Origin of the sequence: Nocardia aurantiaca, assembly GCF_009708175.1 — a bacterium.
Taxonomy (GTDB): Bacteria; Actinomycetota; Actinomycetes; order Mycobacteriales; family Mycobacteriaceae; genus Nocardia; species Nocardia aurantiaca.
The window spans coordinates 1-115,343 of sequence record NZ_WMBB01000008.1 but is presented as its reverse complement, the minus strand read 5'-3'; the positions used below and the strand labels follow the sequence as shown (position 1 = coordinate 115,343).

General features: G+C 68.2%; 104 protein-coding genes and 2 pseudogenes (1 of these 106 running past the window's edge). 64 read left to right on the top strand and 42 right to left on the bottom strand.

What is annotated here, in order from left to right; translation table 11 throughout:
• Window positions 1–40, top strand: the 3' end of a protein-coding gene (locus GLP40_RS18300) for a glycoside hydrolase family 25 protein (RefSeq protein ID WP_154789159.1). It extends 698 nt beyond the left edge of the window; only the last 40 of its 738 coding nucleotides appear in the window; its start codon lies beyond the left edge, outside the window; its stop codon occupies window positions 38–40.
• A gap of 236 nt (window positions 41–276) precedes the next feature.
• On the opposite strand, the gene GLP40_RS18295 is transcribed toward GLP40_RS18300, so the two are convergent.
• The gene (locus GLP40_RS18295; RefSeq protein ID WP_154789158.1) at window positions 277–1,053 is read right to left on the bottom strand and encodes an LLM class F420-dependent oxidoreductase; all 777 of its coding nucleotides are present in this window, start codon (window positions 1,051–1,053) and stop codon (window positions 277–279) included.
• Between the two features lie 456 nt (window positions 1,054–1,509).
• On the opposite strand from GLP40_RS18295, the gene GLP40_RS18290 reads away from it, so the two are divergent.
• Entirely contained in the window at window positions 1,510–2,580 is a 1,071-nt protein-coding gene (locus GLP40_RS18290) for an ABC transporter ATP-binding protein (RefSeq protein ID WP_328290335.1), read from the top strand.
• A gap of 45 nt (window positions 2,581–2,625) precedes the next feature.
• On the opposite strand, the gene GLP40_RS18285 is transcribed toward GLP40_RS18290, so the two are convergent.
• Window positions 2,626–3,138, bottom strand: coding sequence for a winged helix-turn-helix transcriptional regulator (locus GLP40_RS18285; protein ID WP_154789156.1), 513 nt, complete (start codon window positions 3,136–3,138; stop codon window positions 2,626–2,628).
• A 123-nt stretch (window positions 3,139–3,261) separates the two neighbouring features.
• On the opposite strand from GLP40_RS18285, the gene GLP40_RS18280 reads away from it, so the two are divergent.
• On the top strand, window positions 3,262–4,431 hold the full coding sequence (locus GLP40_RS18280) for a thiolase family protein (protein WP_154789155.1): 1,170 nt from the start codon (window positions 3,262–3,264) through the stop codon (window positions 4,429–4,431).
• Window positions 4,432–4,627: 196 nt separating this feature from the next.
• Here GLP40_RS18280 and GLP40_RS18275 read toward each other — a convergent pair whose 3' ends face one another.
• Entirely contained in the window at window positions 4,628–5,125 is a 498-nt protein-coding gene (locus GLP40_RS18275) for a hypothetical protein (protein ID WP_154789154.1), read from the bottom strand.
• Window positions 5,126–5,852: 727 nt separating this feature from the next.
• Between GLP40_RS18275 and GLP40_RS18270 the strand changes: the two genes are divergently transcribed.
• A complete protein-coding gene (locus GLP40_RS18270) occupies window positions 5,853–6,836 on the top strand; it encodes an o-succinylbenzoate synthase (RefSeq protein WP_154789153.1) in 984 nt (327 codons plus the stop codon).
• Here the strand turns inward: GLP40_RS18270 and GLP40_RS18265 are convergent, their stop codons facing one another.
• Together GLP40_RS18265 and GLP40_RS18260 are read right to left on the bottom strand one after the other, a co-directional pair.
• Window positions 6,837–7,349 carry a TIGR04338 family metallohydrolase gene (locus GLP40_RS18265; RefSeq protein WP_154789152.1) on the bottom strand — a complete coding sequence of 171 codons (513 nt, stop codon included), beginning with the start codon at window positions 7,347–7,349 and terminating at the stop codon, window positions 6,837–6,839.
• An 11-nt stretch (window positions 7,350–7,360) separates the two neighbouring features.
• Window positions 7,361–8,200 carry a DUF2786 domain-containing protein gene (locus tag GLP40_RS18260; protein ID WP_154789151.1) on the bottom strand — a complete coding sequence of 280 codons (840 nt, stop codon included), beginning with the start codon at window positions 8,198–8,200 and terminating at the stop codon, window positions 7,361–7,363.
• A gap of 243 nt (window positions 8,201–8,443) precedes the next feature.
• Here GLP40_RS18260 and GLP40_RS18255 point away from each other — a divergent pair, with 243 nt between their 5' ends.
• The 6 genes from GLP40_RS18255 (at window position 8,444) to GLP40_RS18230 (ending at window position 15,386) form a co-directional block, all read left to right on the top strand.
• Window positions 8,444–9,748, top strand: a complete 1,305-nt coding sequence (locus GLP40_RS18255) for an ABC transporter substrate-binding protein (protein ID WP_154789150.1) — start codon at window positions 8,444–8,446, stop codon at window positions 9,746–9,748.
• A 101-nt stretch (window positions 9,749–9,849) separates the two neighbouring features.
• Entirely contained in the window at window positions 9,850–10,836 is a 987-nt protein-coding gene (locus GLP40_RS18250) for a carbohydrate ABC transporter permease (RefSeq protein WP_328290334.1), read from the top strand.
• Entirely contained in the window at window positions 10,836–11,726 is an 891-nt protein-coding gene (locus GLP40_RS18245) for a carbohydrate ABC transporter permease (RefSeq protein ID WP_154789149.1), read from the top strand. The genes GLP40_RS18250 and GLP40_RS18245 overlap by 1 nt, the downstream gene beginning before the upstream one ends.
• Window positions 11,727–11,893: 167 nt before the next feature.
• Window positions 11,894–14,134, top strand: a complete 2,241-nt coding sequence (locus tag GLP40_RS18240) for a transglycosylase domain-containing protein (protein WP_154789148.1) — start codon at window positions 11,894–11,896, stop codon at window positions 14,132–14,134.
• A 363-nt stretch (window positions 14,135–14,497) separates the two neighbouring features.
• The gene (locus GLP40_RS18235) at window positions 14,498–14,953 is read left to right on the top strand and encodes a GyrI-like domain-containing protein (RefSeq protein WP_328290333.1); all 456 of its coding nucleotides are present in this window, start codon (window positions 14,498–14,500) and stop codon (window positions 14,951–14,953) included.
• Window positions 14,954–14,960: 7 nt separating this feature from the next.
• The gene (locus tag GLP40_RS18230) at window positions 14,961–15,386 is read left to right on the top strand and encodes a GyrI-like domain-containing protein (protein ID WP_328290332.1); all 426 of its coding nucleotides are present in this window, start codon (window positions 14,961–14,963) and stop codon (window positions 15,384–15,386) included.
• 174 nt (window positions 15,387–15,560) lie between these two features.
• On the opposite strand, the gene GLP40_RS18225 is transcribed toward GLP40_RS18230, so the two are convergent.
• Together GLP40_RS18225 and GLP40_RS18220 are read right to left on the bottom strand one after the other, a co-directional pair.
• Window positions 15,561–16,658: an inositol-3-phosphate synthase gene (locus GLP40_RS18225; RefSeq protein ID WP_154789146.1), complete on the bottom strand. Its 1,098-nt coding sequence runs from the start codon at window positions 16,656–16,658 to the stop codon at window positions 15,561–15,563.
• Window positions 16,651–17,208 (bottom strand): PadR family transcriptional regulator, encoded by a 558-nt coding sequence (locus GLP40_RS18220; RefSeq protein WP_328290331.1) that lies wholly within the window; start codon window positions 17,206–17,208, stop codon window positions 16,651–16,653. The genes GLP40_RS18225 and GLP40_RS18220 overlap by 8 nt, the downstream gene beginning before the upstream one ends.
• 281 nt (window positions 17,209–17,489) lie before the next feature.
• Here GLP40_RS18220 and GLP40_RS18215 point away from each other — a divergent pair, with 281 nt between their 5' ends.
• The 3 genes from GLP40_RS18215 (at window position 17,490) to GLP40_RS18205 (ending at window position 22,532) form a co-directional block, all read left to right on the top strand.
• The gene (locus GLP40_RS18215; RefSeq protein ID WP_328290330.1) at window positions 17,490–17,903 is read left to right on the top strand and encodes a DUF5318 domain-containing protein; all 414 of its coding nucleotides are present in this window, start codon (window positions 17,490–17,492) and stop codon (window positions 17,901–17,903) included.
• 756 nt (window positions 17,904–18,659) lie between these two features.
• Window positions 18,660–20,822 carry a transglycosylase domain-containing protein gene (locus GLP40_RS18210; protein ID WP_230329712.1) on the top strand — a complete coding sequence of 721 codons (2,163 nt, stop codon included), beginning with the start codon at window positions 18,660–18,662 and terminating at the stop codon, window positions 20,820–20,822.
• 150 nt (window positions 20,823–20,972) lie between these two features.
• Window positions 20,973–22,532, top strand: a complete 1,560-nt coding sequence (locus GLP40_RS18205; protein ID WP_154789354.1) for a glycosyltransferase family 87 protein — start codon at window positions 20,973–20,975, stop codon at window positions 22,530–22,532.
• A 77-nt stretch (window positions 22,533–22,609) separates the two neighbouring features.
• On the opposite strand, the gene GLP40_RS18200 is transcribed toward GLP40_RS18205, so the two are convergent.
• Window positions 22,610–24,190: a TerD family protein gene (locus tag GLP40_RS18200; protein WP_196054721.1), complete on the bottom strand. Its 1,581-nt coding sequence runs from the start codon at window positions 24,188–24,190 to the stop codon at window positions 22,610–22,612.
• A gap of 120 nt (window positions 24,191–24,310) precedes the next feature.
• Between GLP40_RS18200 and GLP40_RS33290 the strand changes: the two genes are divergently transcribed.
• From GLP40_RS33290 to GLP40_RS18180, 5 genes are all read left to right on the top strand, one after another.
• On the top strand, window positions 24,311–25,060 hold the full coding sequence (locus tag GLP40_RS33290) for a hypothetical protein (RefSeq protein WP_196054720.1): 750 nt from the start codon (window positions 24,311–24,313) through the stop codon (window positions 25,058–25,060).
• Between the two features lie 80 nt (window positions 25,061–25,140).
• Complete coding sequence (gene dhaK, locus GLP40_RS18195) at window positions 25,141–26,142, top strand: dihydroxyacetone kinase subunit DhaK (protein WP_328290329.1); 1,002 nt, start codon at window positions 25,141–25,143, stop codon at window positions 26,140–26,142.
• Entirely contained in the window at window positions 26,142–26,759 is a 618-nt protein-coding gene (gene dhaL, locus GLP40_RS18190) for a dihydroxyacetone kinase subunit DhaL (RefSeq protein WP_154789351.1), read from the top strand. Before dhaK ends, dhaL begins: the two co-directional genes overlap by 1 nt.
• Before the next feature lie 8 nt (window positions 26,760–26,767).
• Window positions 26,768–27,502: an HPr family phosphocarrier protein gene (locus tag GLP40_RS18185; RefSeq protein ID WP_328290328.1), complete on the top strand. Its 735-nt coding sequence runs from the start codon at window positions 26,768–26,770 to the stop codon at window positions 27,500–27,502.
• Window positions 27,483–28,241: an isocitrate lyase/PEP mutase family protein gene (locus tag GLP40_RS18180; RefSeq protein WP_328290384.1), complete on the top strand. Its 759-nt coding sequence runs from the start codon at window positions 27,483–27,485 to the stop codon at window positions 28,239–28,241. Before GLP40_RS18185 ends, GLP40_RS18180 begins: the two co-directional genes overlap by 20 nt.
• On the opposite strand, the gene GLP40_RS18175 is transcribed toward GLP40_RS18180, so the two are convergent.
• From GLP40_RS18175 to GLP40_RS18160, 4 genes are read right to left on the bottom strand one after another with little or no spacing between them, the layout of a single operon-like run.
• On the bottom strand, window positions 28,242–29,045 hold the full coding sequence (locus GLP40_RS18175; protein ID WP_154789350.1) for an HAD family hydrolase: 804 nt from the start codon (window positions 29,043–29,045) through the stop codon (window positions 28,242–28,244).
• 17 nt (window positions 29,046–29,062) lie between these two features.
• Window positions 29,063–31,987 (bottom strand): phosphoribosyltransferase domain-containing protein, encoded by a 2,925-nt coding sequence (locus GLP40_RS18170; RefSeq protein WP_328290327.1) that lies wholly within the window; start codon window positions 31,985–31,987, stop codon window positions 29,063–29,065.
• Window positions 31,984–33,195, bottom strand: coding sequence for an HpcH/HpaI aldolase/citrate lyase family protein (locus GLP40_RS18165; RefSeq protein ID WP_154789348.1), 1,212 nt, complete (start codon window positions 33,193–33,195; stop codon window positions 31,984–31,986). Before GLP40_RS18165 ends, GLP40_RS18170 begins: the two co-directional genes overlap by 4 nt.
• Before the next feature lie 40 nt (window positions 33,196–33,235).
• A complete protein-coding gene (locus tag GLP40_RS18160; protein WP_328290326.1) occupies window positions 33,236–34,438 on the bottom strand; it encodes a hypothetical protein in 1,203 nt (400 codons plus the stop codon).
• A 213-nt stretch (window positions 34,439–34,651) separates the two neighbouring features.
• Between GLP40_RS18160 and GLP40_RS18155 the strand changes: the two genes are divergently transcribed.
• Together GLP40_RS18155 and GLP40_RS18150 are read left to right on the top strand one after the other, a co-directional pair.
• Window positions 34,652–35,227, top strand: coding sequence for a TerD family protein (locus tag GLP40_RS18155; protein WP_154789142.1), 576 nt, complete (start codon window positions 34,652–34,654; stop codon window positions 35,225–35,227).
• A gap of 99 nt (window positions 35,228–35,326) precedes the next feature.
• On the top strand, window positions 35,327–36,448 hold the full coding sequence (locus GLP40_RS18150; RefSeq protein ID WP_328290325.1) for a DUF475 domain-containing protein: 1,122 nt from the start codon (window positions 35,327–35,329) through the stop codon (window positions 36,446–36,448).
• 90 nt (window positions 36,449–36,538) lie between these two features.
• Here the strand turns inward: GLP40_RS18150 and GLP40_RS18145 are convergent, their stop codons facing one another.
• On the bottom strand, window positions 36,539–37,501 hold the full coding sequence (locus GLP40_RS18145) for a DUF389 domain-containing protein (RefSeq protein WP_154789141.1): 963 nt from the start codon (window positions 37,499–37,501) through the stop codon (window positions 36,539–36,541).
• 36 nt (window positions 37,502–37,537) lie between these two features.
• Window positions 37,538–38,494, bottom strand: a complete 957-nt coding sequence (locus GLP40_RS18140; protein WP_154789140.1) for a DMT family transporter — start codon at window positions 38,492–38,494, stop codon at window positions 37,538–37,540.
• Between the two features lie 84 nt (window positions 38,495–38,578).
• Between GLP40_RS18140 and GLP40_RS18135 the strand changes: the two genes are divergently transcribed.
• Window positions 38,579–39,139 carry a CGNR zinc finger domain-containing protein gene (locus tag GLP40_RS18135; protein ID WP_154789139.1) on the top strand — a complete coding sequence of 187 codons (561 nt, stop codon included), beginning with the start codon at window positions 38,579–38,581 and terminating at the stop codon, window positions 39,137–39,139.
• On the opposite strand, the gene GLP40_RS18130 is transcribed toward GLP40_RS18135, so the two are convergent.
• The gene (locus GLP40_RS18130; RefSeq protein ID WP_154789138.1) at window positions 39,041–40,456 is read right to left on the bottom strand and encodes a glycosyltransferase family 87 protein; all 1,416 of its coding nucleotides are present in this window, start codon (window positions 40,454–40,456) and stop codon (window positions 39,041–39,043) included. The genes GLP40_RS18135 and GLP40_RS18130 overlap by 99 nt on opposite strands.
• A gap of 204 nt (window positions 40,457–40,660) precedes the next feature.
• Here GLP40_RS18130 and rpsF point away from each other — a divergent pair, with 204 nt between their 5' ends.
• From rpsF to dnaB, 5 genes are all read left to right on the top strand, one after another.
• On the top strand, window positions 40,661–40,951 hold the full coding sequence (gene rpsF, locus GLP40_RS18125) for a 30S ribosomal protein S6 (protein ID WP_083869414.1): 291 nt from the start codon (window positions 40,661–40,663) through the stop codon (window positions 40,949–40,951).
• A gap of 134 nt (window positions 40,952–41,085) precedes the next feature.
• Window positions 41,086–41,625: a single-stranded DNA-binding protein gene (locus GLP40_RS18120; protein WP_154789136.1), complete on the top strand. Its 540-nt coding sequence runs from the start codon at window positions 41,086–41,088 to the stop codon at window positions 41,623–41,625.
• Window positions 41,626–41,712: 87 nt separating this feature from the next.
• Window positions 41,713–41,982 carry a 30S ribosomal protein S18 gene (rpsR, locus tag GLP40_RS18115; RefSeq protein ID WP_154789135.1) on the top strand — a complete coding sequence of 90 codons (270 nt, stop codon included), beginning with the start codon at window positions 41,713–41,715 and terminating at the stop codon, window positions 41,980–41,982.
• A 17-nt stretch (window positions 41,983–41,999) separates the two neighbouring features.
• On the top strand, window positions 42,000–42,455 hold the full coding sequence (rplI, locus tag GLP40_RS18110) for a 50S ribosomal protein L9 (RefSeq protein WP_154789134.1): 456 nt from the start codon (window positions 42,000–42,002) through the stop codon (window positions 42,453–42,455).
• A gap of 616 nt (window positions 42,456–43,071) precedes the next feature.
• Window positions 43,072–44,904 carry a replicative DNA helicase gene (gene dnaB, locus GLP40_RS18105; protein ID WP_154789133.1) on the top strand — a complete coding sequence of 611 codons (1,833 nt, stop codon included), beginning with the start codon at window positions 43,072–43,074 and terminating at the stop codon, window positions 44,902–44,904.
• 571 nt (window positions 44,905–45,475) lie between these two features.
• On the opposite strand, the gene GLP40_RS18100 is transcribed toward dnaB, so the two are convergent.
• Window positions 45,476–46,261: an amidohydrolase family protein gene (locus GLP40_RS18100; RefSeq protein ID WP_154789132.1), complete on the bottom strand. Its 786-nt coding sequence runs from the start codon at window positions 46,259–46,261 to the stop codon at window positions 45,476–45,478.
• Between the two features lie 84 nt (window positions 46,262–46,345).
• Here GLP40_RS18100 and GLP40_RS18095 point away from each other — a divergent pair, with 84 nt between their 5' ends.
• From GLP40_RS18095 to GLP40_RS18080, 4 genes are all read left to right on the top strand, one after another.
• Window positions 46,346–46,756, top strand: a complete 411-nt coding sequence (locus tag GLP40_RS18095; protein WP_154789131.1) for a MerR family transcriptional regulator — start codon at window positions 46,346–46,348, stop codon at window positions 46,754–46,756.
• A 178-nt stretch (window positions 46,757–46,934) separates the two neighbouring features.
• The gene (locus tag GLP40_RS18090; RefSeq protein ID WP_230329709.1) at window positions 46,935–48,677 is read left to right on the top strand and encodes a CocE/NonD family hydrolase; all 1,743 of its coding nucleotides are present in this window, start codon (window positions 46,935–46,937) and stop codon (window positions 48,675–48,677) included.
• Window positions 48,678–48,813: 136 nt separating this feature from the next.
• On the top strand, window positions 48,814–50,745 hold the full coding sequence (locus GLP40_RS34870) for a DUF6301 family protein (RefSeq protein WP_328290324.1): 1,932 nt from the start codon (window positions 48,814–48,816) through the stop codon (window positions 50,743–50,745).
• Between the two features lie 9 nt (window positions 50,746–50,754).
• Window positions 50,755–51,393, top strand: coding sequence for a class I SAM-dependent DNA methyltransferase (locus GLP40_RS18080; RefSeq protein ID WP_154789128.1), 639 nt, complete (start codon window positions 50,755–50,757; stop codon window positions 51,391–51,393).
• Here GLP40_RS18080 and GLP40_RS18075 read toward each other — a convergent pair.
• Window positions 51,383–51,805: a winged helix-turn-helix transcriptional regulator gene (locus GLP40_RS18075; protein WP_154789127.1), complete on the bottom strand. Its 423-nt coding sequence runs from the start codon at window positions 51,803–51,805 to the stop codon at window positions 51,383–51,385. The two genes, GLP40_RS18080 and GLP40_RS18075, sit on opposite strands and share 11 nt — an antisense overlap.
• Window positions 51,806–51,872: 67 nt before the next feature.
• Here GLP40_RS18075 and GLP40_RS18070 point away from each other — a divergent pair, with 67 nt between their 5' ends.
• From GLP40_RS18070 to GLP40_RS18060, 3 genes are all read left to right on the top strand, one after another.
• Window positions 51,873–52,775 carry an NADP-dependent oxidoreductase gene (locus GLP40_RS18070; protein WP_154789126.1) on the top strand — a complete coding sequence of 301 codons (903 nt, stop codon included), beginning with the start codon at window positions 51,873–51,875 and terminating at the stop codon, window positions 52,773–52,775.
• An 89-nt stretch (window positions 52,776–52,864) separates the two neighbouring features.
• Window positions 52,865–54,400: an FAD-binding protein gene (locus GLP40_RS18065; protein ID WP_328290323.1), complete on the top strand. Its 1,536-nt coding sequence runs from the start codon at window positions 52,865–52,867 to the stop codon at window positions 54,398–54,400.
• Between the two features lie 36 nt (window positions 54,401–54,436).
• On the top strand, window positions 54,437–55,987 hold the full coding sequence (locus GLP40_RS18060) for a phytoene desaturase family protein (protein WP_154789124.1): 1,551 nt from the start codon (window positions 54,437–54,439) through the stop codon (window positions 55,985–55,987).
• Between the two features lie 21 nt (window positions 55,988–56,008).
• Here the strand turns inward: GLP40_RS18060 and GLP40_RS18055 are convergent, their stop codons facing one another.
• Entirely contained in the window at window positions 56,009–56,485 is a 477-nt protein-coding gene (locus tag GLP40_RS18055) for a winged helix-turn-helix transcriptional regulator (protein WP_328290322.1), read from the bottom strand.
• 27 nt (window positions 56,486–56,512) lie between these two features.
• Here GLP40_RS18055 and GLP40_RS18050 point away from each other — a divergent pair, with 27 nt between their 5' ends.
• Window positions 56,513–57,400 (top strand): NmrA family NAD(P)-binding protein, encoded by an 888-nt coding sequence (locus tag GLP40_RS18050; protein ID WP_154789123.1) that lies wholly within the window; start codon window positions 56,513–56,515, stop codon window positions 57,398–57,400.
• A gap of 212 nt (window positions 57,401–57,612) precedes the next feature.
• Here GLP40_RS18050 and GLP40_RS18045 read toward each other — a convergent pair whose 3' ends face one another.
• Both GLP40_RS18045 and GLP40_RS18040 read right to left on the bottom strand, forming a co-directional pair.
• Window positions 57,613–58,530 (bottom strand): LysR family transcriptional regulator, encoded by a 918-nt coding sequence (locus GLP40_RS18045; protein ID WP_154789122.1) that lies wholly within the window; start codon window positions 58,528–58,530, stop codon window positions 57,613–57,615.
• Window positions 58,531–58,769: 239 nt separating this feature from the next.
• Complete coding sequence (locus GLP40_RS18040; protein ID WP_328290321.1) at window positions 58,770–59,393, bottom strand: GDSL-type esterase/lipase family protein; 624 nt, start codon at window positions 59,391–59,393, stop codon at window positions 58,770–58,772.
• Between the two features lie 346 nt (window positions 59,394–59,739).
• Here GLP40_RS18040 and GLP40_RS18035 point away from each other — a divergent pair, with 346 nt between their 5' ends.
• Window positions 59,740–62,196 carry a lysylphosphatidylglycerol synthase transmembrane domain-containing protein gene (locus tag GLP40_RS18035; protein WP_154789120.1) on the top strand — a complete coding sequence of 819 codons (2,457 nt, stop codon included), beginning with the start codon at window positions 59,740–59,742 and terminating at the stop codon, window positions 62,194–62,196.
• Between the two features lie 72 nt (window positions 62,197–62,268).
• On the opposite strand, the gene fadD5 is transcribed toward GLP40_RS18035, so the two are convergent.
• The gene (gene fadD5, locus GLP40_RS18030; protein WP_154789119.1) at window positions 62,269–63,834 is read right to left on the bottom strand and encodes a fatty-acid--CoA ligase FadD5; all 1,566 of its coding nucleotides are present in this window, start codon (window positions 63,832–63,834) and stop codon (window positions 62,269–62,271) included.
• A 284-nt stretch (window positions 63,835–64,118) separates the two neighbouring features.
• Between fadD5 and GLP40_RS18025 the strand changes: the two genes are divergently transcribed.
• The 5 genes from GLP40_RS18025 (at window position 64,119) to GLP40_RS18005 (ending at window position 69,836) form a co-directional block, all read left to right on the top strand.
• Window positions 64,119–65,093, top strand: coding sequence for an NAD(P)H-dependent flavin oxidoreductase (locus GLP40_RS18025; RefSeq protein ID WP_196054719.1), 975 nt, complete (start codon window positions 64,119–64,121; stop codon window positions 65,091–65,093).
• Window positions 65,094–65,236: 143 nt separating this feature from the next.
• Window positions 65,237–65,404 carry a type II toxin-antitoxin system VapB family antitoxin gene (locus GLP40_RS18020; protein WP_154789118.1) on the top strand — a complete coding sequence of 56 codons (168 nt, stop codon included), beginning with the start codon at window positions 65,237–65,239 and terminating at the stop codon, window positions 65,402–65,404.
• Between the two features lie 218 nt (window positions 65,405–65,622).
• Complete coding sequence (locus GLP40_RS18015; protein WP_154789117.1) at window positions 65,623–68,283, top strand: acyltransferase domain-containing protein; 2,661 nt, start codon at window positions 65,623–65,625, stop codon at window positions 68,281–68,283.
• Window positions 68,284–68,297: 14 nt separating this feature from the next.
• Window positions 68,298–68,690, top strand: a complete 393-nt coding sequence (locus GLP40_RS18010) for a hypothetical protein (protein ID WP_154789116.1) — start codon at window positions 68,298–68,300, stop codon at window positions 68,688–68,690.
• Window positions 68,691–68,702: 12 nt separating this feature from the next.
• Window positions 68,703–69,836 carry a cation:proton antiporter gene (locus GLP40_RS18005; protein WP_328290320.1) on the top strand — a complete coding sequence of 378 codons (1,134 nt, stop codon included), beginning with the start codon at window positions 68,703–68,705 and terminating at the stop codon, window positions 69,834–69,836.
• A gap of 129 nt (window positions 69,837–69,965) precedes the next feature.
• On the opposite strand, the gene GLP40_RS18000 is transcribed toward GLP40_RS18005, so the two are convergent.
• The 3 genes from GLP40_RS18000 to GLP40_RS17990 all read right to left on the bottom strand — a co-directional run bounded on the left by GLP40_RS18000 (window position 69,966) and on the right by GLP40_RS17990 (window position 71,537).
• Window positions 69,966–70,373, bottom strand: coding sequence for an RNA-binding S4 domain-containing protein (locus GLP40_RS18000; protein WP_328290319.1), 408 nt, complete (start codon window positions 70,371–70,373; stop codon window positions 69,966–69,968).
• 17 nt (window positions 70,374–70,390) lie between these two features.
• Entirely contained in the window at window positions 70,391–71,002 is a 612-nt protein-coding gene (locus GLP40_RS17995; RefSeq protein ID WP_154789341.1) for a C40 family peptidase, read from the bottom strand.
• 283 nt (window positions 71,003–71,285) lie between these two features.
• Complete coding sequence (locus GLP40_RS17990; protein WP_154789115.1) at window positions 71,286–71,537, bottom strand: hypothetical protein; 252 nt, start codon at window positions 71,535–71,537, stop codon at window positions 71,286–71,288.
• Window positions 71,538–71,702: 165 nt separating this feature from the next.
• Between GLP40_RS17990 and GLP40_RS17985 the strand changes: the two genes are divergently transcribed.
• From GLP40_RS17985 to GLP40_RS17970, 4 genes are all read left to right on the top strand, one after another.
• Window positions 71,703–72,887 (top strand): AAA family ATPase, encoded by a 1,185-nt coding sequence (locus GLP40_RS17985; RefSeq protein WP_154789114.1) that lies wholly within the window; start codon window positions 71,703–71,705, stop codon window positions 72,885–72,887.
• Window positions 72,888–73,014: 127 nt separating this feature from the next.
• Window positions 73,015–74,970: an acyl-CoA dehydrogenase family protein gene (locus tag GLP40_RS17980; protein ID WP_154789340.1), complete on the top strand. Its 1,956-nt coding sequence runs from the start codon at window positions 73,015–73,017 to the stop codon at window positions 74,968–74,970.
• A 535-nt stretch (window positions 74,971–75,505) separates the two neighbouring features.
• Complete coding sequence (locus tag GLP40_RS17975) at window positions 75,506–76,480, top strand: alpha/beta fold hydrolase (RefSeq protein ID WP_154789113.1); 975 nt, start codon at window positions 75,506–75,508, stop codon at window positions 76,478–76,480.
• 183 nt (window positions 76,481–76,663) lie between these two features.
• A complete protein-coding gene (locus GLP40_RS17970; protein ID WP_154789112.1) occupies window positions 76,664–76,951 on the top strand; it encodes a hypothetical protein in 288 nt (95 codons plus the stop codon).
• Here the strand turns inward: GLP40_RS17970 and GLP40_RS17965 are convergent, their stop codons facing one another.
• Window positions 76,952–77,545 carry a TetR/AcrR family transcriptional regulator gene (locus GLP40_RS17965; RefSeq protein ID WP_328290318.1) on the bottom strand — a complete coding sequence of 198 codons (594 nt, stop codon included), beginning with the start codon at window positions 77,543–77,545 and terminating at the stop codon, window positions 76,952–76,954.
• Between the two features lie 101 nt (window positions 77,546–77,646).
• On the opposite strand from GLP40_RS17965, the gene GLP40_RS17960 reads away from it, so the two are divergent.
• From GLP40_RS17960 to GLP40_RS33285, 5 genes are all read left to right on the top strand, one after another.
• Window positions 77,647–77,874, top strand: a complete 228-nt coding sequence (locus GLP40_RS17960) for a hypothetical protein (protein WP_154789111.1) — start codon at window positions 77,647–77,649, stop codon at window positions 77,872–77,874.
• A 335-nt stretch (window positions 77,875–78,209) separates the two neighbouring features.
• Complete coding sequence (locus tag GLP40_RS17955; protein WP_328290317.1) at window positions 78,210–79,040, top strand: hypothetical protein; 831 nt, start codon at window positions 78,210–78,212, stop codon at window positions 79,038–79,040.
• A gap of 40 nt (window positions 79,041–79,080) precedes the next feature.
• Window positions 79,081–81,012 carry a fumarate reductase/succinate dehydrogenase flavoprotein subunit gene (locus GLP40_RS17950; RefSeq protein ID WP_154789110.1) on the top strand — a complete coding sequence of 644 codons (1,932 nt, stop codon included), beginning with the start codon at window positions 79,081–79,083 and terminating at the stop codon, window positions 81,010–81,012.
• A 2-nt stretch (window positions 81,013–81,014) separates the two neighbouring features.
• Entirely contained in the window at window positions 81,015–81,761 is a 747-nt protein-coding gene (locus GLP40_RS17945; RefSeq protein WP_154789109.1) for a succinate dehydrogenase/fumarate reductase iron-sulfur subunit, read from the top strand.
• A 188-nt stretch (window positions 81,762–81,949) separates the two neighbouring features.
• Window positions 81,950–82,105 (top strand): hypothetical protein, encoded by a 156-nt coding sequence (locus GLP40_RS33285; RefSeq protein WP_196054718.1) that lies wholly within the window; start codon window positions 81,950–81,952, stop codon window positions 82,103–82,105.
• A 47-nt stretch (window positions 82,106–82,152) separates the two neighbouring features.
• Here the strand turns inward: GLP40_RS33285 and GLP40_RS17940 are convergent, their stop codons facing one another.
• Window positions 82,153–82,356 (bottom strand): DUF397 domain-containing protein, encoded by a 204-nt coding sequence (locus tag GLP40_RS17940; RefSeq protein ID WP_154789108.1) that lies wholly within the window; start codon window positions 82,354–82,356, stop codon window positions 82,153–82,155.
• Window positions 82,357–82,394: 38 nt separating this feature from the next.
• Entirely contained in the window at window positions 82,395–83,333 is a 939-nt protein-coding gene (locus tag GLP40_RS17935; RefSeq protein WP_328290316.1) for a helix-turn-helix domain-containing protein, read from the bottom strand.
• 262 nt (window positions 83,334–83,595) lie between these two features.
• Between GLP40_RS17935 and GLP40_RS17930 the strand changes: the two genes are divergently transcribed.
• From GLP40_RS17930 to GLP40_RS17920, 3 genes are all read left to right on the top strand, one after another.
• Entirely contained in the window at window positions 83,596–83,799 is a 204-nt protein-coding gene (locus tag GLP40_RS17930) for a hypothetical protein (RefSeq protein ID WP_154789106.1), read from the top strand.
• A 366-nt stretch (window positions 83,800–84,165) separates the two neighbouring features.
• Window positions 84,166–84,633, top strand: coding sequence for a GNAT family N-acetyltransferase (locus tag GLP40_RS17925; RefSeq protein ID WP_196054717.1), 468 nt, complete (start codon window positions 84,166–84,168; stop codon window positions 84,631–84,633).
• Window positions 84,634–84,635: 2 nt separating this feature from the next.
• A complete protein-coding gene (locus tag GLP40_RS17920) occupies window positions 84,636–85,496 on the top strand; it encodes a hypothetical protein (RefSeq protein WP_154789104.1) in 861 nt (286 codons plus the stop codon).
• A gap of 48 nt (window positions 85,497–85,544) precedes the next feature.
• On the opposite strand, the gene GLP40_RS17915 is transcribed toward GLP40_RS17920, so the two are convergent.
• Genes GLP40_RS17915 through GLP40_RS17900 form a run of 4 tightly spaced genes read right to left on the bottom strand, consistent with a single transcriptional unit; the run spans window position 85,545 to window position 90,417 of the window.
• Entirely contained in the window at window positions 85,545–86,528 is a 984-nt protein-coding gene (locus tag GLP40_RS17915; RefSeq protein ID WP_154789103.1) for an SCO2521 family protein, read from the bottom strand.
• A gap of 33 nt (window positions 86,529–86,561) precedes the next feature.
• Window positions 86,562–87,611 carry an SCO2522 family protein gene (locus GLP40_RS17910; protein WP_154789102.1) on the bottom strand — a complete coding sequence of 350 codons (1,050 nt, stop codon included), beginning with the start codon at window positions 87,609–87,611 and terminating at the stop codon, window positions 86,562–86,564.
• Window positions 87,608–88,540, bottom strand: coding sequence for an SCO2523 family variant P-loop protein (locus GLP40_RS17905; protein WP_328290315.1), 933 nt, complete (start codon window positions 88,538–88,540; stop codon window positions 87,608–87,610). The genes GLP40_RS17910 and GLP40_RS17905 overlap by 4 nt, the downstream gene beginning before the upstream one ends.
• Window positions 88,537–90,417, bottom strand: coding sequence for an SCO2524 family protein (locus GLP40_RS17900; protein WP_154789101.1), 1,881 nt, complete (start codon window positions 90,415–90,417; stop codon window positions 88,537–88,539). Before GLP40_RS17900 ends, GLP40_RS17905 begins: the two co-directional genes overlap by 4 nt.
• Window positions 90,418–90,612: 195 nt before the next feature.
• Between GLP40_RS17900 and GLP40_RS17895 the strand changes: the two genes are divergently transcribed.
• The 3 genes from GLP40_RS17895 to GLP40_RS17885 are packed head-to-tail and all read left to right on the top strand — an operon-like array spanning window position 90,613 to window position 93,654.
• Window positions 90,613–91,518 carry a carbohydrate ABC transporter permease gene (locus GLP40_RS17895; protein WP_154789100.1) on the top strand — a complete coding sequence of 302 codons (906 nt, stop codon included), beginning with the start codon at window positions 90,613–90,615 and terminating at the stop codon, window positions 91,516–91,518.
• Window positions 91,508–92,338 carry a carbohydrate ABC transporter permease gene (locus GLP40_RS17890; protein WP_154789099.1) on the top strand — a complete coding sequence of 277 codons (831 nt, stop codon included), beginning with the start codon at window positions 91,508–91,510 and terminating at the stop codon, window positions 92,336–92,338. The genes GLP40_RS17895 and GLP40_RS17890 overlap by 11 nt, the downstream gene beginning before the upstream one ends.
• A 41-nt stretch (window positions 92,339–92,379) precedes the next feature.
• A complete protein-coding gene (locus GLP40_RS17885) occupies window positions 92,380–93,654 on the top strand; it encodes an extracellular solute-binding protein (RefSeq protein ID WP_328290383.1) in 1,275 nt (424 codons plus the stop codon).
• Window positions 93,655–93,685: 31 nt separating this feature from the next.
• Here the strand turns inward: GLP40_RS17885 and GLP40_RS17880 are convergent, their stop codons facing one another.
• Window positions 93,686–94,627 (bottom strand): DNA-3-methyladenine glycosylase family protein, encoded by a 942-nt coding sequence (locus GLP40_RS17880; protein WP_328290314.1) that lies wholly within the window; start codon window positions 94,625–94,627, stop codon window positions 93,686–93,688.
• A gap of 40 nt (window positions 94,628–94,667) precedes the next feature.
• On the opposite strand from GLP40_RS17880, the gene GLP40_RS33890 reads away from it, so the two are divergent.
• A complete protein-coding gene (locus GLP40_RS33890) occupies window positions 94,668–94,838 on the top strand; it encodes a hypothetical protein (protein WP_154789097.1) in 171 nt (56 codons plus the stop codon).
• Between the two features lie 91 nt (window positions 94,839–94,929).
• On the opposite strand, the gene GLP40_RS17870 is transcribed toward GLP40_RS33890, so the two are convergent.
• Window positions 94,930–97,701 (bottom strand): FAD-binding and (Fe-S)-binding domain-containing protein, encoded by a 2,772-nt coding sequence (locus GLP40_RS17870; RefSeq protein ID WP_328290313.1) that lies wholly within the window; start codon window positions 97,699–97,701, stop codon window positions 94,930–94,932.
• A gap of 150 nt (window positions 97,702–97,851) precedes the next feature.
• Here GLP40_RS17870 and GLP40_RS17865 point away from each other — a divergent pair, with 150 nt between their 5' ends.
• The 6 genes from GLP40_RS17865 to GLP40_RS17840 all read left to right on the top strand — a co-directional run bounded on the left by GLP40_RS17865 (window position 97,852) and on the right by GLP40_RS17840 (window position 104,453).
• The gene (locus tag GLP40_RS17865; protein ID WP_154789096.1) at window positions 97,852–99,732 is read left to right on the top strand and encodes an ABC transporter ATP-binding protein; all 1,881 of its coding nucleotides are present in this window, start codon (window positions 97,852–97,854) and stop codon (window positions 99,730–99,732) included.
• A gap of 71 nt (window positions 99,733–99,803) precedes the next feature.
• On the top strand, window positions 99,804–100,739 hold the full coding sequence (locus GLP40_RS17860; RefSeq protein ID WP_154789095.1) for a class I SAM-dependent methyltransferase: 936 nt from the start codon (window positions 99,804–99,806) through the stop codon (window positions 100,737–100,739).
• A gap of 190 nt (window positions 100,740–100,929) precedes the next feature.
• Window positions 100,930–101,400, top strand: a complete 471-nt coding sequence (locus tag GLP40_RS17855) for a hypothetical protein (RefSeq protein ID WP_154789094.1) — start codon at window positions 100,930–100,932, stop codon at window positions 101,398–101,400.
• Between the two features lie 51 nt (window positions 101,401–101,451).
• Window positions 101,452–102,525, top strand: a complete 1,074-nt coding sequence (locus GLP40_RS17850; protein ID WP_328290312.1) for a DNA polymerase IV — start codon at window positions 101,452–101,454, stop codon at window positions 102,523–102,525.
• A gap of 28 nt (window positions 102,526–102,553) precedes the next feature.
• Entirely contained in the window at window positions 102,554–103,387 is an 834-nt protein-coding gene (locus GLP40_RS17845; protein WP_154789092.1) for an enoyl-CoA hydratase/isomerase family protein, read from the top strand.
• 73 nt (window positions 103,388–103,460) lie between these two features.
• Window positions 103,461–104,453, top strand: coding sequence for an oxidoreductase (locus tag GLP40_RS17840; protein WP_154789091.1), 993 nt, complete (start codon window positions 103,461–103,463; stop codon window positions 104,451–104,453).
• Here GLP40_RS17840 and GLP40_RS17835 read toward each other — a convergent pair.
• The 8 genes and pseudogenes from GLP40_RS17835 to GLP40_RS17795 all read right to left on the bottom strand — a co-directional run bounded on the left by GLP40_RS17835 (window position 104,450) and on the right by GLP40_RS17795 (window position 112,770).
• Window positions 104,450–105,151: an endonuclease/exonuclease/phosphatase family protein gene (locus GLP40_RS17835; RefSeq protein WP_328290311.1), complete on the bottom strand. Its 702-nt coding sequence runs from the start codon at window positions 105,149–105,151 to the stop codon at window positions 104,450–104,452. The genes GLP40_RS17840 and GLP40_RS17835 overlap by 4 nt on opposite strands.
• Before the next feature lie 82 nt (window positions 105,152–105,233).
• Window positions 105,234–105,605 (bottom strand): DUF5073 family protein, encoded by a 372-nt coding sequence (locus GLP40_RS17830; protein WP_328290310.1) that lies wholly within the window; start codon window positions 105,603–105,605, stop codon window positions 105,234–105,236.
• Window positions 105,602–106,408, bottom strand: a complete 807-nt coding sequence (locus GLP40_RS17825) for a heavy metal-binding domain-containing protein (RefSeq protein ID WP_154789090.1) — start codon at window positions 106,406–106,408, stop codon at window positions 105,602–105,604. Before GLP40_RS17825 ends, GLP40_RS17830 begins: the two co-directional genes overlap by 4 nt.
• Window positions 106,409–106,537: 129 nt before the next feature.
• On the bottom strand, window positions 106,538–108,991 hold the full coding sequence (gene lon / locus GLP40_RS17820; RefSeq protein ID WP_328290309.1) for an endopeptidase La: 2,454 nt from the start codon (window positions 108,989–108,991) through the stop codon (window positions 106,538–106,540).
• Window positions 108,992–109,190: 199 nt separating this feature from the next.
• Window positions 109,191–109,565: pseudogene (locus GLP40_RS17815) on the bottom strand (flavin-containing monooxygenase); the annotation flags it as partial.
• Window positions 109,566–109,787: 222 nt separating this feature from the next.
• Entirely contained in the window at window positions 109,788–110,075 is a 288-nt protein-coding gene (locus GLP40_RS17810) for an SDR family NAD(P)-dependent oxidoreductase (protein WP_196054716.1), read from the bottom strand.
• A 321-nt stretch (window positions 110,076–110,396) separates the two neighbouring features.
• On the bottom strand, window positions 110,397–111,911 hold the full coding sequence (locus GLP40_RS17800) for an SDR family oxidoreductase (RefSeq protein WP_154789087.1): 1,515 nt from the start codon (window positions 111,909–111,911) through the stop codon (window positions 110,397–110,399).
• A 205-nt stretch (window positions 111,912–112,116) separates the two neighbouring features.
• Window positions 112,117–112,770, bottom strand: a complete 654-nt coding sequence (locus GLP40_RS17795; RefSeq protein ID WP_154789331.1) for a fasciclin domain-containing protein — start codon at window positions 112,768–112,770, stop codon at window positions 112,117–112,119.
• 614 nt (window positions 112,771–113,384) lie between these two features.
• Here GLP40_RS17795 and GLP40_RS17790 point away from each other — a divergent pair.
• A complete protein-coding gene (locus GLP40_RS17790; RefSeq protein ID WP_154789086.1) occupies window positions 113,385–113,819 on the top strand; it encodes a pyridoxamine 5'-phosphate oxidase family protein in 435 nt (144 codons plus the stop codon).
• Window positions 113,820–113,891: 72 nt separating this feature from the next.
• Here the strand turns inward: GLP40_RS17790 and GLP40_RS17785 are convergent, their stop codons facing one another.
• Complete coding sequence (locus GLP40_RS17785; protein WP_154789085.1) at window positions 113,892–114,548, bottom strand: response regulator; 657 nt, start codon at window positions 114,546–114,548, stop codon at window positions 113,892–113,894.
• A 486-nt stretch (window positions 114,549–115,034) separates the two neighbouring features.
• Here GLP40_RS17785 and GLP40_RS17780 point away from each other — a divergent pair.
• Window positions 115,035–115,343, top strand: a pseudogene (locus GLP40_RS17780) (ammonium transporter); the annotation flags it as partial.

Sequence of the window (115,343 nt, the reverse complement as noted above, 5' to 3'; positions counted from 1 at the left end):
AGCCAACATGCCCTTCAGCGGCAGCGGCGGCAGCAGCTAGCCCTCGCCCCGAGAGTCGCTCACAGCACCTGCGACCCGAACGGGCGCAGGCGAGGGTTTCGGCGTTCGTGAAAAGCGCCGGGCTTACCGGTCCGATCACCTGTCCGTGGCCGGTGGACACCACCTGATCGGAAATCGAATGGCGGGCAGCCGCGGAAGAGATATCAGTGTGAATTCCTGCGCGCAGCGCAACCAGCGGGTGCGGGAAATGCCCGCGACCGCGAGCGGGAGCGCCGGCTACCGCTGATTCGCGCGGTCGCGCCAGGCGACGGCCTCCTGGATCTGTCCCATGTCGTAGTCCGGCCCGCCGGAGCTCACGGTGAACAGTGTCACCCCCGCGTCGCGATAGGCGTCCGCCTGATCCAGGCCCGGCCAGGCCACCGACTTCTCGATAGCGGTGGGGTCGGTGCCGACCTCGGCGCAGTGCTCACCCAGAATGCCGATCTTGCGCTGCAGCACGTCGACGTCGGAGAAGCTGTGCCAGATATCGGCGTACTGGGCGACCAGCCGCAGCGTCTTCTTCTCACCGCCGCCGCCGATCAGGATGGGGATGTCGCGCACCGGCTGCGGGTTCAGCTTGGCCAGCCGGTCGCTGATCCGGGCCATGGACTCTTTGAGCAGCGCGAGACGGCTTCCGGCAGTGCCGAATTCGTAGCCGTACTGGTCGTAGTCCTTCTGGAACCAGCCCGCGCCGATACCGAGGATGAGCCGCCCATCACTGATGTGGTCGACCGTGCGCGCCATATCGGCCAGCAGATCCGGGTTCCGGTAGCCGCCGCCGGTGACCAGCGCGCCGAGCTCCACCCGCTCGGTCTGCTCGGCGATCGCGCCCAGCATGGTCCAACACTCGAAGTGCGCACCCTCCGGATCCCCGTACAGCGGATAGAAATGGTCCCAGTTGAAGACGATGTCCACCCCGATGTCCTCGCACCGCCGCACCGCGTCCCGGATCAACCCGTAGTGGGGGGCGTGCTGGGGTTGGAGCTGAACACCGATACGAACAGGTCGACTCATGACGTACTCCTCATCGCCGGCCGGAGATCCGCTTCGAGACTACCGGGCGGGATCCGTTCGGGTATGCCCACCATCGTGCGCCGAACGCCGAGTGACTCGAGCTGCCATCCGGCCGAGGGCAGCCCTCAGGCAGTCGCGCCGAGTCCCCGGAGACCACTCCGCACGACCCACGGCACACGTGCGCCTCGCCGGCTATCTCGGCTGGGGCTACTGTGATGGCGCTGTCGGAGACCCTGAATACCTGTGCGGACCTGTTCGACGTCGACCTTCATCGGGTCGCGAACGCGATGCGTGAGCGGTACACCCTCGGTCTCACCTTGTCGAAACCTTGTCACCGAACCTGACAAGCTCGACAAGGCGGCCTGAAATGCGGGGCTGACCTGGCAGCACCTGAGCAAGACCCCTCTACAACGGATCGTCCGGCACGTTCCTGCCGGTGAAGGGATGTATGAAACCGTGGCAACGGTGACTTTCGACCACGCCACCCGGCTGTACCCGGGCTCGGCCAAACCCGCCGTCGACGCGCTGAACCTGGAGATCGCCGATGGCGAATTCCTGGTTCTCGTCGGGCCTTCCGGCTGCGGCAAATCCACCTCGCTGCGCATGCTCGCGGGGCTCGAGGAGGTGAGCGCCGGCCGAATCCTGATCGGGGACAAGGACGTCACGAACGCCGAGCCCAAGGAGCGCGATATCGCCATGGTGTTCCAGAACTACGCGCTCTACCCGCACATGAGCGTGGCCGAGAACATGGGCTTCGCGCTGAAGATGGCCAAGGTCGCCAAGGAGGAGCGTCGGCAGCGTGTTCTCGAGGCCGCCAAGCTGCTGGACCTGGAGCCCTACCTGGACCGCAAGCCCAAGGCGCTCTCCGGCGGTCAGCGCCAGCGCGTCGCCATGGGCCGCGCCATCGTGCGCCAGCCGCACGTCTTCCTCATGGACGAGCCGCTGTCCAACCTGGACGCCAAGCTGCGCGTGCAGACCCGCACCCAGATCGCCCAGCTGCAGCGCCGGCTCGGCACCACGACCGTCTACGTCACCCACGACCAGGTCGAGGCCATGACCATGGGCGACCGGGTCGCGGTGCTGAAGGACGGGCTGCTGCAGCAGTGCGCCTCCCCGCGCGACCTGTACCGCGACCCGGCCAACCTGTTCGTCGCGGGCTTCATGGGCTCCCCCGCCATGAACCTGTTCACGCTGCCGGTCGCCAATGGCTCGGTCACGCTGGGCGGGTGCCCGCTGCCGCTGCCGCGTTCGGTGGCCGCGGCCACCGGTGAGCGCGTGGTGGTCGGTATCCGGCCCGAGCACTTCGACGCCGTCGGCGACGGCGCGGGCATCGCCATGGAGGTGGATGTGGTCGAGGAGCTGGGCTCGGACGCCTACATCTACGGCCGCACCCTCGGCGACGGGGAAACCATTGTGGCGCGCGTGGATTGGCGCCACCCGCCTGCCAAGGGCACCCGGCTCGCGCTGGTGGCGGACGCGGACCACACCTACTTCTTCCACCCGGAGGATGGGCGCCGCCTGCACTGACCGTCGGTCAGCGCCACGGGGTCCGGGGCCAAGGCCCCGGACCACTTATTCGTGAGCGCGGGGGTTCCGTGCCTTTTTCCGCCGCCATTCGTCGTTCACCCGGATGCGCAGATTCTCCAGGGAGACTTCGTTTCCCGACGCACTGCGCAGTTCGGCGCGCACGGGTTCACCGGTCGAGTCCTCGAGCCGTTCCAGGGGCGCGGTCCCGTCCTGCAGGTACTTGTCGCCCCACTGCCACAGCGCGACGACCGCGGGCAGCAGATCCAAACCCATGGGGGTGAGCACGTATTCGTTGCGGGTGCGCTTGCCCGCTTCCTGGTAGGGCCGTTTCTCCAGCAGGCCCGCGTCGACCAGTTTGCGCAACGCGCTGGAGGCCGCCGCATCGGTGATGCCGACCCGTGCCGCGAAGCCGTCGAACCGGGTCGTGCCGTAGTACGACTCGCGCAGGATGAGGATCGCCGAGCGCGTCCCGACGATGTCCATCGCCTTGGCGATCGAGCAGCCCTCGGGCTTCCACGAGCCCAGATCGCTGAGTTTTCCCTCCAGTACGGCCGACATGGCGTACATCATACAACGCTGACTTGCCCTAACTATGGCCAGCTCCTACGCTGACTTTACAGCGATCAAGTCAGACGCCGTGGTCGGGCTCGAATCCGGGGCGGCGCGCCTGGAAGGAACGTCATGAGAGACGCAGTCATCGTCGAAGCCGTCCGTACCCCCATCGGCAAGGGCAAGGCCACCGGCGCCCTGCACGGCGTGCATCCCGCCGATCTGCTGGCCCACAGCCTGCGGGAGGTGGTCCGGCGCAGCGAGATCGATCCGGCCCTGATCGACGATGTGATCGGCGGCGTTGTCACCCAGGTCGGCGAACAGGGCTCCAACCTCACCCGCCGCGCGGCGCTGGCGGCCGGATATCCGGAATCGGTCCCGGCCACCACGGTGGACCGGCAGTGCGGCAGCAGCCAGCAGGCCATTCACTTCGCCGCCCAGGGCGTGATCGCGGGAGCCTACGACGTCGTGGTCGCCGCGGGCGTGGAGTCCATGAGCCGGGTTCCCATGGGCGCCAACCTGATCGGAGCCGAGGACATCGCCGGCGTCGGCTTCGCCGAACGCTATCCGGAGGGTCTGGTGTCGCAGGGCATCAGCGCCGAACTCATCGCCGCCAAGTGGGGACTGAGCCGCACCCAGCTGGACGAGTTCGCCCTCGCCAGCCACGAGAAGGCCGGCGCCGCGACCAAGAACGGCTCGTTCGAGGCTCAGCTCGCCCCCTACGCCGGGATCTCGCACGATGAGGGCATTCGCGTCGGCAGCACGCTCGAGACGCTGGCCGGGCTGCGTCCGGCCTACTACAGCGAGGAGATGGCCGCCCGCTTCCCGCAGATCGGCTGGAACATCACCGCCGCCAATGCCAGCCAGATCAACGACGGCAGCGCCGCCACCCTCATCATGACCAGCGAGCGCGCCGCCCAGCTGGGCTTGCGTCCCCTGGCCCGGGTGCACAGCTTCGCCGTCGGCGGTGACGACCCGCTGCTCATGCTGACCGCCGTCATCCCCGCGACCCGGAAGGTCTTGCAGCGCGCCGGTCTCGACCTGGCCGACATCGACCTGTTCGAGGTGAACGAGGCCTTCTCCTCGGTGGTCCTGGCCTGGGCCCACGACACCGGAGCCGATCTGTCCAAGGTCAATGTGAACGGCGGCGCCATCGCCCTGGGCCATCCGCTCGGCGCCTCCGGCGCTCGCCTGGCCACCACCCTTGTGCACGCCATGCACGAGCGTGGCGCCCGCTACGGCCTGCAAACCATGTGCGAGGCGGGCGGTCTGGCCAACGCCACCGTCTACGAGGGCCTCTGAGACATCGGAAGTGGATTCGTCGCCCGCCACCGGACGTTGAACAGCGGATATGCGACGTACGGTAGCGGGGATCCCCACCGAGGGATGACCACCGTGTCGGAAGCGTTCGACTGGTCTTCGCCGAAGACCTACAGCCTGCCCGTCGACATGGACGACTACCTGGCGATGCCCGAGGACCTATCCCGGACGGTCGAGGTCAAGCGGTGGCCACCAGGATGTGGCCCGCGCCGCCGGCGATGAGGATGGCGGGCAGCGCGAACGCGGGCCAGATCCAGGCGCGCCGACCCGTCATGGCCGCGACCGACGCCAGCACCATCGCTCCCACCAGCGCCAGGAACATGCCCCCACCGCCGATCAGCAGGCCCCACAGGGCCGAGGCGGGCGGGCGGATCACCACGCACTGCACCGAGAAGTCCTTCTTCGCGGTGCAGCGGTTGTGGACCAGGTCGAACAGCTTCGCGAACAGGTCATAGGACCAGCCGAACGCCGCGACCACCCCGACCAGGTACAGCAGGGCTGACACCAGAATGTCCCTGCGGCGCAGCGCCTTACGCTCCAAGGCGGCACGCGGCGCGACGGCCTCCGCTGAAGACAGCGGAGCGGGCATGGTCTGGTCCGGCGCCTCGAACGCCTGCCCGGGGCCGGCCCCGCCCACGTACTGCGAACCGCCCGAAGCCCACGACTCGGATGGCATCTCGGCGCCCGTCGGCGGGACAGGTCCGGCGGGCGACAGCGTCGGCGAATGGTTCGCACTCGGCAGGCCGGCGGAATGTTGCTGCGCCCCAGGGGAGCTCATGGGTTCTTGCCTCGGGTGCCCGGGGCCGGCGTGTGATCGCGGTGCGGCTCCGGGTGACGGAGGCGGCGAAGTCCGGCCGCCCTGGGGCACGGTCGGTCCGGCGGCATCGATGCCCGCACCGGGACGCGGCGCTCTCCCGGGCGGCTGAGGCGGTGCGGGAGGTGGCGGCGGCGCCTGCCAACCCCCGCCGGGCAGGGTCGGCCCCGCGGGATCGAGCGAACCGCCGGGCCGCGAGCCGGGCGCAGGCGGGTGCTGACGTCCGGGTCCGGGCCGGTGCTGCGGTCCGGGGATCGCTGGATTACGCGGTCCCACAACGGCACCGGGACCACCAGCCCGGACCGGGGGCGGCGGATTCGAGCCGTCCGACCGCGGGGCGGGCGGCTGACCGGGTACAGCCGGTGGCTGGGCTTGCCCCGGAGCATGCGGCGGAAGTGGGGAGAAGCCGACGTCGGACGGGGGATGTTCGTCGCGAGCGGGACGGCGGGGCTCGTTGGGCGGGTTCATGATTGCGGTCTCCCCCAGGCGCAGGTCTATGCAGCCGGAATCGGCGTCATTCGGCATTGTCGCCGGGCTCGCCTCGCGCCGCCACCTCTGACCGGCCCGGGTGGTGAGTAGGGTGCGGTGGATGAGCGACAGCGGCGATGCGGTGGATTTCGAATCGGCGGTGGTCTACGCGATTCCCATGCGGACCCGGTTCCGGGGGATCACCGTTCGCGAGGGCATGCTGATTCCCGGTCCCACCGGGTGGGGCGAGTTCTGCGCGTTTCCCGAATACGACGACCGTGAGGCCGCGGCGTGGCTGGCCACCGCGGTGGAGCAGGCGAGCGTGGGCTGGCCGGAACCGGTCCGGGATCGGATTCCGGTCAACTGCATCGTGCCCGCGGTCGGTCCGCAGCGGGCGCGGGAGATCGTGCTCGGGTCCGGCTGCCGGACCGCCAAGGTGAAGGTGGCGGACCATCCGGACTCGCTGGCCGAGGATCTGGCGCGGGTGGCGGCGGTCCGCGACGCTCTCGGGCCGGACGGCGCGGTACGGATCGACGCCAATGCCGTCTGGGACGTGGACACCGCCGTCGATCGGATCGAGCGGATCGACCGCGCCGCAGGCGGTTTGGAGTATGTCGAACAGCCCTGCCGAACCGTCGAGGAGCTGGCTGCCGTCCGCGAACGCGTGGACGTGCGCATCGCCGCCGACGAATCCATTCGCCGCGCCGAGGACCCGCTGCGGGTGGCCGTGGCGGGCGCGGCGGACATCGCCGTCCTGAAATGCGCTCCGCTGGGCGGGGTCCGGCGCGCGCTGGAGGTCGCCGCGGCCGCCGGCCTCCCCTGCCTGGTGTCCTCCGCCCTGGAGACCAGCGTCGGTCTCGCGGCGCAGGTCGCGCTGGCCGGCGCCCTCCCCCACCTCGATTTCGCCTGCGGCCTCGACACCTTGTCCCTGCTCACCGGCGACGTGGTCACCGAGCCCCTGCGCCCGGTGGACGGCTACCTGCCCGTACCGCGCACCGCGCCGACGCCCGATCCCGGGCTGCTGGACCGCTACCGCCACCCCGACCCGAAACGGACCTACTGGTGGCGCCAGCGCCTGGCCCGGGTCCGGAAACTCCTACCCTGATCAGGCAATTCGCACACCGCACGAGTACATGGTGGTGCGCAGTAGCAGCGCGGCCTCCGGCCCGATGACGCCGTCCGCCAGTTCGAGGTAGCGGGCGCAGAATTCGGGGCCGTGCGGCGCCACCTCGGTGGTCTCCGGCTCGAGGTGGTGGGCGAGTTCGTGCAGGATCACCAATTCGCGCAGGGCCCAGGCGGTTCCCCGGACGTGCAGCGGCACCGCCAGCACCGAACCGGTCGTTTCGTAGTGCGCCGCTTTCGCGCCGGCGCGCGCTCGCACCGTGACCGGAATCACCGCCCGATCCCACTGGGCGCGCACCCAATTGAGCGTGAGCACGCGATCCACGTACGCCTGCACCGATTCCACCGACGCGAACCGCCGCTCGATCGGCAGCGTGAGGTGGGACCCGTGCAGTTCGACGGTCCGCGTCCCGAATTCGTCGGCGCGATCGAACATTCCGCGCACCAGCCCCTCGGCGTCGTAGACGCGGGACCGCTGCCCATCCCGGACGGCCATGCGCGCGTTCGCTATTGGCCCGCACCGCGCGGCAGTTGCCCCCGCACGCCGCCCAGCTCCGGCGAATCACCCAGCCGCGCGGCCTTACCCGCCCGGTCACCGGCCCGCCGCGCGGCCGCCGAGTACCCGGCCGAGGCCTGCGGGCCCCGCCAGGTGCCGCGCGCCTCGGAGGTGCGGGTGTAGAAATCGGTGAGCGCGAGTTCCTTGTCGCGCAGGGCGAGCGCCGTTCCGGTGGGCGCGGATTCGGCGACGTCGGCCCTGACCGCCTCGGTCTCCACCTCCGCCTTCACCTCGGCGAGGCGACGGCCGATGCGGGATGCGAAGGCCATCTGGAAGTTCAGGCGAGCCGTCACCGCCGCGACCGGCACCTGCACGGGGCGGTGGAACGTCCGGCCGTACCGGCGCTCGACGACGACCTTCTCGGTGGTGGCCGACCGGTACGCGCCCGACTTGATGTATTGGTCGGAGGCACGCACCATCTGGATCAGCAGGCTGGTGTAGAGCGCCTCACAGGTGTCGATGTCGGCGTCGAATCCGTACGCGTACACCGTCGTCGAGGAGCGGGCCACATCGCAACGCACGTCATTGGCCGCGGCGATGGCCACGAACAACTGCACATAGGTTCGCAGCCCGCGCTTTCCGGCCTCACCGATCGGGATCACCCGCTGCGCCGGCGTCGGCCGCCGCTCCCGCTTCGCGATATGTGCCCGCGCCACCGCCAGATCCACCGAGGAACTGGTCGCGAGCCGTTGCGCGGCGGCCAGGAACGCTTCGGCCTCGTGCTCGTTGTCGGTCGATTCGGCCTGCCGCAGCAGTCCCCCGATCCGGGTGAGCATCTTGCCCGTGTCCAATTGCCCTCCGCTTCGCTCCGGGCGGGTTCGCGGCCCCGAGGTCTCGATTCTTCCCTCCTCCGCTTCGCTCCCTCGCGCCGAGGCGGAGGTCGATTCCGGCCGCGGTCCAGAATCGAGACGGCCGCGAACCTCTGGATGATCGACAAGGTAGCTCCGGCGGACGATAGCGTCACCATGTATCTTGCCTTGTGCACCCCCGGCTGAGTGTGCCACTGGTCACTCATCGACCCTGGAGTATTCGCAATGGCTTTGAAGAAGGTGTCGTCCCTACGATCGACGCTGGTGCCGCGCGCCGTTTTGGCCGTGACCTCGGCGGCATTGCTGACGGCGACATTCGCCAGTGGCTGCTCCAGCAGCAACAGCGGGAGCAACGCCACCGGCGAGAACCTCACCGGCCGTGGCCCCATCACCTATGTCGAGGGTAAGGACACCACCGAGACCGGCGCGGTCAAGCAGCTCATCGAACGCTGGAACGCCGCGCACCCGGACGAGAAGGTGACCTTCAAGGAGCAGTCCAACGACGCCTCCCAGCAGTACGACGACCTCCAGCAGCACATGCAGGCCAAGGCGTCCGACTACGACGTGGTCGCCCTGGACGTGCCGTGGACCGCGGAGTTCGCCGCCAAGGGCTGGATCCAGCCGCTGAAGGACTCCTTCGCCATCGACACCTCCACCCTGCTCTCGCCGCCGGTCGCTTCGGCCACCTACAACGGCACCCTCTACGCCGCCCCGCGCAATACCAACGGCGGCCTGCTGTTCTACCGCAAGGACCTGGTGCCCGAGCCGCCCAAGACCTGGGCCGAGCTGCTGGCCGACTGCACCAAGGCCAAGGACACCGGAATCGGCTGCTACGCAGGCCAGTTCGCGCCGTACGAGGGTCTGACCGTGAACACCGCCGAGGTCATCAACGCCTACGGCGGCAGCTTCGTCGGCCCCGACGGCAAGTCCCCGACCGTGAACAGCCCGCAGGCCAAGGCCGGCCTGCAGACCCTGGTCGACGCCTACAAGAGCGGCGACATCCCGAAGGAGGCCATCTCCTTCAAGGAACCCGAGTCGCAGACCGCGTTCGTCACCGGCAAGCTGCTGTTCATGCGCGGCTGGCCGTCCTCCTACGGTGACGCCGGCTCCGACGCCTCCGCGGTGAAGGACAAGTTCAGCGTCGCGCCACTGCCCGGCAAGGACACCATCGGCGCCTCCACCCTGGGTGGGTACAACGCCGCCATCAGCGCCTTCTCCAAGAACAAGGCCACCGCACTGGACTTCCTGCGCTTCCTGATCAGCGAGGACGCGCAGCACATCGTGGCCTCCGGCGCGCTGCCGTCGGTGCGGGCCTCGGTGTACGACGACCCGGCCCTGATCGCCAAGATGCCGTACCTGCCCGCGCTGAAGGAATCCATTTCCTCCGCCGTGCCGCGACCGGTGACCCCGTTCTACCCGGCGGTGTCGAAGGCCATCCAGGACAACGCTTATGCTGCCTTGACCGGAAACAAGTCGGTCGACGAGGCCATCGCAGGCATGCAGAAGGGCATCGAGACCGCCGGATCGTAGGGCGCGCTCGACGAACGAGTCGGTCCCGTAGGAGAAGAGAAAAGGTGTCACGTCCTTCGGGTGCGACCGATGTCGCGTCGCCCGACCTCACGGAGCTGAGCGTGAAATCCCCAGCGCCACAAACCGAACGGCCGAAACGCCGGGGCAGCCGCCTTGGCGTCTCGGCCCGGGCATGGGTATTCGTCGCACCGGTGCTGATCGCGCTGGCGGTGGTGATCGGTTACCCGGTGGTCCGGGCCGTGATCATGTCCTTCCAGAAGGACTCCGGCCTGGACAAGTCCACCGGCATGTTCGTCGAAGGCGGCGGCGCCGGATTCGGCAATTACACGCACTGGCTGCTGCAGCAGTGCACCAACAGCCTGGGCGAGACCGTGTCCTGCCCAACCGGCAACCTGGGCTCGCAGTTCTGGACCGCCATCGGCGTCACCCTGCTGTTCGCGGTGGTCACCGTGGCGCTCGAGGCCACCATCGGGCTCGGCATGGCGGTCATCATGGGCAAGACCTTCAAGGGCCGCGCCCTGCTGCGCGCCGCCGTGCTGATCCCGTGGGCCATCCCGACCGCCGTCACCGCGCGGTTGTGGGAGTTCATGTTCCAGTACGACGGCGTGGTGAACCGCGTGCTCGGCACCCACATCCTGTGGACCGCCGACCCGTGGCCCGCCCGCTTCGCGGTCATCGCGGCCGACGTGTGGAAGACCACGCCGTTCATGGCGCTGCTGATTCTCGCGGGCCTGCAGGTGATTCCGGAGGACGTGTACGAGGCCGCGCGCGTGGACGGCGCGTCCGCGTGGCAGCGCTTCTGGAACATCACCATGCCGCTGCTGAAACCCGCTCTGCTGGTGGCGGTTCTGTTCCGCACCATGGACGCGCTGCGCATGTACGACCTGCCCGCGATCATGACCCAGAGCAACCCGGCCACCCGCACCATCTCCATGCTGGTGGTGGATCAGGTGCGCCAGGGACCCAACAGCGCCTCGGCACTGTCGGTGATCACCTTCCTGCTCATCTTCACGGTGGCGTTCCTGCTGGTGAAGGTGTTGGGAGCGAACGCCGTTCGCACCCAGGAAGAACAGCGGGAGGCGCACTGATGAGCACGAACGTCATCGAGCAGACCGCGAAAAAGCCGGTGCGGCAGGCTGTTCCGTGGGGCAAGCGGCTCGCCTCCGGCCGTGTCTACCTGGGCGCGCTGATCGTGCTGGTGTGGGGTCTGGGTCCGTTCTACTGGATGGTCGTCACCGCGCTGCGCGATCCGGCCTACACCTTCGACAACACACCGTGGCCCACCCACGTCACGATGGAGAACTTCCGCAACGCCTTCGACACCAGCCGCGGCAACAACTTCGGCCGGGCCCTGGGCAACAGCGTGATCATCGGCGCGGCCACCACGGTGGTGGCGCTGCTGATCGGCATCATGGCCGCCTACGCGCTGGCGCGGCTCACCTTCAAGGGCAAGTACGCGGTATCCGGACTGATCCTGTCCGCCTCCATGTTCCCCGTGGTGGTGCTGGTGACCCCGCTGTTCCAGCTGTTCACCGATATCGGCTGGATCGGCCACTACCAGGCCATGATCATCCCGAACATCTCGTTCGTGCTGCCCATGACCGTCTACATCCTGGCGTCCTTCTTCGCCGAACTCCCCTGGGAGCTCGAAGAAGCCGCGCGCATCGACGGGGCCTCGCGCTTGCAGGCCTTCCGCCTGATCATGCTGCCGCTCGCCGCGCCGGCGGTGTTCACCACCGCCATCCTGGCGTTCATCGCGGCGGTGAACGAATACCTTTTGGCCCGACTGCTTTCCAGTGACAAGACCGAGCCGGTGACGGTCGCGGTCGCCCGCTTCTCGGGCAACAACCCGCTGGTCCAGCCGTACACCGCGATCATGGCCGCGGGCACCATCGTCACCGTTCCGCTGGTGATCATGGTGCTGCTGTTCCAGCGCCGCATCATCTCCGGCCTCACCGCCGGCGGCGTCAAGAGCTGAGTCGTTCGGCCTCGAAAGCTGGTCGTCGGGGTGGTTCGGGGGCGTCGGCCCCTGAACCGCTTCCGCCTTCCCTCCGGTCTCGTCGATTAGCATTGGACCCGCCGCGAGGGCCTGTCGCGGTCGCCTTGCGTGTCTCGTGAACTGCTTTGTCGACGCTCCGGAAGGAGATGCTCGTGAGCTCGTCCCGCAGCAGGCAGCGTGGGGAATCCGCGCTATCCGCCGACACGGCGGGGTGGAACGAGCTGGCCACGGCCGCCGCACACCGGCAGCGGCATCAATCGCACAGCAGGCCCCGTCGGCGGCCGAAGCCGCCCGGAGGTCCAGAACAGGCCGAACCCGCGCCACGGCCGCTCCGCACCCGCGCGCAGCGCATCCGCCGACTGCTGCTGGCATTGTTCCTGGTGCTGGCGGTCATGCCGACGACGCTGATGGGCATCGCCTACTGGAGCGTCGAGATTCCGGACCCGAACACGGTGCAGACCAATCAGATCGCCACCATCCTCGCCTCCGACGGCAATACGGTCATCGCGAAGGTCGTTCCGCCGAAAGGCAATCGGGTGCTCGTCCCACTGAGCGACGTGCCCCTGCCGGTGCGACAGGCCGTGCTGTCGGCCGAGGACCGCCACTTCTACACCAACCCCGGCTACTCCACCTCGGCGTTCCTGCGCGCGGCCCGCGACAATCTACTCGGCCGCGACGACGCGGGCGGTGGCTCCACCATTACGCAGCAGTATGTGAAGAACGCCTTCCTGAGTTCGGAACGCACACTGAGCCGGAAGATGCGTGAGCTCATCATCTCCGCCAAGATGGCCCGCGAGTGGAGCAAGGACGACATTCTCGCGGCCTACCTCAACACCATCTACTACGGTCGCGGCGCCTACGGCATCTCGGCGGCGGCCAAGGCGTACTTCGGCAAGCCCGCACCCGAACTGACCCTCGCCGAAGGCGCGGTGCTGGCCTCGGTGATCCGCACCCCGTCGCTGCTGGACCCGGAGAACCACCTCGAACAGCTGCGGGCCCGCTGGGAGTACGTGCTCGACGGCATGGTCGAGATGGGCGTGCTCGACCGGACCGACCGCGCGGCCACCCAGTTCCCGAACATCGTTCCGGTCTCCCCGGCGGACGACAGCGCCCCGCGCGGTCCCGAGGGGCTCATCCGCGCGCAGGTGCTGCGCGAACTGCGCGCCTCCGGCATCAGCGACCACGAGCTGAACACCGGTGCGCTGCAGATCATCACGACCATCGACGCCAAGGCGCAGCAGGCCGCGCTGCGCGCGGTCGGCAATGTACTGGGCGGGCAGCCGGGCGAACTGCGCACCGCGGTGGTGTCGATCGACCCGCGGTCCGGCGCGGTGCGCGCGTACTACGGCGGACCCGACGGCATCGGCTTCGATTTCGCGCAGGCGCCGCTGCAAACCGGTTCCGCCTTCAAGACTTTCGCCGTGCTGGCCGCGCTCGAGCAGGGCATTCCGCTGTCCTACCGGATCGACAGCGCGCCACTCACCGTGAACGGCGAGAAGATCCAGAACGTGGGCGGCGAGTCCTGCGGCATCTGCTCACTGGGCGAGGCGTTCAAGCGCTCGCTCAACACCAGCTTCTACCGGCTGGCGCAATCGCTGTTCGAGGGCCCGATAGCCATCGCCAACGCGGCGCATCAGGCGGGCATCCCCGACCAGATTCCCGGCGTGCCCGGCAAGACGCTGACCGAGGACGGCGGCGGCCCGCCGCTGCCCGCCATCGTGCTGGGCGCGTACTCGGTGCGGCCCATCGACATGGCCTCGGCCTACGCCACCCTCGCCGCCTCCGGCACCTACCACGCCCCGTACTTCGTGCAGAAGGTGGTAACCGGCGACGGCCGCGTCCTGCTGGACCGCGGCGCCGATCCGAGCGGGCCCGAGCAGCGCATCCAGAGCTCGGTCGCCGACAGCGTCACCCAGGCCATGCTCCCCATCGCCGCCTACTCGGGCGGCCACAACCTGGCCGGCGGCCGCCCCTCGGCCGCCAAGACCGGCACCACCCAGCTCGGCGACTCCGGCCAGAACAAGGACGCCTGGATGGTCGGCTTCACCCCCGCCCTGTCCACCGCCGTCTGGATAGGCACCGAACGGCCCCAACCCATCCGCACCGCCCGCGGCGCCGCCATCTATGGCTCCGGCCTCCCCGCCGACCTGTGGAAACAAACCATGGACGGCGCCCTCGACGGCACCCCCATCGACCAATTCCCCAACTCCAATCCCGCCCCGACCCCCGAACCAGCCTCCACAACACCCCCCACCACCGCCAATTACGACATCCTCAACCCACCCACCCCCGCCCCTCAACAAGAACCCATCCTCGTCATCCCCCCAGCCCCCACCCCCAAGGAAGTAGAAATCTTCCCCGGCCTCAACGTCCCCGTCCCCGGCTAGGCTTCTGCTGGCCTTCTGCTGGGCTTCTGCTGGGCTTCTGCTGGGCCAGGCGGCCTATTGGCGAATGCCAAGGCGACAACTGATTTCGTGACGGCTGGGGTAACTCATGGGGTACGTCCGAAATGGCTTCGGCTCCCAACCGCCGGCACGCGTGCCCAACGCCGACGGCTCCCAGCCGCGCGCTGAAGATTCGGGGAGGCGGGACAGTGTTGATCATGTTTCGTGCCTACCGTGCCCATCCGCGCGCGGCCGCGGATATTGTGGAAGCCGCCACCGGATTCAGCGACTCCGAATGACGGTGGCAGGATGCGGGTTGGGAGCAGGGTGGGGTCGGAGACAGCACGAGACATAGGGGCGACGCCGGTGGAATTCAATGTCGTTGAACGCCACGAAACGCTGGTAGCCGGAACGGTGCTACGCAGCCCGGCACTCGCGGTCGAAGGGCCGCGCCGCGTGAAGGTCGAGGAGGCTTGGAAACGTAATCTGGCACGCGATCTGCCCGGTCCGCCCGCGACCGCGTATGTGGATCACGCGCCAGAGATCGGTTCGTATCTGACGCATATCGTGGGCTACGAATGCAAGAAGTTGGACGACCTATTGCCCGGCGATGTACTCGCCCGTATCCCGGCCGGTAAATTCGCCCGCTTCATTCGCAGTGGCGACAATCTCGGCGACATCATCGTGTCCATCTGGCGCACGGTCTGGGACCTCGAGGCGGCCGGCACCCTGGTCCGCGCCTATACCGGGGATTTCGAGCACTATCCGGACAACCGGACGGTGGAGGTTTTCGTCGCGCTGGATCCGAGCGCGGAGGGGTAGGGCAGCTGTGGACTTCGACATCGTCACCCTGGATGAATTCCTGGTCGGCGGGCTGACCATCCCCCTGGCGGGCCGCGAGGTCACCGCCCGCGACCTGGACCTGGTCAACTTCACCTGGGACCGCTACCTGGCCCGCGAGAAGAAGGCCGCACGCGTCGCGGCGTACATCGGCCAGAACAACCACGCTGTAGCCGTTCTCGGATACGAACTTTCGGGCCTCAACGACCTCGACATCGGCGACGTCGTGACTCGCATCCCCTCGGGCCGCTATGCAAAATTCGTGGTCTCCGACAAGCCTTACGACCTGCTGCGCACCGCATGGGCCAAGGTCGCCAAGGCCGAGAACGCGGGCACCATCACCCGCTCCCACACCGCGGAGATCGAGCGCTACACCGGCCCCACCTCCGTCGAGGTGTACGTCTCCCTCGACTGACGTCGGACAATCCCGTGCGGCCGGGGGCAGCGCGGAGGTCGAACGACGAAGGGCGGCATCGCGATTCGCGATGCCGCCCTTCGCATCGGCCCACATTCCCTCCGAGTACGGGCGCGAAGCCCCGGGTCTCCCGTCGGGGGGTTCGGGGGCGAAGCCCCCGGAAAGCCATGAGGGTTATTCAGCCCCGATGATGAAGGCCTCGAGCTGGGCGCGCGCGACGTCGTCGGCGAGCTGCTGCGGCGGGGACTTCATCAGGTAGGCCGAGGCCGGGAGAACCGGCCCGCCGATGCCGCGGTCGCGGGCGATCTTGGCGGCGCGCACGGCGTCGATGATGATGCCGGCCGAGTTCGGCGAGTCCCACACCTCGAGCTTGTACTCCAGGTTCAGCGGCACGTCGCCGAAGGCGCGACCCTCGAGCCGGACGTAGGCCCACTTGCGGTCGTCGAGCCACTCGACGTAGTCCGACGGGCCGATGTGCACGTTGCGGTCGTACACCTTGCCCGCCAGCGGGCCTTCCAGGTTGGAGGTCACGGCCTGGGTCTTGGAGACCTTCTTGGATTCCAGCCGTTCACGCTCGAGCATGTTCTTGAAGTCCATGTTGCCGCCGACGTTGAGCTGGTAGGTGCGGTCCAGCACGACGCCGCGGTCCTCGAACAGCTTGGCCATCACGCGGTGGGTGATGGTCGCGCCGACCTGGGACTTGATGTCGTCACCGACGATCGGCACGCCGGCGTCGACGAACTTCTGCGCCCACACCGGGTCGGAGGCGATGAACACCGGCAGTGCGTTGACGAAGGCCACGCCGGCGTCGATGGCGCACTGCGCATAGAACTTGTCGGCCTCCTCGGAGCCCACCGGCAGGTAGGACACCAGGACGTCGACCTTGGCATCCTTCAGCGCCTGCACGACGTCGACCGGCTCGGCCTCGGACAGCTCGATGGTCTGCGCGTAGTACTTGCCGATGCCGTCCAGCGTCGGACCGCGCTGCACGGTGATGCCCGACGGCGGCACGTCGGAGATCTTGATGGTGTTGTTCTCGCTGGCGAAGATCGCGTCGGACAGGTCGAAGCCGACCTTCTTGGCGTCGACATCGAACGCGGCGACGAACTTCACATCGCGGACGTGGTAAGGGCCGAACTTCACATGCATGAGTCCGGGAACGGTCGAATTCTCGTCCGCGTCCTTGTAGTACTGCACGCCCTGAACCAGGGAAGATGCGCAGTTACCCACGCCGACGATGGCCACCCGAACTTCGGTGTTGATCTCACTCATGGCCGATATTTCCCTCTTTCTGTGGTGCCGCCTTCGTCGATTGCTCCGCAGCAATCAACTCGTTGAGCCAGCGCACTTCGCGCTCGCTTGATTCGAGACCGAGTTGATGGAGCTGGCGGGTATAGCGGTCCAGTTGCCCGCTGGCGCGTTTTATCGCCTCCCGCAGTCCTTCTCGTCGCTCCTCGACCTGCCTCCGCCGCCCTTCCAGGATTCGCATCCGCGCTTCCGCGGGGGTGCGGCCGAAGAAGGCCAGATGAACGCCGAAGCCGTCGTCGGTGTAGTTCTGTGGTCCCGTGTCGGCGAGCAGCTCGTTGAACCGCTCCCGACCGGTTTCGGTCAGGTTGTAGACCCGCCGCGCGCGGCGCGTTGCCAAGCCCTGCGGACTCTCCTCCGCGATGAGGCCGTCGGACTGCATGCGCCGCAGGGTCGGATACAGCGACCCGTAGGAGAACGCCCGAAACGGGCCCAGCAGACCGGTGAGCCGCTTGCGCAGCTCGTAGCCGTGCATCGGTGATTCGAGGAGCAGCCCGAGGATTGCCAACTCCAACACCGGGCTTCACCTCCTGACTGTTGTTTTCAGACCTAACCGATGGATGCGATTCCAAACTATATCGCGCCGATATAACTTGTGTGATGTCGTACGGCGCGTCTCCCGAGGTGACCGCTGATCTCGTCCGATTCGGGTAGCTCGTCCGGTACCCGGTAATCGGATCGGCACCCCAGCCGCCGACACGGGTGACCAGCGCCGACGACTCTCAGCCGCCCGCTGCAGTTTCGGGGAGGTGGAACAGCGCGTGCGGGCCCAGGGCCCCCGCAAGTACTCTGGGTCCCGTGCGAATACAGCGGCAGGTAGTGGACTATGCGCTTCGGCGCCGGTCCCTGCTGGCCGACGTCTACGCGGGGCGGGTGGACGTCGCGGAAGTGTGCGATGCGAATCCGTACCTGTTGCGTGCGGCGAAGTTCCACGGGCGGGGGAGCGAGGTCACATGCCCTATCTGCAGGAAAGAGCAACTGACTCTCGTATCGTGGGTCTACGGCGACGGGCTGGGGCCCGTCGCGGGCTCCGCCCGCACGCCGGAGGAACTGGTCCGGTTGGCCGAGACTCGGGAAGAGTTCTCGGTGCATGTGGTCGAGGTATGCCGGACCTGCAGTTGGAACCATCTGGTGCAGTCCTATGTGCTGGGTCTGTCCCCGGCACCGACGGGCCGCCGCCGCACCGGCGGCCGCCGCACGGCCGCCGAGTGAGAGGCCACGTCGACTACTGATCAGCGGGCACGACCATGCCCGCCGCGGTGCACGCGTGACCGCATCGAGCCACCCGGACCGTTATCGAGCTAGTTATTGGAGAGCCAGGCTGTGACATCGCCCTATGACGACGGACCGCACGGCGGCCGCCCCCGTGGCGGTTCGCAATCCGGCCCCGGCGGCTATCCGCCGCCTCGACCGGCAGGCCCGCCGCCCGGGGCGCGTCAGCCCAATGGGCGTCCCGCACAGGGTCCCGGCGGCCCGCAGCGCGGACCCGTGGCAGGTCCCGGCGGCATGCCGCCACGCGGACCGAACGGGCAGCCGCAGCACGGGCCGTCGCCACAGGGTGGTCAGCCGCCGCGGCGTCCGGGGCCGCCGCCCCAGCGATCCGGCAATCCGGACGCGACACGCAGACTCCCTCATCCGGCGAATTCCGGCCCGAACGAGAAGGTGCATACCGGAGCGCGACAGGCGGTTCCGAATCACATCTCGCGCCCGGCCACCTCCGATCGCACCCAGCGCGTCGACGATCGCGCGATGCGCTCCGGCGCGGGCACCGGCACCCGGCCGCGCTCCGCCGAGGACCGCACCCGCCCGCCGTCGGGCGCGCAGCCCACGGCCCGGCGCGCGCAGAACGGCACCCCGTCGGGTCCGCCGCCCCGACGGCCCGGTGTCGGGTCCGGCGGTGGCGGCGGCAAGGGCGCGCCCCGCAAGACCTCGTACTGGCGGCTGGCCCGGCGCGTCGTCTACGTCGGCATGGCACTGGTGCTGGGCCTGGCGAGTTCGATGTTCCTGTACGCGTATTCGACGGTGAACGTGCCGCAGCCCGGCGACCTGAAGAATAATCAGGTGGCCACCATCTTCATGAGCGACGGCAGTTCGGTGCTGGCGAAGGTCATTCCGCCGGAAGGCAACCGGACCGATGTGTCGATCGACCAGATTCCGCCGCATGTGCGCAACGCGGTCATCGCCGCGGAAGACCGCTCGTTCTATACCAATCCGGGCTTCTCGATCCAGGGCTTCGGACGCGCCTTCCTGGGCCAGCTGACCGGCAAGCAGGACGCGGGCGGCGGTTCGACGATCACCCAGCAGTACGTGAAGAACGCGATGGTCGGTAACGAGCACTCGCTGACCCGTAAGATGCGCGAGCTGGTGATCTCGGCCAAGATGGCCAAGCAGTGGTCCAAGGACCAGATCCTGACCGCGTACCTGAACACCATCTACTTCGGCCGCGGCGCCTACGGCATCGACGCGGCGTCCAAGGCGTACTTCAACAAACCGGTGCAGGAGCTGTCGGTGGCCGAGGGCGCGGTGCTGGCCGCGACCATTCAGCAGCCGTCGAACCTGGATCCGGAGAAGAATCCCCAGGGCGCGCAGGCGCGGTGGAAGTACGTGCTGCAGGGCATGGCCGACGGCGGCAACCTGTCGGCCGCCGATGCCGCCAACATGCAGTACCCCGCCGTGATTCCGGCGGTGCAGGCGCAGCACGACAAGACGCTGGACTCCGGTCCGGAGGGCCTGATCAAGAGCCAGGTGCTCAAGGAGCTCGAGGCCGCCGGCATCACCGAGCACGATCTGAACACCGAGGGCCTGCAGATCACCACGACCATCGATCTCAAGGCGCAGCAGGCGGCCGTGGACGCGGTGACCAAGGTGATGGACGGCGAACCGGACAAGCTGCGCACCGCGGTGGTGTCGGTGGACCCGAAGACCGGTTCGGTGCGCGCCTACTACGGCGGTTCCGACGGCCAGGGACTCGACTACGCCAATCAGGGTCTGCCGCCGGGCTCCTCGTTCAAGGTGTTCGGTCTGGCCGAGAACCTGGAGTTGGGCAAGCCGCTGTCGACGCTGTACGACTCCTCGCCGGTCACCGTGAACGGCATCAAGATCACCAACGTCGAGGGCGAGCAGTGCGGCATGTGCACCATCGCCGAGGCGCTGAAGCGGTCGCTGAACACCAGCTTCTATCGCATGGAGCTGGACATGACGGGCAACGGCCCGCAGAAGATCGCCGACATGGCACACAAGCTGGGCATTCCGGAAAACATTCCGGGCGTGGGCAAGTCGCTGACCGAAGCGGACGGCAGCGGCCCCAACAACGGCATCGTGCTGGGCCAGTACCAGGTCCGCCCGCTGGACATGGCCTCCGCGTACGCCACGCTGGCCGCCTCGGGCATGTACCACGCGCCGCACTTCGTGCAGAAGGTCGTCTCCTCCGACGGCACCGTGCTGCTGGACCGCGGCGAGCCCGCGGGTGAGCAGCGGGTCTCCGCGGCGGTGGCGGACAACGTGACCGACGCGATGAAGCCCATCGCCCAGTGGTCGCGCAGCCACCAGCTCTCCGGCGGCCGCCTCTCGGCCACCAAGACCGGTACCAACCAGCTCGGCGACACCGGCGAGAACCGTGACGCTTGGATGGTCGGCTACACCCCGTCGCTGTCCACCGCGGTCTGGGTCGGCACCGATCAGGGCGAGAAGCTGCGCAACGCCAGTGGCGGCATGATCTACGGTTCGGGTCTGCCCGCCGACATCTGGAAGTCCACCATGGACGGCGCCCTCAAGGGCACGCCCAACGAGAACTTCCCGAAGCCGGGCACCATCGGCGGCCAGGCCGGTGTGCCGTCCTGGTCCGCGCCGTACACGCCGGCGCCGACCACCGAGCAGCAGGTGTTGCCGCCGGTGATCACGCAGAGCCAGGTCGAGATCCTGCCGGGCCTCACGATCCCGGTGCCGGGTCTGGCGCCGAATCCGAACAACCAACGCCAGTCGAATCCGCAACAGCAGCAACAGAATCCGCAGGAGGGCCCGATGTCCGGGCAACCGGTCGCGCCCTCCGACGGCTCGACGCCGACGACCGCGCCGAACGGCGGGGGCGGCAATGGGAACGGCAACGGCAACGGGTCACGGCCGACTCGGTAGCCTGCTGCCGTGATCGAGCAGGAACTGGTGCACCGGCCGGCCGCCTCGGGCGCGCCGGCCGGTGACGCGCTGAAGCCGGGGGAGGCAGCAGGAGTGGAAGACCCGTGTGCACAGCGTGATGCGCCGACGCTCTACGCGTCACCGGAACCGATGGCGGCCGATCTGCGCTCGGCCGACGACCGGGACAAGCCGAGTCGCACCGACACGCTGACCGCCCAGCTGTGCGACCTGATCGGCGGACCGGTCGGCGACCACGCGGTGATCGGGCGGGTGCGCTTCTGGACGCCCATGCGGGTCCTGATGGCGTTCGCAGTGCTGTTCCTGGCGTTCAGCTGGTTCGGCAAGGCGGGCTGCATCCAGCAGCGGCCGGACGCCAACGGCGTCATGGGCCTGGACTGGAACAACGGCCGCCAGTACACCGCCATGTGCTATTCCGACACCGTGCCGCTGTACGGCGCCGAGCATCTCAACGAGGGCGCGTTCCCGTACAAGAAGCAATGGGTGGAGTTCCCCGACGGCCGTCCGCAGGTCCGGTACATGGAATATCCGGTGCTCTCGGGCCTGTACCAGTACGTCTCCATGGGTGTCGCCAAGGCGTGGAAGATGTCCCCGCTGCCGGGGCACAAGGCGCTGGAGGTGGTCATCTACTTCGATGTGGTGGCCATCGGGCTGTCGCTGGCCTGGCTGGTGACCATCTGGGCGACCGCGCTGCAAGCCGGACGCCGGGTCTGGGATGCCGCGCTGGTGGCGCTGTCGCCGCTGGTGCTGGTGCACGCCTTCACCAATTTCGACGCGCTGGCAACGGCTTTCGCCGCCTGCGGGCTGCTGGCCTGGGCGCGGCGGCGACCGGTGCTGGCCGGCGTGCTGCTGGGCCTGGGCGGGGCGGCGAAACTGTATCCGCTGCTGTTGCTGGGGCCCATTCTGATCCTGTGCGTCCGCGCCGAGCGGTTCGGTGCGGACGAGTCGGCGTGGGGCGGCATCCGGCCGCTGCGCGCGGCGGGCGGGGCCATCGCGGCGGCGGCGATCACCTGGCTGGCCGTGAACGCTCCCATCGCGGCGCTGTATCCGAACGGCTGGTGGGAGTTCTTCCGCCTCAATACCGAACGGCACGCGGACCCGGATTCGATCTACAACGTGATCACCTCGTTCACCGGCTGGACCGGATTCGACGGGGTGCTGAGCGCGCAGCAGGCGCCGACCGTGCTGAACGCGGTGTCGCTGCTGCTGTTCGTGGCGGCGTGCGCGGGCATCGGTTGGATCGGCCTGACCGCGGCGCGGCGGCCGCGGCTGGCGCAACTGGCGTTCCTGGTGGTGGCGGCGTTCCTGCTGACCAACAAGGTGTGGAGCCCGCAGTATTCGCTGTGGCTGGTGCCGCTGGCGGCGCTGGCGCTGCCGCAGCGGCGAATCCTGTTGGCGTGGATGACGATCGACGCGCTGGTCTGGGTGCCGCGCATGTTCTACTACCTGGGCGCCGACCACAAGGGCCTGCCCGAGCAGTGGTTCACCAGTGCGGTGGTGCTGCGCGATCTGGCCGTCGTCGCGCTGTGCGTGCTGGTGATCCGGCAGATCTACCGTCCCGGTGCGGATCCGGTCCGCCGCGACGGCATCGACGATCCGGGAGGCGGCGTTCTCAACCACGCCCCGGATCCGCAGGATGATCCGTGGCTGCCGCCCTTCCTACGGCCTCGGCAGCCGCTGCCCGTCCCTTAGCGAGAACCGAAGTCCCCGTGCTGATCAGCGCGGGGACTTCGGTTTTCGTGAATCGGCCCGGGTTTGCGTGAGTCGGCTCAGAGGAAGCGGGCCAGCTGCGGCACCGCCTCGCCCGGGTGCTTGGCCTGAAAGCCCTCACCGATGGCCTGAAGCTTCCAGTCCCCGCCCGGGGCAAGGCGGTACACCTTGGCCATGGCCATGGCGGTGAAGGACATGCCGCCCGCGAGCGTGTAGCGCGCGAGTTCGGCATTGGTGGCGCTGTCCACCAGGCGGCAGTAGGCATTGGCGATCTGCTCGAAAGTGTGGCCCTTGTAGGAGGTCACGATGAACAACAGTGTGGTGACCTGGGACGGGATGCGGGAGAGGTCGACCATGATCTCCTCGTCGTCGCCCTCGCCCTCGCCGGTCAGGTTGTCGCCCTGGTGACGGATGGCGCCGTCCTTGGAGTTGAGGCTGCCGTAGTAGACGACATCGACGGGGCTGTGGTCGGCGAAGAGCACCACCGACGCGTCCAGATCCACGTCGACGGACTTGTTGCCGAAGATGCCGCCGCGCTTGACCGGATCCCAGCCCAGGCCCATCTTCACATGACTCAGTGCGCTGCCGCCCTCTTTGCGCAGGTTGATGCGCTGGCCCTTGACCAGACTCACGGCATGGCCATGGGGCAGGTCGCGGTCCTCCTGGGCCGGCGGCGCATATCCGGCGCCAGGCGGCGGCGGATAGCCGCCCACGGGCTGCTGATAGGAGGGCGGCGGCGGATACGACGGTCCCGGAGCCTGATACCCGGCGTCGGGCGGCGGCGGGTAGCCACCGGCGGGTGCGTACTGCGTGGGCGGCGGGTAGCCGCCCGTCGGCGGGTACTGTTCGGCGGGCTGGGGATAACCCTGGCCCGGTGCGGGCGGCGGGTAGCCCGCGCCGGGCGCGAATTGGTTCGGGGGCGGTGGATAGCCACCGGTCGGAGCGAAACTGTCGGTGGGCGCGGGGGGCGGGTATCCGGTCGGCGCGAAACTGTCGGTGGGCGCGGGGGCCGGGTATCCGGTCGGCGCGGGCGCCGGGTATCCGGTCGGCGCGGGCGCGAATTGCTCGGGCGCCGGCGCGAATTGCTCGGGCGCGGGTGGCGGCGTGGGAGGCGGCGGCGCGGCCTGCGGGGCCTCCTCGTTCACCTGGACGCCATGATCGGTGACCAGAGCGGCGAAACCACCGGCGTAGCCCTGTCCGACGGCGCGGATCTTCCAGCTGCCCTGGCGGCGGTACAACTCCAGTGCGATGACGATGGATTCGGTGCTCAGGCCCTCGATCCGATACTCGTACAACGCGTTTCCGGCGGTATCGCTGACGACGGCGACCGGCGCGGAGAGCTGCCCGAAACTGCCCGTGGCGTCATCGAGGGTGATGACGGCCCGAAGCTGTTCGATGTCAGCGGGAATCGCGTCCAGTGACACCGCCAGGACGGCGGGCTGGCCGGGCGCGCCCGGCCGCAGCGTCACGCCGGGCCCGGATGGCTGGTTGAAGAACACGAAATCGGCGTCCGAACGCACTGTGCCGGCCGGGGTGACCAGCAGGGCGGACAGGTCGGCCGGTGCGGCCACCTGCACGCTGATCACCAGATCATGGACGCTCAGAGGGCCGTTCTGGCCCTTCACCAAAACTGCGGACAAGATCGACCCTTCGCTTGTCGGTGCTGTCGCTGTCACTCTACGAGAACCTCGCGACACGGGCCGTGGCCATGGTGGCAATGGTGGCGGGGAATGCCCGGGCCGCGTGGCAGTATCGGCTGGGTGAGCGACGGTGAGGTCGATCCCGCGGAAGCGCACGAACAGTATCTGCGAGCCTTCCGGCACCCCGCCGTGTCCCGAGACCAGCTGCGCGACCTGCTCGGCGCCGTGAACGCTTTCCTGGACACCATCACTCCCAAGGCCGGCGAGTTCGTCCCCCAGGGCGGCTGGGCGCCCGAATCCACGGCCCTGGCCTTCCAGATCGGCCGCGCGGTCGAACAGGTGCTGTCCGAGCGGAAGGACGCCGATCGGGAGCTGCTGCGCCGCCGCGATATCCGTGACCGTCTGGTGGCGGCGCTGGATGCGGTGCTGGACTGCCTGCGCAGCCTGCCCCAACTGGCGCAGGCCGAAGTGAAACTGGGCACGACCTGCGTGAACGAGGGCTTCCAGGTATACGAGGACGGTTCGGTGCGCAGCACTCCGGCGCAGGAGGCGAGCGCCGATCCGGGGCTGCTGGAGCGGCGCCGGGCCGAGTTGGACGAGCGGATGACGGCGGCGGTGGCCGCCCGCAGCGGGCTGATGGACGACACCACCGATCTGATACGGGAGCGGCTCGGGGTGGCGGAGGTGGGGATTCCGTGGGTGATCCTGGCGGCCGCCCAGGGCGGGCTGGATGTCTCCGAACCGTTCGAGTTCGCCGCCGAGCATCTGCCGGACAGTGAATTGCGGGATCTGATGGTGCAGTTGGTGACCGATATCGAGCTGGCACGCACGCTGGAGGAGCCCGCCGAACCACACCATAGGTGCGAATAGCTCGAATCCGCACCAAAGCCGCACCCACGGTGCGAGTCTGACTCTCAGGGTCCCGAACCGGCCTTCCGAGGGGAGATTCGGTGAAGAAGCTCATCAACGATCCGGCCGAGGTGGTGGACGCCGCGCTGGCCGGGATGGCGGCGGCGCATCCCGAGCTGCGGGTGGACGTGAAACAGCGCATCGTGGTGCGGGCCGACGCACCGGTGGCGGGCAAGGTGGGTCTGGTCTCGGGAGGCGGTTCGGGTCACGAACCGCTGCACGGCGGGTTCGTCGGGCTCGGCATGCTGGATGCGGCCTGCCCGGGGGAGATCTTCACCTCGCCGGTGCCCGATCAGATCCAGGCCGCCACCACGGCGGTGGACGCCGGGGCGGGCGTGCTGCACATCGTGAAGAACTACACCGGCGATGTCATGAACTTCGAGATGGCCGCCGAACTGACCGCCGCCGAAACCGGCACCCAGGTGCGCGCGGTCGTGGTGAGCGACGATGTGGCCGTACAGGACAGCCTCTACACGGCCGGACGGCGTGGTGTGGGCGCGACGGTGATCCTGGAGAAGATGGCGGGCGCGGCCGCAGAGCAGGGCCGCCCGCTGGCGGAGGTGGCGCGCATCGCGGAGGCCGTGAACGCCCGGTCGCGCAGTATGGGCATGGCGCTGACCTCGTGTACGGTCCCGGCGGTCGGGCATCCGACCTTCGAGCTCGGCGAGAACGAGATGGAGATCGGCATCGGCATCCACGGCGAGCCCGGCCGGGTGCGAGTGCCGCTGGCTCCGGCGCGGGATGTGGCGCAGATGCTGCTGGAGCCGATCCTGGCGGATCTGCCCTTCACACAGGGTGATCGGGTGCTGTGCTTCCTCAACGGGATGGGCGGCACGCCGCTCATCGAGCTGTACCTGATGTTCGACGAGGTGACGCGGATCCTGCGCGGGCACGGAATACACATCGAGCGCTCACTGGTCGGCTCGTACGTCACCTCGCTCGAAATGGCGGGCTGCTCGATCACTGTGACCAGGCTGGACGAGGAGCTGACGGCGCTGTGGGACGCACCGGTGCGGACTCCGGCGCTGCGGTGGGGCATCTGATGTCCGCGGTGGACGCGGGCGCGTGGGTGCGGGATTTCGCGACACTGGTGGACGAGAACGTCGCCGAGCTGACCGCACTGGACGCGGCGATCGGCGATGCCGATCACGGGACCAATATGCAACGAGGTATGGCGGCCGCCGTTGCGGCGCTCGATGATTCGGCACCCGGCACACCGGGCGAGGTGTGCAGGCGAACCGCCATGGTGTTGATCCGCACCGTCGGCGGCGCCAGCGGCCCGCTGTTCGGAACTTTCTTTCTGCGCTTCTCCGACGCCATCGACAGCGGTTCGGATATCGCCGATTTCGCGCGCGCGTTCCGGGCCGGGTTGGACGGGGTGATCGCACGCGGCAAGGCCGAGCCGGGGGACAAGACCATGGTGGACGCGCTGGGGCCCGCGGCGGACGCGCTCGACGAACAGGTGGCGGACGGGGGGTCGGCGCCGGAAGCCCTCGATGCCGCGGTGGCCGCGGCGGAGGCTGGACGAGACGCGACCACACCGCTGGTCGCGTGCAAGGGGCGTGCCTCGTATCTGGGCGAACGCAGTGCGGGACACCAGGATCCGGGTGCCACCAGCGCGGCGCTGCTGGTCCGGTCCGCGAGACGGGCACTGCGATGATCGGGCTGGTGGTGGTCTCGCACAGCCGGGCGCTGGCCGAGGCGGCGGTGGCGCTGGCCTTCGGACTGCTGCCCGATCGGGGCGTGCCCGTCCGCATCGCGGCGGGACTGTCCGATACCGAACTGGGAACGGACGCCGTCGCGGTCGCCGATGCGATCACCGCCGCCGATTCCGGGGATGGCGTCCTGGTTCTGATGGATCTGGGCAGCGCGGTGCTCTCCGCCGAGACCGCGCTGGACCTGCTCGAATCCCCGATCGCCGTTCGGCTTTCCACGGGACCGCTGGTCGAGGGGCTGTTATCGGCGCTGGCCGCGGCCAGCGGCGGCGCCGATCTGGCCGCGGTCGCGCGGGAAGCCGAGAACGCCCTGGCCGCCAAGCGAGCTCAGCTCGGCGACACCGCTGACACCGGTCTCGCTGACAGTCCACAATCATCCACAGGCGCGGAGCCGGTGGATGATTCGGCGATCACCGAAACCATCGAGGTGACCAACGAACACGGCCTGCATGCCCGCCCGGCCGCCGCGCTGGTCTCGGCCCTGCGCGAGGTCGAGGCGGTGGTGGCCCTGCGCAATGCCACCACCGGCGCCGGTCCGGTCCCGGGCGACAGCCTGACCCGGGTGCTCACCCTCGGCGTGCTCCCCGGCCAGCGGCTGGAAGTCAGCGCGGCCGGGCCCGATGCCGCCCTGGCGGTCGCGAAAGTTCGCTCCCTGGCCGAGAATCGAGATCATGACCAGCCTCGCTGAGAAAGCCACGACCTTCCTGTCCCTCCACCAGCCCGGCAATCCCGTTATCCTGCCGACGGTCTGGGATTCCTGGTCCGCGAAGCTGGTGCAGGACGCCGGTTTCGGGGCACTCACCATCGGCAGCCATCCTCTGGCCGATTCCATGGGCAAGTCCGATCAGGAGGGCATGACCTTCGCCGAGGTGCTGGGCCGGGTCCGGGAGATCACCGCCACCGTGGACATCCCGGTATCGGTCGACCTGGAGTCCGGTTACGCCGAGAAGCCCTCACGGATCATCGAGGGCCTGCTCGAGGCCGGCGCCGTCGGCTTCAATCTCGAGGATTCCGTGCACAGTGAGGGCGGGCGACTGCGCACCCCGCGGGAGCACGCCGACCTGGTCGCCGAGCTGCGTGCCGCCGCGGACGCCACCGGCGTGCGCGTGGTGATCAATGCCCGCACCGATGTGTTCCTGCGCCAGGACACCGGCACCCCGCAGGAGCGGCTGGAGAGTGCGCTCACCCGGATGCGGCTGGCCGCCGAGGCGGGCGCGGACGTGCTGTACCCGGTGGGCCGGCACGAGCCGGATGTGCAGCGCACGCTCACCTCGGAACTGCCGCTGCCGGTGAACGCCATCGGCATTCCCGATCAGGGCTCGCCCGCCTACTTCGCCGAACTCGGTGTGGCGCGGGTCAGTTTCGGCCCGTTCCTGCAGCGCGCCCTCACCGAACAGGCCAACCGTTTGCTGGCCGCCTGGCGCTGATCAGGACCGGACCCGCAGGAAGTAGTCGAGAATCTCGTCGGCGGCGTGGATGCCGGAGGCCGCGGTGACGGCCACGCGCGGATGATTCCAGTTCCGCTGTTCCAGTTCGCCGTGGCGGGGCCGGATGGCGGCGTCGGCGGTCCGCAGCATTTCGGCGTCCAGCGCGCCGTCGCCCGCGGCCAGCAGGCGGGACTCGGGGTGCAGTTCGCCGGCGTCCAGCAGACGGCGGCGAACCTCCTGCACCGCCCGGCTTTTGCAGACCGGCGTGGGCATGGTGTAGATCTTGCGGCCCTGCTGGGAGACCGACCAGCCGCGTGGGCGGCACCAGGCGTCCCAGTCGGCGAGGAACCCGCTCGGCACCCGCTGCGGGTCCACCACCAGGTAGCAGAACAGGTCGTCGGCCTCGCGCAGGCGCAGGGCGAAGGATTCGTCCACGCGCCTGCGCAGTTCGGTACGCACCGCGACCAGGGTGGCGCATTCGGCGCGCACCCGCGCGTCCAGCGCCGAGCGCCAGCGCCGGTCAGGCAGGCCGTTGCGCAGGATGTTGCCGCCATTGCTGGTGACCGCGTAGGGCCACGGCCCGCCGGGCAGGCGGATCCGGTTGAACTGTTCGATGGTGCGGGTGGTGGCCGGGACCAGGGCCGCCGCCGTGGCGAGTGTGCTCAGCCGCCGCGCGGCCGTCACCGTCATGTACGAGAGCGGCCGTCCCTCATAGTGTTCCACGCACACCGTGTCCGGCTCGGCGTTCCCGAAGGCCGCCCGCGTGTAGATCACCGTGCGGTCCAGATCCGTCGCCACCATCATCCCGCGCTGCCGCACTGCTACCCCTTCACTTCCTTGATCAACCCCATACAGGCATACGCCAAATCCGGCACCGTCTCGACCGGCACCCCGCGTGCCGCGGCGAGCATACGGATGTGCGCGTGTTCACCGGCCTCCGGATCCCGCACCAGTACCCGCCACGGGACGCGCCGCAGTAGTACCCGAGTCGTCTCTCCCACACCGGGTTTCACGAAGTTCACGCTGGAGATCCCGTACTCCGCCCGCACCCGTTCCACCGATTCCCATCCCGCCCAGGTCGGGGTCCGGTCGGCGGCCAGCAGGGCGCGCACCCGGTCGTCCACCAGCGGGCGAACCCGGTCGAAGCACGCGCTGACGGTGTCGAGGAGATGGTTGGACACATCCTGGCCCGCGAGCTCGCGATAGAACTTGGCTCCGTGGAACTGTCCCGGCCGGATCAGTCGCGTATTGAGCACCGTGCGTGAAACCAACCCCGACACAGTCGAATTCAGACACGCCGAGGCGATGAGGAAGTCGTCCCGAGTGCCGTAGGTCCGCACAGTGCTGCCCGGATCGGCGAGCACCGCGAGATCACCGATGAACCGAGCCCCGCCGTCCATCGCGTAGGCGTCCAGCGCGGCACTGAGCTCGCGCGTGATCGCCCCTTTGCCGGTCCACCCGTCCACGAACACGATCTGCGCCGGATCATGCCGACGTGCAAGGTAATCCAATGCCACCGCATCGATCCCGCGATCCCGCACGATCGAGACCGCGTAGTGCGGAACCTCGACACCTCGGTTCCGCAGCCAGCGCCGCATGAGCGCCCCCACCGGCGTCCCCGCCCGAGCCAGCGATACGAGCACCACGTCGTGACCGCGCTCGGCGATCACCAACTCCGACACGGTCGCGACCGCCAGCGCCAGCCGCTCGGCGCTGTCCGCCAGCACCTGCTCGAACAGCTCCCGATAGGCCGCGTCCGGCTGATATTCCACCGGCAGTGATTCCGCGTAATGCGCCAACCCGGCCTGAATCCGCCGTTCGCGTTCCGCCACATCGGCTTCCAGCATGGCGCCGGACAGATCGGTCAGCAGCCACGCCACCTCGTCGCGGGCGTACGACCCGAATTCGGGTCCGTGCAACGGTTCCGGCGGTCGCTCCCCCGTCGGCACCGCCATACGCTGCGTACGGCCCGCGAACCCACTGCGGTGGCGGGCCTGCTCGCCGAGACTGTCGACGGACGGCGCAACAGCGGGCCGCGCGCGCCGCGGAATCTGCGCGTCGTCGGAGGGGGCGCCGGCGAGTGCGCGCGGGTCCGCGTCGTCGATCCCGTTGCGATGCGGGGCCATATGCCCGTCACCGTCGCCGAATGGCGCCGCGGCCGTCCCGGACGCAGGCGACGTCTGCGCGCTGCGCGAGCGGGCCGCGGCGAGTGCGCGCGGGTCCGCGTCGGGCAGTACGGCCAGCAGCACGTCCGCGCCCGAGGCGGTCAGGACGTCGACGAGTCCTCCGGCGGCCATGAGCTTGTCGGTGTCCGCGGGCCGGTCGACGATGACGAGCAGGATGGGGTCGACCACCGCGGTCCGCTCCGGCGGGCTGTGGGGCGATCGCCGGCGACCAGCCACGACGTGGTCACGCGTGGCGGCATCGGGCCGATTGTCCGGCCAGCGCGCGTTGTAGAGGAAACGCGGGCCTTCCTCGCCGAGTTCCGGTGCGGTGAAACGAAATCCGCGGCGCAGCGGGTAGCCGGCCTCGTCCAGGACATAGGCGGGAGAGCGTGTAGTGGTCTGGTATCGGGTGGGGATGCCGCTGTCGGCCAGGGCCGCGGCGATACGCAGCGGCAGGTACATGAGTTCCTCGTGGGCGATGACGATCACCGGGCGCCGATGGTCGATCTCGCCGGCGGCCGCGTCCGACCCATCCGCCGTCGCCGGCCCGTTCGAGCCCCGCCGGGTCGCTGATCCCGGCGATTCGCGAATTGCCCCGTGCGGCAGCGGCGTTCCATCCGCATGCTCGACCGATCCGGGTAATGCCGCGAGAGCACGCGTCAGCTCGGCGACCGCACGGGTGAGCGCGGCGTCGAAGGGCACCGAATCCGAGGCGAGAAACCCGTGACGGCCGCCCTCGGGAACCTGCCGCGGCCAGGGCAGTTCGACCCGGAGGCAGGCGCCGGTCCGATCCGCGACGGGGTTGAGCACAGGTTCGGGCAGCGCCGTGACCGCATCGACCAGGCCCGCCGGCAGCCGGGTGCTGCCGGCGGCCAGGCAGACGGTGTCGATGCGGGCGTCGAGCTCGGCGGCCGCCGCGTCGAAGGCGCGGCGATCAGCCTCGGTGCGCATGTCCACCAGTGACGCCAGGATGTAGTGGCCACGGGGAGTGTGAGCGTGCAGGGCTCGGATGGCGTCCAGGGCCGTTGCGCCGGTGGAGATCTCGTCGTCCACCAGCACCATGGGCAGGTCGTTGTGGAACACCGACGCGGGCATGGGCTGCAGCAGGTGGGAGGTGGCGTGCGAGTGGCCTTCCTCGAAGCCCGCGAGGGTCTGGGCGCCGGGCACGTCACGGCGGGTGGAGTGCAGGTAGCACCGTGCACCGAGGCGGGCCGCCACGGTATGGCCGAGCCCGGTCGCGGTTTCGGCGAAGCCCAGCACGACCGCTGCCGGGTTCGGCTGCGGAACAATGTCTTCCGATGCGTCCTGAGTGTGCGCGGCGCCGCCGCGCCGCGCGGAGAGAACATCGCGAACCAGGTCGCCCAGGCGATTGCCCGCGTCGAGGACACGATGCGGGTCGGTGGGCAGATGCTTGCCGAGCACCGTCGAGACCAGCAGATGGGCGCGCCGGGGATTGCGGCGGAGGCCGGGTTCGACCAGGGTGTCGACGCGCCAATCGGGTTCCGGCAGGGCCGAATCGGTGTGACGGAGGGTGAGGCCGAGGTGCCGGGTGGCCCAGGGCAGGGCGGGGCCGGCGGTCACGATTCGACCAGGGCCTTGAGCAGGTCCACGAAGGAGACTCCTTTATTCGCTACGCCGAAGACCTTGGCGCGCAGCATGATCTGGCTGGCCCAGGTGCGGTGGGGGCGCATTTCGTTCATCTTGTTGCGGTACTCGGAGGCGGCGACGCCGCCGTCGCCGGTGCTCAGGATGTCGAGGGCGTCGGCGTATTCCTCGTGGGTGACGATCGACAGCGCGTGCACGACGGCGACGTGCGAGGGGTGAATGACGGTCTTGCCCTGGATCCCATTGGCGCGGTCCAGCGAGATCTCCCGCAGCAGCCCGTCCATATCGCGGCTGACCAGCGACTGCCGGAAGGGAACGGCGTCCACCTCGGCGAAGGGGGAGGTGCGCAACAGCGGCCGGAACATGCGGGCGTGGTCGGCGAAGTACTCCCAGACCGGTCCGGTGATGGTGAATCCGGTGCCGTCGGCGCGACCCAGGTAGTTGACGATATCGGCGATGACGTCGGCGACCACGCGCACGTCGTAGATGGTGAGGTCGCGGTCGCGGCGAATCCCGAAGGTGGAGCACATATCCGTGCCCCCGATGCGGACGGCGAGAATGCGCTCACGGTGCTCGGCGAGCAGTGCGCCGATACGGCCGAGTTCGCGATCGCGGGTCTCCCGGTGCACGAGCGTCGGGGATTCCAGCACCGGCATCCCGAACACGGTGCGGCCCAGCCGCTCTGCGGCCGTCATCAGTACGTGCAGGTATTCCGCCCCGCATGAGCTGTCGAATTTGGGCAGGACGAAGCCGGTGAGCGCCGACGCTCCGGGCCCGAGCCGGTCGACGATCTCGGCGATGCTGCGCGCATCACGCACCCGCACGAACAGCAGCGGATAGGCCTCCCCGCTCTCGGCCAGCTCGTCGACGGTCCTGGCGGCCTGCCATTTTCCGTGTTCGACGGCGTGGTCGGCGACCGCGTCCTCGAGATCGATGACCATCGAGCACACCCCGCGTTCGGCCCGGCGCAGGATGGTCGAGGTGAGGTCGGCCCGGGTGGCGGGCACGTACAGGGTCGCGCCCAGCGCCATGGCGAGCAGGTCGCGATCGCGGGAGCCGCCGAAGGGTTCGGGCAGCCGGTGGAACAGCCGCCGCAGCTCCGGGCCCGGCACCTGCCGGAAATGCCGCAGCGGGAAGCGCTTCCGTAGGGAGACCGGGGCGACATCCGGATCGCTGGTGATCATCGCGGTCATCGTCGCGGTCGTCCTCCTGCTGACTTTCGGTCTATCTGCCGGTATTTCGCATGCGTTCGACCACTCCGGCCACGAACGCGGAGATGGCGTCGAGTTCGGACACGTAGGCCCAGTAATCGGGGTAGCGGCCGGTGAGTCCCGCACTGGCGCGATCCAGGCGTTCGGCCTGGGCGTCGAGCACCGAACCCCATTGCGGGACTACGCCTTTGTTGACCGCGAGCATCTGCGCGTCGCGCAGCTTGAAGCGGACGGCCTTGGCGCGCTCGGCCGGCTGCTCGCGGACCGCGCGTAGCAGGGCGAGCCGATCGATGACGGCCTCGGCGCGCTCCTCGGCGATGGCGAGGCGGGCGCGGGCGGTGGTGGTCAGGTCGAGCGCGTCCTCCGGGTCGTGGTCGGCCAGGGCGGCCCGGGCGCGGACCAGATCCGCGTCGGCGGCCTCGACGGCCTCCCGGGCTTGTCGCTCATTGTTGGCCAAATCGTTCGACGACGCAGCCGCAAATTCGCGCAGCAGCGCCGACAGGGCCGGGGCTACGCGCTCGAGCCGGTTGCGGGCGGCGTCGAGCCGGGTGGCGGCCGAGGCGAGCGCGGTGGTGGCCGAATGCTGTTTGCCGGGTGCGACTTCCAGGGCGCTGGACAGGTCGCGGTTCAGGGTCTCGAGCCGGGTGGCGGCGTCGCGGGTGGCGCCGCCCGCGCCGGAGGCCACCGCGGCCTCGAGTGTGAGCAGTCCCTCATCCACGGCGGCCGCGCATTGCCGGATCGAGGGGTAGGCGGCATAGGGCGAGGCGTCGGCGGCCTGCCGCAGTTGCCGGGCCTGCGCGCGGACCTGCGAAACCAGCTGCGGCACCGAGCCGTACACCGCGACGGCGTGCTCGAGGTGGGCCTGATTGCCGCCGTAGAACTCGTCGACCCCGCGCGCGGCATCGGCCAGCCGTCGGATGAGGGTGTCGATCTCGGGCTGGGTGACCGGGCCGCCCTCATCGCGTTCCGCCTGGTCCAGACGGTCATTGAGGGCCAGGTAGGCGCCGGAGGCGTCATAGCACCGGGCGCGCACCGGTTCCCAGCGCGCGGTCATGCCGCGCTCGGGGAACAGCGCGGCGGACGCGGCGACGGCAGCCTCGGCAATGCTCTGCCGCTGGTCCATATCCAGGAAGGCGGCCGTCAGCATCTGCCGGGCCTGCTGCACCCATTCGTTGTTCCGGGGTGCCCGGAACCATCCGCGTCGACGGCCTGCCACGCCCCCGATGTTAGGAGAACGTTGACGAATGCGGCGACCGCGGCGATGGAGTGTGTGAATCTGTCGTATGACAGGCTGTCCCGACAGGTGGTCTTGATCTGTTCCTACCCAAGACTTGGGCAAACCATTACTGTCGAGACGGCGGAACCGACATAGCGGGCAAAGCCGTTATGCAAGAAACGCTTCGAACGCTAACAAGGAAGGATTCCCGCAATGGGTGTCAGTTTGTCCAAGGGCGGTAACGTTTCACTGACCAAGCAGGCTCCGAACCTGACCCAGGTGGCCGTCGGCCTCGGCTGGGACGTGCGGACCACCACGGGCACCGACTTCGACCTGGATGCCAGCGCCATCGCGACCAACGCCGAGAAGAAGGCGCTGTCGGACAAGCACTTCGTGTTCTTCAACAACCTGCAGTCCCCGGAGGGCACCATCGTGCACACCGGCGACAACCTCACCGGTGAGGGCGAGGGCGACGACGAGGTCATCAACGTCGACCTGGCCAACACCCCGCCGACCGTCGAGTCCATCTTCTTCCCGGTCTCGATCTACGACGCCGACGCCCGCGGCCAGAGCTTCGGCCAGGTCCGCAATGCCTACATCCGGGTCGTCGACCGCGCCAACGGCACCGAGCTGGCCCGCTACGACCTGTCCGAGGACGCCTCCACCGAGACCGCCATGGTGTTCGGCGAGCTCTACCGCAACAATGGTGAGTGGAAGTTCCGCGCGATCGGCCAGGGCTACGCGTCCGGCCTCGCGGGTATCGCTCGCGACTTCGGCGTCAATGTCTGAATCGAGTAACTAGCGACACGAGGAGGGCTCGGTCGCACGAGCCCTCCTCGTGTGCCCGCTCGTCCCCTCCGCCCACTACACAATGAAAGGCCCGCTGCGGTGCGAATATTCGGCCTCTCCATCATTGTCACCGTCTTGTCGCTGCTCGCGGCCCTGGTGTACGGCGGTCCCACGGCACTGGTGCTCTGCGCGATCCTGGGCATCCTCGAAGTGTCGTTGTCCTTCGACAACGCGGTCGTCAACGCCAGCATCCTGCAGCGAATGAGCGAGTTCTGGCAGCGCATCTTCCTCACCGTCGGCGTCGTCATCGCCGTTTTCGGTATGCGCCTGGTGTTTCCGCTGGCCGTCGTGTGGATCACGGCCGGGCTCAGCCCGGTCCGCGCCTTCGACCTGGCCACGAACCCGCCCGCCGACGGGGCGCTCACCTTCCCCGACGGCAGCCCCTCCTACGAGAAGCTGCTCACCGACGCGCACCCGCAGATCGCGGCCTTCGGCGGCGCGTTCCTACTGCTGCTGTTCTTCAGCTTCATCCTGGAAGAGCGCGAGATCACCTGGCTGGGCTGGATCGAACGCCCGCTGGCGCGACTGGGCAAACTGGACATGCTCGCCGTGGTGCTCACCCTGGGCGGTCTCATCATCGCGGCGGAATTCATCGCGGCCGACGACGACCGCAGCACAGTGCTGCTGGCCGGCATCCTCGGCGTGACGACCTACATCCTGGTCGACGGGCTCGGCTCGCTGTTCCATGCCGAGGAGCATGCCGAGGAAGCGGCGGCGGGCGGGCCCTCGGCCGTGGTGAAGGCGACCGGTAAGGCGGCGTTCTTCCTGTTCCTGTACCTGGAAGTGCTCGATGCCTCGTTCTCCTTCGACGGCGTCATCGGCGCGTTCGCCATCACCTCGGACCCGATCCTGATCGCCCTGGGCCTGGGCCTGATCGGCGCCATGTTCGTCCGGTCCATCACGGTGTACCTGGTGCGCAAGGGCACGCTCTCGGAGTACGTGTACCTCGAGCACGGCGCTTTCTGGGCCATCGGCGCGCTGGCTGTCATCCTGCTCATCACCATCGGCGTGCACGTCAACGAGGTGGTCAGCGGTCTGGTGGGCGTGACGTTCATCGGAGCGGCCTTCATCACCAGCGTGATTCGCAATCGCCGCGAGGCCGCAGGGGAGGATGGCGAAGACGCCGACACCGATCTGGAGAAGACCACCAGCGTCGGCTGACCGGGCCGGTCCCGAGCGTAGCCCGCCACCCCTGTCCGGGTGGCGGGCTTTCTCATTGCGCGCCCCGGGTTTCACAGCGTCTCGCGGGTCTCACAGCATGCGTCGGGGAATGGTCAGATGCTTGGCCCGCCGCACCGACACTCGCGACCACAGCATCTGCTGAAGCGACAGGGTCAGCCAGCCCGCGACCGCCATGCCGATGATGTTCACCAGCAGCTGCGCGGTACTGCCCCAGACCGTGGCACCGTCCGCGATCGCCACACCGAGCGCGATATTGCCCGCCGCGGGCACCGTGGTCACCGAGATGAAGACACCGGCCAGACCGACGGATTTCGCCGAGGTGATGGACAGCACCCCGGCCGCCCCCGCCACCACGGCGACGATGAACGACCACTTGTCGGGTGCGTAGATGAATTGGGTGGCCGGACGCGGACCGGTCACCTGTGCCAGCGTGATCCAGCCCAGCGCCCGCCCGATCAGCGCCGCCACGATGGTGATCCCGATGGCGGTCACGAATCCGAGCACCAGGGTGCGCAGGGCCAGCCGCAACAGCACGAATCGCCGCCGCACCAGCGCCACGCCCAAGGCCGCGATGGGACCGAACTCCGGGCCGAGCACCATCGCGCCGACGGTGAGGATCTGCGAATCGGTGACGATGGCGATGCTGGCGATGACCGTGGCCAGCGTCAGGAAGCTCAGATACGTCCAGTTGAGCTCGGTCTCCTCATAGGCCCGCTGCGCCACCTCGGCCCACACCACCGCGTCGGTACTGCTACCCGGGGTCCGCACCTCGGCTTCGAAACCGCTGCGCGACAACCAGGTTCGCACCTGCTCGATTTCGAGGCTGCCTTCCTGATGCACTCGCATGTCCCGCAGTTTCTGCACCAGATCGTTGGCGGCCTCGCGGGCGATCTGCGCCGTGATCAGATCGCCCGGCGGGCGTAGCGCCGCCCCGCGGACAGCGACCAGCCCGGTCACCGCGTCATCGGTCTCGAGGACCTCGAGTATCTCGTCGGTCATGGTGGCGGGGGCCAGAATCCGCAGGTGCAGCATGGGCACAGTCTGCCCGCGCGCGGGCCGCCGGCATCGTCAGGCCCGCACGGGCTGTCGTGGGGCGATGCCGTGCGGTGCGGCGGCCCGTTCCGGCGCGGCCTCGAGCTGTTGGGCCGCGGCGGTGACGGGTTCGGCCGTCGCGGCGCGGCGGGAGGCCAGAACCATGCCGACCAGTCCGACACCCAGGCCCGCAATCGTCAACGGGCGCAACGGCTGACCGATGATCAGCCAGGCCATGACCGCGGTGACGGCCGGGATGGCGAAGAAGAAGCGGCCGACGCGGGTGGTGTCCCAGCGCTGCAACATGGTGTTGAGCAGCAGGAACGCGCCCATGGAGTTCACCAGGACCATCCAAACCATGGAACCGGCGAAACGGTCCGGGTCCGCGATGTGGAAATCACCGCCCGCCAGGGCTATCGCGCCCGCGAACGGCGCGCTCACCGCCACGTGCAGAGCGGTGCCGGCGCGCGGATCGATCGCCGGGGTGAAGCGCTTCTGGTAGATCGTGCCGAAGCTGAGCCCGAACAAGCCGACCCCGCACAGCAGCAGGCCCGACAGCGAGAAGCTGGACTGATCGACCACGGCCAGCCCGACGCCCAGACCTCCGACGCCGAAGCCCAGCCACTGCCGCAGGCTGACGGATTCGCCCAGGCCACCGGCGAATACGGCGAGCACCACCGGACTCAGGCCCTGCACCAACGAGATGACGGCGGCGGTGACGTGCTCGTGCATGGCGGTGTAGAACGCGCCGAACTGCACCATCTGCATGAGGAAGCCGGCCACCAGGGTGTGGGCCAGCACCTTCCCGCGCGGCCAGAGCGCACGCGCGAGCAATGCGTACGCGATGAGCAGCAGGCCCGCGATGCCGAAACGAGCGAACAGCACCAGCATCGGCGGCGCCGCGCCCACGCCGATGATGCCGGCGATAAAGGCGCTGCTCCACATGAGGATGAGGGCCGGCGGGCCCGCCACGTCGAGAAGCCGGTTGTCCATGATTCCTCCAGGCCGCTAACCGCTTTAGGTGGTTACACCGTTGCACCATTCCCCATAACCTGTCAAGGGGGTTACTATTGGCGCATGTCCACCCTCACCGATCCGCATCTGTTCGTCAGCGGCAATCTCGCGCTGAACTTCATCGGCACGGTGGGGGAACGGCGCACCACCTTCCTCGACCGGCTCACCACGGCCGACGACCTCGCGGAATGGGTCGTAGCGGCAGGCATTCTCGACACCGCGCCGGACTGCGCCGGCGCGCTGGAACGGGCCGTACGGCTACGAGAAGCCGGATGGCGGCTCATGCTCGCCACCCTCGAGGGCACGCCCACCGCCGAGGCCGACCGCGCCCTCGCCAACCGACATGCTCACGACACCCTGCCGGAACTCACGCTGCGCGCCGACGGCAGCGTACGGCGCAGCGGGACCATCGATTCCGCGCTGGCGGCGATCGCCCGCTCCGCCATCGAACTGCTCGGCAGCCCCGAGCGGGACCGGCTCAAGGAGTGCGGGCGAGATGCCTGTACCCGCCTCTACATCGACACCTCACGCGGCGGTTCGCGCCGGTGGTGCGATATGACGGTCTGCGGAAACCGAGCCAAGAGCAAGGCTTTCCGCGCCCGGAACACCGAGCCGGCCCACTGACCGCTCCCGAGCCCCGACGAACAGGAAGAAGAACACCGCCAGCAGCGCCGCCCGACCCCACACGCCGATCTGCACGATGTTCTGCTCGAATTCGGCATTATGGCCCGCGCCCAGGGCATAGAAGTAGCGGAAGACGCCGATTCCGATACACGCGTCGGCCAGCAGATAGGCGACGATCAGACCCCACGGCACCTCGAGCAGCACCAGGAACGGGATCAGCCACAGCGTGTATTGCGGCGAATGCACCTTGTGGAACAACAGGAATCCACACAACATGGCACCGCTGACACCGATCCACGGATAGAGCCCTGCCATCTGATACCGTCGCCAGCCCAGCCAGCAGGCGAGGGCGAAGGACAGCACCACCAATATCGGCGATGCCGCCGACACCACGTGCTGGAACGCCGACTCCGCGTCACGGGTCGGTCCGAACAGCGGGCGTAAACCCCAGTACCAGATGGAATTCGTGGTGATATCGGCCTGGCGTAATTGCTGGAAGGTGATCGATGCCCGCCAGCCGTCGTACCCGGCCAGCGCGAACGGCAGATTGATCGCGACAACGGTGCCGATCGCGGTGGCCGCCACCATCAGCGCGCCGCGCACATCGAATCGCTTCTCCCGCAAGGGATGTTCGCCGAGCAGCACATAGATCAGCAATGGCAGCACGAAGATTCCGGGGTACAGCTTGAAACAGAAGCCGATCGCCAGGAATACCGCCGCGGCTATCGCCCTGTCCCGCAGGGAATATCGGGTCAGCACGGTCATCACATAGAACGCGGCGACCGCGGTGGCGACCACCGGCAGTTCCCAATTGTGAAAGGCGTAGAGCACCAACGGCGGCCCGGCCGCCCACAACAGCGCGGCCGGGCCCGCCATGCGGGCCAGCAGATAGGCGGTCAGCAGCGCGAACGGGGCCAGCAACAGCGCCGAGTGCAGCAGGAAATCCGCGTCGGTACGGGTGCCGATCCCGCCGATCCACATCAGGAGCCCGCTCAGCACGGGATATTCGACCGCGCCGCCGGTCAACTGACCGTCCGGCGTGATGCCGCCGGTTATATACGGAAAGAGGTGTTCATCGATCCCGCGACCCAGCCACAGGTACTGAATATCGGAATAGCAGACATTCGAGTCCTTGACGACGTCGAAGATCGCGCTGCGCCCCGACTCCTCGAACGGACCGCCCGCGCACCGCGCCTTGTTCACGTACGCGATCAATACGGTGATTCCACACACCAGCGTCGACGTGACCGCGATCATCGACCGGCCGACATCGCGGCGGCGGGAAGCCGCATCGCTGACGACGGGTCGGTTCGGCATGCGCACCACCATAGGTGTCTCTTCGGCGTGTCCGCCTGTTCAAACTCGGGACTGGCCCGATTTCGCAGGCCACGCCCGGTTATCGCCCCACCCGTGGATACTGTAACCCGCTCATGTAGCCTTGTCGGGTTGCTGACGCAACGAACCCTCCTGCCCACGGACAGTCCGTGGGCCGTTCACAGTCCACAGGAGGTGATGAGGTCCGTGCGTCATTATGAAGTGATGGTTATTCTCGATCCGCAAATGGACGAGCGCACCGTCGGCCCGAACCTGAACAACATGTTGGGTGTTGTCGGTGCCGAGGGCGGCAAGGTCGACAACGTCGACATCTGGGGCCGCCGTCGTCTCGCCTACGAGATCGCCAAGCAGGCCGAGGGCATCTACGCGGTCGTCACCCTGACCGCCAAGTCCGAGACCGTCAGCGAGCTCGATCGCCAGCTGGGCCTGAACGAGTCGGTGCTGCGCACCAAGGTGCTGCGCCTCGACAAGAAGTAGTCCAGTCCTCCCGCAACGTCGCTCGTAACCGTCGGTGCCTATCTCTAGGCTGACTGGCAAACCGTGCGCTGAGCCCGATTGCCGGGCTGCACGGGCGAGCGAATTGCGGAATGCACCGGAAAGCAGGAGGAACCATGGCCCAAGGCGACACGGTCATCACCGTCATCGGCAATTTGACGGCTGACCCCGAGCTTCGATTCACGCCCGCGGGAGCGGCGGTCGCGAACTTCACCGTCGCGTCCACTCCCCGTGTGTTCGACCGTAATACCAACGAATGGAAAGACGGCGAAGCGCTTTTCCTGCGCTGCAACATCTGGCGTGAGGCTGCGGAGAATGTGGCCGAGAGCCTGACCCGTGGCTCGCGAGTGATCGTGAGCGGACGACTCAAGCAGCGCTCCTACGAAACCCGCGAGGGCGAGAAGCGCACGGTCGTCGAACTCGAGGTCGACGAGGTGGGTCCCTCGCTGCGGTATGCGACCGCGAAGGTCAACAAGACCACCCGAGGCGGTGGTGGCGGCGGCTTCGGCGGTGGCGGCCAGCAAGGCGGCGGCTTTTCCGGTGGGGGCAATGGCGGTGGTCGTGGCGGCCAGAGCGCCGGCGACGACCCGTGGGGCAGTGCGCCCGCGGCCGGCTCCTTCGGGGGCGGCCAAATGGACGATGAACCGCCGTTCTAGGCGGTGATGCCGATCCGGCTCGGCCGGAACGGCTTTCATAGGAGCCCGCCCCGGGTGGGCTCTCGAGAAACTTTGGAGTGAAAGACCATGGCCAAAGCACCGGCACGCGAAAAGGTGCTGAAGAAGAAGGCCTGCACCTTCTGCAAGGAAGACAAGGCCGGCAAGAAGAACAACACCAGCGGCGCCAAGATCGACTACAAGGACACCGCGCTGCTGCGCAAGTACGTGTCCGATCGTGGCAAGATCCGCGCGCGCCGGGTGACCGGCAACTGCGTCCAGCACCAGCGCGATATCGCCGTCGCCGTGAAGAACTCGCGTGAGGTGGCGCTGCTGCCTTACGTGTCCACCGCTCGCTGAGAAAGGAAGGCACAGCAATGAAGCTCATCCTCACCGCTGATGTCGACAACCTCGGTGCGCCCGGCGACACCGTGGAGGTCAAGGACGGCTACGGTCGTAACTTCCTGCTGCCGCGCGGCCTGGCCATCGTGGCCACCCGGGGCGCGCAGAAGCAGGTCGAGGGCATTCGCCGGGCGCAGGATGCCCGCCGCGTGCGCGACCTGGACCACGCCAACGAGCTGAAGCAGGCCATCGAGGGCCTGACCGACGTGTCGCTCGCGGTCAAGACCGCCGGCACCGGCAAGCTCTTCGGTTCGGTCACCTCCGCCGATGTCGCCGCGGCGATCAAGGCCGCCGGCGGCCCGGTCGTCGACAAGCGCAGCATCGAGCTGCCGAAGGCCCACATCAAGAGCACCGGCAAGCACGGTGTCGTGGTGCACCTGCACCCGGATGTGGCCGCCAAGGTCGACCTGCAGGTCACTGCCGCCGAGTAATTCGGTTCGTCGGAGGCCACCTTCCCATCGGGGTGGCCTCCGATTTGCTTTTGTTTGCCAGTCATTGGCTGATTCACCGATGAGCGCGCGTCCGCGAGGCAACGTCGCGCACGCCCAAGGTGTGCACCGGGGTTATGGATTGCTTTGCATACCAACCATTCTCGTTGTGCAACAGATCACGAGCATGAGGCCGTTCGTTTACCCAACACGCCCGGACGTTACCGTCCAGCGACACGCCGCACCGAATTGATCCACAGTTACGCACAATGAGAATTTCGCCACTACCAGCTCATTGATGAACCAAATCGGCTGTTGTCCCCAAGTTTTCCACAGGGGGTGCACAACAGTCGGTGAACAATACCCATGTTGTCCACAGGTCTGTGCACAGCTCGGTTTGGCGGGTCCCCGTCCGGTCGCCTAGGTTCGCATTCGGTGTCGTGACCACCGCCCGGAACGTCACGACCCCGTGTACTCCGCGCCCCCACCACGGGTTTGCCACCACGCCTGCACAACTCGGCGTGTCGGCTCCGTGTGGCGGCCCGAACATGTCGGTGCGCAGGCGTACAACGGGTCATGGACTCGTTCCGGGCGCGAGGAGAGAGGACGGTCGAGCCTGATGGCAGTCATCGACGATCGCGGCCACGATGATCACGGTCCCTCCGACTACCCCGACGCGCCCGGCGAGGATTTCGGCCGCCAGCCACCCCACGACATGGCCGCCGAGCAATCCGTCCTCGGCGGCATGCTGCTGTCCAAGGACGCCATCGCCGACGTCGTCGAGGTCATCCGCCCCGGTGATTTCTACCGCCCCGCGCACCAGGCGGTCTACGACGCCATCCTCGACCTCTACGGCCGCGGCGAACCTGCCGACCCGGTCACGGTGGCGGCGACCCTCGACCGCCGAGGCGACCTCAAGCGCATCGGCGGCGCCCCCTATCTCGTCACCCTGACCCAAACGGTCCCCACCGCGGCCAACGCGGGCTACTACGCCGAAATCGTCGCGGAGAAGGCGATTCTGCGCCGTTTGGTCGAGGCCGGTACGCGAATCGTCCAGTACGGCTACGCCGGCGCCGACGGTCAAGACGTCGCCGAGGTCGTGGACCGGGCCCAGGCCGAGCTCTACGACGTCACCGAACGTCGCTCCAGCGAGGACTTCGCCCCCCTCACCGACATCCTCCAACCGACGATGGACGAACTCGACTCCATTGCCTCCCGAGGCGGCATCTCCCTAGGCGTACCAACCGGTTTCACCGAACTCGACGAAATCACCAATGGCCTCCACCCCGGCCAGATGATCATCGTCGCGGCGCGCCCGGGTGTCGGTAAGGCGCTGGCACTCGATACTCCGCTGCCCACGCCGAATGGCTGGACCACGATGGGTGAGGTCCGGGTCGGTCAGGAACTGCTCGACGCGCAGGGCCGTCCGACGCGCATCCTGGCCGCCACCGAGGTCATGCTCGGTCGCCCCTGCTACGAGGTCGAGTTCTCGGACGGCGCCGTCATCGTCGCGGACGAAGAGCACCAGTGGCGCACAGTCTCGCACGTGCACGGACCGCATCCCGAGATCCGGACCACCGGCGAAATCGCCCATAGCGTGCGAACTCCCGACGACGCGCTGAATCACTGGGTGCCGGCGACCGCTCGTTCGGAGCGGCGTCACATCGTCGATGTTCGAAAGATCGAGAGCACCCCGGTCCGCTGTGTGGAGGTCGACAATACCGATCACCTCTACCTCGCCGGTCCCACCATGGTTCCGACTCACAACTCGACGCTGGGCATGGACTTCATGCGTAGCTGCTCGATCAAACACGGCCTGGCGAGCGTCATTTTCTCCTTGGAAATGAGCCGCACCGAGATCGTCATGCGCCTGCTGTCCGCGGAAGCGAAAATCAAACTGGGCGATATGCGTTCGGGCCGCATGAGCGACGACGACTGGACGAAGCTGGCGCGACGCATGAGCGAGATCAGCGAGGCGCCGCTGTTCGTCGATGATTCGCCGAACCTCACGATGATGGAGATCCGGGCCAAGGCCCGACGCCTCAAGCAGAGGCACGATCTACGCCTCGTGGTCGTCGACTACCTCCAGCTGATGACATCGGGCAAAAAGGTCGAATCGCGGCAGCAAGAAGTTTCCGAATTCTCGCGCAGCCTCAAGCTTCTGGCGAAGGAGCTCGAAGTGCCCGTGATCGCGATTTCGCAGCTCAACCGTGGTCCGGAACAGCGGACGGATAAGCGGCCCATGGTGTCCGACTTGCGTGAATCGGGAAGCTTGGAACAGGATGCCGATATGGTCATTTTGCTACATAGGCCCGATGCCTTCGAGCGGGATGACCCTCGCGGCGGCGAAGCCGACCTCATCCTCGGAAAGCACCGAAACGGGCCGACCGCGACAATTACCGTTGCGCACCAGCTGCATTTGAGTCGATTTGTCGATATGGCACGCGGTTGAGCCATGTCGAAAAGATATTTCAGTTGTAGTCGGGCCGTGCGAGCAAACATGCTGCTGCGGAGCCGAAAAGGCGAGCGCGCCAATGCTTTCGAATTTTCAGGCGGGATGGGGTAGTCCGACTGGTTGATCGAGCGTATAACCGCGTTGACAGCAGGCAGCGGCGTCACCGAAAGCGCTGCCGCACAGTGGAGGACGCACTCCGGTCCGGTCGCTCGACAAGAGCATGCGATTCCTAACTCGACCTTTCTCCGACGTATTCACATGTGGGAGCGGCGAAGTCGTTCAACTCCGCGACCCGTTCGCCGTATGATCGAGGAGGCAACCATATTTCGGATTCTGGATCCCGCCAGCCGAATTCGATCTTCTGCCAGTCGATCTCATCGATCCCGTTTCTCTGGCTCGAACGGCCGGTGGCGCGGGGCCATTTGGCACCGGTTCCCGCACCGGGCGAAAGCGGCGTGACGACGGGGCAGTTCCTGTCGTCACGCCCGCTCGAAGGGCCTATCGTCCGCTTGGCCGGTTTCGTCGCCGACAATTGGCTAGAACATTGCAGGTTGGCGTGTACACGCAGTCAGTCCCCGAGGATTCGTTGAAAGTTGCCCTCCAGAACCAGGGTTCGCACACTCGGATCCGCGATGGCCGCCTCGGCGGTGTGTCGCGCGGCGACTACGTCCCCGTACGGTGTGTTCGACCCGAACAGACATTGCTCAGGGACTTCCCGTGCGGCGGCGGCGACCGCGAACACCTGCAACGCGCTGGACAGATCGATGTGGAGGTTGGGCCGCGCGGCGGCCAGCTCCACCAGTTCCAGGGCGTGGAATCCGCCCAGCGCACCGACGATCAGGGGAACCGACGGATAGCGGGCGGCCAGCGCCGCATAGGTCCGGAGATCGTCGAGGGTGTTGGGCGCGAATCCGTGGACCAGTATCGGAACCCCGCCGTGGTCGGCGCTGAGGGCCAGCACCGGTTCGATCCGCGCGGCCTGCCCGGGCGGCGGGGTGATCTCGCCGATGCCCACGATGTCGGGACGGGACAGGTAGGGCTCGAACCAGTCGCCGAGGCGCTCATCGGGAAGCAGCGAGGGCAGGCTCGCGAATCCCAGGGTGGCGCCGGGATGCGCCTCCAGCGCGCGCAGCACTTCGCCCATGGCCGCCCGGACTTCGTCCGGCGCCGCGTCCGCACCGCCGATAACGGCTGTCAGCCTGGCGAATTCGGCCCGCACGGCGTCGAGCGTGCGGGCTCGTTCGGGATGGACGCGGGTGGACAGCAGCACCGTCCGATCCACCCCGGCCGCCTTCGCGCGCGCCAGCTGCGCGGCGGAGTCGACGGTGACGTGGGCGTGGACATCGGTGACCATGGCGTTTCCTCCGGCTGGGAATGGGCGGCAGTGGGCCGACGCTAAACGTTGACACCGGGGTCAAGGTCAAGATGGAGGACATCGATGCTGATCAGCGAGCTGTCGCGGCGCACCGGCGTGAGCACCCGGGCCCTGCGACACTATGACCGCAGCGGTCTGCTGGATGCCGAGCGTCGGTCCAATGGCTACCGCGACTTCCCGGAGTCGAGTGTCGAACGGGTGCGCCGGATTCGGGCGCTGCTCGAGGTCGGTCTCGATCTGTCGGCGGTCGCGTCGCTACTGCCGTGCTTTGCCGCGGATGGGCGGCTGGGCGGATGTGAGCGTGCGCGGCGCCGGTTGGCCGATCGGATCGCGGACCTGGACCGGTCCCTGCTGGCCATTACCCGGGCGCGGTCCCTGCTGGCCGCCGAGCTGGCGCGCTGGGATCGGCCTGCTTCACCCGATTGGCGGTCATCGAGCACGCGACCGGGGTTACCGTCGATCGGTGAGCCGTAGTGGGACAGGACGCGGTCGTGTCGCTCGGGTGGGGGCGGTGGTGGGGGCGGTCGCACTCGTCGCCGCGGGCTGCGGAAGCGGCGGGAACAATGCTGGACAGCACGCTCCGGCGAGCTGGCCGCCGCCGGGCGGGCGCGGGTCGTGCGCGGTGGACAAGCAGGAGAACGTTCCGGCGACCATGCGCGACGGTGTAGTGCTGAAGGCCGATGTGTATCGGCCCGAGTCATCCGTATCGGTGCCGGTCATTCTGATGCGCACGCAGTACGGGAAGTCGTCGGCGCAGATCCAGCCATTCCGTTACCAGACTCCGGATTGGTTCGCCTCGCACTGCTATCTGGTCGTGGTGCAGGACATTCGGGGTCAGGGCCAGTCGGGCGGAACCTTCACCGAGTTCGCCAATGACATCGATGACGGCTACGACTCGGTCGAATGGGCCGCCACGCTGCCGGGCGCCGATGGCAAGGTCGGGATGTACGGGTCGTCGTATGTCGGTGCCACACAATGGCTTGCGGCGGTCGGCGCGCCACCGCACCTGACCACGATTGTGCCCGCCAATACCGCCTCGGACTATTACGACGGCTGGACCTACGAGGGCGGCGCGTTCCGGCTGGCGTTCGTGGAGCCGTGGGCCATGGAGACCATCGGCGCGAGCGCGGCCGTGAATCGCGGTGACACCGCCACCGCGAAACAGCTGGCGGTCGATGGCGCCGATTACACGTGCTGGCTGGGTTTTCGCCCGTACCAACAGTTTCCGCCACTGCACCCGGGTGACCCGGTGGTCGCGCCATGGTTCTACGACTGGGTCGACCACTCCACACGCGACGATTACTGGAAGCAGTGGAGCATTCGCGACCGGTACGCGAAGGTGAAGATCCCGGTCCTGGAGGTAGAGGGCTGGTACGACGCGTTTCTGGCGGGCGGCGTCGAGAATTTCTCCGGTATGGTCGCGAATGGCGGCACTCCCGAGGCGCGGGCGGGGCAGCGGCTGGTGCTGGGCCCATGGGATCACGTCGGCTGGGGCCGTCCGGGCAGCAATACGGAAACCCCGATGCTGGCCGCCAGCGGCGCGGCGGGCGACAGCCCGATCAATGACCTCATGCTCGCCTGGTACGACCATTTCCTGAAGGGCAAGGACAACAAGGTCTCCGGCAAGCCCGTGGTCGACTACTTCCTGATGGGCGCGAACAAGTGGAAGTCGGCTTCGGCGTGGCCGTTGCCGAATACCCGGTGGACCACCTACTACCTGTCGGGCAAGGGCGGCGCCGGCATTCAGGGCCGCGCCGGTCTGCTCACCACGGAGTCTCCGAAGGACGCCCAGCAGCCGGACCGTTACGACTACGACCCGCTCAATCCCGTTCCCAGCGCGGGCGGGCACTCCTGCTGCGGCGCTTCGACCGGACCTCAGGGCCCGGTGGATCAGTTCGTGGTGGAGCAGCGATCGGATGTGCTGACCTACACCACCGCACCGCTGTCCTCGGATACCGAAATCACCGGCCCGATTCGGATGACGCTGTGGGCCGCCTCGACCGCGACCGACACCGACTTCGCCGCGAAACTGGTGGCGGTGGCCCCGGACGGATCCACGGTGAACCTGAACAACGGCATCATCCGGGCCGCGTTCCGTGAGTCGCTCGAGCATCCGTCGCCGATCGTGCCGGGCCGGCCCTACGAGTACTCGATCGATATCTGGCCGACCAGTTATCTCGTGAAGGCCGGGTACGAGATCCGCGTCGAGGTATCGAGCAGCGATTTCCCGCAGTTCGCGCCCAATCCGAATACCGGTGATCCGTTCGGGCAGAACGCGAATACGCAGGTCGCGACCCAGACCATCTACCACGACCCGAATCATCCCTCGGCGCTGCTGTTGCCGATCATTCCGGCGGGCGACGCGGGAAGTTCACGATTCCCGATGGAGCACTGACATATTCGCCCCTGAGGATGACCGTGGCCGGGCTTCCCGTGGATTGTCCGCCCCGTGCGGGAAGCACCGGCCGCCTACAGAGTAAACGGGGTTCTGAAGGCTCCCGGCACGGCCGAACCGGGGATAGTGTCGCTGGGTGGGTTTCGAGGTGCGTGTCGATACTGCGGGTGCGGTCGAGATCGTCCGAGCGGCAGCAGGATTCGGCTGGCGTTGGGGTTCAGGAAATGTATCCGAATTCGCCCGGCTGGTCGGATGGAGTAGTCCGCAACCGGTGGGCACGCTCCGCCATGGGCCGGTCTTCTCCCGTACCGGGCTGTCCGTGTGGTGGGACTCGGCCATGTTCTGGGGTAGCGAACGCGGACTCGACCATGTGCGCGTGACCATTTCCGACTGCCCGGCCCCCAGCGAGTTCGGCAACCGAGAACTGTTGGACGCGGCCCTGGCCCGCACCGCCGCCGAGTTCATCGAGCGCTGGGGCGATCCGGAGAGGACCGCCGTGGGCCCCGCCGAGGGTATGGCATGGCGTTTCCCGACGGTGTTCGCGGGCCTGACCATCGGCGCGGATACCGTCGATCTGCTGCTGGTGAACCCGACCGCCCAACGGTATTGGATGGAACGCCGACACGAGACCGCGCGTCGACGCGCCGCCGCGGGCGCCTGGACCCGTTTCGCCGAGAACCTGGCGGGTTTTTTGGAGACGCTGCCGGTCGACGCGCGACTGCTGATCACCGCGCCCGGCGGACGTTTCGTACAGTTCGAGGCTGGGCCGACACGGCTGAGCGGTGAGCTGGCCCGCAGCGAATTCATCGATCCCGCCTGGCATTACGGCCCGGAGGCGGAGCAGCGGCTGATCGAGCAGGGCTGGACGCCGCCGCGTGAGGCGAACTGGACACGCACGCTGTCCCGGCGGGCCGGCGCCGTGGCCATGAGCGAGCTGGCCCTGCGCACCGTCGACACCCTGCGCACGGTCGGGGTCACCGCGGTCACCGAGCTGGTGGCCGACGCCTGGGTCGAGGGCGGCGCGGATCTGGACCTGACCCCGCTGGGCATTCCGCCGCACCCCACCTCCCGCACCCAGCGCGCGGAATTCCTGCGCCGCCAAGCGGTCTCGGAATTCGATGCCGAGCCGCTGCGGGTGGATGTGCCCGCCGGGGTCGAGATCGCCCGCGCGGCGCGGGCTTTCGATTGGACTTGGACCCGCGCCGATTTGGACGGCTTCGCCGCCGCCATGGGCTGGAAACCGTTGCACGACCCCGATAATGGCGATCGGACCGTGTGGGCCGATACCGCGCTGCGCGTGGACGATCCGCGCGCCCGCTTCTGCTTCGACGGCGACCGGCTCGAGGCCGTGTGCGTGACGCTCAGCGACAGCATCGAATCGTTCCTCTACGACGAGGGCCTGCCCGCCGAGGTGCGGGAGCAGCGCACGGCGGCCCAGGCCCGCGCACTGGACGGCTTCCGCGCCGAATTCGGCGCGCCCCGCCACGCGGTGCTGGGCCAGACGCACGGCCCGGCCTGGCCGGACGCCCGCCTGACCCTGGGCCTGGTCACCGAGCCGGACACCGTGGAGCTGTACCTGGTGCGCCCGGGCGAGCGCGACCGCCGCCTCGTCATCGAGCAGCAGCGGGCCGCGCACCGCGCCCACGATCGCGAATGGGCGCAGTTCCATGAGGAATTGGCGGCCCTCATCACCGATCTCACCGACTCCGGACAGCTCACCGTGGACGCCGGGGAACCGCACCGGGCCCGCGTCGACCGCGACGAGGACCTGCTGCGCCTGGAACTGGCCGGCGCCACCGCCCGCGAATTGTCCCCGCGGGTACTGAGATTCATGCTGCGCGACGGCTGGCAGCATCCCGACCATCGCTATCCGCTGTGGCACATCGATCTTCACCTGCCGGCCCTGCCCCGCGACCTGCGCCGGCTGGCGCGGCTGGCCGTCCTGCCGCTGCGCACCCTGATGTCGCCGCAGGCCCACCTGCGGGTGCTGGTGAACGGCGAATACCAGCCGGTGCGCACCCCCTCCACGGGCGCGATCGGGACGCAGCCCTCGCCGCCGGACGCCTAGAGTCGAAGCATGATCGACAGCGAGGACATGCGCGTCACCCGGGCGGCCTACGACGAGGTGGCGGAGCTCTACGCCAAGCTCTTTCACCGGCAGTTGCGCGCCAATCCCTTCGATCGGGTGATGCTGGATGCCTTCGCGGAAGCGGTGCGGGACAACGGCGGCGGCCCGGTGGCCGATATCGGCTGCGGGCCCGGACGGGTCACCTCGTATCTGGCGCAGGCCGGGCTGGAGATGTCCGGGGTGGATCTGTCACCGGAGATGATCCGGCTGGCCCGGGAGGAGTGCCCCGATATCCCGTTCGAGGTCGGCGCGATGGAGCGGCTACGGTACGGCGACGCCGCGCTGGCCGGCCTGGTGGCCTGGTACTCCATCATTCACATTCCGCCGCAGCGGGTTCCGGCAGTGCTGACCGAATTCGCGCGGGTGGTCCGCCCCGGCGGAATCGCTGTGTTCGCCTTCCAGGCCACCGACGAGCCCACCGGCATCCGGGATTACGCGCACAAGGTCGCCCCCGCCTACCGTTGGGCCCCGGACACTTTCGCCGAAGCCTTGGCCGCCCATGGCCTCCGAGTCACCGCCACCCTGTCCCGCGAGGCTCGGCCCGACGAGTACACCCCGCACGCCACGGTGCTGGCCGTCAGGGTCTGATCGGCTCCGGCTCCCGCGCCGCTCGCTCATCGAATTCGGTTCGAGCAGCGGTGATTTCATCGGCGTGCCGCAGCGCCCACTCACCCATGGCATGGGTTATCCGCCCCAGGTCAGCCCCGAGATCGGTGAGCGTGTACTCGACCCGGGGCGGCACCGTCGGATACACCGTCCGCCGGACGAGCCCGTCGCGTTCCAGGTCGCGCAGTGTGCGGGTGAGCATCTTCTGGGTGATGCCGTCGAGGCGGCGGCGCAGTTCGTTGAAGCGGATCGGGCCGCCCTCCTTGCGGAGTGTGCCCAGCACCAGCAGCACCCACTTGTCGGCCAGCACGGCGAGGATGTCGCGGGCGGGGCAGCGCCGCAGGTAGCTTTCGACCAGATTTCCGGATGGCTCCCAGTCGGAGACGGTATCCATGAGGTACCTCGGGATCGCAATAGTGCCTTCTTCCCGAAAGATACTATCCGCGCGCAGGATCGAGTTCATGAAAGCGATCAGTCAGCGCACCCTCGGCGGACCGGACGTGCTGGAGACGGTGGAAATCGATATTCCGCGACCGGGCAGTGGCGAGGTGCTGGTGCGGGTGGCCGCCACCTCGATCAACGCAGCCGATTGGAAGCTGCGCTCGGGCGTGGTCACCAAGCTGGGCCCGCCGCCGTTCACGCTGGGCTTCGACCTGTCCGGTGTCGTGACCGAGGTCGGCTCCGAGGTCACCGAATTCCGGCCCGGCGACGAGATTTTCGGCAATGTGGTCAGCCGCGCCGGCGCGTACGCCGAATATGTGGTGACACCGGCCGAATTCCTCACCCACAAGCCCGCCCGAATCGACCACGCTGTCGCCGCCGCGCTGCCGACGGCGGCACTCACCGCATGGCAGGCACTCACGGATGTGCGACCGAAACAACGGGTTCTGGTGCACGCGGCGGCAGGTGGGGTGGGTCATCTGGCGGTGCAGATCGCCAAGGCGCGCGGGGCATACGTGATCGGCACCGCCCGCACGGTCAACCACGAGTTCCTGCGCGGGCTCGGTGCCGATGAGCTGATCGATTACACGGCCACCGATTTCACCACGGCGGTCTCCGCTGTGGACATCGTCTTCGACCTGGTCGGCGGCGATTACGCGGCTCGGTCCCTGCGTGTGCTCACCCCGCACGGCCGGATGATCGACGCCCAGGGCGAGGAGCCGCTCGTCGATCCCCGCTATCACCGCCACTACTTCACCCCGTCCGGCGCGGACCTGAAGGAGATCGCGAACCTGGTGACGGCCAGGCGGCTGCGCGGCGAGGTCGAGCGAGTCATGTCGCTGGCCGATGTGGCCGAGGCGCACAAGCTCGCCGAATCCGGCCGGGTGCGCGGCAAGATCGTCCTCACCGGCTGGAACGGCTGATCCGGGTATCCGGCCATCGGGATATGCGGTGCGCGGGCCGCGTACGGCGCATACGGTCGCGGGGAGACCGCGTTGATCAGGGAGTAACGGTGACGGACTGGAACGAAGAAGTCGATGTCCTGGTGGCAGGGTCGGGCGGCGGCCTGGCCGGGGCGTATACGGCGGCCCGCGAGGGGCTGACGGTGGCGGTGGTCGAGGCCACCGACAAGTTCGGCGGCACCACCTCGTTCTCCGGTGGGGGTGGGGTGTGGTTCCCCTGCAATCCGGTGCTGCAGCGCGCGGGCGCGGACGACACCGTGGAGGACGCGCTCACCTACTTCCGGTCCGTGGTCGGCGACCGCACCCCGGCCGAGATGCAGGAGACCTACGTCCGCAATGGCGCCAAGGTCATCGAATACCTGGAGCAAGACGAGGCTTTCGCCTTCCAGATGTTCCCGTGGCCGGACTATTTCGGGAAGGCTCCGAAGGCGCGGCTGGACGGCAAGCGGCACATCGTCCCGGCGCCGCTGCGGGCCGCGAAGCTGGGTGAGTTGAGCGCCTCGGTGCGCGGGCCACTCGGCACCGACCGGCACGGCGATCCGCAGCCGGACTACCTGATCGGTGGGCGCGCCCTCATCGGCCGGTTCCTGCTGGCGTTGTCCAAATACCCCAATGCCTCGCTCTACCTGAACTCCGCGCTGGTCGAGCTGGTGACCGAGGCGGGCGCGGTGGTCGGCGCGATCGTGGAGCGCGACGGCGAGCGCATCGCCATCCGGGCCCGCAAGGGTGTGCTGCTGGCGGCGGGTGGCTTCGAGAGCAATGACGAACTGCGGCAGCGCTACGGCGTGCCCGGCGTGGCCCGGGACACCATGGGGCCGTGGGGGAATCAGGGTAGGGCGCACGAGGCGGGCATCGCGGTGGGCGCGGACACCGACCTGATGGATCAGGCGTGGTGGTCGCCGGGCCTGATCCATCCGGACGGTCGGGCAGCGTTCGCGTTGTGGTTCACCGGCGGCATCTTCGTCAATCAGGCCGGTGAGCGTTTCGTCAACGAGTCCGCGCCCTACGACCGGCTCGGCCGCGACATCATCGAGCACCTGAAGGACGGGTCGGCGACGCTTCCGTTCTGGATGATCTACGACGACGCCGAGGGCGTCGTGCCGCCCATCAAGGCCAGCAATGTGCCGATGGTCGACGCGGAACGCTATATCGAGGCGGGCCTGTGGAAAACCGCCGACACCCTCGAGGGGCTGGCCGCCGAGATCGGTGTCCCGGCCGAGGCTCTGGTGGCCACCGTAGCCCGCTTCAACGAATTCGTGGCCCAGGGCGTGGATCCGGACTTCGGCCGCGGCGACGAGGCTTACGACCGCGCCTTCTCCAATGGCGAACCCCCGCTGGCCGCGATCGTGAAGGGCCCGTTCCATGCGGCCGCCTTCGGCATCTCCGATCTGGGCACCAAGGGCGGGCTGCGCACCGATACCGCCGCCCGCGTGCTGAACACCGAGGGCGCGCCGATTCCGGGCCTGTACGCCGCGGGTAACACCATGGCCGCGGTGAGCGGCACCGTCTACCCCGGTGGTGGCAATCCGATCGGCGCGTCGGTGCTGTTCAGCCACCTGGCGGCCCTCGACATGAGCGCCCGCTGACCGCTTTCGCCGCCCGGAGTGTGATGCGATGGGCCCATGACGCGAGCGGGATATGACGTGATCGTGGTGGGCGGCGGCCACAACGGCCTGGTGGCCGCCGCGTACCTGGCCCGGGCCGGACGTTCGGTGCTGGTGCTGGAACGCGCGGACCACACCGGCGGCGCGGCCGTCTCCGAGCGGGTGTTCCCGGGCTTCGACGCCCGGCTTTCCCGCTACTCGTACCTGGTGAGCCTGCTGCCCCAGCGCATCGCGCGGGACCTGGACCTGAGTTTCGAGACCCGCAAGCGGCGCGTCTCGTCGTACACGCCGATCGGGAATACCGGCCTGCTGGTGGACAACGGCTCCGAGGCCGCCACTCGCGACAGCTTCGCCCAGATCACCGGTTCGGAGCGGGATTACACGGCCTGGCAGCGCTTCTACGCCATGACGGGACACCTCGCCGAACGCGTCTTCCCGACCCTGACCCAGCCGCTGCCCACCCGCGCCGAATTACAGCGCAGGGTGGACGATTCCGCGGCCTGGGACGCGATTTTCGAACGGCCCCTGGGCGAATCGGTGGAGGCGACCTTCACCGACGACACCGTGCGCGGCGTGGTGCTCACCGACGCGCTCATCGGCACCTTCACCCACGCCCACGATCCGTCGCTGCGACAGAACCGCTGCTTCCTCTACCACGTGATCGGCGGCGGCACCGGCGACTGGGACGTGCCGGTCGGCGGCATGGGCGCGCTGACCGGCGCGCTGGCGGCCGCGGCTCGCACCGCCGGAGCCGAGATCCGCACCGGATGCCTGGTCACCGGCATCGAAACCGATGGCGGCACAGCCGAAGTGCGCTTCGCGGACCGGAACGGCGAGGGTGTCGCGGCTGCCCGTCACGTCCTGGTGAACGCCGCGCCGTATGTCTTGGCGGGCCTGCTGGGTGAGCAGGCCGGCAAACCCGAAGGCGCACAGTTGAAGATCAATATGCTGCTGCGACGACTACCGAAACTCCGTGATCCGCGGGTAGATCCGCGCACCGCGTTCGCCGGGACCTTCCACATCGCCGAGTCGGCGACCCAGCTCGAACGCGCCTATCGGGAGGCGTCCGCGGGTGAACTGCCCGCGGCGCCGCCGTCGGAGATCTACTGTCATACCCTGACCGACGAGTCGATTCTCGCGCCGGAACTGAACGAACGCGGCTTCCACACCCTCACTCTGTTCGGTCTGCACACTCCCGCACGGCTTTTCGCCGATGACCCGCGCGGCGCGAAAGACCGTCTGGTGGATGCCACACTGGCGCAGCTGGATTCGGTGCTGGCCGAACCCATCCGCGACTGCCTGGCCCTGGATGGCGAGGGTAACCCGTGTCTGGAGGCCCGCACGCCGGTGGAGCTCGAGCACGAGCTCAGCATGCCGGGCGGCCATATCTTCCACGCCGATTTGGCTTTCCCCTACCGCGCCGACACCGATGACACGCCCGCGGCTCGCTGGGGCGTCGCCACCGGCCACCCCAACATCCTGCTGTGCGGGGCGGGCGCGGTGCGCGGCGGCGGCGTCAGCGGCATCGGCGGTCACAACGCCGCCATGGCCGTCCTCGAACAGGGCTGAGCGCTTCGAACCAGCGTGCGCTCAGTCGAGCCCGCCGTGCTCGGCGTCCCAGCGGGCGCGGGCCGCGGCCACCGCGTCCATGTGCGCACGAGACCAGTCGGCCAGGTAGAAGGCGACCTCCGCCAGGCTCTCACCCATCTCGGTGAGCCGGTACTCCACCTGCGGGGGAATGGTCGGGTAGGCGGTGCGCTCCAGAAACCCGTCGCGCAGCAGCCTTTTGGTGGTGAGCGTGAGCATGCGCTGGGAGATGCCCGGCACGGCGCGCTGGAGTTCGCCGAACCGCCGCACACCCTTGCGCAGTTCGACCAGCAGCTGGACGGTCCATTTGTCGCCGATCCGGTCCAGGGTGTCGCGAATGCCGCAGTGGTCATCGCCACATGGCCCGACCGGGGCGACCGCCGCCGCCTGTTCGGTTACCGCGGTGTTCGTGACTGACAGTGAAGTGCCTTCTTCCCAGGTCGTCGCCGTCGTCGGATGCTCGGTCAGGTCGTGGTCCACGACCCTCTCAACGCAAGGAGTAGCGCAATGATTCTCGTGACCGGTGTTTCCGGCGCCCTGGGCGGATTGATGCTGGCGGGCCTGCGCGCCCAGCCGGATCTGGAGGTGGTGGCGGGCACCCGCTCCGGAGACGGCCACACCGCCCGCCGCATCGACTTCGACGATCCCGGCACACTGGCCTCCGGCTTCGACGGTGTGGACACGCTGGTGTTCGTCTCCGCCGGATACGCCGAGGACGATGTGGTGACGGCCCGGCACGGCGCGGTGGTGGCGGCCGCGGCGGCCGCCGGGGTGCGGCACGTGATCTACACCAGCCTGTCCGCGTCGACCCACCACACCACCATCGCCGTCCCGCACCTGTGGACCGAGAAGCAGCTGGCCGCGGCGTCTTTCGACGTCACGGTGCTGCGCAACGGGTTCTACAGCGAGCTGCCGGTGAGCCTGGCCGCCGGGGCGGCCGAATCCGCCGCGGCCACAGGCGTTTTCGCGGCACCGTTCGGCACCGGCCGGATCTCCGGGGTGTCGCGGGAGGATCTGGCCGCGGTCGCGGTGCGGGTGGCCGCCGAGATCGAACGCGACCTGCGCGCCGGTTCCGGCAGCGCGCACGCCGGGCGCACCTACGAACTGGAGGGCGTGAGCTCCCTCAGCGGCGCGGAGATCGCCGAGGTGCTGAGCGAATCACTCGGCCGCCCAGTGGAATACCGGGATGTGCCGCTCACCGAGCTGCGCGACGAACTGCTCAGCGGGGGACTCGAACCCTACCGGATCGGGCACACGATTTCGCTGTTCTCGAACCTGAAGGCGGGATTCCTGCACGCCTCTCACAGCGATTTGCCCGCGCTGCTGCCCACGGTCGCGCGCTCGATGCGCGAGGAGATCGCGGAGGCGGTCAGCGGACCGGTAGCAGCTGGGTGATCCGCCGGCCGTGCCCCGCACCCGGTTCGAGCACGTGGAGAGCGCCGCGCTCGCGGAACGGGCCCGCGGCGTATACCGCGACCTCCGACGCCTGTTCGCGGTACATCAGCGGATGGGTGCGGTAGGTGCGCTGCCGGTGCTCATGCTGGTCGCTCGCACCCCCATCATGTCCGACGCGGAGCGCCGATCGGGCCGGGAAGTCGCGCGATCGGCTAGGAGGTGCGGCGGCCGTCCGCGCCGTACTGGCCCATGATGTCCGAGCAGCAGCGAATGAAGTACCGCATGACCTGATCGGCCTCGGAGGCATCCGGCCACACCACCGCCACCCGGGTCGGGCCGATGCCGTGTACCGGCCGGAACACCACGCCCGGGTACTCGGTGCGGGCGGTGGAAGCGGGGGTGAAGCTCACGCCGAAGCCATTGGCGATGGCGCGCAGCCATTCCTCGGTATTGCGGGCGATGGCGCCGATGATGGCGGTGTCCGCGGGCCGTGAGTCCAAGCCCATCCAATAGTCGCGCCACCAGCCGGTTTCCGCGGGCGAGGCGACATACGGCTCGTCCCACAGCTCCCGGAAGGCGATGTCGTCGCGGTCGGCCAGCGGATGGTCCTCCGGCAGCGCGATCCAGCGCGGCTCGGCGAACAGCTCCCGCAGGTGGTATTCGCCCTGGCCCGGAAAGGGCAGGCGCAGCAGGGCGACATCCACATCGCCCTCGTCCAGCCCGGCGGTCGGATCGGTCCATCCACCTTGATGCAGATCGACCTGCCAGTCCGGGTGCAGGCGGTGAAAGACCCGGATGATCTCCGGGATGTGCCCGTCGGCAGCACTGGTCACGCAGCCCAGCCGCAGCACCCGGGAGGCGCGGCTGGCATCGCTCTTGGTGTCGCGCAGGATCCGGTCCCAGGACGCCAGCAGCGCCGGAACCTGTTCGGCCAGGACCTTGCCGGCCGCGGTCAGGGTCCAGCCCGCGCGGGACCGAATGAACAGCTCCACGCCCAGCTGCTGTTCCAGCTGTTTGATCTGGGTCGCCAGCGCGGGCTGCGCGACATGTAGTCGCTGCGCCGCCCGCGGCAGGTTCTCCGCATCCGCGACTGCCAGGAAGTAACGCAGCAGTCGCGTGTCGATATCCATGCCACCAGGTTAGGAAGAGGGCAACCGGTAGGCATACCCCATTGCTTGTAAGCCGAGATTCGGGACGGATGCCGGTGCCCGGCGGCATGGGTTCGAACGGGTTCTCGGCGCTGGTCGCGCTGGGCGTACCGGTCGGCCCGGGCCCGATGTCCTCGACCCGACAGCCGCCGCTCGAGGACATGGTCGAGGACCGGCCGGGACCCGACCGGTGGGCACGCGACCGGGAACCGGGGCGAAACTCAGCGCACCACCGGCAGTTTCGAGCCCGGATCGGCGAGCCAGAGCAGCCAGTACGGGGCGAGCAGCGCGGCGAACTCGTCATAGCCGGCCGCGCCGGGGTGGTACCCGTCGCCGGCGGCGATATCGCGCATCCAGATGCGGTTCTCGCGCAGCGGCTGATGCGCCCGCAGGTAGGGCACCCCGGCCTCCTCGCACAGGTCGGCGTAGCGGCGGTCCAGTACGAGCAGGCGGGCATTGTGCTCGTCGTCCACATTGGGCGGCGGCGCGACCACCAGTGCCTGCCAGCCCTTTTCCCGCGCCCGACGCAAGATGTCGGCCAGATTGCGCACCGAGTCCCCGGAATCGATTCGGGGACGGCCGTTCTCGATCTGGGTATCGTTGACGCCGGTCGAGATCACCACCCGGCAGTCCGCGCCCGCGGGGAGCCGGGGCTCGCATTCGGCCTCCCAGCGCCCCCGCAGCTCGGTGCTGTTCTCGCGGCGGATGCCCAGGTTGTAGTAGGTCAGCGGCTGTCCGGCCGCCGTGGCCCTGGCCGCGAGCCGGCCCGCCCAGCCCAGGCATCGCTGATCACCGACTCCCGCGACGAAGGACTCACCGACGAAACAGACACGCAGATCGAGCACGGCCCGATCCTCGCACGCGCGTTCGCGATCCATCGAGGACTCGCATCAAGCCGGAACAACACCGAATCCGCAGGATGCGGAGACGGCCGCCGCCCGTCTCGCGATTCCGGACTGCGGCTTGACAGACCTCCGCCTCGGAGCCGGGAGAGGGAACGAATCGAGACCGCGGCTCCATGGACCTGCGCCGGGACCGCGAACCCCACCGGAGCGGAGCGGAGGGGTGAATCGAGCACTGTTACGGTTACCAGCGTGTTGGGTGGCTGGTGATCCCGTCGCCTGCCGCATACTCACAACGAGCCGACCATGGGACCACAGCCGTTCCCACGATCCGAAAGCGGAATAGGACATGCGAGTCGACGGGCGGGAGATTCCCGTCTCCGGCAGCCTGCTGCAGCCGCGGATCCGCCGGACCAGTGACATTCTGCGCGTTGTGCTGTCCGCGCTGTCGGTGGCCATTGTCATCGCCGGATCGCTGATCACCAGGCCGCAGTGGGAGGCGCTGGAGCGCTCGGTCTCCGGCATCGTGGGGTTCCTGACACCGGAACAGTCCAACCTGGTTTACATCGTCTACGGCATCGCCATCCTGGCGCTGCCCTTCGCCATCCTGGTGCGGCTGGTACGTCGCCGGCACTGGAAACTGCTGGCGGGCTTCCTTTCCGCGGGCCTGATCGCGCTGGGGCTGTTCTCCATCACCGGCACCGGCTTCTCCGCGCCGCGCTGGCATCTGTCGGAACCGGGGCAGGTCCACACCTTCCTGTCGCAGTTCCTCGACGATCCGCGTTGGATCGCCATGCTGGCCGCGGTGCTCACGGTGGCCAGCCCGTGGCTGCCCGCGCGGGCGCGGCGCTGGTGGTGGACGCTGCTGCTGGCCTTCGTGCCGATCCACCTGTTCGTCTCGCTGGTGGTGCCCGCCCGCGCCGCGCTCGGCCTGGTGGTGGGCTGGCTGGTGGGTGCGGTGATCGTGCTGGTGGTCGGCACCCCCGCGCTGGAGGTGCCGTTGGAGGCGGCGGTGCGGGTGCTGGCCCAGCGCGGCTTCCGGGTGACCGCCTTCAGGGTGCTGCGCCCGGCCGCCCGTGGGCCACTGGTGCTTTCGGCGAGCACGGTTCCGCAACCGGAGCTGAGCGCCCCACCTGACGGCGCGCCCGCCGCGGCGGAGACCGCGAGGAAATCCGGTGAATCCCATTCGCCGGACAATGAATTGATCATCGAGATGTACGGCGCGAACCAGCGCAGCCGCGGCATGCTGCAACAGTTCAAGCGCTGGCTCACGATTCGCAGCGGCGAATACCCCGCGCCCTTCACCTCCATGCGGCGCGCGGTCGAACATCGGGCGCTGATGGGTTTCGCCATCGCCGATCTGGGGCTGGCCAGCAACAAGCCGCTCACGGTGGCGGCGCTGGACCGCGGCTGGATGGTGTACGCGCACACCGTTCCCCAGGGCCGCCCGCTCACCGCCGCCGATGGGGAGCCGACCCTGGCCCGGGTATGGCGGGCGTTGCACAGCATGCACCAGGCCCAGATCTCGCACGGTGAACTGCGGGCCGAGGAGATCCGGGTCCTCGAGGATGGCACCGTGCTGTTCGGCGGGTTCGTCCAGTCCGAATTCGGTGCGTACAAGGTGCGTTTCGACTCCGACGTGGCTCAGCTGCTGCTGTCCTCGGCCGCCCTGTTCGGCACCGGCCCGGCGGTGCGCACCGCGCTCGAAGTGCTGGACAAGCGGGCCGTGCTGGACGCCTCGGCCCGGCTCACCAAGACCGCCGTGCCCACCCACGTCCGCAAGGCGGTGCCCGACGCGGGCGAGCTGATGAAGTCCATCCGCGAGGAGGTGGCCGCCCAGACCGGACAGGACAGGATCGAGGCCGCGCAGATCACCCGTTTCTCGCGCAATCAGATCATCCAGCTGGTGCTGCTCATCGGCCTGGTGTACGTGGCCTATCCGTATATCAGCGCGGTGCCGACCTTCGCCTCGGAGCTGCGCAACTTGAACTGGGGCTGGGCGCTGCTCGGTCTGACCGTGTCCGCTCTGACCTATGTGGGCGCGGCAATGGCATTGTGGGCGTGTGCCTCCGAGGCGGTGAAGTTCGGCAACCTGCTGCTCATGCAGATCGCCAACACCTTCGCCGCGACCACCACCCCGGCGGGCGTGGGCGGTCTGGCGCTGAGCGTGCGCTTTCTGCAGAAGGGCGGCCTGGGCGCGGTGCGGGCCACCGCGGCGGTCGCGTTGCAACAGACGGTGCAGGTGGTGACCCACGTGGTGCTGCTGCTGATCTTCGGCGCGCTGGCCGGAACCTCCACGAACCTCTCGCATTTCGTGCCCAACGCCACCGTGCTGTACCTGGTGGCGGGTGCGCTGCTGGGCCTGCTGGGCGCGACCATGTTCGTCCCCAAGGTGCGCAAGTGGCTGCTCAACGAGGTGCGCCCGCAGCTGGCGGATGTGATGGGCCAGTTGAAGGACTTGGCTCGGCGGCCCGCCCGGCTGGCCATGATCCTGGGCGGGTGCGCCACCACCACGCTGGGCATGGCGCTGGCCCTGTGGGCGAGCATCGAAGCCTTCGGCGGCAGTACGACTTTCGTGACCGTCACCATCGTCACCATGGTCGGCGGCACCCTCGCCTCGGCCGCCCCGACCCCCGGCGGTGTAGGCGCCGTCGAAGCCGCCCTCATCGGTGGTCTGGCCGCGTTCGGGGTCTCGGCGGGGATCGCGGTCCCCGCCGTCCTCCTCTACCGCGTGCTGACCTGCTGGCTGCCGGTGTTCTGCGGCTGGCCGATCATGCGCTGGCTCACCGCGAAGGACATGATCTGATCGGTCTCCGCCCCTGGCGCCTCGCGCCCGTCGCGGTGGCGACGAGCGGGGGAGACCGGGACAGAGTCGGGTCTATTCCGAATACGCCTTGCGCAGTTCGACCTTCACGACCTTGCCGCTGGCGTTGCGGGGCAGCTCGGGCACGACCACCAGGTGCTTGGGGTGCTTGTAGCGGGCCAGGGACTCGTTCAGGAACGGTTCCAGCTCTTCGAGAGTCAGATCGTCGGCGCCCTCGACCAGCGCGACGACCGCGACCGGCACCTCGCCCCACTTCTCATGCGCGCGGCCCACGACGGCGGCCTCACGGATCTTGGGGTGCGCGAAGAGCACGTTCTCGATCTCGGCGCAGTAGATGTTCTCACCGCCGGAGATGATCATGTCCTTCTTGCGGTCCACCACATAGATGAAGCCCTCCTCGTCCTGGCGGACCAGGTCGCCGGAATGAAACCAGCCGCCGTGGAAGGCCTCCGCGGTGGCCTCGGGCTTGTTCCAGTAGCCCTGCATGAGAGTCGGTCCGCGGTAGACGATCTCGCCGACCTCGCCGGGGGCGACATCGTTCATCTCGTCGTCGACCACCCGGGCCTGGATGGTCGGGATGGGCAGGCCGACCGAGCCGATCTTGCGCAGCGCGTCCTTGCCCTCGAGCACGCAGGTGATGGGCGACATCTCGGTCTGTCCGAAGACCGCCACATTGACGGCGTCGGGGAAGCAGTCGGCCATGGCTCGCAGCACCGAGTCCGACGCCGGGGCCGCGCCCCAGCTCAGCACCCGCAGCGCCAACTTGCGCTGCTTGACCGTCGGCTCCTCGCAGATGAGCTGCCACTGCGCCGGAACGCAGAAGGCGGAAGTGGCCTGTTCGGCCTCGACGGCGTCCAGGAATTCGGTGGCGTCGAACGCGCCCAGCGGGTGCAGGACGGTCTTGCAGCCGAGAATGAAAAACGGTGTGAGACTGCCCAGTCCGGCGATGTGGAACAGCGGCGAGGTGCAGAAGCCGATGGTGTCGGCGGTGACCTCGGTGGCGCGGATACAGGTCAGCCCCTGGGCGTTCATGTTCGCGAAGGTGAGCACCGCGCCCTTGGGGGTGCCCGTGGTGCCCGAGGTGTACATGATCAGGCAGGGGGAGTCCTCCGGGATGTCCAGCGGCGCATGCGGTTCGCCCTCCTCGGCCAGGAAGTCGTCGTAGCCGATGACGCCGTCCCCGGTCTGCCCGTTGATGACGACCACGGTCTCGAGCTGCGGCGCCTGCGCGGCCACGCCCACCGCCAGCGGCCGCAGCACCGAGTCGGTGACGACTGCCTTGGCGCCGGAGTCGGCCACGATATAGGCGACCTCGGGCGGGGTGAGCCGGAAGTTCACCGGCACCGCGATGGCGCCCAGGGCGTTGATGCCCATGACCGCCTCGATGTACTCGGTGTAGTTCAGCGCGAGGATGAGCACACGATCGCCGAACCCGACCCCTCGACGGGACAGCGCGTCGGCGAACTTCTCCGACCGCTCGTGCAGCTGCTTCCAGGTGGTGTCCACACCCTTGAATCGGAACGCGACGTGGTCGGGCCGCATCGCCGCGTGGGTCGCGATCTGGTTCACCCAGTGGTTGCGACGTGACCGGATCGGCTCGTCTAGCGGCTGGAAGGTCATGCGGTGTCCTTTCACGCTGATCGACCGTGAGAATACCGCTTAACTTTCTGACGTGACAAGGGTTACAGAGAAGGTTTCACCGAAAACTTCTCATAGCTTCATTCAGCAGCTCAGAGCCTGGATAACGACGTGGGTAGCACCCGCATCAGCGGGAGGTTATCCCCAGCCGCGCGGGTGATGCACACCATTGTGTGCAAACTTCGACTCACATCCGGGTTGTCGCCCCATATGCAACCATGCGACTATCGGGACAGTTCGCGAGAGGCAGGGAGAGGACAGCGCCCATGGCACTGAAGACCAGATTCACCGAGACCTTCGGGGTCGAGCACCCCATCGTGCAGGGCGGCATGATGTGGGTCGGCCGCGCCGAGCTGGCGGCGGCCGTCTCCGAGGCGGGCGGTCTCGGCATCATCACCGCGCTCACCCAGCCCACCCCGGACGATCTGCGCCGCGAGATCGACCGCGCGCGCGAGCTGACCGACAAGCCCTTCGGCGTGAACGTCACCATCCTGCCGTCGATCAAGCCCCCGCCGTACCAGGAGTACGTCCAGGCGATCATCGAGTCCGGCGTGAAGATCGTGGAGACCGCCGGGTCCAACCCGGAGCCCTTCCTGCCGTACTACAAGGAAGCCGGCATCAAGGTGCTGCATAAGTGCACCAGCGTCCGGCACGCGCTCAAGGCCCAGAAGATCGGCGTTGACGGCGTGTCCATCGACGGCTTCGAATGCGCCGGTCACCCGGGTGAGGACGATGTGCCCGGCCTGATCCTGATTCCGGCCGCCACCAGGGCTCTCGACATCCCGGTCATCGCCTCCGGCGGCATCGCCGACGCCCGCGGCCTGGTCGCGGCGCTGGCACTGGGCGCGGACGGCGTTAACATGGGCACCCGCTTCATGTGCACCCAGGAGTCGGCCATCCACCCGACGGTCAAGGAGCAGATCGTCGCCAACTCCGAGCGGGCCACCCAGCTCATCTTCCGCACCATGCACAACACCGCGCGCGTGGCGGACAACGAGATCAGCCGCAAGGTCGTCGAGATCGAGAAGGCGGGCGGCACGTTCGACGACGTCAAGGACCTGGTCGCGGGCGCCCGCGGACGCCGGGTGTTCGAGGACGGCGATCTGGACGCCGGCATCTGGTCGGCCGGTCAGGTGCAGGGCCTCATCGACGACATCCCGACCTGCGGCGAGCTGGTGTCGCGGATGGTGTCCGAGGCGGAGGCGCTGATCCAGCAGCGGCTCGCGGGCATGATCGGATAATTCCGGCGAAAGTCGGTACGTCCCAGACAAATACGACGAGAGCCCTTGGATTTCATACCAAGGGCTCTCGTCATTCCGGCTATCACCGGCCGCAAGATGCGTCATGCTTTCAGTACACGACGGATGCGGCGGAGGTGCCTGAAATGGCAATCACTCGAATCTATCTCGACGATGACGCGCTGCGCCGGGCCATGGCCATCTCGGGCGTGCACTCCGAGCAGGACGCGGTGAACCTAGCGCTGCGGTTCTTCAGTACCCACGCCGCCGCGGCTGATTTCAACCACCCGTTCCAGGCGCGCACAGCCTCGTGAACGCGGGAGTGATGGCCTCCTGCTCCTCGGGGAGGACGGGTAGGCGCTGACCCACACAGCGCCAGGTGACGGATACCCTTGTACGAGAGCTTTTCTGGCAGCGGCGAAACCTTGGCAGAATCACCGTGGTACCTCGACGGCCGACAGCGCGGACACGGGAGGGCATTCCTGTGCGGCACAGTACGAGAGCATCGAACGATCCCACCCCCTTCCCCCGGGTGTCGATCGTCGGTGTCGGCTGCCGGTCGACGGGTCCGGACTTCGATCACGAGTGGTTCGGCATGGACCGGCTCGAGGCCGCCGGGCTCACCCCGCGCCAGCGGGCGAATCTGGAAGTGGCCGTGGAGGCCCTCGACGATTCCGGATTGGGCTGCCTGGCACCGGCTTCCAACGCCGCCGTCGTGTTCGGCGCGGTCGGCGGGACCAATAGCGCCCATCATCTGTCGAGGGCCCTGGACCTGCACGGCCCCAGCCTGACCGTGGACAGCCAGCGCGCCTCGCCGCTGGTGGCCGTGGACATGGGCGTCCGACTGCTGGCCGACGAATCCGTGCCCTTCGTCATCGCCGGCGGCGTGGATCTCGCTCTGCTACCGGACATTTCGGACCTTCACATTCCCGGGCTCCGCACCGGCTCCGGAGTCTGCACCGTCCTGATCCTCCAGCGCACCACCGACGCCGAACGCACCCGCACCCGCCGCTACGCCGAAATCGGCGGCCCCGGACTCGGATTCCCGGAGGCCGACGGCCCCGACCCACACATCGCCCTCGACGATCCGGCGCGCTCCGACGCCGGCCTCGACCGCGGCGACGAACCGCCCATCCTGCTCCCTCTCACCGGGCGCGACCAGGCCGCCATCCACGACCTGGCCCTGCGCTGGGCCGTGGCCGTCGGCTCCTACCGCTCCCTGCGCGAATTCGCCGCCGCCACCGCGCGACTCGTCCCCGAACGCACCCGCGCCGCCGTCCTGGCCCGCGACACCGCCGAGGCCGCGGCCCGGCTGCGCACCCTGGCCCGCCGGATCGCCACAACCACGCCGGCCGCGCGGCCACCGGACGCGCCGACCGTTCCCCTCACCGCGCCGACGATGAACGAGACCTTCGGCCCGGAACAGTCCTGCCGCGCCGGGCGAATACTCTTCCTCTTCTCGGGGACCGGCGCTCACCCCCGCATGGGGCGGGCGTTGGCGGCCCGGTATCCGGTCTTCGCCACCGCGCTGACCGCCGCTGTCGATGCCGTGGCGCAGGTCGGTGGCCCACGCGTCTGGACCCCACGGTACGGATTCGGCCGAACCGGCGCGAACGGTGCGGCGGCCACGCATCCATCGGCCGAGGAGTCGGATCGCACCTCGCCGCTTGTCGCCGGTGCCTCCCATTCCCGCGGCGGTGTGGATGATCCACGCTGGGCTCGGCCGCCGCGAGGCACCGAGATGCACGGCGGCAGCGGTATTCCCAGCCACCCCGAGATCGTGTTCCGCCACGCCGCGCTGTTCGTGTTCCAGGTGGCGCTGGCGGAATTACTGGAGTCCTGGGGTATTCACGCGGACGCGGTGGCCGGACACGGCGTGGGCGAGGCCGCCGCGGCGGTCGCGAGCGGCGCGCTGACGCTGGACGATGGCGCGCGGGTGGTGTTGGCGCGTGCGCGGCTGCTCGAGCGGGCGGACGGGGCCGGAGCCGCAGCGGTGCTCGAAGCGACGCCCGCCGAGGTGAACCGACTGGTCGAGCCCATGCGCACCGAAGTCGCGGTGGCCGCGGTGGACGGTAATGCCATTACGGTGTCCGGCGAACCGCGCTATATCGACGCGTTGGTCCGGCGAGCGCATCGCCGTGCCATCTTCGCTCAGCGGCTTCCCGCCGATGCCCTGCCCGAACCGTCTCACTTGCCGATGGTGCGCGACCGTGCCGCCGAATTGCGCTGCGCCCTCATCGATCTCACGCCCGGCACACCGTGGCGGCCGCTGTACTCGGCCACTCGCCGCGGCCTCGTACTACGGCCGCCGACCCCGGGCGCGCCAGCTGACCGGACCGACCGTCCGGCCGGGTATGACCAGAGCGAGGGAACCCGGACGGACAGCGGCTACTGGGCCGCCAATGTCTCCGGCACGATCGAACTCGCCGCCGCCTTGGAATCCGCTGCCGCCGACGGGATTTCGACGGTTCTCGAAATCGCCCCCGGTGCGGTGCTGACCTCGGCGGTGCGCGAACGCAATGCCCTGCGGGAGGGCGCCCACGCCGTGCTGTCGCGCGACGACGAGGCGGGGAGTTTTCTGCGGACCATCGCGCGGCTGTACCTCGAGGGGCGAACGGTGGACTGGACGGCGGCGGGGCCGCTGACGGCCGCGCCGCCGCAACGGCAATGGCGGAGAACGGGTTCGGGCGGCGAGCGGCGACGGCCGGAGGGGTATCGGGCGGAGCCGGCGTTTCCGGCGGTCGAGATCCGGCCGGAGGGGACCTATGTGGTCGCGGGCGGGCTCGGACCGCAGGGCGGGGCCGCGGTGCGGTGGCTGCTGGAAGCGGGGGCGGGCGACGTGGTGGTGCTGACCCGCACCCCGCGGCCGCTGCCGCCGGGGCTGATCCGGATGGAGGATCGCATCGTGGTGGTGCGATGCGATTGCGCGGATCGCACGGATCTGGCCACCGCGCTGCAGGACATTCGCGAGTGCGGGTCCGCCATCCGGGGTGTCGTCCACGCCTCGGGGGAGACGCGGCTGGTCGCGGCGGCGAACCTGCTGGAGCTGACGGCGGCCGATCCCACCGACTTCACCGTGCTGCTGACCTCGGTCCCCGGGGCGGCCGAGCCGGAGGCGGTGCGGGAACTGGCCGCGGCGCAGGCGGATCGGCGCGTCATCTGCGTGGAGTGGGAGGTCGGGCCCGCCGCCTGAGGCATGATGACTCAATGGCGGACCCCGAGATCACAGTCAGGTGGAAGAAGGAACCGGACGAGCACGACTACCCGGCTGCCGCGGACTACCTCGAGATGCTCGCGGAGCCGGACGTCATCGAGACGGTCATCCGGGCGCTGCGCGACGCGCCGGTGACGTACAAGAAGGCCAAGGACCTGCTGCGCGCCTCACAGCTGGAGATCCTGCCGTCCTACAACCCCTACGTCCGCCGCGACCTCGCCAAGATCACCTCCGGGCAGGCGCTCTCGCCGATCCTGGTGGTCCGCGGGGACTTCGGCAAGGGCGTGCCGATGCAGATCGTGGACGGCTACCACCGGGTATGCGCCGTCTACTACACCGACGAGAACATCGCGATCCCCGTGAAGATCGCGCCCCGGCTGCCGTGAGCCCGTGACACGGTGACCCTCCAGACCCTCACTCTCATCACCGTGCTCGCCCTGGCCGGGCCCTGGCTGGCCTGGCGGCAGTCCTGGCACCTGCCGGTCATCCTGGGCGAACTGCTGGCCGGAATCACTTTCGGCACCACCGGCTTCGGCCTACTGCATCCGGAGGACCCGACCTTCAGCTTCATTGCCGACGTCGGCTTCGCGGTGGTCATGTTCGTGGCCGGCACCCATGTGCCGGTGCGGGACGCGTCCATCCGTTCGGCGCTGGGGCGGGGCGTGCTCCGCGCGCTGGTGGTGGGTGTGCTGGCGATGATCCTGGGACAGAGCATCGCGGCCTGGTTCGGCACCGGGCACGGGCTGCTCTACGCCGTGCTCATCGCCTCTTCCTCGGCGGCCATCGTGCTGCCCATCATCGATTCCCAGGGGCTGGGCGGAAAACCCGTGCTGGAGTTGACCGCCCAGGTCGCCATCGCGGACGCCGCCGCGGTGGTGGCGCTGCCGCTGGTGATCGATCCGGGCAATGCGGGCCGGGCCGCGATCGGCGCGGTGCTGGTGGCCGCGGCGGCGGTGGCCGTGTACTTCTTCCTGCGCTGGCTCGAGGACTCCGGCATCCGGCACCGGCTGCACAAGGTGTCCGAGGACCGGCAGTTCGCCCTCGAGCTGCGGGTCAGTCTGGCGCTGCTGTTCGCGCTGGGCGCGCTCGCGACCCGCAGCCACGTCTCGATCATGCTGGCGGGCTTCGCCCTCGGCCTGGCGGTGGCGGCCATCGGCGAACCGCGCCGAGTCGCCAAGCAGCTCTTCGCCATCAGCGATGGGTTCCTCGCGCCGCTGTTCTTCGTATGGCTGGGCGCGCGGCTGAACCTGCGCGAGTTCGGCGACCACGTGTCCCTGATCCTGCTGGGCGTGGCCCTGGGCGCGGGAGCGGTGCTCACCCACACGCTCATGCGGTTCCTGGGTCAGCCGATTCCGCTCGGGGCCATCGCCTCCGCGCAGATCGGCGTCCCGGTCGCGGCGATCACCGTCGGCACCCAGCTGCATGTCCTGAAGCCGGGCGAGCCGGCCGCGCTCATGCTCGGCGCGGTCGTGACCATTGCCGCCGCCGCCTGGGGCGCGCGGAGCGCCGCTGAATCGGTGCCGCACAACTGATTTCGTGACCGCCGCACCGACGCGGTGAAGACCATGCCGACCGCGATGGAACCCTCGCCGGGAGGGTGACTCACCGGGTACCCCCAGAATCGGGTTGGCACCCAACCACCGGCACACGTGCACGGCTGGTCACGGCTCGTAGCCGCGCGCTGAAGTCTCGGAGAGGCGGTCCAGCTCTCGGCGCTCACGCTTGGTCGGGCGGCCCGCGCCGCGGTCACGGCGGGGCATGAGAGCTGCCAGTTGCGGATCGGGCGGGGGCGGGCTCTTGTCGATCATGCACCGGACCGCCACGGCCGCGCCGACGCGCTTGGTGATGAGCTGCTCGACGATGACGATGCGTTCCGAACCGTTGACGCGGACACGGATCTCGTCACCGGGCTTCAAATTGTGGGAGGGCTTGACCGGCACACCATTGACCCGCACATGCCCGGACCGGCAGGCCACGGCGGCGGCCGAGCGGGTCTTGAAAATACGGACGGCCCAGGTCCAAGAATCAACTCGGGCCTGGGCCGTGGTGCTCAGCGGAGCGGAGGTCACACGTTGACGATACTGCGTCAGGCGTTGACGATGCGGCGCGCGGTGACAACCTGGCTGGGGTGCAGGTTGGTGTAGGAGACGGGGGTGCCGGTCTGGACGGCGTTCAGCAGCTTGCCGTCGCCGGCATAGATGCCGACATGGCCACCGCCGTTGGTGACGACGATGTCGCCGGGCTGCAGGTCCTCGAAGGCTACCGGGGCGCCGACGTTGGACTGCTCGAAGCTGGTGCGGGGCAGATCGACTCCGGCCTGCTTGTAGGCCCACTGCACGAGGCCGGAGCAGTCGAAGCTGTAGGGACCGGTCGCGCCCCAGGAGTACTGGGCACCGACCTTGGTCTCGGCGGCGTGCAGCGCGATGTCACCCACGGAGCTCGGCTTGTTGAAGATGTTGGGCAGCGTGAACTGCGGAGCCGGGGTGACCGCCTGGGCGCCGACCTGAGCTCCGCCGCCCAGTCCACCCGGGGTCTGCAACGCCGCCTCGGCGTCCTTGACCGTCTGGTTGAACTGCTGCACCTGAGGCGCGAAATCGTCCGGCACGTCGAAGTTTCCGATGCCCGGGATTTCGACGGTGGCGGCCGTGGCGGTGATCGCCGGGAATACGCCAGTAGTCGTCGCGGCCATCGCACCCATCACGATGGCACCCTTCACGGAATTCGGAAGCCGAGATTCCTGCTGCAAGCTGTGCTTACCCACTGAGCCGCATCTCCGATCTTGCTGCTGTAACGTCGCGGGCTGCCTCTCCGATGAAGCAACAGACTCCGCTAAGTCACGAGAAGATTACGACGAGGCCGCGCTGTTGTCCACCCGACACGAGTGGTGTGTCGCATATTTCCGAAAACGCCCCGCTGAACGGGTAATTCGGTGTATATGGCCGTGGATCACGAGACGATATACGCGATCAACCGGGCCGTTATCAACCTTTCGCCTCGACCGCCCGCTCCAACTCCGCAATCCGCCGGCGAGCGTCCGCGAGATCGACTTCCAGCTGCCCCAGCGCCATCACCAGTGGACCCACGGCGAGGTCCGCCACCAGTTGCGGATCGTCGTACCCGCGCTCGATGGCCACCAGAATGTTGTTGCGGATGCGCGCGGCCACGGTCGCCTCGGCGGGCACATTCCAGGATTCGACCACCTCCGCGACGGTGGGTACGGCTTCTTCCGACATGAACCCTCCTGCGCTGGATCCCAACGAAATCAGACATAAGGGTAGAGACCTCGAGGGACAGCGTGGGTGCGAACTCAGCGGGCCCGGATGCCGATCGATAGCTGTCTCTACGGTCCTGGATAGATGCCCGGATAATCGGTGATTCCCGCGCTACGGTTGGGCCGCATGGACCCCGTCAGGAATCCCTACGCACCCGGCGCGGGGCAGCGGCCACCCGAGCTCGCGGGCCGTGACCGGCAGCTCGCCGCCTTCGACATCGTGCTGGAACGGGTGGCGCGGGCCCGGCCGGAACGCAGTGTCATGCTCACCGGACTGCGCGGGGTCGGAAAGACGGTGCTGCTCAACCAGCTTCGCTCGGCCGCGCGCTCGCGGGGCTGGGGCACCGGGAAACTGGAGGCGCGGCCGGATCAGGAACTGCGGCGCCCGCTCGCCTCGGCGCTGCACATGGCGGTGCGTTCGCTCGCGGTGACACACCGCAATCCGGAGCAGGTGGACGATTTCCTGGGGATTCTCAAGGCTTTCGCGCTGCGCTCCACCGCCGACAAGGGCATGCGGGAACGCTGGAACCCGGGTATCGATGTGCCGGCAGTGACCGGGCGGGCCGACTCCGGCGATATCGAGATCGATCTGGTGGAGCTGCTCGTGGAGGCGGCGGCGCTGGTGCGCGAGCTCGGCATCGGGATCGCGGTGTTCATCGACGAGATGCAGGATCTCGGAGCCGCCGACATCTCCGCCATCTGCGGGGCCTGCCACGAATTGAGCCAGGACGCCGCGCCTTTGATCGTGGTCGGGGCCGGGTTGCCGCATCTGCCGGCGGTGCTGTCGGCGTCCAAGAGCTACTCCGAGCGCTTGTTCTCCTACCACCGCATCGATCGGCTGGATCGGGAGTCGGCGGACCAGGCGCTCATCGCGCCCGCCGAGCGGGAGGGCGTGAAGTACTCCGAGGAGGCGCTCGACGCGCTGTACCGGAAGGCCGACGGATACCCGTATTTCGTGCAGGCGTACGGCAAGGCGACGTGGGACGCGGCGGCGCAGAGTCCCATCTCGGCGGAGGATGTGGCGGTGGCGGCGCCCGCGGCCGAAGAAGAATTGGCAGTCGGTTTCTTTGGCTCCCGCTACGAGCGGGCGACCCCGGCCGAGCGGGAGTACATGCGTGCCATGGCCGATCTGTCCGGCGACGACGGGCCGGTCGCCACCTCCGCGGTCGCGAAGGAGCTGGGCCGCAAACCGGCCTCGTTGTCTCCGGCGCGAGACGGGTTGATCAAGAAGGGCCTCATCTACTCGGCGGAGCGCGGAACCATCGGTTTCACGGTCCCGCACTTCGGCCGGTATCTGCGCGGCGTGCAGTAACCGAGGGTTAGCCTTTATATCAAGATCATGACCTGACCGGCGCTTTCGATCTTTGCCGAGCCCTACCGGTGGGTAACAAACACTCCTACACTCGAATGTGATTCTCATCACGGTCGAGGAGGACATCATGGCGACTGCCGCCAAAGTCGACGCCACCGAAGAACAAGCCCGGGCACTGGTCGAGGAATCCCGCGAAACCGCCTGGGCCAAGCCATCTTTCGCCAAGGAAATGTTCCTCGGCCGGTTCCGGCTCGACCTCATTCACCCGTTCCCTCGCCCCGACGCGGCGGACTCCGCCAAGACCGAGGCGTATCTGACCCGGCTGCGGGCCTTCTGCGAGACCATCGACGGGCAGCGCATCGAGGCCGAGGGCCGCATCCCCGACGAATACGTGCGCGGGCTGGCCGAACTCGGCTGCTTCGGGCTCAAGATTCCCGAGGAATACGGCGGCGTCGGGCTGTCGCAGGTCGGCTACAACAAGTCGCTCATGCTGGTCAGCTCCGCGCACGCCAGTCTCGGCGTGCTGCTGTCGGCGCACCAGTCCATCGGCGTGCCCGAGCCGCTCAAGTTGGCGGGCACTCCGGAGCAGAAGCGAGAGTTCCTGCCGCGCTGCGCCAAGGGCGCGGTGAGCGCGTTCCTGCTCACCGAACCGGACGTGGGTTCCGACCCGGCGCGCATGGCCTCCACCGCGACCCCGACCGCGGACGGCGAGGCCTACGAGATCAATGGCGTGAAGCTGTGGACCACCAATGGCGTCGTCGCCGAACTGCTCGTGGTCATGGCGCGGGTGCCCAAGAGCGAGGGCCATCGCGGCGGCATCTCCGCCTTCATCGTGGAAGCCGACAGCCCGGGCATCACCGTGGAGCGGCGCAATGGGTTCATGGGCCTGCGCGGCATCGAGAACGGTGTGACCCGCATGCACAACGTCCGGGTGCCCAAGCGGAATCTGGTGGGCCGCGAGGGCGACGGGCTCAAGATCGCGCTCACCACCCTCAACGCGGGCCGCCTGGCCATCCCGGCCATGTGCACCGCGGCGGCCAAGTGGTCGCTGAAGATCGCGCGGGAATGGTCGGGCACCCGGGTGCAGTGGGGCCGCCCGGTCGGTGAGCACGCCGCCGTCAGCGCGAAGATCTCCTACATCGCCGCAACGACATTCGCGCTGGAGTCGGTGCTCGACCTCTCGGCCACCATGTGCGATGAGAACCGCAACGACATTCGCATCGAGGCCGCGCTGGCCAAGCTGTGGGCCTCGGAGATGGCTTGTCGGATCGCCGACGAACTGGTCCAGATCCGTGGCGGCCGCGGCTACGAGACGGCCGCCTCGCTCAAAGCGCGCGGCGAAAGGGCCGTCGGTGCCGAACAATTGCTGCGAGATCTGCGCATCAACCGCATCTTCGAGGGCTCCAGCGAGATCATGCGCCTGCTCATCGCCCGCGAGATGGCCGATGCCCACATGGCCGCCGCCGGCGCGCTGGTGGATCGCAATGCCGAACTCAAGGACAAGGCCAAGGCGGCGGTCGGGGCGAGCGGGTTCTACGCCAAGTGGTTCCCGCAGCTGACCGTCGGCGCGGGCACCGCCCCGATGAGTTTCGGCGAATTCGGCCCGCTCGCAAAGCATATGCGTTTCGTCGAGCGCACCGCCCGCAAGCAGGCCCGCGCTCTCATGTACGGGATGGCCCGCTGGCAGGCCAAGCTGGAATACAAGCAGGGCTTCCTGGGCCGCATCGTGGACATCGGCGCGGAACTGTTCGCCATGGCCGCCGCCTGCGTCCGCGCCCAATCCCTGCGCGTCGAGGGCAGCGCGGACGGCGTGGCCGCCGAGGAACTCGCCGAAGTCTTCTGCCGGCAGGCCCGCCTGCGCGTCGAGAAGCTCTTCGCCGAGCTCTGGTCCAATACCGACGATGCCGATACCGACCTCACCCGGGGCGTCCTCGACGGCCGCTACCGCTGGCTGGAGGGCGGCGCGCTGGATCCCAGCGAGGGCACCGGCCCGTGGATCGCGGAATGGCAGTTCGGACCGTCGGCGGAGCAGAACCTGCTCCGGCCGTTCCTCCCGTCCACGAAGACGGGGGCGGCCACCTGACTCGAATCCTCACCAAAATCTGCCGCTCTCTAGCCCAGTCGCTAGAGAGCGGCAGAATTTTAAGACCACCCGACCGTCGCGGGCTGCCGAGCGTTTCCGGCCCACTGCCGAGCGGTGGCGTTCATCCGGTTGCGCAGGTTGGGCATGCGAGCCTTCATTGTTGTTCTCCCTCACCCAGATTCGCGATTCGGGCCCTCCATCGCTGCACCGTTCGAGCCATCATCTCCGCGACCGGCGGGGGCGGGACTGTGATCGGGTCCGGCATGCGACCGGTCACCGCGAGATTCGAGTCAAATCTACGTTGCTCTAGATCATTCGCTAGATACCAGTAGAAATAGCTGACACTAGTCGGATCGGCAGTGATTTCCATGAGGGTCCAGCAATGTGGCGAGACTCCGATAGATCCGCCGAGAGGCATGCATAGCTCAGCGGAGACAGTTGGACAACTTGTCTATAACGCCTGGTGTAGCGGGTTAACGCGGGGGCTACCTCTATCGACAACCGGGCAAGAGGGCGAACTCTTCAGGAGGACGTCATGTCCACGATCGATACCCGCGCCGCCGATTTCGACGGTCACCCCATCACCGTGTCCGCCGATGACGGCGTGCGGCTCGCGGTGCGTGAATTCGGCCCGACCGAGGCCGCGGTCACCGTCGTCTTCGTGCACGGGCACTGCCTGCGCGCCGAGTCATGGGCGTTCATGCGGGGCCACCTGCTGCGGATCTGGGGCGACGACACCCACATGGTGTTCTACGACCATCGTGGACACGGGGATTCCGGCAATGCCGACCCGTCCACGTACACCATCGAGCAACTGGCCCGGGATCTGGACGCGGTGCTGCGAACCCTGGTGCCGACCGGACCGGTTGTCCTGGTGGGACATTCGATGGGAGCCATGACCGTGCTGGCCTACGCGCGGCTCTACCCGGAGACGATCGGAACCCGGGTGGTCGGCGTGGGCCTCATCTCCAGCGCCGCCAACGGGGTGACCCGGGTCGGGCTGGGGCGGTTGCTGAGCGCGCCGGCGGTGACCTCGCTGCGGCTGGCGGTGCGGCGGGCGCCGCGGGCCATGCAGGCCTCGAAACACCTGAGCCGCCGCATCTTCGAGCCCATCATGCGCGATGTGACGCTCGGCACCCGCAAGGTGAGCCCGCGCATGCTGGCCGTGGCGACGGCCATGCTCAACGACACCTCGCTGCTGACGATGGCCAGTTTCCTGGAGTCGCTCATCCGCTTCGACGAGACCGCGATCCTGCACCGGCTGGGCTCGATTCCGGTGCTGGTGCTGGCCGGGTCGGCCGACATCATGATCCCGTTCGCGCATTCGGTGGTGCTGGCCTCCCAGGTCGACGACGCCGAGCTGGTGCGGCTGGACGGGGCCGGGCACAGCGTGATCCTGGAGCGGGCCGAAGAGGTGGCCGCGGCCGTGGTGGGACTGGTCGCGCGGGCGACCGCGGCGGCCCGCGGCGAGGACCCCGACTGCGGGCCCGAATACGCCATCGCGGGCTAGCTGGAAGATCATCGGCGGCGGGTCGATCCACGCGATCCGAAACGTCCACCGCCCCGATTTCGCCTGGAATGACAGGCCCCTGAGCTGCGAATACTTCTCGCGGACGAGACGAATCACCGGCGATCACGTACTGTGTTGTAGATCACGATGTGTGGTCTGTCACACGGCTCGAGGAGGGTTTCGATGACACGCAGCGAGATTGCGGAACTCCGCTACGCGGTCGGCCAGCTCCGGCAGTGCGTCAGCGCATTGCGTACGCACTACGGCGACGCGGGGACGGTCCGTCGACTGGAGAACGATCTGGAAAGGCTCGTCATCGACACCGACGAGTTCGAACAGGCGCCACCGCCGGAATCACCACGGGCGAAGCAGGAGACGATCTACGTCCCCGACGCCAAATACGATGAGGCGGCCTGGATGGGCGCGCAGGACGAGGGCCTCGGCTTCCACTCGCGTCCCCGCACCAAGTAACTAATCCTTCGTCTCGAACAGCGGCAGAACCACCTCGACAATGGCGTCGAGGCTCGGCAATTCGACGAGCGCGTCGGGTGGGCTCAGCTGCCGCTGTAGCGCACGCTGATGAGCCGCACCGACCAACAGCAGGGCCGGCGCGCGCAGATCCGCGGACCGGATGTCACGGGCCGAGAGATAGGTGACCACGGTATCCACCGCGCGATGCGGACCGAGGTCGAGATCGCGGCTGCGTTCCCGGTAGACCGCGCGCAGGTCGACATCCGATTGCACCGCCGCCATCACAGGCAGGGCGGAGACGAAGAATTCCTCGAGGGTGGCGAGCAGCGTCCGCAGGTCCGTGCGCAGATCCGCCGTCGCCGCATCGGCGAGCAACTCCTCGAGCGGCCGCAGTCGCTGCTGGATCACGGCCTGCAGCAGGCCCATTCGATCACCGAAGTGGTAGAAGATGCTGGATTCGGCGACCCCGGCGCGCGCCGCGATCTCCTTGGTGGACAGCCGGGCGAGGCCATATTCCGCGAGCACCTGCTGGGCATTGGCGATCACGGCCTCGCGCACACCGGTACTGGGCCGCCCTCGGGAACGGGTCGCCACGCTGCCTCCTGTCACGCTCTGAACTCGGACTCTTGCAGTATGCCGCACCTGGTCGTATTTTCTGAGTATTCACTCAGTAATAGGGAGCCGAGGTAACACCGATGCCCCAGCCGATTACGACAACTCCCGACCCGGCCGCCACCCGCAAGCAGGAGCGGCTCGACGCGGTCATGCGATGGATGCTGCGCTCACCGCTGCACCGGGTGGCCAGCGGGAAGCTGCTCATCGTCGGTGACGGGCCCGGCCGGAACGCCGGCCGGTCCCGGGTGATCGGCAGCACCGGGACGCCGACAGATTGCGTTTCGAATCCGGCTGGGGCGCAAGAGTGACCGGCCCCCCCTCTAACCCTCATCGGACGGACAGGCCACCACGCCGTTGTCACCGTCCATGACGGTGGACAAGCGGCCGAAACGGGCAGTCGGCGGCGTGGGATCCGGCCTACCCCAATCTTTTCTGACAGACCGGAGAGTTCGCGCGATTGCCGTTCGTTCACTAAGCGAACGAATCGCGAAACATCGCAGAAAATGTGGCGCAAATCACGGGATCGCGAAATCACTGTTGCGAGCTCGAGTGATAGCACCACTGTCGTAAGGTGCTCACCATCACATTCGATGCCGGAGGTAACGATGACGTTCCACGGGATAGAGCAGCGAGGCATCCACCAGTGAGCGCCGCACCAGTCAAGACTTCTGAATCGAGCACAACCGGGGTTTTCAGTAGGGGCAGGGCCGCCATCTCGGCACGCACGCTCCGCACCGACCGGTGGTGGGTACCGCCGGCCACGACGGTGCTGGGGCTCGCGGCCTTCGTCATCTACGCGACCGTCAGATCCTTTGTGCGCAGCGCGTATTGGGTGCCGGACTTCCACTATCTGACACCGTTCTATTCACCCTGCCTGAGCGCCTCGTGCGTGACGGGCTCCAGCCATTTCGGCACGCCTATCGGCCACCTGCCCATGTGGATTCCGCTGGGCTTCCTGGTGCTGCCGTTCCTGCTGCTGTTCCGGCTCACCTGCTACTACTACCGCAAGGCCTACTACCGGTCCGTGTGGATGGCGCCGCCGGCCTGTGCGGTGGCCGAGCCGCACGCGAAATACACGGGGGAGACGCGGCTTCCGCTGATCATCCAGAACGCGCACCGCTACTTCTTCTACGTCGCGGTCATCATCTCGGTGATCAACACCTATGACGCGGTGATCTCCTTCCACGCCGCGGACGGCTTCGGCATCGGCCTGGGGACGCTGATCATCACCGGCAACGCACTGCTGTTGTGGGCGTACACGCTGTCGTGCCACTCCTGCCGCCATATCGCGGGCGGACGGCTCAAACACTTCTCACAGCACCCCGTGCGCTACCGCTTCTGGACCGTGGTGTCGAAGCTGAACACCCGGCACATGCAGCTGGCCTGGACCACGCTGGGCACGCTGGTCCTCACCGATTTCTACGTCATGCTGGTGGCGAGCGGAACCATCTCCGATCCCCGCCTCATCGGCTGACGGTCCTCTATTCCTCTTTCTCCCAGGAGTATTCGGTTCCATGCCTGAAGTCGAGCGGCACAAGTACGACGTCGTCGTGATCGGTGCCGGCGGTGCCGGTCTGCGCGCGGTCATCGAGGCCCGTGAACACGGACTGTCCGTGGCGGTGGTCTGCAAGTCCCTGTTCGGCAAGGCGCACACCGTCATGGCCGAGGGCGGCTGCGCGGCCGCCATGGGCAATGCCAATGACAAGGACAGCTGGCAGACCCATTTCAAGGACACCATGCGCGGTGGCAAGTTCCTCAACAACTGGCGCATGGCCGAACTGCACGCCCAGGAGGCCCCCGACCGGGTATGGGAGCTGGAAACCTATGGGGCGCTGTTCGATCGGACCGCCGACGGCCGGATCAGCCAGCGCAACTTCGGCGGCCACACCTATCCGCGGCTGGCGCACGTCGGCGACCGCACCGGGCTCGAGATCATCCGCACCATGCAGCAGAAGATCGTCTCGCTGCAGCAGGAGGACTTCGCGCAGACCGGCGACTACGAGGCGCGCATCAAGATTTTCGCCGAGTGCACCATCACCGAGCTGCTCAAGGACGGCGACAAGATCGCCGGGGCCTTCGGGTACTGGCGTGAGTCCGGACGCTTCATTCTCTTCGAGACGCCCGCGGTCGTCATCGCCACCGGCGGTATCGGCAAGTCCTACAAGGTGACGTCGAACTCCTGGGAGTACACCGGCGACGGGCACGCGCTCGCGCTGCGCGCCGGGGCGTCGCTGATCAATATGGAGTTCCTGCAGTTCCACCCGACCGGCATGGTGTGGCCCCCGTCGGTGAAAGGCATCCTCGTCACCGAGGGCGTGCGCGGTGACGGTGGCGTGCTCAAGAACTCCGACGGCAAGCGGTTCATGTTCGACTACATCCCGCCGGTGTTCAAGGGCCAGTACGCCGAGACCATAGAAGAAGCGGACCAGTGGCTGAAGGACAACGACTCCGCCCGGCGCACACCGGATCTGCTGCCCCGTGACGAGGTCGCGCGGGCCATCAACGAAGAAGTGAAGGCCGGGCGCGGTACCCCGCACGGCGGCGTGTACCTCGATATCGCCTCCCGGCTGCCCGCCGACCAGATCGTCAAGCGGCTGCCGTCCATGCACCACCAGTTCAAGGAGCTGGCGGACGTGGACATTACGAAGGAACCCATGGAGGTCGGGCCGACCTGCCACTACGTCATGGGCGGCATCGAGGTCGATCCGGATACCCAGGCGGCCACGGTGCCCGGCCTCTTCGCGGCCGGTGAGTGCGCCGGTGGCCTGCACGGATCCAACCGCCTGGGCGGCAACTCACTGTCGGATCTGCTGGTGTTCGGCCGTCGTGCCGGCCTCGGCGCCTCCGAATACGTGCAGCAGCTGGCCGCTCGGCCCGAGATCTCCGACACCGATATCGCCGCGGCCGCGAAATCGGCTGTGACGCCGTTCGATCCGCCCGCCGAGGGCGGTCCGGGCGAGAACCCGTACACGCTGCACATGGACCTGCAGCAGACCATGAACGATCTGGTCGGCATCATCCGCAAGGAACACGAGCTGAAGCAGGCCATCGAACACCTGTCGGAACTGCGCGACCGCTACGACCACGTCACCGTCGAGGGCCACCGGCAGTTCAACCCGGGATGGCATCTGGCCTTGGACATGCGCAACATGCTGCTCATCAGCGAATGCGTCGCCAAGGCCGCGCTGCTGCGCACCGAGAGCCGCGGCGGCCACACCCGCGACGACCACCCGGGCATGGATCCGGTGTGGCGCAACAAGCTGCTGGTCTGCACGATCGACCCCGACGAGGTCGGCTTCTCGGTGCCGGCGGTGACCGTCACGCCCGAGGCCCAGGTGCCCATGCGTGAGGACCTGCTCCGGTTGTTCGACCTGGCGGAGCTCGAAAAGTACTACACCCCCGCCGATCTCGCAGCGCTGCGGGACGACGCTGGAAAGGCGGAATAGTCATGGGTTACGAGGCGAAGTTCAAGGTGTGGCGCGGTGACACCGAGGGCGGCGGCCTGCACGACTTCACCGTGGAGGTGAACGAGGGCGAGGTGGTGCTCGACATCATCCACCGGTTGCAGGCCACCCAGGCGCCGGATCTGGCGGTGCGCTGGAACTGCAAGGCGGGCAAGTGCGGTTCGTGCTCGGCGGAGGTGAACGGGCGGCCGCGGCTGCTGTGCATGACCCGGATGTCGACCTTCACCCAGGACGAAGTGGTGACGGTGACGCCCATGCGCACCTTTCCCGTTATTCGCGACCTGGTCACGGACGTGTCGTTCAACTACCGGAAGGCGCGGGAGGTGCCGTCTTTCACGCCACCGATGGATCTGAAACCGGGCGAGTACCGGATGCAGCAGACCGATGTGGAACGGTCCCAGGAATTCCGCAAGTGCATCGAATGCTTCCTGTGCCAGAACGTCTGTCATGTGGTGCGTGATCACGAGGACAACAAGCACGCATTCTCCGGGCCTCGATACCTGATGCGTATCGCCGAACTCGAAATGCATCCGCTGGATGTGGCGGACCGCCGCGAGTTGGCACAGGAGGATGCCGGTCTGGGCTTCTGCAACATCACGAAGTGCTGCACGGAAGTGTGCCCGGAACACATCAAGATCACCGATAACGCGCTGATCCCGCTCAAGGAACGCGTCGTGGACCGGAAATACGACCCGATCGTATGGCTGGGCAATAAACTTTTCCGTCGCTGACGCACCTTTCCGACAACATGGCACCGGTGGCCTCGCGCTGGAGCTCGGCGCCACCGGGTTGGCGAGCCCGTAGTTGATCACGAAACGGCCGCCGTTCGACAACGGAAGTATGTTTGCGACGGCTAAACATGGGTATCCGATTATTCGTGGACCGAGGACTCAAGAATGCACGTCCCCGGTACCGGAAAATGGGTCCCGATGACTGGGTCGAACGGCTGATCGTAGGGATGCTCTTCGCGGTATCGGCGATGGGCGTATACATACTCACCGGCGCATTGATGCCATCCATCGCGATCGGCCTGCTGGTCGCCGCCGTCGCGATCGGCGTTGTCGCAATCCTGTGACGCGAGAGTTCACGGGGGTCGGGGCCCGTGCACCCTCGCGCGGCGAATCACAGGTCGAAGACACCGTTTTCGAGGCCGGCGGTGAAGGACCGCCACTGTGCCGCGTCGAACACCAGCGCCGGGCCCTGGGGATTCTTGCTGTCCCGCACGCCGATTCGGCCTGCGGGCAGGAACGCCACCTCGACGCACTCCTTACCGGCGCCGCTGCGGCTGCTCTTGAACCAGTCGGCCCCGGAAAGATCCACACTCATGCTCTATCCCTTCTTCGCCGGTGCGGAGCCCTCCATGGTTACGCTCCGCACGTGCTGGGAGGTGGAACGACGCCTCCGGGCTTGACCGCCCAGGCGGCATACTCCTTCGCCACCTGCCGCAGCAGGTTTCTGCTGTCCTGGATGTTCAACGCGCAGCGTTCCAGGCCCTCTTGCGCCCGGCGATAACGCTGAACGTCGCCCTGTCTCTCGAGATACAGATCTCCGGTGAACCCCTCCACATAGACCACCGGGGGCTCCACCGGCTGCCCCTTGCTGTCGGTTCCGAACTCCAGAATCACGAACGGCCCGGTCGAAAGTCCCAGGGGGACACCGGCGGCGAAGGGCAGAATACGCAAGGCGACATTGGTCCGGGTACTCAGTTCCGCCAAGTGCCGTACCTGCGCCGCCATCACCTTTGCGCTTCCCACCAGGCGGCGCAATACCGATTCGTGCAACACCATGGCGATAGTCGCCGGCCGCATGCGGCGGTTGATCATGGCCTGCCGCTGCATACGCAGCTGAACGCGCCGATCCACCTCCGCCGCAGTCTCTTCCGGATACCCGAGGCGGTTCAGGGCCCTTGCGTAGTCGGCCGTCTGCAGCAGGCCCGGCACCAATTCCGATTGGTAGCACGACAACTGCTGCGCGGATGCCTCCAGGCCCACGTAGACGTCGAAGTTCTCGGGAATCAGATCGCCGTAGGAGTGCCACCAGCTCTTGACCGCCGCCTGCTGCGCCAAACCCTTGAGGCCCTCGGCGATCTCGGCGGGGATACCGTAGATGCGGCACAGCTCCTGGATGTCGATGGTGCGGATCCGGTCGGCGTTGCCCTTCTCGAGCCGCTGTAGCGTGCTCGCGCCCCACTCCATCAGCTTGGCGGCTTCGGCGATGGTCAATCCTGCCTGGATGCGCCAGTCGCGCAGATAGCGACCGAGCTGGCGCCGGGGCAAGGTGGATGACGCGGGACCTTCGGACACAACACGCTCCATTCGCGGTCGCGGGCATGGATCGGGCTCGACGGCGGGCGAGGGCTTCGTCCACTGTGGAGAATCGTCCTCTCCCAAGTGGATTCGCTGCTGGGAATTCGCGCAATTTTGCGTTCTCCTTTTCGAAATTCGCCCGCCGGGCGTCTGCTCGTGGTGTGCTGGAGATGTGCCCGGAGCGGTGTAGCTAGGCCCCTTTCCTTTCCTGAACCTCCGGGCACTTCAGGAACCAGCGGGAACGAGGAGTGGTCTGGACATGCAACTGACATCCCTCAACATGCACATCGCCGGTCTGTCGCGCTGCCGTAGGGATCCGGGGGTGATGAACGTCGAGCAAGCACACGCCGCAATGCAATTGCACCTCGATTGCACGGTGCAGACGTGCAAGGTGCGCCGCCGAGCGCGGGCGACGCTGGTCGCGGAGGGACGGTGCGTGCTCGACGAGCGGGCGCTGCCATGACCGGGATCGCGGGGTCTCACCCCGGAACCGCTACCGACCGGTTCGTGCACCGGCTGCTCTGGCTGCTACTCGATACGCGGGCCGCGCTACGCCGTTCCAGGGCTGCGCGCGATCCCTCCAGGAATTCGCGGCCCGGGGTGTACCGGGGAAGGCCCCGGGCCGCGATAAACGCTGCCGCACAGCGCTTTCGAGCGTCCCGCGCCTAACCTCCGGGCAGCGGTGACGCAGTCCCCACCGCGTGCTGCAGCGCGGTTCGGCCCGCTCGTTCCACAGACGGCGGGCGGGCCGAACCGCACCCAAGAACCGGTGTGACGCTTACCCTGGAATCCATCGCACTTGCGCCAGGGGTGGAGGGGAACACCGTTGTTGGCCTTCGAACAGCCGGACGTCCCGGCATGCCGGACCGCGTCGCTGTCTGATCTGGACGCGATCCGCGCCCTCGAGGTGGTCGAATTCGAGCATCTCGCGTATCCGTATTTCGTTCTGCGGCAATTGTTCGAGTTGCACGGAGCAAACTGGACGGTTGCCGAGGACGCGGGGGAGGTGTGTGGCTATGTGCTCACCGCCATCGACGGGGACAGCACCGCCTGGTTCCTCGGCTTCGCCGTGGCGCCCGGCTGCCGGGGTCGCGGCTACGGCCGCGCGCTACTGGAAGCCGCACTGGCGCAATGCCGCACGATCCGCGCCGAACAGGTCTTCGTCACGGTGAAACCCGGCAATCGCGCCGCCTACCACCTCTACAAGGAGGTCGGCTTCGTATGGGCCGACCACGACGTCGCCTACTTCGGCGTCGGCGAGCCCCGAGATGTGCTGGTGCACAGGATTTATCATTGATCATGCTCGAGAAGAACGCTCCGTCATCGCCGTTCGTGGCGGATATGAGCATGCGCATCGAGCGCCACGCCGACACGTACGCCGAGAACATCACCGAATTCCTCGAACAGCCGCACGGCCTGCGGCGGCGCGTCACCGAACAGCCCCTGCTGGACCTGTTCACCCGGCACACCGAGGCGGTCGTCGCCACCTACGATCCACCCGGAATCCGCAGGGCCGGCGACAGTCTCGTCTTCGGGCACATCTACGCAAACGTCCTCCAGCACGTCACCGCCGCGCCGCCGCAGGCGGTATCGGTCAAACAGCTCATAGCGGCCCTCATCGCCGCCGAGGTGGAGTTCCGAGGGCCATTGCGTTTGAGTCGCACTCAGAACCGGCTGCTGGCCGAGACCTATGAGCGCTTGGGCCGTCCACTGGTGCAGGCCGGGCTGCCCGCGCATGCCGCCCTGGCCTATCGTCGCGCCGGCAGCCTCTACCGCATCGACGAGGACACCGATGCCGAGGACCGCTGCGGTCTGGAAATGGCCCGCGCACGGCGGCTGGCGCAGCCGGTGGCCTGGCGGCGCATCGGCGGCCTGGTCCCGGACCTCATCTGCGGCTACGGCTACCGGCCCTTCCGCATGCTGTGGTTCGTCGTCTGCCAGCTGCTGGTCTTCCTGGTGGCCGTCATGCTGCGGTCGGATCAGCCGCCGGCCATCACGCTGTTCCAGGTGCTCATGAACTACCTGAATCCGCTGGGCGTCGGCGATACCGCCAGCCTGCGGGTCGGCGGTCGCGCGATCTTCGTGGTCGAGAGCTATCTGGGCGCGGTCACCATGTCGGTGTTCTTCGCCCTGCTGGTGCGCCGTTGGTTCCGGCTCTGACCGCCCGGAGCCCCGGTGCCAGTCTCGCCCACTGCCCCGGCGCCGGTCTCACCACTGGATGGTGCTGATCTTGGAGCTGCGCAGCGCCTCCAGCGTCGCCACCGCCAGCCGGTCGCGCAGGTGCCCGACCTGCGCGGTCCACTGCCGGGTGAAGCCCGGATCGGACTCCAGCCGGGTCCACAGTTCGCGCAGCCGGGGCGGGGTGTGCGCGCCCGGCATCCACAGGTGCACCAGGTGCTCGAGCAGCGGCGCCAGCTCCACCGCCGGATCGCGTTCGGGCGCGGGGCGTTCGGCCTCGGACAGGGCGGCGCCGAGGGTGGACAGCAGCCAGTCGTGGGTGGCCAGATCCTCGCAGAAGCGTTGCACCCCGGCCAGATCCCGCGCGGTCGGCACCATGATCCGCACCGACCGGGTGTTCTCGTCCTCCAGCCGGAACGCGAACAGAGTGCGACCGCGCACAGCGCCGCCCACCGGCGGCGCGACCCGCGCGGCCCAGCGCAGCCGGGTGGCACTGGATCGCACCGGCGGCTGCTGATCCAGGCGCGGATCGGTGCGCACCCGGGTGAGCAGCCGATCGCTGACCGAACCCAGGTCGAGGGTGGTGGCGCTGGAGCCCTCCAGGAAACCCTCGGTGAGATCGACCGCGGCCGAGGGGTCGTCGGCGATCCGGTGCCACACCTCGAGTGTCCCGACCTGTTTCAGATAGTGCGACCAAGGGCGCCGGTTCTTGTCGGCGGTGCGCACCACGGTCGAGCAGGCCGAGGACTGGATCACCCGGCCGCCCACCAGGATCGCGTGCGCGGCGACCGTGCCGATGGCGCGGCTGTCCGAACGCGACACCGTGGCCAGCTTGCAGTCCACGCCGATGGCCGAACTCGGCGAAACCGCCAGTGGCAGAGGGCGTTCCCGCATCAGCACCCGCTGCCCGGGTAGCAGTGACAGCAGCGCCTGCGCCTCCCGCGCCGCCAGTCCCCCCGAATTCGGCAGCAGTGCCGTGCGTACCTCCCCCAGCAGCACCAGCGGATCGCTCATACCGGTCCCTTTCGCGCATGACCGGGGGCCACCTCAGACATCACCTAGAAAGATGTGGTTCAACCGGCGGGTGGCCTGCCGGGGCACCTCGACCGGAATGCGCTCACCCGCACCGCGTTCGGCGAGTTTGGCGTGCACGTCGTCGTCGAGTTGCAGGTGGTCGAGGATGACCCTGACCGCGTGCTCGATGCCGAGGTAGCTGTAGGGCAGCACGGACAGCGCCCGATAGGCCGCGAAGGGCTTGGCCTTCGAGTTCAGCTTCATCACCGCCGGCAACCGCGACCAGTCGCTGGGCCACGGGTCCTCCCACGGCACAGGCGCGGCCACCATCGCGCCCTCATCGCGAATCATGCCCAGCCGCAACAACTGCCAGATGGAGGCCAGGAACGGACAGGACCAGAGGATGCGCTCCACCTGCTGTCCCGCCACCTCCTCCAACTGGCGGCTCCACAGCTGTACATCGAGGAAGATGGAGTGATTGCGCGCGCCGAACTCCTCCGGCGGGCGGTAGCGGGCGATGCGCATGGCCTGTCCCGCATCGTATTCCGAGGAACGGCGGCCATTGCACAGCCAGCCGGACTCCACGGTGGGCGGTCGGCGACCGGTGCTGTCACGCTCGGGTTCGGCGACGATGCGGGCAGCCATCATCTCCGCCAGCCGCACCGGTTCGCCCACGGGTTCGCCGTCCTGGAACGACGGCACCTCCGCGCACCCGGCCTCACGCGCCAGGTAGTCGATGGGCACCTCGCACTGCTCGGCCGCGACCAGCAGCTTCTCGAGCACCTGCCGCGGGTCCGCGGCGCGTCGGGCGTCCCGGGAACGGGTGGCGGTGCGGGTCCAGAAGTAGTCGTCGACCAGGAAGCAGGTGCTGACCCGGGCGCCCGGCCCGAATTCCTTTTCGGCCGCGGCGATCTGGGCCGCCACGATCGGGGCTACCTTGCGCAGCTGGGCATGGATGCGGTCCACGCCGTTGACGAGCTCGTCCATGTAGAAGTGGCCGACCTCGATGGACAGATGCGACAGCGGCTGTCCGGCCACGCGATTGCGCTCGCCGGCCTCGCTGTAGTCGGTCGCGGAGCTCATCTGCGCACCTCCACCTGTTCCCAGACGGCATCGTTCATGAGTTTCTCGGTGAGCAGGCGGAACGCGTCCACGGTCGCGGCATTGGCCACGTGGGCAGCCACATCCACATCCAGGATCACCTGTTCCCGGCACTGCAGCATCGGTTCCACCGGGACCTTGCCCAGTATCCCGCTCTCACCCATGCCGTGCCGGTTGGCCGCGCGGGTCAGGGTGTTGTGTTGTTCCTGCAGCCAGGCGGCCTGGGCCGGGCGCAGGCCGGCGGTCAGGTTGAGTTCGGGCACGGCGGTGCGGACGAAGCGCAGCGAGTTCAGCAACTCGGCGCGGTCATGACCCCACGCCTCCCCGACCGCGAGCACACCATGCTCGTCGTGGACCAGGCCGCGGGCGGCCGCGATGTGCTGGCGGGTCCAGCGGTGGAAGATGAGCCAACGGCACACCGCTCGGGCCAGCTGCGGATGCCGGGTCGCGCTCAGCGCCAGTGCGAGCGCGATGGAGCGGCCCGCGCTCAGATCCACGAAGGTGACATTGAATTCCTGCTCGCAGGTGGCGAACAGGGCGGCGCAGCGGTCGATCATGCGCTCGTCGAGCGTGGTGAACTCGGAGCCGCCGACGTCGCCGGGGAAGAGCACCAGCCGGCCCGAGGGGTGGCGGGAGCGGCTCAGTTCCATCCGGTCGGTCTCGGAGCGCACACTCAGCCGTGCGGGTGTGCCGTTCTCGTCGAGCAGGTACGCGTGCAGACCCGTGCCGTCGCGGACACCATTGTCGATCCGGCTGATCTCGAAAGTGCCTCCCGCGGTGGGGGATCCGAAATCGAAATCCAGATAGGCGACCTTGTAGCCCTTCATGCTCAGCCAGTAGGCCATATTGCAGCTGGTGACCGAGCGGCCGGTGCCGCCCTTGTCAGAAGCGGAGAACACGAGCACGGTCACACACTCCTGGTGGCGTCGAACCGGGCGTAGGCGAGTTCGTCCAGTTCCATGAGGGCCTGCGAGGCGAGACTGACAGCGGTGCCCGGGCGTTCGTCGATGAGCTTGCGGGCGCGTTCCAGGCGCTGTTCGGCCAGGGCCAGGGCGGTGCGGCTGGGGGACGTATCGGTCTCGCTCAACTCGAGCATCTCCCGATTGAGCAGATGCTCGGCCTCGGTCAGCAGTTCCATGGCCCGGGTCACCGAGGTGGGCGCGCGCAGCGGCGGTTCTCGGTACATGCGCGCGGCGGTCACCATGCACTCGACCACGCGCTCGGTGAGATACCAGGAGGGCAGCTGGGTTTCGGATCCGCCGAAGATGCGGCTGGGATCGTCCCAGAGGCCGGTGGCCGGGCCCTCGCGGAAGGCGCGCAGGTCGAGGTGGTCCATGGTGGCCTGGGCCAGCGCCATGAGCTGGTCACGGGTCTCGATGGTGCCGGAGAGCCGGGCGGCCTGCAGGGTGCGCTTCAAAAGCACGGTGGCGTAGTCGGATACCGTCCACAGCAGCAGCGGGCCGTCCAGTTCCTCGCTGCCCAGCAGGCGCAGGCTGACGCCGGGGGTGTGCATGATGCGGGCGGGATCGTCGGCGGTGAACCGGCGGATGATGCGGCCACGGCGGGCCAGCTCGTCGAAAATCGTTGCGGCGCGGTCCAGATCGTCGTCATTGGCCTCACGGTTGAGCAGGTCCTGCATGAGCACCGCGGACACGATGAGACTGAAGTAGTCCGATTCCTCGCCGTCGGAGGTGCGCCACGGAATGTCCTCGAGCGGCCAGCGCCCGGTGCCGAAGCGCGCCACCGCCGCCCAGTAGCGCTGCGCCAGATCCCAGCGCAGCTGCAGCGCCTCGGCCAGGCGGCGCTGCTGACTGTTGAGCAGGTCGAGTTCGCGGGTGCGCACCGAGGTGAGGTCGTTGATGCCGTCCAGCGCCACCACCGTGAAGTGCAGGTACGGCCGCGCGATGGCGTGGCCGGGCTGATCCGCGAGGGGCATGTCCACGAAGTCGATGGGGGCGGCCTTGCGCACAATGGCCCAGCTCCAACCGCATTCGAACAGCATGTCCGAGCTGTCCAGGTCGACGCCCTCCACCTGACTGAGCGTGGCGTCGTTGCGCAGCCGGATGCGGACCCGTTCCAGGCGCTGCTGCACGGCGTGCACCACCGCGTCGGTGGAGCCGCCGGTCTGGTTGAGCATCGACAGCATGGTGCGCCCGGCATCGGACTTGGGCGAGACGGTGTTCACCACGAAGCTGCGGACCAAGCCCACCATGGCGGCGGTGAGCCGGACATTGATGAGGGCGTCCAGCCGCTCGATGCGCGGGCCCAGCTCCACGGCCAGCTTGATCCGGCGGCCCACGGCCAGTTCGGCGACCGGACCGCTGAAGCCGCGCAGGAACTTCAGCGCGGCCAGGCACAGGGTCAGCGACATGGAATAGGAGTCGACGACGTCGAGCGCGCGCTGGGCGGGCGTCGGATCGACGCCGTCGGACGAGGACAGGTAGCTACCCGCCGCGAAGCTCGGCAGGCCGGCGCCGGAGTCCGGGTCGGGATCGGTGTGGCGGTCGATGTACTGCTCGAGCAGCCAGACCACGCGCTCGCCGATCCGCAGGCCATTGTCGCCCAGGGGGGACAGCACCTCGCGGATGTCGACGGCGATCTCGTCGGGCCGCTCCAGCCCGAAGCCGTCGATCTCGGTAGCCGGGTACAGCAGGCACAGCAGCTGTTCGGCGTCGCTGATGGAGTTGGAACCGTTGCGGCCGCCCCAGACCCAGGTGCCGTCCTGATAACACGCGGTCAACAGCGACCGCCAGACTCCGAGGATCTGTTCCCGTGGCTTGATTCTCATCGACGCCGTCCCCTGCCCTGTCGTGGCCAGCCTCGCCGTCATAGCTATGAACGGGCGCGGCACAAACTATCATGCGCCAGCCGTCGGCACAGGGTGGAAGGCAGGCCCGAAATCGCGTCGCGCACAAAGCGATATCGGGCAGATCGGGCGTGGGAGTGCACGGTCGCCGGGGGCGTGCCGGTAGCGTCGCGGATCATGGATCGGACGGTTCGCCGCGGATCGGCCCGGCGTCGGCGCGCGGCGGTGGGCTATGTCCTGCTGCTGCCGAGCCTGATCGGGGTCGGCTGTTTTCTGCTGGTGCCGATCGCGGTGGTGTTGTGGCTGAGCCTGCACAGCTGGAATCTGTTGGGGCCCATACGGTTCACCGGATGGGATAATTGGGGGTCGGTGCGCAGTGACCGGCAGTTCGGACATTCGATCCTGATGACGCTGGCATTGACGGCCCTGGTGGTGCCGGTGCAGACGGTGCTGGGATTCGCGGTGGCGGCCCCGCTGGCGCGGCGCGGACGGGGCGGAACCGTGCTGCGGGTGGTGTACGCACTGCCGTGGATGTGCGCACCGGTAGCCGTGGGAGTGGTCTGGCAGTGGATCTTCGCGCCCACCGGCGGCGCGCTCGACGCGCTGCTGGGGCGGCGGGTGGAGTGGCTCAGCTCGCCGACGCTGGCGCTGCCCGCGGTCGCCGCGGTGATCGTCTGGATGAACATCGGATATGTGGCGCTGTTCTTCGTGGCCGGGATCCGGGCCATACCGGGCGAGATCCTCGATGCGGGCGCGCTGGACGGAGCCGTGGGCTGGCGGCGCATTCGCTGGCTGATCCTGCCGCTGCTGCGGCCGACCATGTTCTTCGTGCTGGTCACCGGAGTGCTCACCGTCTTTCAGACCTTCGACGCGGTGTACGCGCTCACCCGGGGCGGGCCCGACCATCACACGGATGTGGTTGCCATGCGGATGTATTCGGAGGCCTTCGAGGCCGCGCATCCGGGGCGGGCCGCGGTCATGGCGGTGGTGGTGTTCGCGGTCGTGTTCGTGATCACGCTGGCACAGCATCGATACTTCCGGGATCGGACCGAGCGCGAGGAGGCGGAGCGCTATGAGTACTGACAAACGGACGGCGGTCCGCGCCGGTGCCGCCTACGCGGTACTGGTGGTCGGGGCCCTGCTGACGGTCGCCCCGCTGGTACTGAGCGCCATGACCGCGGTCAAGACGCCGAAGCAGTTCGCGAGCGAATCCGTCTTGGCCGCACCGCATCCGGCGACACTGGACAACTTCCGCACCGTGCTGGACCAGGGGCTGGGCCGCGCGGTGGCGGTCACCGCGCTGATGACGGCGTGCATCACCTGCGGGCAACTGGTCACCTCGACGATGGCGGCGTACGCCTTCGCGCGCCTCAGTTTTCCCGGGCGCGAGGCGCTGTTCTGGGTGTATCTCGGGACCATGATGGTGCCCAGTGCGGTCACTTTGGTGCCGCTGTACCTGATGTTCGCGAAATTGGGCTGGCTCAACAGCTTCTGGGCGCTGGTGCTGCCGTTCCTGTTCGGGTCGCCGTACGCGATCTTCCTGCTGCGCCAGTACTTCCGGGCCATTCCCGGCGAGATCATCGACGCCGCCCGAGTCGACGGGGCCTCCACCCTCGACATTCTGCTGAGCGTCGTGGTGCCGATGAGCCGGCCGATCCTGGCCACGCTCACCGTCATCACGGTGGTCTCGCAGTGGAACAGCTTCATGTGGCCGCTGGTCGCCGCGTCGGGCCCGAAGTGGCAGGTGCTGACCGTGGCCACCGCTAATGCGCAGACCCGGTACAACGCGCAGTGGACGCTGATCATGGCAGCCACCACGCTGGCCATCGCGCCGCTGGTGTTGCTGTTCGTCGTGTTCCAGCGGCAGGTGCTGCGCTCCATCGCGGTGACGGGGCTGAAATGAGGGGGATCCGGATCAAGGCGGCGCGAATCAAGGCGGCGCGAATCAAAGATTCGACCCGGGCGGTGTTCGGGATGGTCGTGGTCGCCGTGCTGCTGGTGGCCGCGGCGCTGTGGCTGGGCCGTGATGCCGGGGGTGGCGGGCGCACGGTGGTGCGGTTGCGGATCTGGGATCAGAGTTTCGTCTCCGCCTACCGGGCCTCGCTGGACGAGTTCCAGCGCGCCAATCCCGATGTGGAGGTGCGAATCACGCTGGTGCCGTGGGCCTCCTACGCACAGAAGCTGCGGCTGGATGTGGCGGGCGGAATCGCCGACGACATGTTCTGGACCAACCTCTACGAGGACTACGCCGACAGCGGACACCTGATGGATATCGGCGCGACACTGGGACCCGAGACCCCGCGAGCCTGGGATCCGCAGGCCGTCACCCAGTACACGCGGTCCGGAAAGTTCTGGGCGGTCCCGCAATTCGTGGACGGCGGAACAGCGGTGTATGTGAACCGGGATCTGCTGGCGCAGGCCGGGATCGATCCGGCGGAGCTCGCGGCGGCGCGGTGGAGTCCCGATCCCGGTCGCGACACATTCCGGCCGCTGCTGCGGCGGCTGGCCACGGTGGCACCGTGGCCGTACAACGCCGCCAATGACTTTCAGTCCATCTCACTGCCGTACCTGGGCTCGGCGGGCGGGCAACTCCAGCGGGACGGCCGGTTCGCCTTCGATTCCCCGCCCGGGCGGGACGCCTTCGGTTATTCGGTGGGCCTGGTCGCGGACCGGCTCTCGCCGTCGGCCGCCGATACCAATACCAGCGGTGACTTCGCCAAGAACGCCTTCCTCCAGGGACGCATGGCGCTGTTCCAGTCGGGCACGTTCAACCTCGCGACAATTGCGCAGAATGCCGGATTCCACTGGGGACTGGCCATGATTCCCGAGGGCCCGGCCGGACGGGTGAGCGCCGATAACGCGATCGGTCTCGCGGGCAATGCCGCCACCGCGCACCCGGAGGCGGTGAAACGGGTGCTGGCATGGCTGGGCAGCGCTGCGGGCAACCGCTACCTCGGCGTCGATGGGGCGGCCATTCCGGCGGTGGTGCCCGAACAGCAGGTGTACCGCGACTACTGGGCCCGGCACGGTGTGGACGTGTCGCCGTTCTTCGATGTGCTGCGCGGCAACGTGATCCCGGCGGGCGGGGGCGCCGGATTCCCGGCCGCGCTCCAGGCGATCACGCCGATCTTCGACGAGATGTACCTGGGCCGCATCCCGGTGCCGGACGCGCTGGCCCGCGCCCAGCGGGAGGCAGACACGGCGGCCGCCCAGCAGTGACCCGCGCGACCGCCGCCCGGCATGACCGTGCTCAGATCCGGCTGTGATCGGTATAGGGCGTGCGCGGGCCGAACTTCGGTTTGCGCGCGAAGCCGGCCAGGCCGAGCAACCGCACCGCGCGATACCGATGCGGGCGCAGCGGTTCGAGGTATTCGACCATCTCGTCATCGTCGATCGGGCGGTTCAGCAGGGTCCAGCCGACAATGGCGGCGAGGTGAAAGTCGCCCACTGACAGGGCATCCGAATCTCCGAAGGCGCGCTGGGCGATCTCGGCGGCCGTCCACACCCCGATACCGGGCACAGTGCGCAGCCGCTGCTCGGCTTCGGCGTGGCTCAGCGCGGCCGCGTCCTCCAGCTTCGACGCGATCCGTGACGCCAGCACAATGGTCTTCGAACGCTGCGGTCCCACATTGGCGCGGTGGTAGACCCAGGACGGGATGTGCCGCCAGGTCTCGGCGTCCGGCATGACCCGCAGGCCCTGCGGGACCGGGCCGGGCGCGGGAGTTCCATAGCGCCACACCAGTTTCCGCCACGAGTCGTGCGCGGTCCTGGTGTGCACCTTCTGTTCCAGCACCGCCGGGACCAGCGCCTCCCACACCAGCCCGGTGCGCAGCATGCGCAGGCCGGGATTGCGACGGTGGGCCTCGGCGATTGTGGGGTGCTCGGGGGTGAAGTCGCTGACGTCCTCGTCCAGGCAGAGCATCCCGGGCAGACGCTCGAGGAATTCCTCCGCGCCCGGACCCCACGCGCGGGCGTCCACCGTGTGCCGGTCGAGCTGGCGCAGCCGGTAGCTGACCTCCCCGGAGGGCAGGCGGGAGGCGTGCCAGTGCGAGCCGTCGGGGGTCTCGCGGTGGCAGGGATCGCCGAGGCCGCGACGCAGCGGGGAGACGGTGGCGGCCAGATCCAATGGCCGCTCGGAACCGAGGATGCGGGTGCGCTCGCGTGCGATCGGTGCGGGCGGCGCTGAAGTCACCGCCCCAGTCTATTTGGTAACGCGGAGATCGAATGCCGCGATGTTCGTTCCGATTGTCTTACTCGCTCGGCAAATGGATGGCATTCACTCCTGGGAGGTACTCGGCGTGATCACGAATCTGATCAATTTCCTGCTCGGTGTCTGGGGAAACATTTTCGCCGGTAGCAGTGGTTACCAGATCGCGCCGGGCACGCTGCCATTCGGCAGCTGAATGATGAGGGAGGGGCACCCGCCGCGGCGGGCGCCCCTTCGTTTGCGCCGATCATGGCCGGTCCGTGTCGTTTACGGCCGGTCCGCGCTCCCTACGACCGACCCAGGAGGAACTGGGCGAGGTGACGGGACCGACGAGCGGCCAGCTGCGCGGCCTGGGTCCGGCAGGAGAAGCCGTCGGCTATCAAGATCGAATTCGCGGGCGCCGCGCGCAGCGCCGAGAGCAGACCGTTCTCGGCGACAGCGACCGAAACCTCGTAGTGGTCGCGCTGCATTCCGAAATTTCCAGCAAGTCCACAGCATCCAGTGATCTCGATCACTTCCGCACCCGTGCTACGCAGTATTCGGCGGTCGGCCGCGAAGCCGAGCACGGCATGCTGATGGCAGTGCGGCTGAACCAGCACGGTGTGGCCGGTGCGGTCCGGCGGCCGCCAGCCGGGCTCGCCCTCCAGAAATTCCGACAGGGTGCGCACCGCGCCCGCCACGGCGGCGGCCCGCGGATCCTGCGGCAGCAGACGTGGAAGATCCTCACGCAGAGCGGCCGTGCACGACGGCTCCAGCCCGACCACCACACCACCGGCACTGACATGCTCGGCCAGGGCATCGACGGTGGCGCGCAGCCGCTTTCGCGCACCGTCGAGCTGGCCGGTGCTGATCCAGGTGAGACCGCAGCAGACCCGGGCATCCGGGATGCGCACGCGATGCCCCAGTGATTCGATCAATACCACGGCGGCACCGGCGATCTCGGGATCGAAGGCGTCGGTGAACGTGTCGATCCACAGCATGACGCCGGGTTCGGAGTCGCCGATGACCCTCGGCTGCTGCCAGGAACGCCGAAAACTCCTGTGCGCCATCGTGGGCACCTCGCGGCGCGGATCCATTCCCGACAGCCGCAGGCCGATACGGCGCAGCGGTCCGACCGCGCCGAGCGCGTTCACCAGCCGGGGGAGCCGGGTCGCCGCGCCGAGCCACCGCGGCAGCCGACCCAGGGTGTAATGGTCGATCGGGCGCAGTCTGCGCCGATAGCGGCGATACAGCGTCTCCGACTTGTAGGTCGCCATGTCGACGCCGGCGGGGCAGTCGGAATGGCAGGCCTTGCAGGACAGGCACAGATCCAGCGACTCGGCGACGGCCTCCGATCGCCAGTCCAGCGCACCCCGGACGACCTCCTGCAGCACGCGGGCTCGGCCCCGAGTGCTGTCCTTCTCATCGGCGGTGGCCAGGTACGACGGGCACATGAACCCGCCCGACGCGTGGATATCGGCGCGGCACTTGCCGACACCGACACAGCGATGCACGGCCGTGGCCAGATCGCCGTCGGCGGGGAAGGCGAATCCACCGGTGGATGGCAGCGGGCGCAGCCCGGCCAGGCGCAGATCGGCATCGACCGGACGGGGGTGCACGAGCACACCGGGATTCAGCACCACGCCGGGATCGAAGAGCGCTTTGAAGCCCGCGAACGCGGCCAGGATTTCCTCGGAGTACATGAACCGCAACAGATCCGAGCGCGCGCGCCCGTCGCCGTGCTCACCCGACAACGAGCCGCCGAACGTCACCACCTGCCGGGCCGCGTCCTCGAGGAAGCTCCGGAAACGTCGCGGCGCATCGGCTATCGGGAGATCCAGGCGCACATGGATGCAGCCATCCCCGAAGTGACCGTAGATCAAACCGTCCAGGCCGTGCTCCCGGGTGAGCGCCTCGAATTCGCGCAGGTAGTCGCCGAGGCGGTCGGGCGGGACCGCGGCGTCCTCCCAGCCCGGCCAGGCCGGGTGACCGTCCGGGGTGCGGCCTGCCAGGCCCGCGCCGTCGGCACGAATACTCCACAGCGCCTGCGCCTGCGCCTTGTCGATGACTGTTCGCGAATCCAGCGCGTGGGCGTTCGCGCGCAGCAGCTCCGCCCGCTCGCGCGCGTGTTCGGCTGTGTCGCCGTCGATCTCGATCAGCAGCCAGCCGCCGCCGCGTGGCAACTCGGGCACCGCGCCGCGATGGGCGCGCACCACGTCGACCAATCGCGCGTCCATGCCCTCGACGGCGATCGGCCGCACCGCCATGATCGCGGCGATATCGTCCGCGGCCGCGGGCATATCCGGATAGCCGAGCACCACCAGCACCGTCGCGGCGGGCACCGGGACCAGGTCGACGGTCGCATCCAGCAGCAGCCCGCAGGTGCCCTCGGTACCGACGAAGGCCTTGGCCACCGACGAACCCCGTTCCGGCAGCAGGTGTTCCAGCGCGTACCCGGATGCCTGCCGCTCGAACCGGCCCAGTTCGGTGCGGATGAGCGCGAGGTGCGAGCGGGTGAACTCGGCCAGGCCGTAGACCACGGACAGATCGTCGCCCAGGGTCCGCTCGACGCCCATCCCGTCGAGAATCCGCAACTCCCGCACCGTATCCGCGGTGCGCCCCCAGGCCACGGCGCGCGGACCGCAGGCATTGTTGCCGATCATCCCGCCGAGCGTGCAGCGGTTCTGGGTGGAGGGGTCCGGCCCGAAGCGCAGCCCGTGCGCGCCCGCCCGCCGTTGGAGCGCGGCCAGCACCACACCGGGCTGCACCCGGGCGATCCGGCGCTCGGGATCGAGGGCGAGGACGGCATTCATATGGCGGCTGAAGTCCAGGACCAGACCGGGTCCGATGGCATTGCCCGCCACCGAGGTTCCGGCCCCGCGCGCCGTCACGGCCAGCCCCTGCGCGCGCGCGACGTCCAGGGTCGCCATCACATCGGCCGCGTCGCGCGGGAAGACCACACCCCGCGGGCGCACCCGGTAGTTCGAGGCGTCCGAGGAGTACTCGGCCCGCCGTCGGGAATCGGTGTCGACCTCACCGGAGATCGACCCGCGCAACGCTCGCTCCCACGCCTCGGTCACGCCCCAACCCTATGCGCGCCTGGAATGCCGCCCGGATTTCGCTCCCAGCGAACTTCTGACCTGCCCGGAAGCCCTTGATCTCAACCATTGTTCAGGTCTTAGTGTCGGTGGACCGGGGTTCGATGGAACCCGGACCGGTGAGGAGCGGGGATGAGTATCGAATCCGTGGCGTGGAATCAGCTGTATCGGCAGATGAACGCGCCCACAGAGCAGCGACCGTTGCGGTTGGCCACGGCCCGGCGGATTCTCGCCTTCGCCAAGCCACATCATCGGCCACTGGCGGCGTTCCTGGTGTTCAGCATCGTGTCCGCGCTGCTGGCGGTCGCCACCCCGGTGCTGGCCGGACGGGTGGTCGACGCCATCGTCGGACACGGCGCGCCACGCACGGTGATCGTGCTGGCGGTGATCATCGCGGTGGTGGCGGTGTTGGATGCCGGGCTGGGGCTGGTGATCCGGTGGCTCTCGGCGCGCATCGGAGAGGGGCTCATCTTCGACCTGCGCACCGCGGTGTTCGACCACGTGCAGAAGATGCCGATCGCGTTCTTCACGCGCACCCGGACCGGCGCACTGGTGAGCCGGCTCAACAACGACGTTATCGGGGCGCAGCGAGCGTTCAGCACCACTCTGTCCGGGGTCGTCACCAACGTGGTGACGCTCGCGCTCACCCTGGCCGTCATGCTGCGGCTCTCGTGGCAGATCACCCTGCTCGCACTGGTTCTGCTGCCGATCTTCGTGGTGCCCGCCCGTCGCATGGGCGAGCGGCTGGCCGGGATCCAGCGCGAGGCGGCCGGGCTGAACGCGGCCATGAGCACCCAGATGACCGAGCGGTTCTCCGCGCCCGGCGCGACGCTGGTCAAGTTGTTCGGGCGGCCGCGGCAGGAGTCGTCGGAGTTCGGGCTGCGGGCCGGGCGGGTACGCGATATCGGAGTCCGCACCGCCATGCTCCAGACGGTGTTCGTCACCGCGCTCACCTTGGTCTCAGCGCTGGCATTGGCGCTGGTCTACGGCCTCGGCGGGTACCTCGCGCTGAAGGGACAGCTGGAACCCGGTGCTGTGGTGGCGCTTTCGCTGCTGCTGACCCGGCTGTACTCGCCGCTGACCGCGCTGGCCAGCGCCCGGGTGGACGTGATGTCGGCGCTGGTGAGCTTCGAGCGAGTCTTCGAGATCCTGGATCTGAAGCCGCTGATCCAGGATTCGCCGCTGGCGGTGCCGGTGCCCGAGGGGCCGGTGGCGGTGGAACTCGACGACGTCAGCTTCGGCTATCCCTCGGCGGACAAGGTGTCGCTGGCCTCGCTGGAGGACGTCGCCACCCTCGACACCCGCGGCGGTGAGGAAGTGCTGCATCGGGTGTCGCTGCGCGCGGAGCCCGGGCAGATGGTGGCGCTGGTCGGCTCCTCCGGGGCCGGGAAATCCACCATCGCGCAATTGGTTTCGCGGCTCTACGACGTGGATTCCGGCGCGGTGCTGCTGGGCGGCAAGGATGTCCGCGAGCTGACCGGGCAGTCCATCCAGGACACCGTGGGCCTGGTCACCCAGGACGGACATCTGTTCCACGACAGCATTCGCGCCAACCTGCTGCTCGCCCGCCCCGAGGCCGCCGAGGCCGAGCTCTGGGATGCCTTGCAGCGCACGCGTTTGCGCGATCTCATCGAATCCCTGCCCGACGGTCTGGACACCGTGGTCGGCGAGCGCGGCTACCGTCTCTCCGGCGGTGAGCGCCAACGTCTGACCATTGCCCGTCTGCTGCTCAAACAGCCACGGGTGGTGATCCTGGACGAGGCCACCGCATCCCTGGACTCCACCTCCGAGGCCGCGGTGCAGGAGGCCCTGGCCGAGGCCCTCGACGGCCGTACCGCCCTGGTCATCGCGCACCGGCTGTCCACCATCCGCAACGCCGACCAGATCCTGGTGCTCGAACACGGCCGCATCGTCGAGCGCGGCGCCCATGCCGAACTGCTCGCCGCGGACGGCCGCTACACCGAGCTGTACCGCACCCAGTTCGCCGACTCCAGCGAACCCGCGGTCGCCTGATCGGACACGACTCGTTGCCGGATCGGCAACAGAATTCGAGTTCGCCGGGCAGCCGCCGATAGCGTCGGGGTATGAGCGCTCACTCGCACGAACAGGCAGGCACCCCAGGACATCCGCACCCCCACGGTCACGGCCACACCCACGACGGGATCGACTGGGCGGCCATGATCGGCGACCTCCGGCGCGATGACGCCATGTCGGCGGACGCCGATGCCGAGATCGCCCGGCGGCTGATCGGGCCGATTCCCGCCGACACCGAGCCGACCGTGCTGGACATCGGCGCGGGCGCCGGCGGGCAGAGCGTGGCGTTCGCACGGGAACTGCTGGCGCGCGGCGGGGGGCGGCTGGTGATCGTCGACGCCGTGCCGGAACTGCTCGAGGCGGCGCAGCAGGCCGTGAAGGTCGCACTCGACGGCGACGATCGCGTGCGGGTGCAGACCGTGCACGCCGATGCGGCCGCGGAGGACTTCGGCGCCGGGATTCCGGCGGCAGATCTGGTGTGGGCCTCCCGTATGGTGCACCACCTGCCCGATCAACAGGCGGGCGCCGCGCGCCTGGCCGGACTGCTGCGCCCCGGCGGCCGGCTGGCGCTGGCCGAGGGCGGGCTCCCGGTCCGTTGCCTCCCTTGGGAACTCGGGATCGGCGCGCCCGGCCTGCAGGATCGGCTGCTGGCCCTGCGCGATGCGGGCTTCGCGCAGATGCGCGCCGATATCACCGGGGCGATCTCCATGCCCTACGGCTGGAACGTGGCACTGAGCCGGGCCGGACTGACCGAGGTGACCTCCTTCAGCGTGCTCACCGACCATCCCGCGCCGCCGTCGCAGGCCGTACGCGACAGTGTCGCCGCCTGGCTGCGGGGACTGAGCGAGCGGATCGGTGATCGCATCGGCGAGGACGATCGCGCTACATTGAGGGCACTGCTGGACCCGGCCGCCGACACGTATATCGGTGCGCGCGAAGACATTTATATTCTCGGCGTGACCACGGTCTTCCTCGGACGCCGCTAGCCGCGATGCGCGTCGTCCCGGTGTGAAACCCGGATCGGGCGCGGTCGTGATCTGGCCGTGCCCGAACCGACACCGTGTTGTGGCCGCAGAGGCCGCTCTGACGTCCCGAAATGCCCTGCTATGCGGCATAATTCGAGCTCCCATGGCATAAACCCACATGATCGTTTCACATGCCGGGGGAGGAGTTTCGGTGACCCGTACCAAGGAGCAGCGGCGCACGCCCGCGACCCGTGTCGAGGAGATCGAGCGCATGTTCGGCGCCCGAGAATCTCAGCCCGCCGCCGACGCGCCTCCCCTGGAACTACGGGTCGCCGGTGGCACCAAACGCACCGACGATGACTGGATCGTCCCGAAACAGCTGGTGGCCGACTGTGTTTCGGGCAAGCTGGTGGTGGACTTCACCCGGGCCCGGTGCTCACGGCGGGAGATCGACATCCGGGTCACGGCCGGCGCGGGCGCTATCGTGCTGATCGTGCCGCGCGGCTGGCGGGTCGACCTGGACGGGGTACGCCCGGGCAACGGCTCGGTGACCAACCGGGTCACGCTGCCCCGGTTCCCGGGGGCGCCGCTGATCCGGGTCACGGGTGAGGTGGACACCGGTGTGGTGAAGGCGCGCTACGCCTACCGTTCGCCGCTCATGTGGTTACGCCGCTCCCGCTGACGGTTTCCGCAGATCCCGGCATTCCGGGAGACCATGCGGTATGACGGAGGGGTGACGCGCTGGCTGCTGCACGTCGACCTCGACCAATTCCAGGCCGCGGTCGAGTTCCGGCGGCAGCCGGAGCTGCGTGGACAGCCGGTCATCGTGGGCGGAAACGGAGATCCAGCCGAGCCTCGCAAGGTGGTGTCCTGCGCGTCCTATCCGGCGCGGACTTTCGGGGTGCGGGCGGGCATGCCGCTGCGCACGGCCGCCCGGATCTGCCCGGAAGGCGTGTTCCTGCCGCAGGACCTCGCCACCTACGCCGAGGCGTCCGAGGAGATCATGGCGCTACTGCGCACATTTCCGGGACGGGTCGAGGTGCTCGGCTTCGACGAGGCGTTCCTCGCCGTGGACACCGAGGATCCGGAGGCGCTGGCGCGCGAGATCCGCGCCGCCGTCGAGGAGTTGGAGCTGACCTGCGCGGTCGGCATCGGGGACAACAAGACCCGCGCCAAACTGGCCACCGGATTCGCCAAGGCGGTCGGGAAGTCGGTGCGTTCGGACGACCAACCCCGGGAGGAGGACGCCGGAACCGGGATCTTCCGGCTCACCGCGGACAACTGGGGCGAACTGATGGCACACCGGCCCACCACCGCACTCTGGGGTATCGGCACGCGCATCGCGAAACGGCTGAGCGGCTTGGGTATCGAGACCGTGGCCGATCTGGCCGCCGCCGACCGGAACTCGCTGGCCGCGGAGTTCGGGCCCAATACCGGGCCCTACCTGTGGGTACTGGGACACGGGGCGGGCGACACGGACATCGCCGAGCCGCGAGAACCGGTGGGCCACAGCCGATCCGAGACGTTCCCGCACGACCTCACCGAACGCGAGGAGATCGACGCGGCGGTGGTGCGGCTGGCAACCCAGGTGGCCGAGGAGACGCTCGCCGCCGGGCGGGCCGTCGGGCGGGTCGCTGTCACGGTGCGCACCAAGACCTTCTTCACCCGCAGCAAGCAGCGGAAACTGCCCGCTCCCGCCACCGATGTGGATGACATCGTGCAGACCGCGCTCCAGGTGCTGCATGCCTTCGCGCTGGATCGGCCCATCCGGTTGCTCGGGGTCCGCGTCGAATACACCATGCTGTGATCAGGTTCCACCGACGGAAGGCATTCAAATGGATTCAGCATCGTGCGGCAGTTCCCATGGGGGCGGTGGAGCGACGGGCGGGCGCGACTACGAGAACATCCTGTTCGAGCACGACGGCCCGATCGCCCGCATCACATTGAATCGGCCGAATGCCGCCAATGGCATCGATCAGGCGCTCGCCGACGAGCTGGAGCGCGCGGCCACCTACTGCTCGGAGGATCCGGCGGTGAAGGTCGTGGTGCTCACCGGGGCCGGACGGTTCTTCTCGGCGGGCGGGGACGTGCGGGCCATGGCGGCCAGCGACGACACCGGGGCGTTCATCGAGCAGCTGGCCGGAACCCTGCACCGGGCGGTCTCGGCGCTGGCCCGGATGGACGCGCTGCTCATCGTGGGCGTGAACGGCACGGCCGCGGGCGCGGGCATGAGCCTCGCGGTGGCCGGCGACCTGGTGGTGGCGGCCGAATCCGCCTCCTTCACCATGGCCTATACCAAGGTCGGCCTGAGCCCGGACGGCGGCGCCTCCTACTACCTGCCGCGCCTGATCGGGCTGCGCAAGACCCAGGAGCTCATGCTCACCAACCGCACCCTCTCCGCGGCCGAGGCCCTCGAATGGGGTCTGCTGCACCGGGTCGTGCGCGATGCCGAGCTGGCCGACGCGGTCGAGAGCCTGGCCCAAGAATTCGCCACCGGGCCCAAGGGCTCCAATGCCAACGTGAAGAAGCTGCTGCTGGTCTCCGGCCAGCACACCCTGGAGCAGCAGCTCAGCACCGAGGCGGCCTTCATCACCCACTGCGCGGAATCCGCGGACGGTCAGGAGGGCATCGCGGCCTTCGTCGGCAAGCGCGCGCCGAAGTTCGCCTGAGCTCGCGAATTTCGCCCGCGAGCCCGGCCGTTTTCCCCGATCCGGCCGGTGCCCGGAGCCCTATGCTCGGGACATGGAGTTCCAGGCGATGGTGGCACACGAAACGGACAGTGGGATCGCCCTCATCCGGGAGGAAGTCACCGACGACTTCCTCATGCCGGGCGACGTGACGATCAAAGTGCACTTCTCGAGCGCCAACTACAAGGACGGGCTGGCCATCACCCCGCGCGGCGGCGTGGTGCGCCAGTACCCGCTCATCCCCGGCATCGACCTCACCGGCGAGGTGGTCACCTCCGCCGATCCGGAATTCGCGGCCGGCGATCTGGTCGTGGCGCACGGATACGACATCGGCGTGGCCCACCACGGCGGTTTCGCCGAGTACGCCCGCGTCCCGGCCGGGTGGGTGGTGAAACTCGACGGCCTGACCCCGCGCGAGGCCGCGGCCATCGGCACCGCGGGCTATACCGCGGCCATGAGCGTGCAGGCCCTTCTCGACCGTGGGCTCACGCCCGACGCCGGTCCGGTGCTGGTCACCGGTGCGACCGGCGGTGTCGGCAGCGTCGCCGTCGACATCCTGGCCGGTCTCGGATTCGAGGTGGTGGCCTCCACCGGCAAACTCGGTGCGGGCGAACTGCTCTCGACGCTCGGCGCGTCCTCGGTCATCGGCCGTCTGCCCGGTGAAGGCGAGAAGCTACGCGCCCTCGGCAAGGCTCAATGGGCGGCCGCTGTCGACAGCGTGGGCGGCACCTCGCTGGCCCACATCCTGAGCACCGTCAAATACGGTGGCGCGGTGGCGGTCTCGGGCCTGACCGGCGGTTCCGACCTGCCGACCACGGTCATGCCGTTCATCCTGCGCGGCGTCGCCCTGATCGGCATCGATTCCGCGCACTTCCCGATCGTCCAGCGCCGCGATCTCTGGGCGCGACTGGCCAAAGACCTTAAGCCGCAGCATCTCTCGCTGCTGGAGAACTATGCCCCGATCACCGAGGCGGAGTCCGTCCTGCACTCGATCCTGGACGGAACCCACTCCGGCCGCACGGTTCTCGGTGTGACGGGCGAGTTCTAGCCGACCTCCGCACGAACGAGGTTGTGGTCGGACACCCCGGCCACATCCTCGACCGTGAGGCCGCGCACCGGAACACCGTGCGCCACCACATGATCGATGAACTGGGATTTCGCGCCCGAGGTCCGTGGCCGAGTCGGGACGGAATCCGGCGGGAACCCGGTGACGGTGAAGCCCTCACCCAACCCGGCGGCGAGATCGTCCCGGCCGACATTGAAATCACCGATCAGGACGGCCGGGCCATCACCGGCGACTTCGGCCAAGCGCGCGAACTGGCCGCTGCGACGCTCATCGCCGGTCACGTGGGTGACGATGATCAAGATCCCGTCGATCTCGACCGCCACCAGGCCTTTTCCGGGGTCGAGGGCGTGCGGTTCGGCGAGTACCAACCGGCTGGGCCCACGCACGATCAGGACCAGATGCTCGGTCCGATCCGCCAGGGTGTTCGGCACCCGGCGCGGAGTCGGAATCCGCGGATAGTCGAGGACGTGAAAGGTCCGGTCCGGCAGGGCCTCCCGCAGGCTCGCCAGCTGATCGCCGCTCACCTCCTGGAGCCCGATGACCGCTTCCTTCCGCGCGGCGACGGCGGCGGTCACGACGGCGATGCGCTGCGCCTCCTCCGGCCACCGTGCGGCCATCTCACTGTCCCAATTGTCGGCATGCACGCGGTGCAGGACATTCCATGTGGCAATGGAGATCACCTATGCACCCTACGAGAAACATAGGGACCGTGTGGGTTTCGTTTCATGTGAAACAAAGAATGTTCGCTGATGGGTTGCCGATTCATTCCGCGCCCGCCAAGACGTCCAGGGCCGCGGAGAGGTGGGGCAGCACGGTGGGGCCGTAGGAGGCGGCGATCTCGGACAGGGCACGGGTCAGATGCGGGGCGATGGCGGCGGCGGGGAGGAGCTCATCGGCGAGGACGATGCCCCCGACCACGTGGGCCGCGCGAATGCGCTCGTCGGAGGTGACTTCGTAACGCCAGGAACCGATCTGGACGCGCTCCGGCTCCGAACGGAACAGGGATTTGCGGGGCGGTGTCCGGGTCACCCCCGGGACGCCGGCGAAGACGGTGAAGACCAGCGCGAGGCCCCCCGGCCCGGCGAGCGCGGCATTGATGGCGCGGCCGGCGGCCGCGGTGTCGAAATCGGTCACGAGTTCATTCCGAGGGTGAACTGGGGAAGGATGGGGTCGCCCTCGCCGACGCGTCGGATGGCGGTGCCCGAGGCGTAGAACTCCACGGTGTGATAGCCCCAGGCGTAGTTGGAGATGTCGACGCTGACCCCGGTGACGCCGTTGGCGCCGTCGCGTTCGGCCTCGGCCTGCATGCGGGACATGGCCAGCTCGCGGGCCTGATAGTTGCCCTGCGTCCACTGCGGCATCTCCATATTGCGGCCCATCTGGCTGAGCATCTGACGGAAACCCTGCACGGCCACGTGGAAGACGCAGTTGCCCATGACGAAGGCGATGGGTGCGTACCCGGTGCGCATGAGCGTCACCATGTCCTGGCCCGAGAGGTGACTGGTGAAGGCCTGACCGTTCGGTCGCCGGTAGCTGCCAGGGGATTTCGCGAAGCGCACGGCCGTGCCGACGGCGATGAATTCCAGGTGTTCCATGGATTCGCCGTGCTGCCGCCACTCCAGGCGCACCCCCACCACGCCGTCGGCCCCGAGCGAGTCGGCCTCGGCCTGCATGCGGGACATGGCATTCCAGCGTGCGCGATAGGTGGCCTCGGTCAGCACCGGGAGCTCCTGCTGCTGACGGATACCGGTGAACTGGAAGCCGACGTGGTAGACGGACACACCCATCACCAGGTCGATGGGCTCGAATCCCGCGCCGTGCAACAGCGCGAACTCGTTGACCGACAGATCCGAGGTGAAGATGCGGTTCGCGTGCGAGAGCCGCTCCCCGGCGACCTGATCGAGCTGGTTCGGCTGACTGGGCTGATTGGGTTGCATGGCGTTCGCCTCCGTCGGATCCCCGGTGGACCCTTCACGAGGGTACGACCCGGTGTGGTTGCGAGCCCGCCGAAATGGACGGCAGCCGTGCGTGTTCACAGCACACGCACGGCTCCCGTCCGGTTTCCGTCAGGCGGTCGCGCTCAGCGGTCGTCCGTCGTAGGCCGGTTCGGCGACCGGCTCGATGGCGTAGGCCAGGATGTCGGCCACGTCGGCGACGGGGCGGACATCCAGCGCGGCCAGCACCTCGGCCGGGACCTCATCCAGATCCGGCTCGTTGCGGGCCGGGATGAAAACGGTCTTCAGCCCGGCGCGCTGAGCGGCCAGCAGCTTCTGCTTCACCCCGCCGATCGGCAGCACGCGTCCGTTCAGCGTGACCTCACCGGTCATGCCGACATCCGCGCGCACCTGACGGCCCAGGGCCAGCGACACCAGGGCGGTGACCATGGTGACGCCCGCCGAAGGACCGTCCTTCGGGACGGCGCCCGCTGGGAAGTGGATGTGGATATTGCGATCCAACACCCTCGGCTCGATGCCGATCTCCTCCAGGTGGGAGCGGACATAGGTCACGGCGATCTGCGCGGACTCCTTCATGACGTCACCCAGCTGACCGGTCAGGGTCAGTGAGCGCTCGCCCTCGGCGGCATTGGCCTCGATGTAGAGGACGTCGCCGCCCGCACCGGTCACGGCCAGACCCGTGGCGACACCGGGGACCGCGGTGCGTTCCGCCCCGTCCGGGGTGAAGCGCGGACGGCCCAGGTAGTCCTTCAGGTCGCCGAGCCCGATCACCAGTTGACCGGAAGCGGCTGCGGCCGAACCGGATTCGGCGTCGTAGCCCAGCTCCTTGTCGTAGCCCAGGCGTTCCGGCACGAATTCGCCCTTGACGAGCCGGCTTTCGGCCTCGGCGATGTCCGCCGACTCCGACAGCTTCGTCGCCGCCTTGCGCAGCGCCTTGGCGATCAGCCGCTCCATCTGCCGCACACCGGCTTCCCGGGTGTAGTTGGCGGCGACTTCGCGCAGCGCCTCGTCGGTGATCGAGACCTCCTCGGCGGTCAGGGCATTGCGCTCGAGCTGCCGCGGGATCAGGAAGTCGCGGGCGATGGCCACCTTGTCGGCCTCGGTGTAGCCGTCCACGGTGATCAGCTCCATGCGGTCCAGCAGCGGGCCGGGAATCGTCTCCATGACGTTCGCGGTCGCGATGAACAGCACGTCGGACAGGTCCAGATCCAGGTCCAGGTAGTGGTCGCGGAAGGTGTGGTTCTGCGCCGGGTCCAGGACCTCCAGCAGGGCCGCTGCGGGATCGCCGCGGAAGTCCGAGCCGACCTTGTCGATCTCGTCCAGCAGGACAACGGGATTCATCGATCCCGCCTCCTTCATGGCGCGCACGATGCGGCCGGGCAGCGCGCCCACATAGGTGCGCCGGTGACCGCGAATCTCGGCCTCGTCGCGCACGCCGCCCAGGGCGACGCGAACGAACTTGCGCCCCAGGGCCCGTGCCACCGATTCACCCAGCGAGGTCTTGCCGACGCCGGGCGGACCGACCAGCACCAGCACCGCGCCGGAACCGCGACCGCCGACGACCTCCAGGCCGCGGGCGGCCCGGCGGGAACGCACGGCCAGGTACTCGACCATGCGGTCCTTGACCTCGTCCAGGCCGTGGTGGTCGGCGTCCAGCACCGCGCGAGCGGCCGAAACATCGGTGGAATCAGTGGTTTTCACGCTCCACGGCAGTTCCAGGACGGTATCCAGCCAGGTGCGGATCCAACCCGACTCCGGGCTCTGATCGCTGGAACGCTCGAGACGCCCCACCTCGCGCAGGGCGGCCTCCCTCACATCCGCGGGCAGGTCGGCGTTCTCGACGCGGCTGCGGTAGTCCTCCGCGCCGTCCGGCTCGTCCTCGCCCAGCTCCTTGCGAATCGCGTTGAGCTGCTGGCGCAGCAGGAACTCGCGCTGGGTCTTCTCCATCCCCTCGCGCACGTCCTCGCTGATCTTCTCGCTGATCTCGGTCTCGGCGATGTGCTGGGTTGTCCATTCGATCAGCTTGCGCAGGCGGGCCTGGGTGTCCGGGGTGTCCAGGATCTCGCGCTTCTGCTCATTGCTCAGGTACGAGGCCCAACCGGCCGCGTCGGCCAGGGTGGACGGATCGTTCATCTGATTGACCGCGTCGATGACCTGCCAGGCCTCCCGGCGCTGCAGGACCGACACGACCAGTTTCTTGTATTCGGCCGCGAGCTCTTTGGTGCGTCCATCGGCCGCCGGAATCTCGACCGGCTCGGCCTCGACCCAGAGGGCGGCGCCCGGTCCGGTCACGCCGTGGCCGATCTTGGCCCGGCTCTCCGCCTTCAGCACCGCCGCGGGCGCGCCGCCGCGCATCCGGCCGACCTGTTCGATGGTGGCCACGACGCCGAAACTGGCGTACCCCTCATCGAGGCGCGGCGCGACCAACACCTGGTTGACCTTGCCCGCGCTGGCGGCATCGATGGCGGCCTGCGACGACTCGTCCAGCTCGATCGGCACGACCATGCCGGGCAGCACGATCGGATCGGTCAGGAACAGGACTGGCAGGTTCTGTGGTGTAGTCACGTCTTCGACCCCTCTCAAGGTTGAGCGTTACCTACTCAACTCAGGGGGTATACCGATTGTTCCGGACCGATGTTCGCCGCGGGCGAACACGCGCTGGCAGGTTCTGATTCGTTTTCTGACGTTCGTGTCGGAAACGAGCCCGGAGTTCTCACTGTCTCGTCGTCGAAAGCGGTCGGCGATCCATCACGCGACCAGGTCCTAGCTGAGTCGTGTCGTCGTTCCAGGTCGCGTCCGTGACCTCATGGCCGAACCGGATATGGGGGATGATCTGGAACCGCTCGGCCACCGTACGCAGATAGGCCTGGATTTCAGGTTGCAGCGGATACAACCGCGACCAGTCGGGGTTGGGGGCGAAGGAGAACGAGTACAGGATCGACGGGATATCGCATTGGGCGCCGGGGTAGGTGTTGGCCTGCCAGGTGCCGCCGACGTCCTCGGCCCGCTCGAACAGCACGAAATCGTCGATGCCCTGCTCTTTGAGCGCGACGGCGGTTCCCAATCCGCCGAAACCGGCTCCGATGATCGCGACGGTGACGATCTGCGGGGTCGAGGGCGCGGGTGATGATGTGGCCATGGCGTGGGTGGCCTTTCCGTAGTGCGTTCTTGCGGCGAATTATTATGTGGCGCAGTTGCTTTCGCGCGGGTCAGCTCGCCGGTTCGGCGTCCGTGACGAGGTGATCCTCGAGGAAGTGACGATTGACCGGTGCCACCGCACCCGATGGGCGTACGGTCGCTGCCGCGATGGCGCGGGTCTGCCGGGCTCGCCACGATCCCGGCGCGGTGATGTCGGGGCTATTCACCGCCGACCGGCCGGGTCGCCACGGTGCGCTGTGGGTGTGACGCCGGCGTTGGCGACCACGATGTCGATTCGCGACGACCAGGCCAGCGCCTGCTCGGCCGCGGCGGCCATGGCAGCCCGATCGCGGACATCCGCCACCACGGGCAGCACACGGTCGCTGAGTTCATCGGCCAGTTGCTGGACCGAACGCTCATCGTGGTCGAGCGCGACCACCCGCGCGCCCTGGCCGACCAGCATCACAGCCAGTTCACGGCCTATGCCCGCACCGGCGCCGGTGACCAACACCGTCTGCGCTTTACGACTTCCTCGATGGAGTGCAACGCGCCGGAATCCTGCCCCGTGATGACAGCTGGCCGTTCCGGGCGCTGATGGCGGCATCGAAGATCCCGGCGGTCACCAAGAAGATCGGGCAGCGGATCCGCAAATAGGACTTGGTCCGCTCGGGCGCCGAGCGACCCCGCGGCAGCGTCTCCCCTCGCTCGGACTGCCCACCCGATCGCTCGTTCATTCGGCGTGTGGCCAGACCGGTCGACCGGAATTCCGAGCCTGCGAGCCGCTGCCCCGACGGAGTACTCGACCAGAGGTTCCGCAGGCCGATCACCATCCTCACGCACCCACCGCACTCACCCCGTTTTCCCCCGCACCCCACGACCTGACCGCCGCGGCGGGGTTGTGTTCGGCGGTTCCGGTGATATTGCGAGCCATCCCGCCGAACACGACGCTGTGAAACGGCGTGATCGCCTTCCAGTAGAGGTGACCGGCAAGCCCGTGCGGCTGGAAGATGGCGCGTTGCCGGTAGCGGGAACCCCCGCCGGGGTCGGGTTCGACGCCGAGTTCGAGCCATGCCAGTCCCGGGACCCGCATTTCGGCGCGAAGCCGCAGCAGGCGGGGGCGGTCGATGTGTTCAACCCGCCACCAGTCCAGAGCTTCGCCGGCCTGCAGGCGGCGTGGGTCTTTGCGGCCGCGACGCAAACCGACACCGCCGGTGACCCGGTCGATCCAGCCGCGCAGCGACCAGGCGAGCGGAAACGAGTACCAGCCGTTTTCGCCGCCGATGGATTCGATGACCGCCCACAGGGTCTCGGGGTCGGCGTCGGTGTGGCGCTCACGGAGGTCCTCGTACAGTGAGCCGCCGGACCAGGCCGGGTCAGTGGGCAGCGGATCCGAGGGCGCGCCGGGTGTGCTGGCGTCCGACCAGCGGGTCGGCACCTCGGCGTTGCGGATGCGGGTCAGTGCCAGCTCCATGGCCCGTTCACAGGAAGTGAGGCCGTCGGCGGGGTCGGGAATGTACGCGGCGATGTCGTGGTCGCCGCAGACCACTTCGTGGACGAGAGATTCGATGAGCGGGACGGCCAAGGCGCGCGGCACCGGGGTCACCAGATTCACCCATTGCGCCGACAGCCATGGCGTGAGGACCGGGACCGGCAGCACCACCCGCCGAGCCAGCCCTGCGACCACCGCGTACCTGCGCATCATGGTCAGGTAGGTCAGGACGTCGGGACCGCCGATATCGAACGGGCGGTTGACGTCGGCGGGCAGCTCGGCGGCCCGCAGCAGGTAGTACAGGACATCGCGCACGGCGATGGGTTGGATGCGGTTGCGCACCCAGCGGGGGGTGATCATCGCGGGCAGGCGTTCGGACAGGTAGCGCAGCATCTCGAAACTGGCCGAGCCGGACCCGATGATCACCGCCGCGCGCAGTTCTGCGGTAGGGACCCCGGATGCCCGCAGGATTTCTCCGACCTCGGCGCGGGAGGCGAGGTGGCGCGAGAGCTCTGTCTGATCCGGGATGATGCCGCCGAGATAGACGATGCGCCTGACCCCGGCCGAGGCCGCCGCGGCCGCGACGACGCGCGCGGCGCGCTGATCGACGTCGTCGAAGTCGCGGCGGGTCAGCGAGTGCACCAGGTAGTAGACGACCTCCTGGTCGGCGACCGCGGCGCGCACGTCGTCGGCATCGGTGACATCGCCGCGCACCACCTCGACCTGATCCCGCCACGGCACCTCCGACAATTTCTCGGGTGTCCGGGCCACCGCCCGGACCTGATGTCCGGCCGCCGCCAGTACAGGCACCAAGCGTCCGCCGATGTAGCCGGTCGCGCCGAAGACCACACACCGCATGTTCGATCATCCTTCTTCCGGGTCGGGGATCGGTGGATACCTCGTCCGGTTCGCGCCGGCCCCGGTGTTCACCGCTTCACGGTTGCGTGTTCAACCACCACACGCTGCCGTTGGCGACTGCGCGCCGCCCTACGGCTCGGGCTTGCCACCTGTTTCAATGCACAAACGATGCATGACCTCCCAGCCGCGCTGGAAGATTCGGCGTTCACGCGGGTGGCATCAAGACCGAGTCGATCAGGTAGACGGTGGCGTTCGCCGTCTGCACACCGCCACAGATCACCGAGGCGTCCGCGACCTTGATCTCATCGCCCGACCGAGTCGCGCGCACGGTGGCACCTTCGACGGTCTTGTGTTCGCCCGCGATCTGACTCGGCGCCAGCCTTCCGGGCACCACGTGATACGTCAGAATGCTTGTCAACTTCGCCGAATCGGTTTTGAGCGAATCGATCGTCGCCGCGTCGATTTTCGCAAACGCGTCATCCACGGGCGCGAAGACGGTGAACTGACCGCCATTGAGCGTGTCCACGAGGTTGACCTGCGGATTGAGCTGACCGGATACCGCCGCGGCCAGCGTCTTCAGCAAAGGGTTGTTCGATGCCGCGACAGCGACCGGCTCTTGCGCCATGCTGTCGACCGATCCCGGTCCGGTCGGCACCTGTTTCGCGTAGGCGGCGCAACCAGGCCCGACCAAATCCGCCGCCGGACCGCCCGAGGCCGACGACGTGGGCGCGACCGAGGTGGGCATCGCTTTCGATGTGGTGGACGAGGAATCAGAGCTATTGCCGGAGCAGGCCGAGGCGCCGAGCAAGGCAACCGCCAAGGCCAGACCGGTCACTACCGAGCGTTGGGCATTCCGCATTGTTCCGTCGCTTTCGTCGATTCGATCCCGTAGGGCGTCTGTTGTTACGTGGGTCGGCATCGCCTACACCCAGAGCCGTCGACCATTTCCGAAGGTCCGGTGCCGCACCTTTCTCATTGCGCTGCGTCATCGATCCAGCGCGACGATCTCGACGAGCACCACCTGACTCTTGCACCATTCTGACACGAGTGCATCGTTTTTGCATCGAATGATCTGAGATAGCGGAGTTCGCCTGGGTCGCGGAGATCGAACGACCGCCGCCAGTGGACATAGTCCACGCTCGAAAGATCCTGGGCGGCAACGTTTTTGGCCTCGAACCGCCAGCAGCCGGTCAGCCGGGTGATCTCCGAAGCCGACAGCCCCGCACCCGTTCCGCGTGGTCGGCGAACGGTGAAAGCGACCCGACCTCCTCCGACCATGAGCCGATACGCGACGCGGAAGCATGGGTCCGGCAGAGAAGGGCCCTTCGGCCCTGACGCCGCCCGATCCCGAGCAGGCACTCTTGAACGCGGAGATACGCGAGGGGTCGAATCGAGGCAGTTGAACAGCGGTCACCAGTTCGAAATCGACTCGCCGGCTCGATTGTCGGCACAGCGAAGCAAGGAGCGTCGGTGATGCTGGGCGAATTGAAGGATCCTCAGATCGAGCATGTACTGCGCAGTGAGGTGGTCGGCCGAATCGGATGCGTCAGCGACGGCCGCGTGTACGTCGTACCCATCACCTACGTCTACGACGGTGAGTGCGTCTACGGGCATTCGGGCGACGGAGACAAGTTGCGCGCGATGCGTGCCCATCCGCAGGTCTGCTTCGAAGTCGAGCATGTGGACAATCTCGCGAACTGGCAGAGCGTGATCGCGTGGGGCACGTTCGAGGAACTCCACGGGCAGCAAGCGGAGGCGGGCATGCGGCTACTCGTCGACCGTCTCATGCCCCTGCTTTCCAGCAGTACGAGCCGACCGACACATGGTACGGCGCCCTCCGGTAGCGGGCAGGCAGCGATTTACCGGATCCGGTTGGAGCGCCGAACGGGACGATTCGAAAAGCAGTGACGTGGCATCCCAGCACTGCCATGGAGAAGCCCGACCATGCCGCGACAACGCCTCCCGCTCTGCGGGGCGCACCTACGAGTAGTCGTGGGCGTCGGCCGCGGTGCGCAGTTTGGAGGCGTAGACGGCGGCCTGAGTACGGCGTTCCATACCGAGTTTGGTCAGCAGCCGCGAAACGTAGTTCTTGACGGTTTTCTCCGCCAAGAACATTCGTTCGGCGATCTCACGATTGGTCAGGCCGTCGCTGAGCAGATCGAGCAATGTTTGCTCCTGCTGCGACAGTGCCGCCAGGGGATCGTCCTTACTCTGGGTGCGGTGACGTATCTCGTCCATGAGGGCGGCCGCGGCGCGATTATCCAGCAACGATTGGCCGCCTCCGACGGTCTTGATCGCGCCGGCCAGTTCCATGCCCTTGATGTCCTTGACGACGTATCCGCTGGCACCGGCAAGGATCGCGTCCACCATGGCGTGCTCGTCGGTGAACGAGGTGAGCATCAGACAGCGCAAGCCATTCAGCCGTGACAGCAGCTCACGGCACAATTCGATGCCGTTTCCATCGGGCAGACGGACATCGAGGACCGCGACATCCGGGCACAGCGCCGGAATCCGGGCCAACGCGGTGGACACGGAACCGGCCTCACCCACCACGGTCAGCTCGGGGTCGGCCCCGAGCAGATCCGCGATACCGCGTCGCACGATCTCGTGATCGTCAACCAGGAACACCTTGATCATCAGCTCAACCGCTTCCCGTCGCCGCGCTGCTGCCAACATCAAGATTTCTCGGCACCCAGTTTACGTCGTATGCCCATTTCGCGGATTTGCCCATCGCCGCGTTCCGAACGGCGGCCGACACAGCGTGACCGATGAGCCCTCGTCGACGAGGCGGTTGACCGGGCGTACCCCGTGGTGAACGATTCGGCCGAAGCAGGCCGCGGTCAGCGACCGAATCGCACCTGGCGGGCCCTGTACCCGGGAAGCGGCCGGCCGATGGCGAGCACGGCGCATGACCGCGGCGATATCCAACGAGCCGAAGCCTCGCCGCGCAGGCGACGATCCCAGCGGCGGGCCACGTCGCGAACTTCAACAGATGCTTTATGCGTGTGATGGATTCCGGCGATTACTTTCCAATGCTGATGGATTACGGCATGTCACCGGGGTGATGTCATGGCGGCCTTCATTGTGACAGCGGTTACATCTGTTCGCGATGAGGGAGTTCCCATGAAACTTCACACCCTGGCGTTGACAGCGTTCTCCGCTGCCGCGGCCGTGACCGTCAGCGCCGCCACGGCGGCCGCGGCGCCGGAGACGGCCGCCGCGCCGGTGTCGTACCACGCTGCCATGGTCGGGGATTCGGTGTTCGCTACGTTGCGGGACGGCACGTTCGAGCTGGCCGCCGACCGGCGGTCGGTGACAGTGAGCGATGCACTCGGGCATGTGCTCGACACCTTGCCGTTGGCCGCCGAGGTCGATGGCCGGCAGCTGCCGATCCGGCCGGAGATCTCCGGCGACGCGCGCACTCTGACCCTC

Excerpts from the sequence above, each read along its gene's own strand:
- GLP40_RS18210 (WP_230329712.1), top strand. The coding sequence starts at position 18,660 with ATGGCACTGGTGCTGGGCCTGGCGAGTTCGATGTTCCTGTACGCGTAT.
- GLP40_RS18120 (WP_154789136.1), top strand. The coding sequence starts at position 41,086 with ATGGCCCAAGGCGACACGGTCATCACCGTCATCGGCAATTTGACGGCT.
- GLP40_RS18265 (WP_154789152.1), bottom strand. The coding sequence starts at position 7,349 with ATGGCCGTCCGGGATGGGCAGCGGTCCCGCGTCTACGACGCCGAGGGG.
- GLP40_RS17890 (WP_154789099.1), top strand. The coding sequence starts at position 91,508 with ATGAGTACTGACAAACGGACGGCGGTCCGCGCCGGTGCCGCCTACGCG.
- GLP40_RS17920 (WP_154789104.1), top strand. The coding sequence starts at position 84,636 with ATGCTCGAGAAGAACGCTCCGTCATCGCCGTTCGTGGCGGATATGAGC.
- GLP40_RS17990 (WP_154789115.1), bottom strand. The coding sequence starts at position 71,537 with ATGTCGGAAGAAGCCGTACCCACCGTCGCGGAGGTGGTCGAATCCTGG.
- GLP40_RS18070 (WP_154789126.1), top strand. The coding sequence starts at position 51,873 with ATGAAAGCGATCAGTCAGCGCACCCTCGGCGGACCGGACGTGCTGGAG.
- GLP40_RS18285 (WP_154789156.1), bottom strand. The coding sequence starts at position 3,138 with ATGTCGGCCGTACTGGAGGGAAAACTCAGCGATCTGGGCTCGTGGAAG.
- GLP40_RS17860 (WP_154789095.1), top strand. The coding sequence starts at position 99,804 with ATGAGCGCTCACTCGCACGAACAGGCAGGCACCCCAGGACATCCGCAC.
- GLP40_RS17895 (WP_154789100.1), top strand. The coding sequence starts at position 90,613 with ATGGATCGGACGGTTCGCCGCGGATCGGCCCGGCGTCGGCGCGCGGCG.
- GLP40_RS17945 (WP_154789109.1), top strand. The coding sequence starts at position 81,015 with ATGGGTTACGAGGCGAAGTTCAAGGTGTGGCGCGGTGACACCGAGGGC.
- GLP40_RS18100 (WP_154789132.1), bottom strand. The coding sequence starts at position 46,261 with ATGGTCACCGATGTCCACGCCCACGTCACCGTCGACTCCGCCGCGCAG.
- GLP40_RS18240 (WP_154789148.1), top strand. The coding sequence starts at position 11,894 with ATGCTCGTGAGCTCGTCCCGCAGCAGGCAGCGTGGGGAATCCGCGCTA.
- dnaB (WP_154789133.1), top strand. The coding sequence starts at position 43,072 with ATGGCAGTCATCGACGATCGCGGCCACGATGATCACGGTCCCTCCGAC.
- GLP40_RS18080 (WP_154789128.1), top strand. The coding sequence starts at position 50,755 with ATGATCGACAGCGAGGACATGCGCGTCACCCGGGCGGCCTACGACGAG.
- GLP40_RS18275 (WP_154789154.1), bottom strand. The coding sequence starts at position 5,125 with ATGCCATCCGAGTCGTGGGCTTCGGGCGGTTCGCAGTACGTGGGCGGG.
- GLP40_RS18075 (WP_154789127.1), bottom strand. The coding sequence starts at position 51,805 with ATGGATACCGTCTCCGACTGGGAGCCATCCGGAAATCTGGTCGAAAGC.
- rpsR (WP_154789135.1), top strand. The coding sequence starts at position 41,713 with ATGGCCAAAGCACCGGCACGCGAAAAGGTGCTGAAGAAGAAGGCCTGC.
- GLP40_RS18135 (WP_154789139.1), top strand. The coding sequence starts at position 38,579 with ATGTCCACCCTCACCGATCCGCATCTGTTCGTCAGCGGCAATCTCGCG.
- GLP40_RS18255 (WP_154789150.1), top strand. The coding sequence starts at position 8,444 with ATGGCTTTGAAGAAGGTGTCGTCCCTACGATCGACGCTGGTGCCGCGC.
- GLP40_RS18245 (WP_154789149.1), top strand. The coding sequence starts at position 10,836 with ATGAGCACGAACGTCATCGAGCAGACCGCGAAAAAGCCGGTGCGGCAG.
- GLP40_RS17900 (WP_154789101.1), bottom strand. The coding sequence starts at position 90,417 with ATGAGAATCAAGCCACGGGAACAGATCCTCGGAGTCTGGCGGTCGCTG.
- GLP40_RS18165 (WP_154789348.1), bottom strand. The coding sequence starts at position 33,195 with ATGATCACCAGCGATCCGGATGTCGCCCCGGTCTCCCTACGGAAGCGC.
- GLP40_RS18050 (WP_154789123.1), top strand. The coding sequence starts at position 56,513 with ATGATTCTCGTGACCGGTGTTTCCGGCGCCCTGGGCGGATTGATGCTG.
- GLP40_RS17940 (WP_154789108.1), bottom strand. The coding sequence starts at position 82,356 with ATGAGTGTGGATCTTTCCGGGGCCGACTGGTTCAAGAGCAGCCGCAGC.
- GLP40_RS18155 (WP_154789142.1), top strand. The coding sequence starts at position 34,652 with ATGGGTGTCAGTTTGTCCAAGGGCGGTAACGTTTCACTGACCAAGCAG.
- GLP40_RS17845 (WP_154789092.1), top strand. The coding sequence starts at position 102,554 with ATGGATTCAGCATCGTGCGGCAGTTCCCATGGGGGCGGTGGAGCGACG.
- GLP40_RS18095 (WP_154789131.1), top strand. The coding sequence starts at position 46,346 with ATGCTGATCAGCGAGCTGTCGCGGCGCACCGGCGTGAGCACCCGGGCC.
- GLP40_RS17915 (WP_154789103.1), bottom strand. The coding sequence starts at position 86,528 with ATGAGCGATCCGCTGGTGCTGCTGGGGGAGGTACGCACGGCACTGCTG.
- GLP40_RS17985 (WP_154789114.1), top strand. The coding sequence starts at position 71,703 with ATGGACCCCGTCAGGAATCCCTACGCACCCGGCGCGGGGCAGCGGCCA.
- GLP40_RS17975 (WP_154789113.1), top strand. The coding sequence starts at position 75,506 with ATGTCCACGATCGATACCCGCGCCGCCGATTTCGACGGTCACCCCATC.
- GLP40_RS18270 (WP_154789153.1), top strand. The coding sequence starts at position 5,853 with ATGAGCGACAGCGGCGATGCGGTGGATTTCGAATCGGCGGTGGTCTAC.
- GLP40_RS33890 (WP_154789097.1), top strand. The coding sequence starts at position 94,668 with ATGTTCGTTCCGATTGTCTTACTCGCTCGGCAAATGGATGGCATTCAC.
- GLP40_RS18060 (WP_154789124.1), top strand. The coding sequence starts at position 54,437 with ATGACGCGAGCGGGATATGACGTGATCGTGGTGGGCGGCGGCCACAAC.
- GLP40_RS17930 (WP_154789106.1), top strand. The coding sequence starts at position 83,596 with ATGCAACTGACATCCCTCAACATGCACATCGCCGGTCTGTCGCGCTGC.
- dhaL (WP_154789351.1), top strand. The coding sequence starts at position 26,142 with ATGTCCGCGGTGGACGCGGGCGCGTGGGTGCGGGATTTCGCGACACTG.
- GLP40_RS18010 (WP_154789116.1), top strand. The coding sequence starts at position 68,298 with ATGGCGGACCCCGAGATCACAGTCAGGTGGAAGAAGGAACCGGACGAG.
- GLP40_RS17980 (WP_154789340.1), top strand. The coding sequence starts at position 73,015 with ATGGCGACTGCCGCCAAAGTCGACGCCACCGAAGAACAAGCCCGGGCA.
- GLP40_RS17785 (WP_154789085.1), bottom strand. The coding sequence starts at position 114,548 with ATGATCAAGGTGTTCCTGGTTGACGATCACGAGATCGTGCGACGCGGT.
- GLP40_RS18020 (WP_154789118.1), top strand. The coding sequence starts at position 65,237 with ATGGCAATCACTCGAATCTATCTCGACGATGACGCGCTGCGCCGGGCC.
- GLP40_RS18225 (WP_154789146.1), bottom strand. The coding sequence starts at position 16,658 with ATGAGTGAGATCAACACCGAAGTTCGGGTGGCCATCGTCGGCGTGGGT.
- GLP40_RS17825 (WP_154789090.1), bottom strand. The coding sequence starts at position 106,408 with ATGCAACCCAATCAGCCCAGTCAGCCGAACCAGCTCGATCAGGTCGCC.
- GLP40_RS18045 (WP_154789122.1), bottom strand. The coding sequence starts at position 58,530 with ATGGATATCGACACGCGACTGCTGCGTTACTTCCTGGCAGTCGCGGAT.
- GLP40_RS17960 (WP_154789111.1), top strand. The coding sequence starts at position 77,647 with ATGCCCCAGCCGATTACGACAACTCCCGACCCGGCCGCCACCCGCAAG.
- rplI (WP_154789134.1), top strand. The coding sequence starts at position 42,000 with ATGAAGCTCATCCTCACCGCTGATGTCGACAACCTCGGTGCGCCCGGC.
- GLP40_RS18175 (WP_154789350.1), bottom strand. The coding sequence starts at position 29,045 with ATGATGGTGGCGACGGATCTGGACCGCACGGTGATCTACACGCGGGCG.
- GLP40_RS17795 (WP_154789331.1), bottom strand. The coding sequence starts at position 112,770 with ATGCGGAATGCCCAACGCTCGGTAGTGACCGGTCTGGCCTTGGCGGTT.
- GLP40_RS17865 (WP_154789096.1), top strand. The coding sequence starts at position 97,852 with ATGAGTATCGAATCCGTGGCGTGGAATCAGCTGTATCGGCAGATGAAC.
- GLP40_RS18090 (WP_230329709.1), top strand. The coding sequence starts at position 46,935 with ATGCGCGACGGTGTAGTGCTGAAGGCCGATGTGTATCGGCCCGAGTCA.
- fadD5 (WP_154789119.1), bottom strand. The coding sequence starts at position 63,834 with ATGACCTTCCAGCCGCTAGACGAGCCGATCCGGTCACGTCGCAACCAC.
- GLP40_RS18205 (WP_154789354.1), top strand. The coding sequence starts at position 20,973 with ATGGCGGCCGATCTGCGCTCGGCCGACGACCGGGACAAGCCGAGTCGC.
- GLP40_RS17910 (WP_154789102.1), bottom strand. The coding sequence starts at position 87,611 with ATGAGCTCCGCGACCGACTACAGCGAGGCCGGCGAGCGCAATCGCGTG.
- GLP40_RS18140 (WP_154789140.1), bottom strand. The coding sequence starts at position 38,494 with ATGGACAACCGGCTTCTCGACGTGGCGGGCCCGCCGGCCCTCATCCTC.
- GLP40_RS18130 (WP_154789138.1), bottom strand. The coding sequence starts at position 40,456 with ATGCCGAACCGACCCGTCGTCAGCGATGCGGCTTCCCGCCGCCGCGAT.
- GLP40_RS18025 (WP_196054719.1), top strand. The coding sequence starts at position 64,119 with ATGGCACTGAAGACCAGATTCACCGAGACCTTCGGGGTCGAGCACCCC.
- GLP40_RS18280 (WP_154789155.1), top strand. The coding sequence starts at position 3,262 with ATGAGAGACGCAGTCATCGTCGAAGCCGTCCGTACCCCCATCGGCAAG.
- GLP40_RS18295 (WP_154789158.1), bottom strand. The coding sequence starts at position 1,053 with ATGAGTCGACCTGTTCGTATCGGTGTTCAGCTCCAACCCCAGCACGCC.
- GLP40_RS17950 (WP_154789110.1), top strand. The coding sequence starts at position 79,081 with ATGCCTGAAGTCGAGCGGCACAAGTACGACGTCGTCGTGATCGGTGCC.
- GLP40_RS18145 (WP_154789141.1), bottom strand. The coding sequence starts at position 37,501 with ATGCTGCACCTGCGGATTCTGGCCCCCGCCACCATGACCGACGAGATA.
- GLP40_RS17970 (WP_154789112.1), top strand. The coding sequence starts at position 76,664 with ATGACACGCAGCGAGATTGCGGAACTCCGCTACGCGGTCGGCCAGCTC.
- GLP40_RS33285 (WP_196054718.1), top strand. The coding sequence starts at position 81,950 with ATGGGTCCCGATGACTGGGTCGAACGGCTGATCGTAGGGATGCTCTTC.
- GLP40_RS17840 (WP_154789091.1), top strand. The coding sequence starts at position 103,461 with ATGGAGTTCCAGGCGATGGTGGCACACGAAACGGACAGTGGGATCGCC.
- GLP40_RS17995 (WP_154789341.1), bottom strand. The coding sequence starts at position 71,002 with ATGGGTGCGATGGCCGCGACGACTACTGGCGTATTCCCGGCGATCACC.
- GLP40_RS17790 (WP_154789086.1), top strand. The coding sequence starts at position 113,385 with ATGCTGGGCGAATTGAAGGATCCTCAGATCGAGCATGTACTGCGCAGT.
- GLP40_RS17800 (WP_154789087.1), bottom strand. The coding sequence starts at position 111,911 with ATGCGGTGTGTGGTCTTCGGCGCGACCGGCTACATCGGCGGACGCTTG.
- GLP40_RS18035 (WP_154789120.1), top strand. The coding sequence starts at position 59,740 with ATGCGAGTCGACGGGCGGGAGATTCCCGTCTCCGGCAGCCTGCTGCAG.